General features: G+C 33.1%; 118 protein-coding genes, 3 rRNA genes and 1 pseudogene (2 of these 122 only partly in view). 25 read left to right on the top strand and 97 right to left on the bottom strand.

What is annotated here, in order from left to right:
• From A9CBEGH2_RS11185 to A9CBEGH2_RS11015, 35 genes are all read right to left on the bottom strand, one after another.
• Positions 1-1,110, bottom strand: the 5' portion of a protein-coding gene (locus tag A9CBEGH2_RS11185; RefSeq protein ID WP_163104833.1) for an LCP family protein. The gene continues 399 nt to the left of window position 1, outside the view; only the first 1,110 of its 1,509 coding nucleotides appear in the window; its start codon is at positions 1,108-1,110; the stop codon falls past the left edge of the window.
• A 101-nt stretch (positions 1,111-1,211) separates the two neighbouring features.
• The gene (locus A9CBEGH2_RS11180; RefSeq protein ID WP_163104831.1) at positions 1,212-2,591 is read right to left on the bottom strand and encodes a sugar transferase; all 1,380 of its coding nucleotides are present in this window, start codon (positions 2,589-2,591) and stop codon (positions 1,212-1,214) included.
• Between the two features lie 156 nt (positions 2,592-2,747).
• Positions 2,748-4,247 carry an LCP family protein gene (locus tag A9CBEGH2_RS11175; RefSeq protein WP_115715855.1) on the bottom strand — a complete coding sequence of 500 codons (1,500 nt, stop codon included), beginning with the start codon at positions 4,245-4,247 and terminating at the stop codon, positions 2,748-2,750.
• A gap of 118 nt (positions 4,248-4,365) precedes the next feature.
• The gene (gene tnpA / locus A9CBEGH2_RS11170) at positions 4,366-4,809 is read right to left on the bottom strand and encodes an IS200/IS605 family transposase (RefSeq protein WP_115715856.1); all 444 of its coding nucleotides are present in this window, start codon (positions 4,807-4,809) and stop codon (positions 4,366-4,368) included.
• Between the two features lie 172 nt (positions 4,810-4,981).
• Complete coding sequence (locus A9CBEGH2_RS11165; RefSeq protein WP_115715857.1) at positions 4,982-6,214, bottom strand: nucleotide sugar dehydrogenase; 1,233 nt, start codon at positions 6,212-6,214, stop codon at positions 4,982-4,984.
• Positions 6,215-6,227: 13 nt separating this feature from the next.
• Positions 6,228-7,316 (bottom strand): GDP-mannose 4,6-dehydratase, encoded by a 1,089-nt coding sequence (locus tag A9CBEGH2_RS11160; protein ID WP_115715858.1) that lies wholly within the window; start codon positions 7,314-7,316, stop codon positions 6,228-6,230.
• Positions 7,313-8,806: a lipopolysaccharide biosynthesis protein gene (locus tag A9CBEGH2_RS11155; protein WP_115715859.1), complete on the bottom strand. Its 1,494-nt coding sequence runs from the start codon at positions 8,804-8,806 to the stop codon at positions 7,313-7,315. The genes A9CBEGH2_RS11160 and A9CBEGH2_RS11155 overlap by 4 nt, the downstream gene beginning before the upstream one ends.
• Positions 8,807-8,812: 6 nt before the next feature.
• Complete coding sequence (locus tag A9CBEGH2_RS11150) at positions 8,813-9,766, bottom strand: N(5)-(carboxyethyl)ornithine synthase (protein ID WP_115715860.1); 954 nt, start codon at positions 9,764-9,766, stop codon at positions 8,813-8,815.
• A 12-nt stretch (positions 9,767-9,778) separates the two neighbouring features.
• Positions 9,779-10,639 carry an ATP-grasp fold amidoligase family protein gene (locus A9CBEGH2_RS11145; protein ID WP_115715861.1) on the bottom strand — a complete coding sequence of 287 codons (861 nt, stop codon included), beginning with the start codon at positions 10,637-10,639 and terminating at the stop codon, positions 9,779-9,781.
• A gap of 135 nt (positions 10,640-10,774) precedes the next feature.
• Entirely contained in the window at positions 10,775-11,836 is a 1,062-nt protein-coding gene (locus A9CBEGH2_RS11140; RefSeq protein WP_115715862.1) for a glycosyltransferase, read from the bottom strand.
• A 25-nt stretch (positions 11,837-11,861) separates the two neighbouring features.
• Positions 11,862-12,998: an EpsG family protein gene (locus A9CBEGH2_RS11135; protein ID WP_115715863.1), complete on the bottom strand. Its 1,137-nt coding sequence runs from the start codon at positions 12,996-12,998 to the stop codon at positions 11,862-11,864.
• Complete coding sequence (locus A9CBEGH2_RS11130; protein WP_115715864.1) at positions 12,998-14,035, bottom strand: glycosyltransferase; 1,038 nt, start codon at positions 14,033-14,035, stop codon at positions 12,998-13,000. The genes A9CBEGH2_RS11135 and A9CBEGH2_RS11130 overlap by 1 nt, the downstream gene beginning before the upstream one ends.
• A gap of 30 nt (positions 14,036-14,065) precedes the next feature.
• Complete coding sequence (locus A9CBEGH2_RS11125; protein WP_178085863.1) at positions 14,066-15,208, bottom strand: glycosyltransferase; 1,143 nt, start codon at positions 15,206-15,208, stop codon at positions 14,066-14,068.
• On the bottom strand, positions 15,198-15,983 hold the full coding sequence (locus A9CBEGH2_RS11120; RefSeq protein ID WP_115715865.1) for an NAD-dependent epimerase/dehydratase family protein: 786 nt from the start codon (positions 15,981-15,983) through the stop codon (positions 15,198-15,200). Before A9CBEGH2_RS11120 ends, A9CBEGH2_RS11125 begins: the two co-directional genes overlap by 11 nt.
• Positions 15,983-16,597 carry a sugar transferase gene (locus A9CBEGH2_RS11115; RefSeq protein WP_115715866.1) on the bottom strand — a complete coding sequence of 205 codons (615 nt, stop codon included), beginning with the start codon at positions 16,595-16,597 and terminating at the stop codon, positions 15,983-15,985. The genes A9CBEGH2_RS11120 and A9CBEGH2_RS11115 overlap by 1 nt, the downstream gene beginning before the upstream one ends.
• A 15-nt stretch (positions 16,598-16,612) precedes the next feature.
• A complete protein-coding gene (locus A9CBEGH2_RS11110; protein WP_115715867.1) occupies positions 16,613-17,125 on the bottom strand; it encodes a PglD-related sugar-binding protein in 513 nt (170 codons plus the stop codon).
• A gap of 32 nt (positions 17,126-17,157) precedes the next feature.
• Positions 17,158-17,673: an antiterminator LoaP gene (gene loaP, locus A9CBEGH2_RS11105; RefSeq protein ID WP_115715868.1), complete on the bottom strand. Its 516-nt coding sequence runs from the start codon at positions 17,671-17,673 to the stop codon at positions 17,158-17,160.
• Between the two features lie 430 nt (positions 17,674-18,103).
• Positions 18,104-19,996: a polysaccharide biosynthesis protein gene (locus A9CBEGH2_RS11100; protein WP_115715869.1), complete on the bottom strand. Its 1,893-nt coding sequence runs from the start codon at positions 19,994-19,996 to the stop codon at positions 18,104-18,106.
• 378 nt (positions 19,997-20,374) lie between these two features.
• Positions 20,375-21,304 (bottom strand): ATP-dependent DNA ligase, encoded by a 930-nt coding sequence (locus A9CBEGH2_RS11095; RefSeq protein ID WP_163104829.1) that lies wholly within the window; start codon positions 21,302-21,304, stop codon positions 20,375-20,377.
• Positions 21,304-22,098 carry a non-homologous end joining protein Ku gene (ku, locus tag A9CBEGH2_RS11090; protein WP_163104827.1) on the bottom strand — a complete coding sequence of 265 codons (795 nt, stop codon included), beginning with the start codon at positions 22,096-22,098 and terminating at the stop codon, positions 21,304-21,306. The genes A9CBEGH2_RS11095 and ku overlap by 1 nt, the downstream gene beginning before the upstream one ends.
• A gap of 293 nt (positions 22,099-22,391) precedes the next feature.
• Positions 22,392-23,687, bottom strand: coding sequence for an AAA family ATPase (locus A9CBEGH2_RS11085; protein ID WP_163104818.1), 1,296 nt, complete (start codon positions 23,685-23,687; stop codon positions 22,392-22,394).
• Positions 23,688-24,367: 680 nt separating this feature from the next.
• Positions 24,368-24,829, bottom strand: a complete 462-nt coding sequence (locus tag A9CBEGH2_RS11080; protein WP_163104816.1) for a hypothetical protein — start codon at positions 24,827-24,829, stop codon at positions 24,368-24,370.
• A 40-nt stretch (positions 24,830-24,869) separates the two neighbouring features.
• Complete coding sequence (locus A9CBEGH2_RS11075; protein ID WP_163104814.1) at positions 24,870-25,625, bottom strand: hypothetical protein; 756 nt, start codon at positions 25,623-25,625, stop codon at positions 24,870-24,872.
• A 359-nt stretch (positions 25,626-25,984) separates the two neighbouring features.
• Positions 25,985-26,467 (bottom strand): hypothetical protein, encoded by a 483-nt coding sequence (locus A9CBEGH2_RS11070; RefSeq protein WP_118278045.1) that lies wholly within the window; start codon positions 26,465-26,467, stop codon positions 25,985-25,987.
• A gap of 386 nt (positions 26,468-26,853) precedes the next feature.
• Positions 26,854-27,726, bottom strand: coding sequence for an RloB family protein (locus tag A9CBEGH2_RS11065; protein WP_118278046.1), 873 nt, complete (start codon positions 27,724-27,726; stop codon positions 26,854-26,856).
• The gene (locus tag A9CBEGH2_RS11060) at positions 27,719-29,098 is read right to left on the bottom strand and encodes an AAA family ATPase (protein WP_118278047.1); all 1,380 of its coding nucleotides are present in this window, start codon (positions 29,096-29,098) and stop codon (positions 27,719-27,721) included. Before A9CBEGH2_RS11060 ends, A9CBEGH2_RS11065 begins: the two co-directional genes overlap by 8 nt.
• A 312-nt stretch (positions 29,099-29,410) precedes the next feature.
• A complete protein-coding gene (gene rbr / locus A9CBEGH2_RS11055; RefSeq protein WP_115715875.1) occupies positions 29,411-29,950 on the bottom strand; it encodes a rubrerythrin in 540 nt (179 codons plus the stop codon).
• 21 nt (positions 29,951-29,971) lie between these two features.
• A complete protein-coding gene (locus A9CBEGH2_RS11050) occupies positions 29,972-30,364 on the bottom strand; it encodes a Fur family transcriptional regulator (protein WP_232057283.1) in 393 nt (130 codons plus the stop codon).
• Positions 30,365-31,633: 1,269 nt separating this feature from the next.
• Positions 31,634-32,110, bottom strand: a complete 477-nt coding sequence (gene ispF / locus A9CBEGH2_RS11045) for a 2-C-methyl-D-erythritol 2,4-cyclodiphosphate synthase (RefSeq protein ID WP_163104812.1) — start codon at positions 32,108-32,110, stop codon at positions 31,634-31,636.
• Positions 32,111-32,567: 457 nt separating this feature from the next.
• Positions 32,568-32,846 (bottom strand): putative DNA binding domain-containing protein, encoded by a 279-nt coding sequence (locus A9CBEGH2_RS11040; protein ID WP_163104810.1) that lies wholly within the window; start codon positions 32,844-32,846, stop codon positions 32,568-32,570.
• A 253-nt stretch (positions 32,847-33,099) separates the two neighbouring features.
• Positions 33,100-34,278 carry a site-specific integrase gene (locus A9CBEGH2_RS11035; RefSeq protein ID WP_163104808.1) on the bottom strand — a complete coding sequence of 393 codons (1,179 nt, stop codon included), beginning with the start codon at positions 34,276-34,278 and terminating at the stop codon, positions 33,100-33,102.
• 79 nt (positions 34,279-34,357) lie between these two features.
• Positions 34,358-34,558, bottom strand: coding sequence for an excisionase (locus A9CBEGH2_RS11030; RefSeq protein ID WP_163104806.1), 201 nt, complete (start codon positions 34,556-34,558; stop codon positions 34,358-34,360).
• 5 nt (positions 34,559-34,563) lie between these two features.
• Entirely contained in the window at positions 34,564-35,856 is a 1,293-nt protein-coding gene (locus A9CBEGH2_RS11025; protein ID WP_163104804.1) for an FtsK/SpoIIIE domain-containing protein, read from the bottom strand.
• Positions 35,843-36,805, bottom strand: a complete 963-nt coding sequence (locus A9CBEGH2_RS11020) for a viral replication protein (RefSeq protein WP_163104802.1) — start codon at positions 36,803-36,805, stop codon at positions 35,843-35,845. The genes A9CBEGH2_RS11025 and A9CBEGH2_RS11020 overlap by 14 nt, the downstream gene beginning before the upstream one ends.
• Before the next feature lie 132 nt (positions 36,806-36,937).
• A complete protein-coding gene (locus A9CBEGH2_RS11015; RefSeq protein WP_163104800.1) occupies positions 36,938-37,279 on the bottom strand; it encodes a hypothetical protein in 342 nt (113 codons plus the stop codon).
• 158 nt (positions 37,280-37,437) lie between these two features.
• On the opposite strand from A9CBEGH2_RS11015, the gene A9CBEGH2_RS11010 reads away from it, so the two are divergent.
• Positions 37,438-38,019, top strand: a complete 582-nt coding sequence (locus tag A9CBEGH2_RS11010; RefSeq protein WP_163104798.1) for a helix-turn-helix domain-containing protein — start codon at positions 37,438-37,440, stop codon at positions 38,017-38,019.
• A gap of 36 nt (positions 38,020-38,055) precedes the next feature.
• On the opposite strand, the gene A9CBEGH2_RS11005 is transcribed toward A9CBEGH2_RS11010, so the two are convergent.
• A complete protein-coding gene (locus A9CBEGH2_RS11005; protein WP_163104796.1) occupies positions 38,056-38,253 on the bottom strand; it encodes a YlcI/YnfO family protein in 198 nt (65 codons plus the stop codon).
• A gap of 134 nt (positions 38,254-38,387) precedes the next feature.
• Between A9CBEGH2_RS11005 and A9CBEGH2_RS11000 the strand changes: the two genes are divergently transcribed.
• The 6 genes from A9CBEGH2_RS11000 to A9CBEGH2_RS10975 all read left to right on the top strand — a co-directional run bounded on the left by A9CBEGH2_RS11000 (position 38,388) and on the right by A9CBEGH2_RS10975 (position 43,531).
• A complete protein-coding gene (locus tag A9CBEGH2_RS11000) occupies positions 38,388-39,209 on the top strand; it encodes a hypothetical protein (RefSeq protein ID WP_163104795.1) in 822 nt (273 codons plus the stop codon).
• A 546-nt stretch (positions 39,210-39,755) separates the two neighbouring features.
• The gene (locus A9CBEGH2_RS10995) at positions 39,756-40,316 is read left to right on the top strand and encodes a manganese efflux pump MntP (protein ID WP_118276976.1); all 561 of its coding nucleotides are present in this window, start codon (positions 39,756-39,758) and stop codon (positions 40,314-40,316) included.
• An 83-nt stretch (positions 40,317-40,399) separates the two neighbouring features.
• Entirely contained in the window at positions 40,400-40,798 is a 399-nt protein-coding gene (locus A9CBEGH2_RS10990; protein WP_115715879.1) for an HIT family protein, read from the top strand.
• Positions 40,799-40,844: 46 nt separating this feature from the next.
• Positions 40,845-42,113, top strand: coding sequence for a replication-associated recombination protein A (locus A9CBEGH2_RS10985; RefSeq protein WP_163104793.1), 1,269 nt, complete (start codon positions 40,845-40,847; stop codon positions 42,111-42,113).
• Between the two features lie 188 nt (positions 42,114-42,301).
• Positions 42,302-42,550 carry a hypothetical protein gene (locus tag A9CBEGH2_RS10980; RefSeq protein ID WP_163104791.1) on the top strand — a complete coding sequence of 83 codons (249 nt, stop codon included), beginning with the start codon at positions 42,302-42,304 and terminating at the stop codon, positions 42,548-42,550.
• 45 nt (positions 42,551-42,595) lie between these two features.
• Positions 42,596-43,531, top strand: coding sequence for a M28 family metallopeptidase (locus A9CBEGH2_RS10975; protein WP_163104789.1), 936 nt, complete (start codon positions 42,596-42,598; stop codon positions 43,529-43,531).
• 231 nt (positions 43,532-43,762) lie between these two features.
• On the opposite strand, the gene A9CBEGH2_RS10970 is transcribed toward A9CBEGH2_RS10975, so the two are convergent.
• The 11 genes and pseudogenes from A9CBEGH2_RS10970 to A9CBEGH2_RS10920 all read right to left on the bottom strand — a co-directional run bounded on the left by A9CBEGH2_RS10970 (position 43,763) and on the right by A9CBEGH2_RS10920 (position 53,331).
• On the bottom strand, positions 43,763-44,299 hold the full coding sequence (locus tag A9CBEGH2_RS10970) for an HdeD family acid-resistance protein (RefSeq protein WP_118361522.1): 537 nt from the start codon (positions 44,297-44,299) through the stop codon (positions 43,763-43,765).
• A 91-nt stretch (positions 44,300-44,390) separates the two neighbouring features.
• A complete protein-coding gene (locus A9CBEGH2_RS10965; RefSeq protein WP_118276982.1) occupies positions 44,391-44,831 on the bottom strand; it encodes a GNAT family N-acetyltransferase in 441 nt (146 codons plus the stop codon).
• Between the two features lie 84 nt (positions 44,832-44,915).
• The gene (gene gpmI, locus A9CBEGH2_RS10960; protein WP_118276983.1) at positions 44,916-46,493 is read right to left on the bottom strand and encodes a 2,3-bisphosphoglycerate-independent phosphoglycerate mutase; all 1,578 of its coding nucleotides are present in this window, start codon (positions 46,491-46,493) and stop codon (positions 44,916-44,918) included.
• Positions 46,494-46,706: 213 nt separating this feature from the next.
• Positions 46,707-47,324 (bottom strand): MntP/YtaF family protein, encoded by a 618-nt coding sequence (locus A9CBEGH2_RS10955; protein ID WP_115715885.1) that lies wholly within the window; start codon positions 47,322-47,324, stop codon positions 46,707-46,709.
• Between the two features lie 82 nt (positions 47,325-47,406).
• Positions 47,407-49,041 carry a SulP family inorganic anion transporter gene (locus tag A9CBEGH2_RS10950; RefSeq protein WP_232057282.1) on the bottom strand — a complete coding sequence of 545 codons (1,635 nt, stop codon included), beginning with the start codon at positions 49,039-49,041 and terminating at the stop codon, positions 47,407-47,409.
• 108 nt (positions 49,042-49,149) lie between these two features.
• Positions 49,150-49,389 (bottom strand): hypothetical protein, encoded by a 240-nt coding sequence (locus tag A9CBEGH2_RS10945; RefSeq protein ID WP_232057281.1) that lies wholly within the window; start codon positions 49,387-49,389, stop codon positions 49,150-49,152.
• 131 nt (positions 49,390-49,520) lie between these two features.
• A pseudogene (locus A9CBEGH2_RS10940) lies at positions 49,521-49,664 on the bottom strand (DUF933 domain-containing protein); the annotation flags it as partial.
• Positions 49,665-49,698: 34 nt separating this feature from the next.
• On the bottom strand, positions 49,699-50,238 hold the full coding sequence (locus tag A9CBEGH2_RS10935; protein ID WP_115715886.1) for a hypothetical protein: 540 nt from the start codon (positions 50,236-50,238) through the stop codon (positions 49,699-49,701).
• 3 nt (positions 50,239-50,241) lie between these two features.
• The gene (locus A9CBEGH2_RS10930) at positions 50,242-51,405 is read right to left on the bottom strand and encodes an AAA family ATPase (RefSeq protein ID WP_115715887.1); all 1,164 of its coding nucleotides are present in this window, start codon (positions 51,403-51,405) and stop codon (positions 50,242-50,244) included.
• 222 nt (positions 51,406-51,627) lie between these two features.
• Positions 51,628-52,731 carry a redox-regulated ATPase YchF gene (ychF, locus tag A9CBEGH2_RS10925; protein WP_163104787.1) on the bottom strand — a complete coding sequence of 368 codons (1,104 nt, stop codon included), beginning with the start codon at positions 52,729-52,731 and terminating at the stop codon, positions 51,628-51,630.
• Between the two features lie 159 nt (positions 52,732-52,890).
• Positions 52,891-53,331 (bottom strand): globin domain-containing protein, encoded by a 441-nt coding sequence (locus A9CBEGH2_RS10920; protein ID WP_163104785.1) that lies wholly within the window; start codon positions 53,329-53,331, stop codon positions 52,891-52,893.
• 143 nt (positions 53,332-53,474) lie between these two features.
• Between A9CBEGH2_RS10920 and A9CBEGH2_RS10915 the strand changes: the two genes are divergently transcribed.
• Entirely contained in the window at positions 53,475-53,870 is a 396-nt protein-coding gene (locus tag A9CBEGH2_RS10915) for an RrF2 family transcriptional regulator (protein ID WP_115715890.1), read from the top strand.
• A gap of 51 nt (positions 53,871-53,921) precedes the next feature.
• Here A9CBEGH2_RS10915 and A9CBEGH2_RS10910 read toward each other — a convergent pair whose 3' ends face one another.
• The 10 genes from A9CBEGH2_RS10910 to A9CBEGH2_RS10865 all read right to left on the bottom strand — a co-directional run bounded on the left by A9CBEGH2_RS10910 (position 53,922) and on the right by A9CBEGH2_RS10865 (position 61,555).
• Complete coding sequence (locus A9CBEGH2_RS10910) at positions 53,922-54,131, bottom strand: DUF951 domain-containing protein (RefSeq protein ID WP_115715891.1); 210 nt, start codon at positions 54,129-54,131, stop codon at positions 53,922-53,924.
• A gap of 2 nt (positions 54,132-54,133) precedes the next feature.
• Positions 54,134-55,003 (bottom strand): bifunctional methylenetetrahydrofolate dehydrogenase/methenyltetrahydrofolate cyclohydrolase FolD, encoded by an 870-nt coding sequence (gene folD, locus A9CBEGH2_RS10905; RefSeq protein ID WP_118276986.1) that lies wholly within the window; start codon positions 55,001-55,003, stop codon positions 54,134-54,136.
• Positions 55,004-55,012: 9 nt separating this feature from the next.
• Positions 55,013-55,459, bottom strand: coding sequence for a D-aminoacyl-tRNA deacylase (gene dtd, locus A9CBEGH2_RS10900; RefSeq protein WP_118276987.1), 447 nt, complete (start codon positions 55,457-55,459; stop codon positions 55,013-55,015).
• 14 nt (positions 55,460-55,473) lie between these two features.
• On the bottom strand, positions 55,474-56,343 hold the full coding sequence (locus tag A9CBEGH2_RS10895; RefSeq protein WP_118276988.1) for a methionyl aminopeptidase: 870 nt from the start codon (positions 56,341-56,343) through the stop codon (positions 55,474-55,476).
• 48 nt (positions 56,344-56,391) lie between these two features.
• Positions 56,392-57,210, bottom strand: coding sequence for an HAD-IIB family hydrolase (locus tag A9CBEGH2_RS10890; protein ID WP_163104783.1), 819 nt, complete (start codon positions 57,208-57,210; stop codon positions 56,392-56,394).
• Between the two features lie 241 nt (positions 57,211-57,451).
• The gene (locus A9CBEGH2_RS10885) at positions 57,452-58,006 is read right to left on the bottom strand and encodes a PadR family transcriptional regulator (protein WP_118276990.1); all 555 of its coding nucleotides are present in this window, start codon (positions 58,004-58,006) and stop codon (positions 57,452-57,454) included.
• Between the two features lie 176 nt (positions 58,007-58,182).
• Complete coding sequence (gene fba / locus A9CBEGH2_RS10880; protein ID WP_115715922.1) at positions 58,183-59,049, bottom strand: class II fructose-1,6-bisphosphate aldolase; 867 nt, start codon at positions 59,047-59,049, stop codon at positions 58,183-58,185.
• Positions 59,050-59,171: 122 nt separating this feature from the next.
• Complete coding sequence (gene rpoE / locus A9CBEGH2_RS10875; protein WP_115715923.1) at positions 59,172-59,501, bottom strand: DNA-directed RNA polymerase subunit delta; 330 nt, start codon at positions 59,499-59,501, stop codon at positions 59,172-59,174.
• Positions 59,502-59,516: 15 nt separating this feature from the next.
• Complete coding sequence (gene argS / locus A9CBEGH2_RS10870) at positions 59,517-61,160, bottom strand: arginine--tRNA ligase (protein ID WP_163104781.1); 1,644 nt, start codon at positions 61,158-61,160, stop codon at positions 59,517-59,519.
• A complete protein-coding gene (locus A9CBEGH2_RS10865) occupies positions 61,157-61,555 on the bottom strand; it encodes a DUF1934 family protein (RefSeq protein ID WP_232057280.1) in 399 nt (132 codons plus the stop codon). The genes argS and A9CBEGH2_RS10865 overlap by 4 nt, the downstream gene beginning before the upstream one ends.
• Positions 61,556-62,093: 538 nt before the next feature.
• Here A9CBEGH2_RS10865 and A9CBEGH2_RS10860 point away from each other — a divergent pair.
• A complete protein-coding gene (locus A9CBEGH2_RS10860) occupies positions 62,094-63,965 on the top strand; it encodes a transglycosylase domain-containing protein (protein WP_232057340.1) in 1,872 nt (623 codons plus the stop codon).
• 228 nt (positions 63,966-64,193) lie between these two features.
• A complete protein-coding gene (locus A9CBEGH2_RS10855) occupies positions 64,194-65,426 on the top strand; it encodes a C40 family peptidase (RefSeq protein ID WP_163104777.1) in 1,233 nt (410 codons plus the stop codon).
• 264 nt (positions 65,427-65,690) lie between these two features.
• Here A9CBEGH2_RS10855 and A9CBEGH2_RS10850 read toward each other — a convergent pair whose 3' ends face one another.
• Positions 65,691-66,377, bottom strand: coding sequence for an AT hook domain-containing protein (locus A9CBEGH2_RS10850; protein ID WP_115715928.1), 687 nt, complete (start codon positions 66,375-66,377; stop codon positions 65,691-65,693).
• A 122-nt stretch (positions 66,378-66,499) separates the two neighbouring features.
• Here A9CBEGH2_RS10850 and A9CBEGH2_RS10845 point away from each other — a divergent pair, with 122 nt between their 5' ends.
• Complete coding sequence (locus A9CBEGH2_RS10845) at positions 66,500-67,570, top strand: HNH endonuclease (protein WP_163104775.1); 1,071 nt, start codon at positions 66,500-66,502, stop codon at positions 67,568-67,570.
• Positions 67,571-67,648: 78 nt separating this feature from the next.
• On the opposite strand, the gene A9CBEGH2_RS10840 is transcribed toward A9CBEGH2_RS10845, so the two are convergent.
• Genes A9CBEGH2_RS10840 through A9CBEGH2_RS10830 form a run of 4 tightly spaced genes read right to left on the bottom strand, consistent with a single transcriptional unit; the run spans position 67,649 to position 69,645 of the window.
• A complete protein-coding gene (locus A9CBEGH2_RS10840) occupies positions 67,649-67,984 on the bottom strand; it encodes a septum formation initiator family protein (RefSeq protein WP_115715930.1) in 336 nt (111 codons plus the stop codon).
• Positions 67,914-68,375, bottom strand: coding sequence for a spore cortex biosynthesis protein YabQ (gene yabQ, locus A9CBEGH2_RS12735; RefSeq protein WP_353511645.1), 462 nt, complete (start codon positions 68,373-68,375; stop codon positions 67,914-67,916). The genes A9CBEGH2_RS10840 and yabQ overlap by 71 nt, the downstream gene beginning before the upstream one ends.
• On the bottom strand, positions 68,375-68,677 hold the full coding sequence (yabP, locus tag A9CBEGH2_RS10835; RefSeq protein WP_115715931.1) for a sporulation protein YabP: 303 nt from the start codon (positions 68,675-68,677) through the stop codon (positions 68,375-68,377). Before yabP ends, yabQ begins: the two co-directional genes overlap by 1 nt.
• A 50-nt stretch (positions 68,678-68,727) precedes the next feature.
• Positions 68,728-69,645 carry a DUF1848 domain-containing protein gene (locus A9CBEGH2_RS10830; RefSeq protein WP_118276995.1) on the bottom strand — a complete coding sequence of 306 codons (918 nt, stop codon included), beginning with the start codon at positions 69,643-69,645 and terminating at the stop codon, positions 68,728-68,730.
• 172 nt (positions 69,646-69,817) lie between these two features.
• On the opposite strand from A9CBEGH2_RS10830, the gene A9CBEGH2_RS10825 reads away from it, so the two are divergent.
• Positions 69,818-70,237, top strand: coding sequence for an Hsp20/alpha crystallin family protein (locus A9CBEGH2_RS10825; protein WP_115715933.1), 420 nt, complete (start codon positions 69,818-69,820; stop codon positions 70,235-70,237).
• Between the two features lie 185 nt (positions 70,238-70,422).
• Here A9CBEGH2_RS10825 and A9CBEGH2_RS10820 read toward each other — a convergent pair whose 3' ends face one another.
• Positions 70,423-70,944: a TetR/AcrR family transcriptional regulator gene (locus A9CBEGH2_RS10820; protein ID WP_118276996.1), complete on the bottom strand. Its 522-nt coding sequence runs from the start codon at positions 70,942-70,944 to the stop codon at positions 70,423-70,425.
• Positions 70,945-71,070: 126 nt separating this feature from the next.
• Here A9CBEGH2_RS10820 and A9CBEGH2_RS10815 point away from each other — a divergent pair, with 126 nt between their 5' ends.
• From A9CBEGH2_RS10815 to A9CBEGH2_RS10805, 3 genes are read left to right on the top strand one after another with little or no spacing between them, the layout of a single operon-like run.
• Positions 71,071-71,439 (top strand): hypothetical protein, encoded by a 369-nt coding sequence (locus A9CBEGH2_RS10815; protein ID WP_118276997.1) that lies wholly within the window; start codon positions 71,071-71,073, stop codon positions 71,437-71,439.
• On the top strand, positions 71,439-72,146 hold the full coding sequence (locus A9CBEGH2_RS10810; RefSeq protein WP_118276998.1) for a hypothetical protein: 708 nt from the start codon (positions 71,439-71,441) through the stop codon (positions 72,144-72,146). Before A9CBEGH2_RS10815 ends, A9CBEGH2_RS10810 begins: the two co-directional genes overlap by 1 nt.
• Positions 72,115-72,336 carry a hypothetical protein gene (locus tag A9CBEGH2_RS10805; protein ID WP_115715937.1) on the top strand — a complete coding sequence of 74 codons (222 nt, stop codon included), beginning with the start codon at positions 72,115-72,117 and terminating at the stop codon, positions 72,334-72,336. Before A9CBEGH2_RS10810 ends, A9CBEGH2_RS10805 begins: the two co-directional genes overlap by 32 nt.
• A gap of 383 nt (positions 72,337-72,719) precedes the next feature.
• On the opposite strand, the gene A9CBEGH2_RS10800 is transcribed toward A9CBEGH2_RS10805, so the two are convergent.
• From A9CBEGH2_RS10800 to A9CBEGH2_RS10765, 8 genes are all read right to left on the bottom strand, one after another.
• Positions 72,720-73,358: an ABC transporter ATP-binding protein gene (locus tag A9CBEGH2_RS10800; protein ID WP_115715938.1), complete on the bottom strand. Its 639-nt coding sequence runs from the start codon at positions 73,356-73,358 to the stop codon at positions 72,720-72,722.
• A 10-nt stretch (positions 73,359-73,368) separates the two neighbouring features.
• Positions 73,369-74,928, bottom strand: a complete 1,560-nt coding sequence (locus A9CBEGH2_RS10795) for an ABC transporter permease (RefSeq protein WP_118277004.1) — start codon at positions 74,926-74,928, stop codon at positions 73,369-73,371.
• A gap of 33 nt (positions 74,929-74,961) precedes the next feature.
• Positions 74,962-76,584 carry an aryl-sulfate sulfotransferase gene (locus tag A9CBEGH2_RS10790; protein ID WP_163104773.1) on the bottom strand — a complete coding sequence of 541 codons (1,623 nt, stop codon included), beginning with the start codon at positions 76,582-76,584 and terminating at the stop codon, positions 74,962-74,964.
• Positions 76,585-76,626: 42 nt separating this feature from the next.
• Positions 76,627-77,613 carry a S1C family serine protease gene (locus A9CBEGH2_RS10785; RefSeq protein WP_115715941.1) on the bottom strand — a complete coding sequence of 329 codons (987 nt, stop codon included), beginning with the start codon at positions 77,611-77,613 and terminating at the stop codon, positions 76,627-76,629.
• Between the two features lie 134 nt (positions 77,614-77,747).
• The gene (locus A9CBEGH2_RS10780; protein WP_118277006.1) at positions 77,748-78,971 is read right to left on the bottom strand and encodes a sensor histidine kinase; all 1,224 of its coding nucleotides are present in this window, start codon (positions 78,969-78,971) and stop codon (positions 77,748-77,750) included.
• Entirely contained in the window at positions 78,968-79,642 is a 675-nt protein-coding gene (locus A9CBEGH2_RS10775; protein ID WP_115715943.1) for a response regulator transcription factor, read from the bottom strand. The genes A9CBEGH2_RS10780 and A9CBEGH2_RS10775 overlap by 4 nt, the downstream gene beginning before the upstream one ends.
• Before the next feature lie 151 nt (positions 79,643-79,793).
• The gene (locus A9CBEGH2_RS10770) at positions 79,794-80,414 is read right to left on the bottom strand and encodes an undecaprenyl diphosphate synthase family protein (RefSeq protein WP_115715944.1); all 621 of its coding nucleotides are present in this window, start codon (positions 80,412-80,414) and stop codon (positions 79,794-79,796) included.
• A 156-nt stretch (positions 80,415-80,570) separates the two neighbouring features.
• On the bottom strand, positions 80,571-81,743 hold the full coding sequence (locus A9CBEGH2_RS10765; RefSeq protein WP_163104771.1) for a hypothetical protein: 1,173 nt from the start codon (positions 81,741-81,743) through the stop codon (positions 80,571-80,573).
• A 230-nt stretch (positions 81,744-81,973) separates the two neighbouring features.
• On the opposite strand from A9CBEGH2_RS10765, the gene A9CBEGH2_RS10760 reads away from it, so the two are divergent.
• The gene (locus A9CBEGH2_RS10760) at positions 81,974-82,324 is read left to right on the top strand and encodes a CidA/LrgA family protein (RefSeq protein WP_163104769.1); all 351 of its coding nucleotides are present in this window, start codon (positions 81,974-81,976) and stop codon (positions 82,322-82,324) included.
• 3 nt (positions 82,325-82,327) lie between these two features.
• Entirely contained in the window at positions 82,328-83,020 is a 693-nt protein-coding gene (locus A9CBEGH2_RS10755; RefSeq protein ID WP_115715947.1) for an LrgB family protein, read from the top strand.
• A 191-nt stretch (positions 83,021-83,211) separates the two neighbouring features.
• Here A9CBEGH2_RS10755 and A9CBEGH2_RS10750 read toward each other — a convergent pair whose 3' ends face one another.
• From A9CBEGH2_RS10750 to A9CBEGH2_RS10725, 6 genes are all read right to left on the bottom strand, one after another.
• Positions 83,212-83,694: a GNAT family N-acetyltransferase gene (locus A9CBEGH2_RS10750; protein ID WP_197739431.1), complete on the bottom strand. Its 483-nt coding sequence runs from the start codon at positions 83,692-83,694 to the stop codon at positions 83,212-83,214.
• A gap of 98 nt (positions 83,695-83,792) precedes the next feature.
• Entirely contained in the window at positions 83,793-84,587 is a 795-nt protein-coding gene (zupT, locus tag A9CBEGH2_RS10745; RefSeq protein ID WP_163104767.1) for a zinc transporter ZupT, read from the bottom strand.
• A 119-nt stretch (positions 84,588-84,706) separates the two neighbouring features.
• Positions 84,707-85,300 carry a signal peptidase I gene (lepB, locus tag A9CBEGH2_RS10740; RefSeq protein ID WP_115715950.1) on the bottom strand — a complete coding sequence of 198 codons (594 nt, stop codon included), beginning with the start codon at positions 85,298-85,300 and terminating at the stop codon, positions 84,707-84,709.
• Positions 85,301-85,392: 92 nt separating this feature from the next.
• Positions 85,393-86,628: a pyridoxal phosphate-dependent aminotransferase gene (locus tag A9CBEGH2_RS10735; RefSeq protein WP_118277747.1), complete on the bottom strand. Its 1,236-nt coding sequence runs from the start codon at positions 86,626-86,628 to the stop codon at positions 85,393-85,395.
• 1 nt (position 86,629) lies between these two features.
• A complete protein-coding gene (locus A9CBEGH2_RS10730) occupies positions 86,630-87,709 on the bottom strand; it encodes a chorismate mutase (protein WP_118277748.1) in 1,080 nt (359 codons plus the stop codon).
• A gap of 270 nt (positions 87,710-87,979) precedes the next feature.
• Positions 87,980-88,228 (bottom strand): hypothetical protein, encoded by a 249-nt coding sequence (locus A9CBEGH2_RS10725; RefSeq protein ID WP_118277749.1) that lies wholly within the window; start codon positions 88,226-88,228, stop codon positions 87,980-87,982.
• A gap of 383 nt (positions 88,229-88,611) precedes the next feature.
• Here A9CBEGH2_RS10725 and aroB point away from each other — a divergent pair, with 383 nt between their 5' ends.
• The 6 genes from aroB (at position 88,612) to A9CBEGH2_RS10695 (ending at position 94,823) form a co-directional block, all read left to right on the top strand.
• Positions 88,612-89,610, top strand: coding sequence for a 3-dehydroquinate synthase (gene aroB, locus A9CBEGH2_RS10720; protein WP_163052312.1), 999 nt, complete (start codon positions 88,612-88,614; stop codon positions 89,608-89,610).
• Positions 89,611-89,625: 15 nt separating this feature from the next.
• On the top strand, positions 89,626-90,741 hold the full coding sequence (gene aroC, locus A9CBEGH2_RS10715; protein ID WP_163052311.1) for a chorismate synthase: 1,116 nt from the start codon (positions 89,626-89,628) through the stop codon (positions 90,739-90,741).
• A gap of 8 nt (positions 90,742-90,749) precedes the next feature.
• Positions 90,750-91,769 (top strand): 3-deoxy-7-phosphoheptulonate synthase, encoded by a 1,020-nt coding sequence (gene aroF / locus A9CBEGH2_RS10710; RefSeq protein ID WP_163052697.1) that lies wholly within the window; start codon positions 90,750-90,752, stop codon positions 91,767-91,769.
• On the top strand, positions 91,766-93,031 hold the full coding sequence (gene aroA / locus A9CBEGH2_RS10705) for a 3-phosphoshikimate 1-carboxyvinyltransferase (protein ID WP_163104765.1): 1,266 nt from the start codon (positions 91,766-91,768) through the stop codon (positions 93,029-93,031). Before aroF ends, aroA begins: the two co-directional genes overlap by 4 nt.
• Positions 93,028-93,876, top strand: coding sequence for a prephenate dehydrogenase (locus A9CBEGH2_RS10700; RefSeq protein ID WP_115715957.1), 849 nt, complete (start codon positions 93,028-93,030; stop codon positions 93,874-93,876). Before aroA ends, A9CBEGH2_RS10700 begins: the two co-directional genes overlap by 4 nt.
• A gap of 74 nt (positions 93,877-93,950) precedes the next feature.
• Positions 93,951-94,823 (top strand): CPBP family intramembrane glutamic endopeptidase, encoded by an 873-nt coding sequence (locus A9CBEGH2_RS10695; RefSeq protein WP_163104763.1) that lies wholly within the window; start codon positions 93,951-93,953, stop codon positions 94,821-94,823.
• A gap of 97 nt (positions 94,824-94,920) precedes the next feature.
• Here the strand turns inward: A9CBEGH2_RS10695 and A9CBEGH2_RS10690 are convergent, their stop codons facing one another.
• Entirely contained in the window at positions 94,921-95,208 is a 288-nt protein-coding gene (locus A9CBEGH2_RS10690) for a DUF1905 domain-containing protein (protein ID WP_118362194.1), read from the bottom strand.
• Positions 95,209-95,223: 15 nt separating this feature from the next.
• Positions 95,224-95,571 carry a DUF2200 domain-containing protein gene (locus A9CBEGH2_RS10685; RefSeq protein ID WP_115715960.1) on the bottom strand — a complete coding sequence of 116 codons (348 nt, stop codon included), beginning with the start codon at positions 95,569-95,571 and terminating at the stop codon, positions 95,224-95,226.
• 210 nt (positions 95,572-95,781) lie between these two features.
• On the opposite strand from A9CBEGH2_RS10685, the gene A9CBEGH2_RS10680 reads away from it, so the two are divergent.
• On the top strand, positions 95,782-97,521 hold the full coding sequence (locus tag A9CBEGH2_RS10680) for an ABC transporter ATP-binding protein (RefSeq protein ID WP_118362193.1): 1,740 nt from the start codon (positions 95,782-95,784) through the stop codon (positions 97,519-97,521).
• On the top strand, positions 97,514-97,822 hold the full coding sequence (locus A9CBEGH2_RS10675; protein WP_118362192.1) for a hypothetical protein: 309 nt from the start codon (positions 97,514-97,516) through the stop codon (positions 97,820-97,822). The genes A9CBEGH2_RS10680 and A9CBEGH2_RS10675 overlap by 8 nt, the downstream gene beginning before the upstream one ends.
• Before the next feature lie 286 nt (positions 97,823-98,108).
• Here the strand turns inward: A9CBEGH2_RS10675 and rrf are convergent.
• The 18 genes from rrf to A9CBEGH2_RS10585 all read right to left on the bottom strand — a co-directional run.
• Positions 98,109-98,222 (bottom strand): 5S ribosomal RNA (rrf, locus tag A9CBEGH2_RS10670).
• Between the two features lie 43 nt (positions 98,223-98,265).
• Positions 98,266-101,161, bottom strand: a 23S ribosomal RNA gene (locus tag A9CBEGH2_RS10665).
• A 182-nt stretch (positions 101,162-101,343) separates the two neighbouring features.
• Positions 101,344-102,884, bottom strand: a 16S ribosomal RNA gene (locus A9CBEGH2_RS10660).
• Together the 16S, 23S and 5S rRNA genes form the textbook arrangement of a ribosomal RNA operon.
• A gap of 289 nt (positions 102,885-103,173) precedes the next feature.
• On the bottom strand, positions 103,174-103,569 hold the full coding sequence (atpC, locus tag A9CBEGH2_RS10655) for an ATP synthase F1 subunit epsilon (protein ID WP_163104761.1): 396 nt from the start codon (positions 103,567-103,569) through the stop codon (positions 103,174-103,176).
• Between the two features lie 3 nt (positions 103,570-103,572).
• On the bottom strand, positions 103,573-104,973 hold the full coding sequence (gene atpD, locus A9CBEGH2_RS10650) for a F0F1 ATP synthase subunit beta (RefSeq protein ID WP_115715964.1): 1,401 nt from the start codon (positions 104,971-104,973) through the stop codon (positions 103,573-103,575).
• The gene (gene atpG, locus A9CBEGH2_RS10645; protein WP_163104759.1) at positions 104,973-105,824 is read right to left on the bottom strand and encodes an ATP synthase F1 subunit gamma; all 852 of its coding nucleotides are present in this window, start codon (positions 105,822-105,824) and stop codon (positions 104,973-104,975) included. The genes atpD and atpG overlap by 1 nt, the downstream gene beginning before the upstream one ends.
• A 4-nt stretch (positions 105,825-105,828) precedes the next feature.
• Entirely contained in the window at positions 105,829-107,352 is a 1,524-nt protein-coding gene (gene atpA, locus A9CBEGH2_RS10640; protein ID WP_115715966.1) for a F0F1 ATP synthase subunit alpha, read from the bottom strand.
• 22 nt (positions 107,353-107,374) lie between these two features.
• A complete protein-coding gene (gene atpH / locus A9CBEGH2_RS10635) occupies positions 107,375-107,914 on the bottom strand; it encodes an ATP synthase F1 subunit delta (protein WP_118277501.1) in 540 nt (179 codons plus the stop codon).
• Positions 107,902-108,420, bottom strand: coding sequence for a F0F1 ATP synthase subunit B (atpF, locus tag A9CBEGH2_RS10630; RefSeq protein ID WP_115715968.1), 519 nt, complete (start codon positions 108,418-108,420; stop codon positions 107,902-107,904). The genes atpH and atpF overlap by 13 nt, the downstream gene beginning before the upstream one ends.
• A 31-nt stretch (positions 108,421-108,451) precedes the next feature.
• Positions 108,452-108,700: an ATP synthase F0 subunit C gene (gene atpE, locus A9CBEGH2_RS10625; RefSeq protein WP_115715969.1), complete on the bottom strand. Its 249-nt coding sequence runs from the start codon at positions 108,698-108,700 to the stop codon at positions 108,452-108,454.
• A 28-nt stretch (positions 108,701-108,728) separates the two neighbouring features.
• On the bottom strand, positions 108,729-109,424 hold the full coding sequence (gene atpB, locus A9CBEGH2_RS10620; RefSeq protein ID WP_118277502.1) for a F0F1 ATP synthase subunit A: 696 nt from the start codon (positions 109,422-109,424) through the stop codon (positions 108,729-108,731).
• Positions 109,424-109,795: an ATP synthase subunit I gene (locus tag A9CBEGH2_RS10615; RefSeq protein ID WP_118277503.1), complete on the bottom strand. Its 372-nt coding sequence runs from the start codon at positions 109,793-109,795 to the stop codon at positions 109,424-109,426. Before A9CBEGH2_RS10615 ends, atpB begins: the two co-directional genes overlap by 1 nt.
• Positions 109,788-109,976 carry an AtpZ/AtpI family protein gene (locus A9CBEGH2_RS10610; protein ID WP_163104757.1) on the bottom strand — a complete coding sequence of 63 codons (189 nt, stop codon included), beginning with the start codon at positions 109,974-109,976 and terminating at the stop codon, positions 109,788-109,790. The genes A9CBEGH2_RS10615 and A9CBEGH2_RS10610 overlap by 8 nt, the downstream gene beginning before the upstream one ends.
• Entirely contained in the window at positions 109,973-110,596 is a 624-nt protein-coding gene (gene upp, locus A9CBEGH2_RS10605) for a uracil phosphoribosyltransferase (protein WP_118277505.1), read from the bottom strand. Before upp ends, A9CBEGH2_RS10610 begins: the two co-directional genes overlap by 4 nt.
• A gap of 277 nt (positions 110,597-110,873) precedes the next feature.
• Positions 110,874-112,268: a leucyl aminopeptidase gene (locus A9CBEGH2_RS10600; protein ID WP_163104755.1), complete on the bottom strand. Its 1,395-nt coding sequence runs from the start codon at positions 112,266-112,268 to the stop codon at positions 110,874-110,876.
• Between the two features lie 128 nt (positions 112,269-112,396).
• On the bottom strand, positions 112,397-112,810 hold the full coding sequence (locus A9CBEGH2_RS10595; RefSeq protein WP_163104753.1) for a hypothetical protein: 414 nt from the start codon (positions 112,808-112,810) through the stop codon (positions 112,397-112,399).
• 134 nt (positions 112,811-112,944) lie between these two features.
• Complete coding sequence (locus A9CBEGH2_RS10590) at positions 112,945-114,465, bottom strand: phosphohexomutase domain-containing protein (RefSeq protein ID WP_163104751.1); 1,521 nt, start codon at positions 114,463-114,465, stop codon at positions 112,945-112,947.
• A 9-nt stretch (positions 114,466-114,474) separates the two neighbouring features.
• Positions 114,475-115,343, bottom strand: the 3' portion of a protein-coding gene (locus A9CBEGH2_RS10585; RefSeq protein WP_118277509.1) for an ATP-binding protein. It continues 427 nt past the right edge of the window; 869 of the gene's 1,296 nt are visible here — the last part of the coding sequence; its start codon lies beyond the right edge, outside the window; it ends in the stop codon at positions 114,475-114,477.

Below are 115,343 nucleotides of genomic sequence, written 5' to 3'. Positions count from 1 at the left end.
ATATCGCTCTCTAACAAATCCCAATGTTTGCTCACCATTTAAATGGTTTTCTCCTTGTTTAATTTGATATTTCCCATGCAGCGTTGTAAATGCAAAAGGAGAATTTACCGTTATTCCACCTAACGCATCAACAATGTCTACAACACTTGAGAAATTAACTCTTGCATAATAATTTAGATCAATATCCATAAAGTTTTCCATTGTATTAATAGTACAGTCAACACCAAAAATCCCTGTATGTGTTAGTTTATCCAACTGATTGTTTTGACATGTCTGTGGAACGTAGAAATCACGAGGAATTCCAGTCATTAAGATTTGGTGTGTTTTTGGATTAACAGAAACAATCATGTTAACATCAGAACGTGATTTTGTTGAAATACTTCCATATGTATCAATTCCAGTTATGTAAATATTAAATGGCTTTGTCGTTACATTAACATTTTTACTAATATCTTTTGACTCAATTTTATAAGTATATTGTTTAACCACTCTAGTTCTTAAATTAAAATCTGCATGATTATCCTCAAACATTCCTCTGGAACCTTCATCTAACAGTATTGCATCTACTTTTTCATCATACAGGTCATCTCCAAAATCTTTATATGAGTTATACTTTACTGTTGTTGGTTCTGAGCCTAAATCTGAAGTAATATCATTCAAAGCTTTTTCTTGTGTGCTTGTATCCCCTAAATTAATAATACCTAACCTTTGTCCCTTTAAATCAGACATATCTTTAATAGGACTATTTTTCATTACAACTACCGAAACTACAGATACATCATCTTTGTTTGTAATTTTACTAAATGCTGTATCCGTTGAAAATAAATACCAGTTCCCTACTCCTAAAAGAATAGATAAGACAACAATAGCTACTTTTCCTAATACTTTATTTATTTTATTTACTTTTCCATTCATTTGGAAATACCACATTCCCGCAAACAATAGCACTAATACAACTACTATTGGTATTAAAAACTTCATTGGCACAATATTTACCATAAATGCCTGAGTGATGAATGCAACAGTCAAACACGCATAGATAACTAAAAAATAAAATCCAGCATTTTTATAAAACTTTTTCTTTTCTTGATTTTCTACGTTATTTTTCATACAATCTCCTACTTCATATAATATTCATACTATCCATTATAATAACAATCTCGTATTTCTGTATAATATTTTTCTTACGTTTTTTTAATATACTCTGTAACTTATAAGGCTCCTTTTCCATAAAAAACACTTTTAACTGTTTTATATAGAATTATCATATCTAAGCTCAGATTCCAGTTTCGATAGTAGTAATCATCTAACTTGCATCGATCTTCAAACCCAACATCACTTCTACCATTTGCCTGCCACATACCGGTAATTCCCGGTTTACACTGAATAACTGAATTATAGTATACTCCCATATCGTCTTTTTCTCTGAAAAGGTATGGTCTAGGGCCAACCAAACTCATTTCCCCTTTTAAAACATTAATAAACTGTGGAAATTCATCTAACGAAGATTTTCTTAAGAAATGACCTGCTTCTGTAATTCTTGGATCATTCTGCAGTTTTTTATTCTTTAAATATTCCTCTTTAATAGAGACATCTTTTTCCATCAATTCCTCCAAAACCTGTTCTGCATTTGGAATCATCGTCCTAAATTTATAAATTTTAATAGGTTTCCCATCTAGTCCAATGCGCTCCTGTGAGAAAAAGATACTGTTATAATCACCATTTTTATGATTTTTACATCTTACATATATTGCAATTGGCACCAATAGAAGTATTCCAAATATAGCGGCAATAATATCAATTAATCTTTTAATCACCTTATCTACAAATCCAATACTTCCCTGCGCAGTTGAAATTAATATGGTTCCATCGAAGTCTTGTATTTTTGAATTAAATGTTAAAAGTCCATTAACCTCTGGTATATATTTAATTACTTTAACTTTATCATACAAGCGAAGCATTAACTTATTTATCTCTTTTTTGGGTACACCCGGTAATGCAACTATCACTTGATCAATTTTTTCTTTTTTTATGATTTCCTCTAATCGCATATCTTCATAAATATTTATCTCCTGCTTTGTATTTACGTTTTTCTCATATCTTTCTACCAATTCTTCATCAATAGGCTCATTTTTATAACGCAAATATCCTATTACTTTCGTTAACGCAAAGCGATTGTTTTGCGCAATGTTACCAAGTCTTGCTGCTTCATAACCAACCCCGATAATCAAAGTTCTTCTAGCTAAGTTTTCTCGTAACAAAATCCTTAAGGTTCTATCTAAAAATAGAATGATAAAGTACATTGCAGCCGTCAAAATCACTATACTAAGAAACCAGTCATCCCCATTAAATGCCGATAAGATTACAACCTCAACAATAAAAAAACAAATCATTGCTTTTCCAACTGATTTAATTTCATCCCAAATAAGTTTAGATGATATCTTATAATGTTCAAATACAAATAAAAATAGAACGAATACAATCATAAAATGACATATAACATTTCTTGGTAAATCAAGAAAATTAGCTAGCAAGTAAAAACTTGATATCTCTAATATAAACAACGTCCATGGTAAAACATACTTTCTCATCAATAAATCCTCCCCATGATATATTAATGTTTCACATTATCCCTTTATTTAAAAATATATCGCTTATATAGTATCACAATTAATTAACTCTAACAACGTTACCTCCAGAAAATAAAAAAAAGATGACCTATCCTCATAAATAGGTCACCTAGAGTATTATCCAGCTTTAGATACCAATTGATTTTGATAAGCTACATCTTCATCAGTAATTAATTCACCAGAATCAATTTTATCAATTAATTTCTTAGCATTTTCTACAGTTGCTTCATTGGGAACCATAACATAAGAATTAAATCCATTAGCTGGAGAGTACAGAGTTGCCCCACTACCACTAACCTGAATTTGCTTAATGTCCCAACCCTTCATATCATTTAATTGCTGCTTAATAAAGTCTGTCATTTCTTTTTGACTCATATTTGTTTGAAAACTTCCACTTACCGCATTCATGATACTAGAATAGTTTGTAATAATAGAAGGAGAAATAGCTTTATTAATTATCGCTTCAAATGCCCTCATTTGGTTTCTACTACGCTCCCTGTCTCCATCTGGTAAATTTTTTCTTTCGCGAACAAACATCAGTGTCTCATATCCATTTAAATTATTATCACCTTTTTGTATTTGAAGTCCTGCTGATGTTGTAAATGCAAATGGTGCATTAATTGTAATTCCACCCAGTGCATCTACTATATCTACTACACTTGAGAAATTAACACGTGCATAATAATTCAAATCAATACCCATAAAATTTTCTACAGAACTGATTGTACATTCAACACCATAAATACCTGTATGTGTCAATTTATCGGATTGATTTCCTTGACAAGTTTGTGGCACATAAAAATCACGAGGAATTCCTGTCATTAGTATTTGATGAGTTTTCGGATTTATAGTAACAATCATATTCACATCAGAACGGGAAATTGTTGTAATAGTACCATATGTATCCATACCTGTAATATACACATTAAATGGATCTTTTGTTACATCGACATTTTTACTTATATCTTTTGCCTCACTTTTATATGTATATTGTTTAACAACCCTTGTTTTTTGGTCAAAGTCAGAATGATTATCCTCAAACATTCCACGTGATCCTTCATTTAACAAGATTGCATCTACTTTCCCTTCATATAAATCATCACCAAAATCTTTATATGAATTATATTTAGCTGTAGTTGGCTCATTGCCTAAATCTTTCTTCAAGTCTGACATTGCCTTATCTTGTGTTTCTATATCACCTACACTCATTATCCCCAATTTTTTTTCATTTAAATCATTAACTTTTTCTATAGAACTATCTTTCATGACGACAATAGAAACAACTGAAATATCTTTCCTTGTCGTCATCCTACTAAAAGCAGAACCTGTTGAATACAAATACCAATTTCCAAAACCTAAAAGAACAGATAATATAATAATTAATATCTTACCTAAGACTTTATTAATCTTATTTATATGCCTTCCCATTTGTAAATAGTACATACCTAACGATAATAATATTATTATTACAATAATAGGAATTAGAAATTTCATTGGTAGCAAATTAACTGTTAGTATTTGAACAATAAAAGCTATTGTTAATAGTAAATACAGCAACACAAAATAAAATCCTGAACTTTTAAATATACTTTTATTTCCTGATTTCTTTTTTGTCATAAAGAATTTTCTCCTTTCTACTCTACATATAATCAACCAAATAAAACAAACTACCCCGGGGCAGAGCCCCGTAAATGCGTTCCGTCGCATTTGCTGCGGGGTATTCTGGATTAGGCGCTTACACATGCAAATACAGTTGTTTATATTCATCTTGTTTGCCTTGATTTTGAACATACCTCTGTACTGCTTTTTCACTTGTGTGCTTTCCTACACTGGATACATAGTATCCCTCTCTCCAAAATGAGCCTCCCCACAACTGTTTCTTCACTTCTGGACATTCCGCAAATATGCGTTTCGCTGTTATACTTTTTATCGTTGTGATTACCTTTGCTGGACTATAATTCGGTGTGGATTGAACCAAAAAATGTACATGATCCTTATCTGTCCCTATTTCAAGGAATTTTATCCAATCATATCTTTCTTCAATCCCCACGCATATTTGCTTCAAATGCTCATCTACATTTTCGTTTATTACCACGCGACGATACTTTGTTGGGCAAACAAAATGAAAGACAATATCTGAAACATTATGAGAATTACGAATTATTGTACTTTCGCCCATGTGTAATCACCCCTAGCGTTATTATATAACGCTAGGCACTACGCCGCAAGCAGCGGGGCAATGCCCAGAAGTTCTATCGTGACATCTAGTCACCTTAGAACTTATTATAAATCAAAAATATTCTTAGTCATTCATTTTTTTCTTACAATCCATTAATGTTTTTAAAATAAAATTAATCTCTTCTAAATAAATCTCTTGTATATACTTTTTCTTCTACATCATCTAAGCAGGAATCATAACGATTTGCAATTATTGCATTTGATATTTTCTTAAATTCATCTAAATCATTCACTACTTTACTTCCAAAGAATGTACTTCCATCTTCCAAAGTAGGCTCATAAATAATAACTGTTGCACCTTTTGCTTTCACACGTTTCATCACTCCTTGGATAGAAGACTGTCTGAAATTATCGCTGTTTGATTTCATTGTTAATCGATATACTCCAATGACTACTTCTTTCTCTTTTCTAGAGTCGTAATTATCATTTGCTTCATATGCTCCGGCAATCTCTAAAACTCTATCCGCAATATAATCTTTACGTGTACGATTTGATTCAACAATTGCACTCATCATATTTTGGGGTACATCTTCATAGTTTGCCAATAACTGTTTTGTATCTTTTGGTAAACAGTATCCACCATAACCAAAAGAAGGGTTATTATAATGAGAACCAATTCTTGGATCTAAACATACACCATCAATGATTTCCTGTGTATTTAATCCTTTCATTTCTGCATAGGTGTCTAATTCATTAAAATAAGATACTCGTAATGCTAAATATGTATTTGCAAACAGTTTAACAGCTTCTGCCTCCGTAAATCCCATGAATAATGTAGGAATATCTTTTTTGATTGCTCCTTCCTGTAATAAAGAAGCAAATGTATGAGAAGCCTTTACTAATCTTTCATCATTTTCATCTGTACTTACGATAATACGTGATGGATACAAGTTATCATATAAAGCCTTTGACTCACGCAAGAATTCAGGACTGAAAATAATATTCTTACTTCCTGTTTTTTCACGAATGGAATTTGTATATCCAACTGGAATCGTAGATTTAATAACCATGATTGCATTTGGATTATATTCCATTACCAGTGAGATAACACTTTCTACTGCACTTGTATCAAAGAAATTTTTCTTTGAATCATAATTCGTTGGAGCAGCAATTATAACAAAATCTGCATCACTATAGGCTTCTTTCGCATCTAATGTTGCTTTTAAGTTTAATTCTTTCGTTGCCAAGTATTCTTCAATTTCTTTATCCTGAATAGGTGATTTACGATTATTTATCATTTCTACCTTTTCAGGAATAATATCAACAGCAACTACTTCATTATGCTGTGATAATAATGTTGCTATACTTAACCCTACATAACCTGTTCCTGCTACTGCTATTTTCATATCATTCATCCCCTTATTTTTTTAAATAAAATTCTTTATACCACTCTGCAAATCTACGTAAACCATCACGTAAACTTGTGTTTGGTTTAAATCCAAAATCTCTTTCCAATGGTGTTGTATCTGCATACGTTACAGGTACATCCCCCGGCTGCATTGGCACCAATTTCTTATGAGATTCAAAATCATAATCTTTTGGTAACACTCCTGCACGAATCAATTCTTCCTGTAAGATTGTAACAAAATCTAATAAATTCTCTGGATTACTATTTCCGATATTGTATACTGCATATGGTGGTAGAGGCAATCCATCTTCTCCGTTCTTTCTTTCTGGAGCTTTCTGCATTACAAGTTTAACACCTTCAACAATATCATCAATATATGTAAAATCACGTTTACAGTTTCCATAGTTAAATATTTCAATTGTTTCATTATTTAACAATTTATTCGTAAATCCAAAGTATGCCATATCAGGACGTCCTGCTGGACCATATACCGTAAAAAAACGAAGTCCTGTAGAAGGAATGTTATATAATTTACTATAAGCGTGAGCTAACAGTTCATTACTTTTCTTTGTTGCTGCATATAAAGATACCGGATTATCTACTTTATCATCTGTAGAATATGGTACTTTCTTATTAGAACCATATACAGAAGATGAAGAAGCATAAACTAAATGTTCAACACCACTTGCCCCATTATCATAAGAATGACGACATGCTTCAAGTATGTTATAGAAACCAATTAAATTAGATTCTACATAAGCATCTGGATTTGTAATAGAGTAACGAACACCTGCCTGTGCTGCCAAGTTAACAACAATAGATGGTTTATACTCATAAAAGATTTTATCAATAAGTCCTTTATCTGCAATAGAACCTTTAATAAAAGTCCAGTTGCTTTCAGGATGTTCTTTTTCTAATGCCTCTATCTTCTTTAAACGATATTCTTTTATAGAAACATCATAATAATCATTCATATTATCTATCCCAATTATAGATACTGGTAAAATTGTTTTTAATAAGTCTGTTACCAGATTGGAACCAATAAAACCAGCTGCACCCGTTACTAATATTACTTTATTTCTTAAATCATTCTTTTTCATTTCTTCCCTCTTTTCAAAACCATATTTTTAATATGATTCTTATAAAAAATCATATTAAAAAACATAAATACAATGAATACTACCAAAACTACCTTTATTGCTAAAAAAATCCATGATACATACGATAATGACTCAAGTACGAATGTCTTACAAAGATAAAAAGATATAATGAAAATCATGCCATCCAACATCATATGCTTAATATAGTACTTTACAGAACGATTTAAAATATTTCTAGATATATATTTAACGTAATAAATCGTTCTATAACACATTGCAACAATCGTTCCGATAGCAACCCCAATCAAAGAAAAATTTTTAACCAGCACAATTGAAATCAATATATTTAATAACATTTCTACAATTGCACTTGTCTGCGTTTCTTTAAAATGTCCTGCAGCTAAAACAATCATGCTGTATGGTAATCTTAAACAATAAAACATATGGCTTATTGTTAGTAAAATACCGAACCATGGTAAATTATAGTTTGCATCATTTATTCCTTCCGTATACACAAGAACAAAAGGAACAATTAATATAGCAGTTGAGGTAAAAAGTATTGTAATAACACTATGTAAAATCCATTCAACTTTTTCATAAAAATCATTTAATAATTGAAAGTCTTCTTTAACAATTAATGCTCCAAATTTTGATTGAATCCCAGCTGTTAATGATACTACTATATTTCTTACACCTAATACAACCAAGGAATATACATTATATATTGATACACTACTTAAACTTGAGAAAAATGTTAAGACCAAAACATCTGTATTTTGTAAAACTACTGATGCTAAATGTTGCGCTATACCATTCCATTTTTGCTTAATTGGCTCTTCAGAATACTTACAATTAAATTTTACATTGTATATTTTCCTTACATAAATAGACATGACTACAGGTCTTATTAAAAAAATAATTGAAGTAGTTAATTTTACAATCTGAATACTTGCATCAAATTTCATCATTAATACAACACCACATAGTGTATTTAATATTAATGTACCTATTTGTAGTATAATTGGAATATAATTCTTCTGATCTGCTTCTAATAAAGTTTGATTTACAATTCCAAAATAATATTGTGAGATTAAACTTATTGACATTGCTAAAATTAAAGAAGCTGTATATAACCAATCAAATTTTCCACTAAAATACATCGGATAAAAACAGCACAATCCAATTAAATACAATAAAAAAATCAATATTATTTTATTGAAAAATTTTTTTGCGGAAGTCATTATTGTATCTATCTTATATTTATCTTTTTCTGCTAACGGTTTATAAAGCGCTGCTTTAACAACAGCACTTATTCCCAAATCCATTAATGAAATAAATCCTAAAAACTGAGTAATAGAAGTTACTAATCCATTTACCTCCGAGCCATAGGTAACTAAAAAACATCTAGGTAAGATAAAAGCACAAATAATACTAATGATTTGATATGAAAAAGAACTTAAAGTATTTAAAAACAGTTTCTTATCTTTCATATTTCATTATCTTTTTTGAAAAATATTTATCCTATTATCTATGATTTTGCCCTTTTCAATTATTAATGCGTTCTTTAATGTTATATTTTCATTTCCTTCTATCATATCATCAATATATTTTACAACCGCTTCCGAAATCCCTCTACTCGCATATTTATAAACAAGTGATGGGGTATGATCAACAACATAATGTAGTACTCCATTTACTTCATATATAGGATTTTCTATTGTTGTTGGTTTACTTGATTCTACTGCACCATTTGCATCACAACTAATATCTATTATCAGAGAATTTTTTTTCATTCTTTTTAAATCAGAAGTATAAATTATATGATCTTCTCTTGTAGTATCCCAAAGTAATGCGTTTACAATAACATCGTACTCCTCAATCTTATCACGTAGTAAACTTTCCATATGCTTATTATAAATAGTAACATCTGCACCCAAAGAAATTAATATTTTTAAAGCCCCAGTTGCAACATTTCCTCTACCGATTAGTGCTACTTTTTTATTATTTGGAACATCACCCACACATTGAAATGCATGTGAAACTGCAGCTTCTCCAGCAATTTCATTATTCTTCCAAAATACATGCCGTCCCTTTTCAAACATGTCTTCCCACGCATATGCTGTCAAATTAGAATTCAATATTTTATCTGTAATATCTCTATTTTGTACAGCATGAATCCATCCAAAAATCTTTTGATTACTCAAGCAATTTAAGTATTCTGAATCTCCAATTTTAGGATCACAAACAATATTCTGTTTCAAAGCTTCTTCCCTAGTAACAATATTAGCCCCTGCTTTAATGTATTCTTCATCACTATACCCTAAGCACTTACCATATCCAACTTCAAAATATAAATACTTTTTATTTTTTATTTTACAAATATCTTCTGGTATTAAAGCTCTTCTATTTTCATGTTCTTTTTGACTTATTACAAATCCTATAGTATCCATTTATTTTCCTCCTTAAATTTTTATTAGATTTCCCAATGCAATATCGGCTTCAGGTAGAATATTTGCATCATATCCTCCCTGAGGATAAAATGTATACTCTCCAAAATAAATCTTATTATTCACGCAATATAAATCAATTCTTACAAATGGAAATCCCTTTGATAACCTAGATGCTATCTCAAACATTTCATCCATTAATGCAGGTTTCTCTATTTTAAAGTCATCAGGAAGAGATAATGAAGATTTATTATATTTTTTTAACTGCCAATCTTTATTAAAAAAATAAAACTTTGTATTTCCCGTATGACGATCTACGCATACCATTACATTATCAACATATCCATCAAAACACATAAATTTATAATCTGTCAATTCTCCATGTTCATCTGCCATGTATTTTTCTGCCAATATTTTTGGTTCTACATATTTATACGGTCTCTCTCTCCAATAATAAAAATACTCTCTTTTCAATCTTTCATCAAAGTAACGCTTAACATATTCTTTATCTAACTTTTCTTTATCTCTGCAAACAATTACACTTCCTGAATCATGATTACATTTTAATACAAATTGATTTGGTAACTCATCATAGTTAATCTCATTTGGATTTTTCCACACGCCTAACAAAGGAAATAATAAATTTTCATCAAAATTTTTAGATATATAGTCTCTAACGGCGACTTTATCAACCAAGATACTATAAATTGAATTTTTATCATATAATTTCAACCACTGCAATTTTTCATTAAAAGTGATAGGCTTTTTTAATGGCAATTTCTGTTTCATCATATATCGATAAACTAGCTGTAAATATAGCTTATCAGGTATTTTCTTACTTATACTAAAAACTCTTTTTTTTAAAAAATCATTCATACTTATACATAATTACATGACGGATGTAATTATTTCCTCCTTTTTTGCTTAAACGTTAAATTGAAAAAATTAAATAGTATTATAATATCTAATATATTTTTTAATACATCGCTTTAAATTATTTAGCAAAATCAATTAATTCTTCATAATCTGATCAATATAATTTTTCCATTCTTTAGTGATTATATCATTTTTAAACTTAATTGATTTATTTTTATTGTACAGTGATAATTCCTTTAATTTTTGCTTATCATTAGCATATTTAAGAATCAAATCTTTTAGCATTTCTTTATCATTTACTCTACAAAGAGTTTCTTTTTTCATTAACTCCCTTGGTCCACCACATGGACAATCTGTACTAATGCAAGGAACCCCCAAAGCCATTGCTTCCATTAACGAATTAGGCATACCTTCGTAATCAGACGTCATGATATACATCTTATACTTACTTAATTCATTTTCTATATTTTGTACATTTCCCATTAGAAAAACTCTATTATTTAAATTTAATTTTTCGACTAATTTTTTTAATTCAAATTCCAATTCTCCTGCGCCATAGATAAATAAATTATCTGTTATTTTATCAGATATTTCTGCAAAAGCTTCAATTAATAATTTATGGTTTTTTTGTTTAGAAAGCCTTCCTACAGCAACAATATTTTCTGGATTATCATTAGTCTTTGTATCATAAAAAACCTGCTTTACAGGATTATAAATAACCCTTGATCTACTTTGGATCATCTTTGGAAACCATTTTTTTGCTTCTTTTGTTTGAAAAACTATTCCATTTGATGTAACAAATAAAGATTTTGCTAATATTTTAAATAACAAATTGCCATATTCTTTATTCGGATCATTTCTTATTGAAATAATAGTTTTCGTTCCCATAAATGCCTTCGCTAATAATAGCCTAAAATTTGGTTCTGCCATAAATGAAATTGCGATATCCGGCTTTTCTTTTTTTAAATATTTTCTTAATAATTTAATTCTCGCAAAATTTTTTTCAAAAAAACCTTTATAAGAATTATCATCCAAATAAATATGCTTAATAGATGAATTCAGCTCATATTCATTATTGGTTCTAAAAGAATTGACTAAAACTACATCATTTTCTAATGATAACTCATTAGCTAAATTCGCCATCACTCTTTCTGCACCACCATTACTTAATACATTAATATAAAACAATATTTTCACATTTTCACCTCCATTATCTATAGATTTAACCCTTTATAGATTCATTAATTAATACAATATTATATTTAAATAACATTTCATAATTTTTTACTTGACCTGAATCATTAAAAATTAGTAAATAACTAAAATATAGTAAAAAAACAAATAAGACAATGAAATTAGTCAAAAATTTATATTTTTTTATAAAAGAAAGAGAGTTAGGTATATAAATAATCATAAAAAATTGAAAATAAAGTGCTAGTCTATTTAATAAACTAAAATGAACAGTAAATAATTGAATTACCACTCCTACTACTACCAACACAAAAAATGCATCAAATTTTTTTAAATCATATCCATTCTTTTTACCAATATAGAGCGAGAATAGCAATATAATCAACATAAAAATCAACAAATTAAGCCCTTCTCCAAATACTATCTTATCGCTATAGAACGGATAGAAGTTCATTATAAAAAAATTTAATATCGGATTAGCTAAAACAAAAAGAATAGATAATGCTATACAAATAAATTTAATATATTTAATAATTATATCCCAATAAGATTTTAATAATTTAACAATTAAAAATACTATTGCTGTTTTGTGAAATAAAAATGCAATAAATACAAATGTATAGAATTTAGCATCCTCACTTTCAATCAAAAAGTGTAGTGCTATTATTATCATACTTAGTGCCATATATTGTCTAATAATTACAAAAGATTGGGTGTAATAGCCAAGCAAAATAAAAAGCAACATACTCATTAATTCATCTTTAGAATATTTATATATCATAAAACAAACTGGTATATTAACAAACAAACTACAACTTAATTTGAATGCAAAATCTGAATCACTAATAATACTTACCATTTTATTAAATAAAATATATCCAGTTTCATAAAAGCCATTATACATCTCGCTTGATAAGAAATGATCAAGTGATAGACCACTACTAATTATATCAATCATGGATTTATTTTTACTAGATTCAAAGATTTGTAAATAAACATCCATGTCTGCTCCAATACTATTACTTCTAAATGATGAGATTATTATTAACAAAATACATGAAATTAAAACGAATACCATTTTTTTATTAAAATCAAGCTTATACTGTATCTTATTAATTATCATATAAATAATTAATAACGTCACAATCAATAAATAATAAATTTGCATTAGTATTCTCCATATATTTCAGAGTATATTAATTTTAATTTTCTTCCATATTCACCATATTCATCTTTTTCATTATTTTTAATATACACACTCATCTCAGCTCTTTTTTTTTCGTCATTAAGAATAGTATTCATTTTTTCTATAAAATCTTGATCCGTCTTACATATGAATCCGTTATGGTTCTCTTTTATTATATCCATTAATCCATCTGTTGGAGTAGAAATAATCGGCTTTCCACACGCCAATGATTCTAATGCTACCATTGGAATTCCTTCTGATATCGATGTCATAACTAACGCTTTAGAATTTAACAAATAATACAGAGGCTCTTTCTTAAACCCAACAAGATCAATATTTATTTTCTTCGACTCTATTAAAGTCTTACATTCTAATTCCAACGTACCACTACCCACCATACAAGCTTTAATTTTAGGATGTTTTTTTTGCATCATATAAATTAAGTTTATAAAACGAATAGGGTTCTTTACTTCTTCAAGTCTTCCAATAAACGAAAAGTCATAATAAGGGGCGCTATCAATATTTTTAATTCTATTTAAAATCTGTTTCGTATCTATTTGATTTTCTAATAATATTCCTTTTTTATCTAATATTTTTTTAAACAAGAATTCGTTATATATACTTTTTGAAACATAAATAATTCTATTAAATCGTAAGCTTGCAAAATAATAAATAATGGATCTAACGGATAAATATCCCATATCTTTAAACTTTCCATGTATATGTGAAACTATAGGAATTTTCCCTGTGCAAATAGCTGCATAAAATGATGCTCTAATATCATGAGCATGTATTATATCTGGTTCACAACGATTGATTGCTTTCTTAACTTCCTGTAAACTAAATTTATCCAGACCGATATAGTTAATATTCTCTTCCTCTAACTTATTTTTGATGCTACCAACTGGTGAACAATAATAACATTCATATTCATTTTTACTTATGTTAATTAAGTTAATACAGACATTTTCTGCACCTGATAAACTTCCCGTAGTTAAAATATGTAAAATTTTTTTCATAATTTCTTATTTTATAGCTGGTCCTTTCTTCTAATAATCTATATATATTTTTTTCATTATTTCCATAATATTTTTTTTATCAAAATACAAAGATTTATTCTTATTAAACCCCTTCTTTATTTTAATATCTACCTTATCTATTAGTGACTCTGTAAACAAATTTACTGGTAATACAAAACCGCCCTTTCCATTTTCTATTAAATCATTATTACCCCTAATATCGCTAACCAAACAAGGTAAGTCACATGCCATCGCCTCCATTAAAGCAACTGATAATCCTTCTCTTTTCGATGGAAAAACAAAGATATCACATGACTTCATTACACTTATTACATCACTTCTATACCCTAATAAATGCAATCTATCCTCAACACCAAGATTTCTAGCAGTATCTATTATTTCCTGTTGCAATTTTCCAACACCGCATATTAAATAATGATATTTTTTATCTAAATATGGCAAAGCTTTTATAACAGAAATATGATTTTTATTATCATTTAGTTCACCAACAGAAAGTAATAATTTTGATTCTTTTGGAATATGGAGTTTTCGGATTAATTCATCTCTTTTTCCAGTTATCAAGCCAATCCTTTCAGTATCAATTCCAACTCCTGGTACGTATACTACTTTTCCTCCTTGCTTAAGTTTAAATTTTTTTGCTGCTGTATAATCTTCTTTATTTATTGTAATAAGTACATCTGTAAATCGTGCTCCATATTTTTCAATACTTTTAAAAATAAAATTTTTTATAAAACTATTCCCTTCAAAGAAATGGAATCCATGGGCAGTATATATCATTTTTGAATCTTTATAAATTTCACTATTTTTATAAGATATTCTAGTAATTAATCCTGCAATCGGTGTATGTGTATGAATCAATGTATATTTTTTTTTATTGAGCAATTTCTTCATTTCTTTATAAGATTTTATAATTGATTTTAAATCAATTATCCTTCGAGTAAAATTTATTTGATTAATTGTAATACTCTCATTATCAAGTAATTTCTTAAATTTATTTAATTCATCTTCTGAAATTACATCAAATGTTTTAAAATTTGTTGCTACCTCTACTTTATATCCTAATTCTTTTAAAATCCTAATATCATTCATCAAAAAAGATTTAATCATATATGGTGTCGTTGTAGTAATTAATACTGTCTTCTTATTTCCCATATTTCAGATCTCCAAAACACTTTGTAACTAACGTCACTTTCCCAATCATTAATTTAATAATCGGATTGAATAACGGAAGATAAATAACTTTTATTCCTTCCTGATCCATTTTTTCTCTAACAATATCATAAGTGCACATATATTTATCATTTTGTGGTAAATATAAACCACTTTTTTCTTCATCAATGTATTCTTTAATAAATGCTACTAACCTTTCAACAGTGATGGAACTTCTCTCATTTTTTATTGTCGGAAAAATATGAAATTTTCTAACCGCATTAAATAATTTTGTTAAATTTCCTGGTGAGTTATCACCATATACCATTGGTGGTCTTACTATACATACTTTAAAAGTATCATTTTCTAATTTTTTTATACCTTTCTCAGCTTGATACTTACTTATACCATAATAAGTATTAGGATTACATTTTGTACTAACTGTGATTAATTCATTACTATAATTTAGTCCATACACACTCATGGAACTCATAAAGATGAATTGTTGTACACCAGATTCTTTTGCTTTTTTAGCTACTTCTATTACTAAATCTCTATTTACTTTATAATAAAGTTCTTCATTTTCTTTAACTTCTTTTATATGTGCAATTCCAGCCACATGATATACAACATCAAAATCAGAAAAATCAAAATCTTTCCAAGAACCATCTACCATATCTAATTCTTCTACATAATAATTTTGTGGTTCTTTTTCCAAATACTCTTTAAAATGAGTACCTATATAACTTCCTTTTCCAGTTATAAGGATTCGTTTCATTAAGCTTCCTCCTCCTTATGCATTTCACCCGTTCCTCCTTCTACTACTCCATCGTGTTTTAAAACAGATGTAATAGTTCCAAGGAAACATTTACAATCAAATAGAAAACTCATTTTCTTTACATATTCTCCATCCAGTGCAGCTTTAACATCAATTTCTAGTTCATCTCTTCCGCTAATCTGTGCCAGCCCTGTAAGTCCTGGTTTAATAGAAGAAGCACCATTCTTATCTCTTAACTCATTTAAATCATACTGATTTGGCAAACTTGGTCTAGGCCCAATAACAGCCATATCTCCTTTTAAGATATTAAACAACTGAGGAAGTTCATCTAAACTTGTTTTTCTCATAAATTTACCAACACTTGTAATATACTGATCAGGATTTGATAACATATGCGTTGGTACATCTTTAGGAGTATCAATTCTCATACTTCTAAATTTAAAAATTTTAAACCTTACATTATCTTTTCCCATTCTTTCCTGCTTAAATAATACAGGACCAGGTGATGTTACTTTAATAATGATTGCTAAAACAAGCAAAACTGGTGATAACACCACTATTCCTATTAAGCTTAATAAAAAATCAATTACCCTCTTTAAACAATTTTTATACATCTATTTACCTCTCCACTAACTTTCTACTATACTTCCACTTTTTAATACAGTTAATTCTTTAATTGTAACCACTGGTCGCACAACACAATTCGCATATATCAGAACAAAATCCTCAACTACTGCGTTATGATGAACTACTGAATTGGAAGAAATAATAACTCCACTACCAATATCAGCTTCAATTTCAACAGTTGCATTTGGGAATACAACAATTCCTTCACCAAGTTTACAATACTGTGAAACGACTGCACTTGGATCAATTAAATTTACAAGCTGAAAACCAAGTTGTTTAAGTTCTTCTGTAATTTGTTTTCTAATCAAATTATTTCCAATAGCTACAAATGCACTATCGTAGTTTTCTCTTAAGTTACTTAAATCTGATTGTTTACCTGCAACCTTTTTATTTAACACTTGTATCTCATCTGTTCCATCATCTACAAAATCAATCTTATCAAAGCAGTTCATTCTACTTGCTATTTCATAACAGCATTTCCCATGTCCTCCTGCTCCAATTATCAAAAGATTCATGAAATCCCTCCAAAATAAAAGCAAGTCTCTTTTTACTGACACTTGCTGATAATTTCTAATCCAACTTTTGCTATTGTTTCTTTATTGAACATACTGAGCTGAAGATAGGCTATTCTTTTATGACGATCGATCTTTATGATGAGCCCTTCTTTCCCCTGCAATGGTCCTTCTGTAACAAAGATTTTATCTCCCTGTATAAAACCAGTCGACATATCTACTGTATAATTTTTATCTGCGAATGATTTAATAAAGACTATTTCATCTTCATCTAAGCAGCATATTTCTGCTTTTTTCCTACCTATAATTTTTGTAAAATCTGGAATCTTCTTTAATTCTACATTAAGTTCTTCAATATGATCAGAAATCATAAAAATATATCCCTTAAACAAAATGTCTTTCACATCATGCCATTTCCCCAGATATTTTTTTTGACAAACATATTCCGGCGTAAAACAGTCTATCAAAAGTTCCTTTGATATTCTTTTTTTACATTTCTCAATAATTGCCTTTTCATGTCCACTTCGCACTTGAATAACATACCAGTTCACAAAATCCCTCCAAAAAGGTAGGCTCCGCCTATCAAATCAATGGATTTGACTATTTTCTTAATGACCATGCAATCGTGACAAACGTGACAAAGCAACGATTCATCTCTCAGCATTACTTTCAATTTCTATAGCTAAATGCAAAAAAGAAAGAATAATTAGTCTCTTTTTACCGAATCTATAATACTACAAAAGCATATACATTGCAATAACGCATACAAAGTGAATAATGCCTAACCTTTGGTTTTTATTAAAAAATATCATATTTCTTTCATCGAATGAAAGAAATTGTTTATTAACAAAGATATTATATACACTATATTTTAAACATCATTTTATCCAATACTCCCAAGTTCATGATCATTTTGCTTTCTGCCACTCCATTATTTGAGAAGATAACAACAATAGAAAAAGGAGCTTATCGCTCCTAGGATTACTTATTAAATTCCTGATCTTTATCTGAAATAATCAAATTCAACAATCTTTCTTTAATTACTTCATTTTCTACATCTTCGTGTAATACTTCTTCTAATTTTGAAAGTCTTTCTGTAATATCTTCTTTTGTAATTTCCATAACGTTATTTTTGAAGATAAGATTGTTTTTCGTTCTAGTTGTTGTTTCTCCATCCAGTTTTAATTCTTCAAACATCTTTTCTCCTGGACGAAGACCAATTTCTTTAATTTCAATGTCTTTATAAGGTTTAAATCCAGACATACGAATCATTTTTTCAGCTAAATCTAAAATTTTAACTGGCTGCCCCATATCTAAGACAAAAATTTCTCCCTTATCTGCATAGAAACCTGCTTGTAATACAAGCTGTGCAGCTTCTGGAATTGTCATAAAGTAACGAATAATATTTTTATCTGTTATTGTTACTGGTCCGCCTTCTGCAATCTGCTTTTTAAAGATTGGAATAACAGAACCGTTTGACCCAAGTACATTTCCAAAACGTACAGCCGCCATTTTTGTAACACCATTTTTACCATTTGCCTGCAAGATCATTTCTGTCATACGTTTTGTAGCACCCATAACATTTGTAGGATTTACAGCTTTATCTGTACTAATCATGATAAATCTAGAAACTTTATTTTTAATACATGCCTGAATTACATTATTAGTTCCAAATACGTTGTTTTTGATAGCTTCCATTGGTCTAGTTTCCATTAATGGAACATGTTTGTGAGCAGCAGCATGGAATACTACATCAGGGTGTCTTTCTCCAAATATTTCATCCATTGCTTTAAATTCACGAATAGAAGCAATCAAAGAAATAATTTCTATGCTAGAATCCAAGGTTCCATGTGTTCGGTTTCTATTAAACTCCTGTTCTAACATATATAAATAATTTTCATTAATGTCAATCATCAATAACTGTTTTGGTTTAAATTTAACAATTTGTCTACATAACTCTGAACCTATAGAACCACCTGCACCAGTAACTGCTACAACTTTATCTGTTAAATAACTTTTAATTTCAGATTGATCCAAATGAATTTCTCCTCTGCCTAAAAGATCTTCAATGCTGATATCTTCAACAGGATATTTCTTATTTTCATTTAAATCATCTGCCAGTAAGTTATCTTGTTCTTTCATGATTTTTGTTTCTAATTTGGCGGATTGACACAAATCATAAATTCTTTGAATGTTTTCTTTGCTGGCACTTGGCATTGCGATAAAGGCCACTTTTACTCCATATTCATGTACAATGTCTGGAATATCATATGTATCCCCTAATACTTTATATCCAGCTACTACATTGCCTGTTCTTTTATCATCAATAAACCCTACGATATGAACATTAAAGCTATTATTCTGCAACAATTCTTTTGACAAGATGTAACCTGCATCTCCTGCCCCGATAATGATTGCCTTGTCTGTATTTATTACTGGGTTCATAACTGTACGTCTATACAAGCGATAACTTACTCTAAGTGCAAACATCAACATAGCACTCAATAAACCACCAGTCACAATGACACTTAAAAGAAATCTATCTGTCTGTAACAATAAAAAACCTGCACCCAAAACAATTGTTGAACATATGACCGCAAAACCAATTCTCATCGTTTCTACAGGGCCAATATATTTCCATAGGCTCTTATGTATTTTGAATACGATAAAGAAAAGCCAGTAAACAATCAAAACAATTAAAAGTACAGCTATCACATTTTTTATATTAAGTCCCTCAAAAATAGGAACTCTAAATTCATTATTAATCCAATAAGATAAAAAGAACGATATCAATACAATACATAAATCAATCGTACAAAGTAATTTTTCCCTGTGATTTATATAAATTCCGTTCTTAAAAAATTTTTTAAGCATACAATTCCCTCCATCACACCTTTTTTATTCTATCACATTTTAATAATATAAAATTAACAAAATGTGTTTTTTATTCATTTTCATTCATCTATTCATATAATAAATAAACCAATTCTTTCATTAGATGAAAAGATTTGTTGATTTAAAATACAAAAAACAAGGAAGCGGGCTCATTTCCGCTTCCTCTTTAGGGGTACCTCTCTTAGTAAGTCATTAAAAATTTCATTTGGATTAAACTTTTTCTTTCTTCCTAAGTTAAGTATCGCAACAGTTCAAACAGGGTGTTTATTAATATTAGGTGTTTAATTTCGTTATCCCTGCTGCTCCTATATCATACAATATAATGTAAATAAATTCTACAAAAATAGTTACTTAATTTTATTTTTTATCCACTCTGCATTCTTCAGGCGTCTTATCTTCTCGAAACCCTTTAAATACAGGCTGTCTCATACCGCCATTTTTCGTATGCTGCATAAATTTTACACACCCTACTAAATAAGGAAAAATCCAAACTGCATCTTCATTCCCGTTTGGAACACTGGGAAAAGGACAGGTATTTGTTTTATTGCTGTGTTTTTGCAAATAAGATAAAGAAACACCCAGTGTCACATACCCTTTATACAGCAATTCTTTATCATCATACTGTGCAAGTACCAAAGAAACCATATTCTTATCTTTTCGTATATATCCAACGATTACAAAATCTTCATCCATCATGTTCTTGCATTTTATCCAGTCTTTTGTCCTTTTCCCGCAAGAATACAAACTGTCTTTTCTTTTCGCAACGATACCCTCTAAGTGTTTTTGTGTTGTCAATTGAAACAACGCTTTCCCTTGTTCTTCCACATAACGAGATATACTTATTTGATGATTTTCCACAACATTTTTACTTAATATCCTTTTCCTCTTTAATAGAGGTGTTTTCAGCAGGGATTTCTCTTTTACATATAAAATATCAAAGGCAGTAAAGGAAGCTGGATGTTGTTTCGATGCCATCATAATCTTAAATTTATCAGTTAACAAACTTCTTTTTTGTATTTCGAAAAAATCTATTTGCCCATTTCCAAAACAATACAATTCTCCATCCAGAATACAATTTTGTTTAACCTGCTTATACATATCCTCTAGTTCCGGAAACTTATACAGCAATTTATCTCCTCTTTTATTTCGAATATCTACATGTCCATTCTCAATATAAGCAAGAACACGTATACCATCCAGCTTTAATTCATATATAAAATTACGATCATCAAAAGCCTCTTTTTCAATTCCTATAAGCATTGGTGATACATGTACATCCTCATACATTAATGACGTACCGCCTTTCTTTTTGCTGGTTTATTCATGGTTGCTAATGATTTTGTTAAAGCTTCCATCAAATCCATTGGACTAGATATCGTTTCCTTCTTAGAATTTGCCTCTACTACCTCTTTTCCTTCTACTTTAGATAAAATTGCCTCTCTTAGCTTTTCTTGATATTCATCGTGATATAAAGAAGGATCAAAAGGTTTTGTCATAGACTGTATCAACTGCTTTGCCATATCTAATTCAGCCTTTACCGTTTTAGGATGGGGGATATCTTTTGGCATTTCTACTATTTCTTCTTCATAAAACAAGGTTTTAACTAAAATCCCCTGTTTATCAGGACATAAAGCAAGCAAAGTCTCCTTTGTACCTATTACCGTTTTCGAGATTGCTACAACACCCTTATCAAACATTGCTTTTCTAAGCAACTCATAAGCCTTCTCTGCATGCTTATCCGGAAATGCATAATAATTTTTCTCATAATAAATCGCATCAACTTCTTCAAGTTTAACAAACTGCAAGATATGAATCGTTTTATCCTTTTCTGTTTTTATTTCCTCTAACTCCTCTTTACTCATAACTACATATTTATCTTTCTCATATTCATACCCTTTTACGATATCCTCACTGTCTACTTCTTTTCCACAATGAGCACAATATTTTTTATATTTAATACGCTCATGTGTATCCTTACATAACTGATGAAACGCTATCGATGTATCCTGTGTTGTTCGATATAAAGATACTGGAATATGAACAAGTCCAAAAGATATAGCCCCTTTATGTGCAACAGCCATACAACCACCTCACTTAAAGTTAGTATGGCTGTTCATCATCTATACATGCAAAAAAGGATATCAGCATAAAGCGATATCCATGCCGGGAATCCCCCACCGGCTTCCCGACGACATAATGATATAAGATTTTATAAAGCTTCTCAATGAATCAATTACGAAATGATATTTTTCTTAAATATTACCAGTAAATGGTAATTTTTGGAAAAGTTGTCATTTTCAGCTTCTAACAAACGGCGCTCTTTCCTAACACATTATCTTTCCTTTGCTTTCATCCAAAATAAATTGTATCCCCATTATTCATCCACCTCACCAGTTCCAAATACACCAATGAAATCGATGGAATCCACATTAAATGGTGATCCTTCAATCATTCCATTTCTATAAAGTTTAGAAGGTGAATAATTTCCATTTGTCGTCCAAGGATATATCCTATGATTTTCAGATAGAAAATCAATAGATTTTTTATGCTGCTTCAAAACATCCATAGGACCTACATTATGCGTTGTGAAACAAAGTTGCCCTTCTCCATACTCCATTAAATATTCAAGTAATGCGCACAAATAAACATCATGCAGATTAGAATCAAATTCATCAATAAATACAATTCCGCCTTGCACCATTTCTTTTAAATATGCAAATAATTTAATAAGTTTTTTTATCCCGGTACTTTCAAATTCTGCATGAATCTTATAAGATTCATAACACATAACTAAATCGCAAACCCAAAGTTCATGATCTTCTTTTCTATCAATCTCAATACCCTGTAAATCCGTTTTAAAAATATGCAAAAATTCAAATAGTTTATTAACTGTCTTTTCAAAATGCTTGTACATTTCTTGAGGTACAATATTGCCAGTAATATTTATAACATTAATACAATCATCGTATATTTCTAAAAAATTTTTTCTATGATTATCTGAGTCATCTAAATTTACATGTATTTTTTCTCCAAGAACATATAAAAAAGTTATATAAGCCCAAAGGATATTTTTCTCCTTCTGCATATTATTTGATTTTATAAATTTTTCATAAAATAAGGCACTCATTGAAGCTGTGGTCAATAGATTCATCGTCTTATTAAGTATAGATTCAACAAATTTATCTTTTTCTTTTCCTTCATAAACAGATACAATTTCTCCATCAGATACCTCAAAAACAGTCTCATCAAATTCACTCTTTGAAATTGCTTTTTTTGTAGATAAACATTCATGAGAAATAACGTACTTTCCTAGATTATTCTTGGATAATGTCACACTATATCGAAAAAGTTTTATTTCTTCTCCTGCTTTTACCATATAGTCAGCCTCAATAAATAATTCCTTTGTGCGTTTATTAATCATTGCATCTAAATTTTTCTGGACAACAGGATTATTCAAATATCCTGGATCAACAATAATGTTTCTTAATATTTCAACAGAAGTTATAATACCTGATTTTCCAGAACCATTCATGCCGTAAATTCCCTTTATATTATATTCCTGCGTATCTGGGTTCTTTGATATAGTTTTCTTATAAAATTGCAGCGAAATTAACTTGTCTAATGTCTTTATCCCCTTAACAGAATAAGAAACTAAATATATATCTTTCACTTCAACATACCTCCTGTTCTTTTTCTTAAAATACCACGCAAAAAAGAAAAAATAAATACAAAATGTATTTTTTATATCAAAAATCTCATCAAAACCATTTATGACATATAATGCGTTCACTGTGCTTTATATCCAAAACAAGAACAATATTTTCCCGTCCGTACAGCCAAAACTTACCAATATAAAAAAAAGGATATCAGCATAAAGCGATATCCATGCCGGGAATCCCCCACCGGCTTCCCGACAACATAATGATATAAGATTTTGTAAAGCTCCTCAATAGAGTTCTTGCGAAATGATGATTTTCTTGAAAATTGCCATTAAATGGTAATTTTTGGAAAAATTATCATTTGATATTTTGAGTGGATAAAAGAAAAAACTTCCTTTCACTGTGGGGTGATAAAGAAGTTGATTCTAAATTACCAAATAACAAATCCAAATCCTGAACTAACTGCTGGAGTATTCTCACCATTTAACACAACAGAACTAGCTGCAAATAAACTTAAAGCGCATAAAGCCGCAACAATAAATTTTTTCATCATCAATTACCTGTAATTTCTACAGATCATATGCATATCATCTCGACGTACATATAGTAAAGGATTATGAAAATTCTCTCAATAAATTATATTCCACTTAATATTTTTTCTCAAAAATCAAAATTAAGTAAAAAAATAGAATTAATTATCATTTCGATTATTCTTAATAATCTCATCAAACAAATAAATACCTTTATATGCATTCATCTCATTTGCGATTAAGTTCATCTCATCACGAAATATTGTAATCATTACGTTCTCAACTAAGTTTGGTGCAATCTCTTTTAAAATGAAATTACTTTTCGCAAACGGTTTAACACTTTTAGCCACAAAATATTTATATGCTAGCTGAATCAATTTACTATAACTACTTTGTTTTTCCTCTTCCACAAAAGGTATATGCACTTCTAATTCTAACATCCTTTGACAATGTGCCATACAAATTAAGGCAGGAATCCAAAGTTTATTATGTTCAGTAACTTCAACCATCCTTTCATAGTATGCTAATGCTTCTTTATACAATTTGATTTCATGTAAAGCCGCCGCAACATTTGAATAAAAATACATTATCTTGGCATTTGGAATTGGATTTTCACTAATCAAGTTATCTGCTTTCTTTAAATATTCTTCATTAGATTGATTCTCAATCTTGATATAAGCGAAAATTATGTAAGCATATAAGTCCAATAATCTCACATAATTTTTTTCTATATTCTAACTCATTCTCCAAAGCGTTTACTTTGTCTCTAAAAGTAATGTATTTCTTAAAAATGATACAATAGTTTAAGCCCAAAATATTTTCCATAACACTGGAAGAACTTAATAGTTGAAATTCCTCAACGATAGTTTCAAATAACTTAGGATCATTATGTGCTTCTGCCTGACCTCTATAAAACACCATGATTTTAAACAGAGAATGATATTTCTCATCAAATAGGGTATATTCATTTCTAAATCTTTCCATCTTTGATAACGAAATAATTTTGGCTTCTTCAAAATATTCCTTCGTTGCCAGCAATAAATCATACAGTTCAGAGTAATACACATAGTTCTTTACTTTTCCAAGTACTCTTAAGCCCATACCACAATACTTGCTGATATCTTCTACTCTATAATATTCAATGGCTTCATATAATGGATCCATCAATTCAAGAATTGCATCATCAACTGCTGGAAAATAGCCTAGTTTCAAATTCAATTTGTCTAACAATTCCACATAAACATCTTCGATTCTTGCGATTTCACCAGCTTCAATTCTTTTCAATGTATTTACTGTACAGATGCCTTCTACAAAAGATTTCATCGTATATTTGTTCTGTGATTTATTTCTCTTTTCTTCTCTTGTTACTTCAATTAATTTACCAATTGTAGAAAGTCTTTCTTCTGGTATATTTTTCATATTGCTTCCCCCTCTTGTAATACTTCCGATAAAGTATATACTAAAATCTTACATTTCGTATATATAAAGAAGCATTTATCATAATTTCACATAATATATTTGCTTGATATACCTAACATTGGTATATCAATCTCTTCAAAACCAACCTATTTACCAATATCGTATACTTAATCTTGCATAGTTAAAAAAGAATATAATTGTATTTTTTTCTAATTTTCCAATTTTTATATATTGATTTCAATAAGTAAATGGTTTATATTATGTTTGTTAGTATTATCATCCAATTTACTTTTTTCTTCCCCCACCCATTTAAGTGAGTTGGTTTTCTACCCCCTAAAACGATAATACTAACGTTTTTATTATGTTGCTGCTTCTAGTCTATCTAGGAGCATTTTTTCTATCTGCATATTATCTTTTTTTAAAACATAAGAAAAGATAGAAATAAACCTCTGCATCAATATATGATAGTACATTGCTTCTTTTTGGGAAAATTTGCGTTTCTCTCTTCTTGCCCTTTTTTTATCCGCAAATAAAGATAACAAAAGATGCATCCATTCTTCCATATCAAAGCTATTAATAACAGGACGACATATTTTATCTACGGCAGTTCTTGTAATTTGATATAGATGCATTTCTTTCAAACTGTTTAACAGATCTTCCAATTCATTCGTATTCGGTATCGTTCGCATATGAATCGAAACATTTTCATAAGGAACTTTAAATTCACAGCCATCTCCTTCTAAAGAACGTATCTTGCAGAAGGAATTTTTCTTTTCTTTCTCGATACCATAAAATTCACTTACAACCAATCGATATAAAACAATATCTCCTACTTCAGGCATAACTTTTCTCCTTTCTTTCTTGTATAAAAAAGCACAGTAGTATAAAAACGATAGTTTGATGTACTACTGTGTTCCTACTTTTATAATAACAAATTTTTTCTTTCTTTCCTATAAGTAGTTACATTGTAAATCACTTTCTATAAATGAAAGAAATAATTTACTTAATAAACAAATTCTTTCATTTTATAATTAATAGTATATATATTCTAACAGTAATTGTACTTTATATTTTTAGACTTTCTCAATTTCAGGAAATATATGATAGTTTTTTTGTGCTTTAAAATTACTAACTCACTTCCTAAATGTATAGCATAATTCAAAAAAAGCATCATTTCTCATTATGAGATTTGATGCTTTTTTGCCTTCATTTTTTCTGATAATTATAATTAACTAAAATCTCTCATACTTTCTAATAATTTCCATATATTGGTACCTATATTATCTAATAAACGTTCTTCATCGCTTTCAAACTTTTTAGCTCGTGCAATTGCCTCATCTACATGTGGTAAATACTTTTGTTTAAACGCGATACCACTTTTCTTATGATGATTTCTGTTCGAAAGCTCTCTACTTACAAACGTATGAGTCCTGGAAACTTTCTCATTTTTCCTTATTTCTTCTAGTTTATCTTTATACTCTTCTTTCACATCACATGCATGTAGCAATAACCAAAATTCAAAACAAGGATTAGAAATATAACAAGAGTAATTATTCTTTCTACAATGAGAAATACATTCCTTCAACCCTTTCTCCGTATGACTCTTCCTATCACGATCAATTATAATAGCAAACACATCGCTTTCGCGTCCACCGCATTCATGTAAGTATCTTCTGTATGCATAGTCATAACCTAATATACGTAAACTCTCTTCAATTTTATCTTTATCTTCTTTCGATAATAAATTAGGATCTTCAATATATTTTTTTACAGATTCTTCCCCATATTCATCAACAACTTCCATTGGAATATCTTTATAAAAGTCATATTCCCCCATTTCTCTTAATCTTAAATAATCCTCTAGTAATTCAATCACCTGTTTTGGTGCACTGTTAGTATCTTCATTACTTCTGCTTAATACCTCCACACGAACTTGTCCATTTATATGCAATTCTTCTCTGTAAGCAGCTATTCCTTCAAAATATTCTTTTTCTGTCACATTCCCTTCAACAGATAAAAAATAGATTTTTAATGGTTCGATCTTTTCATCTTCTTTTTCTCTATCAAATGCTGATGAAGATAATCTATAAGAATTATTCATCAAAATTTTCCCCTATACCTAAAAAACTTTCATTAAAGAAAGGAATTGCACCATATCTTCCAATTAAATATTCTTTATCTATTTTTTTATCAAAACGCTCTTTAAACTTATTTAAAGAATAAATCTTAGAACTATGATCTTGCTGCCTTTCTACAAACCATATTTCATCTTGTCGAACCAAATCTAAATCCAGTAAATTAGAGTCATGTGTTGTTACTATCAATTGACTGGAAGTGTTTTTTGTTAAATTATAAAATAACTGCATAAATTTTTTCGTTAAATTTGTGTGTAAACTGCGATCAATTTCATCAATGAATATAACACTTCTTTTTTTATTCGTATACAATAATGGAATTAAATCAAATAATCTTCTAGTTCCATCAGATTCATCCATATATTCAAACAAATCATCATTATTTCCATGGTTTAACTGCAATTTATTATATTTTATATCTCCATTCTTGTCTTTTTTCAATAAAACTATCTGCTCTCCAACTTTCATCATAATAGGATGTTTTTCTACTTTATTAGATATATCAACTTTCACTTTTTCTGCTACCTCTTCTGGTACGCTATTTAGTATTTTATCAAAATCAAATATTTTTTCCCTACCCTCAACACCTTGAATTCCAGTATCGAAATAACTTAATAGAGTAGTAAAAAAGTTTTTCTTTTTATCATTAGAAATGATATCATTTATCCCATTATATTTTGAACTTGGAAAAATAATAGTCATATTTTTAAACCATTCATATACCTTTCTAATTTCAATAAAAAAGTTTTGTTGATCATTTACTCTTTCTGCGATATCACTTAAGATTGTTTTTTTTCTAAAAGCATCAGATATATTTTCACTAAAATCTTCTAAATATACTTCAATTCGTTTATTTTCTTCTTGAGTATCATAAACTTTATCGGATGACACATTACTTCTATCGTTTTTATCTACTTCTCTATTAAAAATCACTTCTTCGCTGCCATCTGACTTAATTTTTACTAACCATTCTGCAAGTACTTCTTTTTTACAATAAGATACTACAACTCCATAAGAATATTCTGTATCATCTATCATTAATCTATATTCGAATACTGCAGGATTCTTATAGGAATCTGTAGAAATACGAAAATTTTTTTTGGTTAAATCCACTTTATCAATTCCTAATAATATTAGTTTTCTAGAAAAAGCAATTGCTTTAATCAGATTGCTTTTCCCGCTTGCATTAGCACCAAATATCAAACCACTCTTCAAGATTTTCTTATCTTCAATTTGAAAAATATGTTCTTTATGTCTAGCTATTTTTGTGGATAAAAAAGAAATCGTTTGATTATCATTAAATGATTTAAAATTGCTTACTGAAAATCCTATCAACATAAAACCCCTCCAAATCTTCTCTACACCATTATAGTATTGTGATTTTATCACAATGTCAATTAATTTATATGATAATTCATGCTATATAATGCAAAATTTTCTTTTTTAATGTGATTTTTTCTCTTTTAATAGAATAAGTAAATTTTTCCAATTTATAAAAAATATTTTAATGTTTTTCATACATAACCCTTATTTATAATCCTGGGTATGATCAATAAATATTAATTTTTCTAGTTTCCAATAAAAACATCATCTCTTCTACAAAAAAAGAAGATATGCTTTTTGCACATATCCTCTACATCGTTTATATGATTAGTAATTGTTGTTTTCCTGAGCAAAGTGAGAACCAGGGTATCCACATACTGGACAAGCTTTAGGAGCAGCTGTTCCTTCATAACGGTATCCACAGATATCACATACCCAAACAGTAGATTCTTCTTTTTCGAATACTTTCCCATTTTTTACGTTTTCTAATAATTTTAAATAACGTTCTTCATGATGTTTTTCGATGATACCAACCTGTTCCATCTGGAAAGCAATTTTTGTAAACCCTTCTTCTCTAGCTGTTTCTGCCATCTGTTTGTACATGTCTGTCCATTCATAGTTTTCACCAGCTGCAGCATCCGCTAAGTTTTCTTCTGTTGAAGGAATGCTATCTCCATGTAGAGCCTGGAACCATAATCTAGCATGTTCCTGTTCATTACGAGCTGTTTCTTCAAAGAAAGCCGCAATCTGTTCCATACCTTCTTCACGAGCTTTTTTCGCATAATAAGTATATTTATTACGAGCCTGACTTTCTCCTGCAAAAGCTGCCATCAAATTCTGTTCTGTTTTAGATCCTTTTAATTCCATGTGTATATCCTCCTTTTTCTTTTACACCATTTTCTTTCTGCATTCTTCGCATATACCTTCTGCCATTATGGAATGAGAAGTAATTTTCACATGTCCTTCTTCTTCCAGTTTCTTATTTAGCTCTTCCATATAGGACATATCCAAATCAAATAGACGATTACATTTCGTACAATGCAGATGATAGTGCGGTTTGCTGGTTTTATCATATTGATACCCATCTACAGGATGCGCAATTCTTTTAATTTCATTCATCTCTGTCAAAATATTTAAATTTCGATAGATGGTCGCAAGACTCACATCCATTCCTGCTTCCTTCATATTTTTGTAAACCTCTTCTGCACTTACATGTCCTTCTATGGTTTTCATATACGCAAGAATCATATCTCTTTGCTTAGATGATTTACGTTTAATCATAACGTGAAACCTCCAATCTTAAGAACTATTCTCATTATAATTCTTAATTTAATGAAAGTCAACAACAAATTAAGAATTATTCTTAATTTTATTATCAAATCTTCTATAACTGTTGTTTTCGTTTATTTTTTGTAAGATTTAGGCAATCTTTGCACTCATTGACTTTTTAAGTGAAGATGTTATAATTCTAATAGTAAGAAAAAGCCATTAGGAAATACAGATGGCTGCTTCTGAAATGTTGGTTTTTTGTTAAGTAAACAAAAACAGCGACATTCCTTGGGCAAAGTAGGTAGTCGCTGTTTTTGTTTTATCGTTTTTTATCCATAAAGTATTTGTACACTTCGAAGATAAAACGCAGTATATCTAATAGTATTTTAACTATGTTCATAATTAAATCTATCATACATACCACCTCCGACTTTTACGAAGGCTTCAAACAAACTTCTCTTCGCAAGAAGAACAACTGTACTCCTTCAAAGAAGCAACCACCTGCCATCATCCTAATGACCTTTGCCATTATAACAAAGATTCTCTTAAAAAAATACGATTTTTATAGCTTATCACGCTAGTTATATAAATCGTACCTTTTTATATATCATCAAACACTATACGGATCAAATCATGAAAAAACTTTTACGAAAAATGAATAACAGATTACTTATTTTGGAAAACAAATAAGTTGATACAGAATATAGAAAGAAATGGTAATTCAAGATTAGAAAATCCTGAAAAATTATAAGGATATCTGTCATGCTTATGGAGTAGAAGAAGGAATCAGACTAATAATACTTCATGTCTTTTACGCTATCTGAAGATAAATCCTCAAATTGTCACTTATTGACTTTTTAAGTGAAGATGTTATAATTCTAATAGTAAGAAAAAGCCATTAGGTAATACAGATGGCTGCTTCTGAAATGTTGGTTTTTGTATATGTTAACAAAAACAGCGACATTCCTCGGCAAATTAGGTAGTCGCTGTTTTTGTTTTATCGTTTTTTATCCATAAAGTATTTGTACACTTCGAAGATAAAACGCAGTATATCCAATAGTATTTTAACTATGTTCATAATTAAATCTATCATACATACCACCTCCGACTTTTACGAAGGCTTCAAACAAACTTCTCTTTGCTAGAAGAACAACTGTACTCCTTCAAAGAAGCAACCACCTGCCATCATCCTAATGACCTTTGCCATTATAACAAAGATCCTCTTAAAGTACGATTTTCATAACTTATCACGCTAGTTATATAAATCGTACCTTTTTATCTTTATTTCTTCATTAAAAGCACTACACACTGTGCCTGTGCTCCTTCTTCTTTTCCTACAAATCCCATCTTTTCTCCACGAGTTGCTTTTATGCTGACTGCATCCATATCACAATGCAAAGCCATAGCTACATTTTCTCTCATTTTTTGAATATGTGGTGCCATCTTTGGTCTTTCAATCATGATCAATGCATCTAAATTTCCAATGCGATATCCTTTTTCACCCATCAAGTGATATACTTGTTTTAACATCCATAAAGAATCCATTCCTTTATATGCATCATCCGTATCTGGAAAATGTTTTCCTAGATCACCTAATGCCAATGCACCTAATATACTTTCCGCAATTGCATGCAGCAGCACATCAGCATCGGAATGTCCCAGCAAACCTTTTTCATGTGGTATCTCTACTCCTCCAAGTATCAATTTTCTTCCTTCCACCAATTGATGAATATCTACGGATTGTCCTATACGAAACATACTATTTCCTCCTGTATCTATGTTTGATGTATCACATTCACAACAAACTTACATCGCTCTTTTTATTCTTATTATGATTATAAATAAAATTCTCTAAATACTATTACAACTCAGAACTTCTACCTTTCATTACAAAAAATCAATTATACTTAGCTATTAATCCTTCTATACATTAAATAGCAGCTCTCAACATCTCTGTATGGAATATAATCTTGTATATCTTTACCAGGATAAATAAACCCCATTTTTCATAAGCATCTTAGAGAATTCTATAACAACTATCATATTATATATTTATACTTTAACCTCGCAACACCTCACATTTACCTCGCAAAAAATTTATATTACTTCAATCATTAAAATAAGATATTTCTCCTATTATCATATATCAAAAAATCACAAAACATCACTTAACCTCGCAACACCTCACATTTACCTCGCAATTTGCACTCTTGAACTATTGCATTTCATATGTCTGCTTAGGATCATATTTACTTCCATTGCGCTTAATGATGTTTAATGAGATTAGATGATTTAGTCTAGCAGATATCGTATTAGGTGCTTTACTAGTGTAAGTGCATAGTTCTGATCTTGTTACTTTCTTTTTGCTTCCTAAATAAGTTAAAATTGATTTTTCTAATTCGTCAAGCTGTTGCCATATTTCTAGTGTTATAGACTTTCTTTGCATATATTCCAGTGTTAAAAAAGGATTATAAGAAGAAAACACTTGATTCACAACAATCCCCCCTAAGAATCTAATTCAATTTAATTTCTAGATAAATACTTACTTCATTATTTAATTATAGTCATATTATACCTTTATAAAAAAGATAAAATAATAAATCACAAATTTTCTTAAACATTCTCAAAAGTTCTTAAACCCTTATTATATGGGGAATAAGGACTTTTTTATACGATAGATAATGTCTTAATTGTTCTTAAAGTTGCTTAATCTTTCCTTGTCTAAAGTAGTAAATTTAGTAGTACAGTTATGCAGTAAGTCTTTGCATTTCTGCTTGTGCCGATAAATAACTACCATGTGCATAATAACCAAGTGTCATTGTAATATTTTTATGTCCCATAACATATTGTAAGTTGTTTGGTGTCATTCCTTTGTTTGCCATGTTCGTACAAAATGTATGCCTTAAAATATGTGGTGTAATATTTGGAATTTCCTTTTTTGTAATCTTTCTATATTTCTTTGTGAGATTAGTGAATATGCTTGTATAGTAAGCATTATACATTGGATAACCACTCTTATTAAGAAAAATAAAATCTTTATAACTGTCAACTTCTATAGGGTATGCATTCTTTCTGTTTTTAATTACATTTTTAAGTGTTTCATAGACTAAATCGGTCATTGGAACTTTACGATAACCACTATCACTTTTTGGTGGTTCTGTATAATAACCCTCTTTATCCCTTTTTAGTTGGTGGTTAATATCAATCATACGATTATCAAAGTCAATGTCAGAAAGTGTTAATCCACACATTTCAGAAACACGCAATCCTGTGTTTACCAAAACAACAATTTCAGAATAATAGGCTTTATAAGTATTGTCTATTTTTGCAAAATCAAGAAGTGCGTTAGTTTGTTCCTCTGTCAATGCCTCTTTCTTTTTAGTATCATTTTCAATAACATCAGTTAAGGTAAAGTCAAAAGGATTTTTCCTTAATAAATCATCTTGAATAGCAAGATGAAAAGTTGCATTAAGACTTCGTTTCATATTCTTGATTGTACTGAAAGAGTATTTTTCTTTCATTCTGTACGCCCATGCTTTTGCTACTGATAGTTTTACTTTATCAATGCTCATATTTCCCAAACTATCATTTTTTAAGGCTTCCATAAGGTTATTTCTACCTTGTACTGTTGATTTTTTGACATTTGCTCTACTATTGATATATCGAGTATATAACATGCATACAGTCATATTTTTATTACTTGTATCAATACCGTCATCTAAATCTTTTTGTATTGCTTTAATCATATCACGAAGTGCAACACAATCTCTTTTCCCCTTTGGGACTTTGTCAGTTGCGACTAATTTCCAAGAATAAGCAAACTTTACTTGTCCATTTTTTTCTATGTATTTATAACAATATCTACCGTCTTTTCGTTGGCTCTCTCCGGTCTTTAACAATCTTCCTTTGTTATCTGTCCTTTTCATGCTATGAACTCCTTTCGCTTATGAAAAGAGCCTTGAATATGACTATTGAATAGTATAGCATAAACAAGGCTTGATTTCATTAGATCGTGTCTAGTTCATCTAAAACATTTTCAAATAATTTTCGTTTGATTAACAAACGCTGTCCGTTATAAAAGAGCCAATTTGCATTTTTATGTTCTTCTGCAATTTTTCGCAACTTATTTTCGCCAATATGAAAATATTGACTTGCTTCTTCGATAGACAATAAATATTTTTGATGTATAGGTACAACTTGTTTCATCTATATCACACTCCTTTTTTAGATAAGATTAAATTATTTTCATCAAGCAAGAACGATTTAAAAAGTACATCATTTTGATTGATAAATACACCCTTTGAATTTGGTGGTATTTTTTCAAGGGCAGAATTATTTTCCAATACCATTTGAGATAAAATTTTATCTGCACTTCCACAAATTCTATTTCCTAAATTTATTTTTATCTGTCCGTTAATAATATCTGCTGACGGTTTTTGTGTTGATAGAATAAGGTGTACTCCAAAAGCACGCCCTAATCTAGCGACAGATGTAATGTGTTCCTCTATTTTTTCCATAAGTTCTAATTTTTCTTTATTAGTACTTTTTTTCAAACCTGTTTTATCAAGTAATTCGGCTACTTCATCACATGCTATTATGATACGATTTAATTTTTCATCATTTTTATTGTTATATTCTTCAATATTTCTACAAGAATGAGAAACAAAAATATCTCTTCTTTTATTCATTTCTGTTTTAATTGAAACCAATGTATCAAGAAAATCTAGTTCTAAAGTGATAATTTTACATTTATCATGCCATATTCCATTGAAATCAAGTCCGCCCTTAAAATCAGCAATATAGACTTCCATATTTTTTAATAGACATTGCCATAAACAAAGTTTAAAAAGCGTTGTCTTTCCAGAACCTGTGCCACCAGCAACCAAGGAATGAGGTACATTATTTAAGTTTATTTTTACTTTTTCAAAAGCAGAAACTCCTAAAAGTAAAGTACATTCATCATCAACTAGCATTTCATCTTTCCAAAGTATAGTTTTTGAAAAGAATTTATCTAAATCAACGATATAAACATTAATAATCTTTTTATTGTGTTTGCTAAACTTTATTTGTAAAATGTCATATCCTAATAATGTTTCAATTCTGTCTTGTGAATTTTCCCAATCCATTAAGGAAAGATAAGGACTATAAAATGTATAAATCTCTATATCTGTTTCTTTTGATAAATGTTTTCTATTTAATAGTCGAGGAATTTCATATTCTTTATTATGAAAACCTATTTTATAAAAACCTTTTGATAGTTTATGCGTTCCTCTAGGTGTTCCAAATACTATCACAGTTAAAAATAGTACTATTGGTTTTATCACTGCAATAACAAACTCACTTATGATATTTTTGGGCAAGATAGAGTAATACACCCACTCCAAACCATTTAATACATAGAACATCAAGATAATACAAATAAACAAAACTAGTTTTTTTCTATTATAAATAATTTCTCTTATACCATTAAGTAATCGGAATACTAAATTTTCAATCTTTTTCATTATGTATAATGTACCTCTCTTTCTCATGCTCTATTACTTCTCCCGTTTCTTTGATTTCTATGATTTTATTAATTTTATTTATCAAAGCGTTCCACTTTAAAGGATAATGTTTTTGAATATCTTCGTATTGCTTTTCTAGGGGTAAAACAGAAAGCAAATATACATACTCATATACACTGTATCTATCATAGAACCTAGCAGGAAGATACATTGGAAATATGTCTAACAATGCTATCAAATCATCAATATAAAGAGAATTTTGAAAGTTATCCAACAATAAAACTTTTTCCCCATGATAAGTGTCATAACTCATCTCTTTATGTTTTCTATAATTAGTTATTCTACAAATATCAATAGGTTCGTGGCATTCATACACCATTTTTGTTTTTCCGACATTATGTTGTCCAAAACAATATATTACCGAAAGCGAGCGAAACTTATTTGCATTTTTAATAAGCAAAGCCTCTTTCAATGCTTCGATTTGTTTAACCTTAAAAATAAGTTCAGGTCTATCTGAGACAATTTCTCCAATTACTTTTCCATCTTCTAAATCCTTGATGACTTCATAATTTAGCGGATTTTTTTCTTCGCGCTCATTTATTAATTTTCCCCACTCATAGAAAGAGCCTTCAACTTTTGTTTCTTCCTTTTCTGTACCTTTCCACTTACCTTCCTTTGCTACATAATCTCTATTTTCTTGAATAGTGCTATAAGCTTTTTCCGCATGGGCACTTGGAAACTTGTTTTTTAAAGTGTGGAAACGTATTGGACTTTTCCTATAAATAAAAATATGTATATGAGGAGTACCACTTAAAGAGATTTCTTCGGATAAGCAATAATAATTTGGAAAAAGACTATTCAATCTATCAATAATGATTTCTCTTGTCAGTTCGTATTCTTGTGGATTGTTTATTACTAAATTCCATTTTCTTGATTGTGGGTTTCCCATAAATATCACTCCTTGTCTTTTATCTTTAATGCTACATGCTACTTATGTATTGCTAAGGGTAATACTTGACCTTAGCAAAGTGTGGAAATTCGTGCCCTTTAAGGGCACTCATTCCACCTATTCATGATGAGATTACTTCCCAATTACGATAATATCTTCTGCATAAACAGAAAGTTGATTACGATAATCTCCATAAACATTACATAAAACATTCTTTAATTGAACTTTAACATTCATTGGAACATCAATTTGTTTAGGAATTTTTACTGTTATTTTTTCAAAAAGATTTGAACCCTGCTCTCCTTCTTTTTGATCGTAAGAAGTTCCGTCCTTTATAATCGCAATACCTAGTTTTGTACCTTGTACCTCTTTTGTATTGAAATCTAATAATGGAGCAAGGCTAATTGTCATAAATTCCTTTTCTTTTGCAAATGCGTTCCAATCAAAATATTCAAATTGTCTTAAATATTTCATCTTTATTTTCCTCCTTTTATCCGAATTTTTGTAATCATGACTACATGCGTTATATTATCTTGATTTGTGTGTAAAAAATAGAACCGATATCCAATAAATCTCCAACTTTTCTTGCTACTATGAAAATATTTTGTTATAGTAGGCTTGAGGTGTTGATAATGAATGATGAAAAAAATCTTCAAGAAATGCGAAATAGATTAAAAGAAGTTTTGCAAAAAATGAAAATAAGTGGAATTAAACAAAAACAAATAAGTGCAAAAACAGGTATTGAATATACGGCAATATCGCATTATATGTCTGGAAAGATAAAATATATACCAAATGAATTTTTAGAAAAATTACATGAGTATTATTGGATAAACCCAGATTACATTCATCTAAAATCTGATAGAATGTTTGATGATACAGGAGAGAAATATTCTTTCTTTGAAAAAATTATTGAAGAATGGGAAACAGTAAAAGGTGATGGTGATGAGTACCTTTATTTGAAAATGGATAAAAATTTTTATGATTTTCTGATTGAATATGACAAATTTCGAAAGGCTAATGATGAAGGTATTCCAACAGGTAAAATAGAAGAATTAAAAGCAATGTATGAGGGAACACCTGATATAGAAGAATTTGTTGTACTTCCTCGTAATGTCTTTTTTGAGATTGTAAGAGATACCAATAAAGCAACAAAAAATCTTGCAGAGATTATAGATTTTTCAGAACATATTGCAATTCTTGATGAAGAATAAGAAAAGGATACCTAGTAAAAAGGTATCCTTAAATCTTTATTCATCATTTTCTATTGTATCTTCTTTTTTATCTTCCATATTCTCTAAAGCGTACTGACAGGCTTGAATAACAAATTTTGAGAATGTTACATTTTGATTTTGTATTGCGTTTTCAATTTCTTCAATTAAAGGTATTGGAAATCTTATTGTTTTGTTTTCTGTTTGTTTCTTATTAGGTTTGAGTTGAAAAGCCATTTACATACCTCCTTGTTATGAATATGGTATTGCATATAAGCACAAAAATATGCACTGCGTATTGCAATGCAAATATTGTTTCTTATTTTGAGATATGATAAAATGATAAAGTATATGATAGAAAGGATAAGAAAATGAAAAAACACTTAAGAGATAAAAAAAATATTATTTTAATCATTATTAGCATTATGTTATTATCTGTCATTTCTATAGTTGGTTATCGCTATTATCAACAACAAGAAGTGCAGAAAAAAATAGATGTACTTACTTTACAACTTGAAAATAAGGAAAATGATTTCAATGAGGAAGATACAAGAGAAGATAAAATTTTATTATTGAAATCTATTTTAGAAGAACATACAAATTATGAAAAATCAAAAGACATGATTGAAGAAATAGATGAAAAATATCATTTGGTTATTTCTAATATGCAAAATAATTTAAAAGAAGAATATGATAAAATTTTGGTTGAAAATACTTTAAAAGATATTGATAAAATAGATGATAAAAACAAACTTGAAAATGCAAAAAAAACTTTGAATGATTTGCTATCGTTAATTAAAGCTGAAGAAAATATAGTTTCTACCAAATCAGAAGTTGAAAAATATGGTAATGATATTAATTCTTTGATTAAATCTTATGATGAAAGATTAAATGAAATTGACGAAGCTGAAAGAAAAGCTACCGAGGAAGAAACTAAAAAGCAACAGCAAAATAATTATGTAGGTGGAAACGGAAATAGCGGTTCTAATTCTAATTCAGGTGGTGGAAATTATAATACTAGTGGTAATGGTAATTCATCATCAAATGGTGGAAATAAATATGATGGATGGTATCATGGATGGAATACTGATTTAGAAACTGGTGAAAAGATTCCAGGAAGTGATTATTGGCAAGACCCTCAAACAGGAAATCAATATGACAAAGATGGAAATCAAGTTGGAGGAATTTGGTAAATAATATTTTAAAATATAAGGATATTCCGAGTAAATTTTACTTTAGAATATCCTTTTTCAGTCTAATTTAACAATCATAATCAAGGCTCATTTGAAATGTAGTAAATAAGTAGTAAATCTCTTTAATTTTATCTCTGTTTTTCTTCAGAATACCTTTATTTAAAGACTTATTTATAAAAATGTTTTATTTTTTATTACAAAAGAAAAAAAGAAATACTAACGTCAAAGAAGAAAAAGAAAGCAGAAAAGAATTTATCATATTCCTACATTTCTAATATTTTATTACTCGCTTTTTATTTTTAGGCAAAAAATAAGCGCATAAGATTTGCAAACAATTACCTCTTTTCTTTTCAAAAGAACAAGGCACAAAATCTTTCTTTTATCCTATCTCTTTCTGACATCAAAAAAATGTAGGAATTGCTTTCCCTAATGATTTAGATTCTTATTTATTAACTGAAATTCCTTTATAAAACAAAATTGAAAATATGCTTATTTTCTGCTATGATTACCCACGTAATGTGGGTTTTATAGTATAGGAGGAAATTCATGAGTATCTTTTCCATATGTATGATTGGCATTGGTTTAAGCATGGATGCTTTTGCGGTAAGTATTGCGAAAGGCATGACCATAAAAAAACATCTTTTGCTTCGTTATGCTTTTATCCTTGCTTTCTTCTTTGGCTTTTTTCAGGCTTTGATGCCTTTGTTAGGATGGTGGGCAGGCAGTTATTTTCAGGAGTTAATTTCTGCATTTGATCACTGGATTGCTTTTTTGCTTCTTGGATTTATCGGTGTCCACATGTTGAAAGAGTCTTTATCCAATAAGGAAGAAGAAGTCGATGATTCTCTATCATTCAAAACAATTTTACTGCTGGCGATTGCGACAAGCATTGATGCTTTGGCTGTCGGTATCAGTTTTGCTTTTTTGAAGGTAGATATCCTGCAGGCAATCACAATGATTGGTATCATTACCTTTGTTCTTTCATTCCTTGCTGTTATCATCGGTAATCGTTTAGGTAATATGCTGGAAAAATATGCAGGTATCCTTGGCGGATGTATTTTGATTCTTATCGGATGTAAAATTTTGATTGAACATTTGTTTTTTTAAAGCGCATAGACGCTTTTTTTATTTTTCATTTATATTTAATCTGTAAACTGATATAATACCCTATAGAAAGAGGAGGCATGTATATGTGTATTTTCTGTGATATCATTGAAGGAAAGATTCCTTCCGCAACGATTTATGAGGATGATAAAGTAAAAGCTTTTCTGGATATCTCTCAAGTAACAAAAGGACATACGCTAGTTGTTCCTAAAAAGCATTTTGATAATTTTTTGGAGTGTGATGATGAAACCACTTCCCATGTAATGAAAGTCGCAAAGATGCTAGGAAATCACATTCTTAAAGAAACAGGGGCAAAGGGAATGAACATTCTTACCAACGTTCATGAAGTTGCTGGACAAAGTGTAATGCATTGCCATATTCATCTGATTCCACGTTACAGTGAACAAGATGCATTAAAACTTGAGTTTCAAGAATCTGAAAAACAAGATTTAGATGCATTATGTGCACAGCTGCAGTACAAATAAACGATTCCCATGAATCGTTTTTCTTTACAATAAAGGAAGTGAATGTATGAAAAAACCTTTGGCATTTCGCTTACGACCAAAAACATTAGATGAAGTCATTGGTCAAAGGCATCTGATTGGAGAAGGTTGTGTCTTAAGAAAATGCGTAGAAGCTAACCAATTGTTTTCCATGATTTTTTTTGGACCTCCAGGAACAGGAAAAACGACACTAGCTAGCGTCTTAGCAAATGAAATACAAATGCATTATCGTATGTTTAATGCAGTAACAGGCAATAAAAAAGAGCTGGAACAAATCTTTGCGGAGGCAAAGTTTTATCCAGGCATGGTTGTTATCGTAGATGAGGTGCATCGTTTAAATAAAGATAAACAGGATCTGCTTTTGCCTCATGTAGAAGATGGAAGTATTACCTTAATTGGCGCAACAACATCCAATCCTTTGCATGCCATTAATCCTGCAATACGCTCTCGCTGTCATTTATTTGAAGTCAAGGCACTTACACAAGAAGATATTGAACAAGCTTTGCAAAATGCGATTCATCATCCAGATGGTTTAAACGACCGTGTTACGATTGAAGAAGAAGCATTACATATTATCGCAAGACACAGCAATGGCGATATTCGCTATGCTTTAAATATCTTAGAAATCTGTGCGGTAGCTAGTGAGGGCTGTATCACAAAAGAAATCGTTGGACAATTCTCCTCCATTCCCAATACAGGCATGGATAGTGATGAAGATGGACATTATAATACCTTAAGTGCTTTTCAAAAATCAATACGCGGGAGTGATGTTGATGCAGCCCTATATTATCTTGGTTTATTAATAGAAGCAAATGATATGGACAGTATTGAAAGAAGATTGTTAGTCATTGCCTATGAAGATATTGGACTAGGAAATCCTGGCGCATGTGCTCGCTGTGTACAGGCAATTGATGCTGCCAAGCGTGTAGGCTTTCCAGAAGGAAGAATACCTTTGGCATTGGCTGTCATTGATTTGTGTTTATCCCCAAAATCAAAAAGCGCAGAATATGCGATTGATGCCGCCATGCAATCGATTCGCTATGCCTCCTACAGCATCCCAGAGTATCTTCGCTATACTCCAGTAAATATGAAAGAAGAAGATAAATATGACTATGGAAGAAATGATTTATGGAATAAAATACAATATCTGCCTGATAAATTAAAAGATGAACACTTTTATGAGCCTATGTTAACCTCTTCTTATGAAAAAACATTGGCACAAAACTTAGAAAAACTAAGAAAAATCCCAAGAACCAAAAATCTTGCACAGCTGAAAAGAAACTATCCGATAAAATAAAGAGTCAAATCCCACTTGACTCTTTATTTTCTTATCAAAACCTGTAAATAAAGTCTTATATATTGTTGCATGAAAATCAGTTTGAATCTTTTTAAAAGAATTCATACTGAGGTAGACAGTATTTATAAAAAAGGATATTCTATAGTTAGAAAGGTTACATTCTTTGATTCAGAAAGGAGAGGAAGAATATGCAGCTTTTATTTTTGTTAGCTTTTATTTCTTTATCATGGGCAATTTCTTTTCTTATAGACAAATATTTTTCTAAGAAGAATGTGAAAAATGAAAAAATCATTCGATATGGAATTGCTGTTCTTTTATTGATCATTTATACAGTTATTCTCATTTTCTTAAACAGTGATAATATAAATCATATACCGAGTATTCTATTTACTATAGTCATAATTAGCTTCTTTTCTTTAAAACCCAAGCACAAATAGATTCATTATTTTTGATAAAATTCAATATCATAAAGGAGCTAGCCTATGAATGAAGTCAGTCAACAAATTTTAAAACATTATCAAATTAGAAAAACGAAAAAACAAAAACTTGATTTTCGACATTTTATAATTTCTGAATTATCAAAAAAAGGATATGATCCAAAAGAAGAAAAAATTAAATCAAGTACAAACATAATGATTGGTGACATGGATAAAGCAGACATTATTTATACTGCTCACTACGACACCTGTGCAATGCTGCCATTCCCAAATATGATCATACCAAACAGCTTCATTGGTTTTATCTTATCTCAATTTTTCATTGTCTTTGCATTATTTTTTACTACTTCTCTTTTATATGGATTGCTATATTTCTTATTATTGCTAGTTAATATCGATGTTAAAGATTTGTCTTATTCTTTATTTTATATTTCCTTGCTGCTAGTTACCTGCTGGGCATATTTTGGAAAAGCAAATACGCATACAGCAAATGATAATACCAGCGGAGTCATTACGATCATAGAAGCAGCATGCAATATGCCGGAAGAGTTTAGAGATCGTGTATGTTTTATCTTGTTTGACAATGAAGAGAAAGGACTTCTAGGGTCAAAGGCATTAGCAAAAAAATATAAAAATATAAAACAGAATAAACTTGTTATTAATTTCGATTGTGTATCCGATGGTGATTATCTATATTTCTTCCCTACCAAAACAATGAAAAAGGACGAGAACATGAAAAAGCTACTACAAGATTCTTTCTTAACACAAAAGAATAAGCATGTAGTAGTGAATAAAAACTTTGGATTTTATCCATCGGATAACTTAAGTTTTAAGAAAGCATACGGTGTATGTTCTCTAAAAAAAGGGTTCTTCTATTATATGAATCGAATACATACTCCAAGAGATACGATGTTTGATAAAGAAAATATTGAGATTTTATCAAATGGAATATGTAGACTTACCGAATATTATAAAAAATAGTTCTATATTTACAAGCTTTAGAACAAATCAAAACATAAAATTTATATTATTCTAATTAAATTTCGTATATTTTTCTCTTTATTTTCATATATCAATCTCCTATGCGCAAAGTAATCATGCCACAAATGACTAGTAATACGCAAAGTAATTTTATATTAAAAACATAATATTACGCAAAGTAGTTACGAAACATGTTCCATTAACCCTCTATCCTACCTCTTAACTATATAATTAGAAATTATTCTTTCTAACCATATTGCTTCGTACAATATCACTAATACCATCAACAAGAAGAAAAATACCAAATACACGAATCACTAAGGTAGCTGCAGAGAAAGGATAAGAAGCTAAAATAATACCTAGTACCAAAGGCAAGCCAGCAGATAACAAAGCTGACCATCTTACCTCACTTCCCCAATCCCACATTTCTTTTATCAAAGGAATCTTTACAAAACCATCCACAATCAACAAAGATCCTGTCACAAAAGGCAGAAATGATAAGATAACTTCCGGTTTAAAAAAGCCAATTGCGCTTAAAATAAACAATAATATTGCTGCGATTAAATTACCAGTTCCACCCATTTCAAATTTTCTGGCTCTTGTATATTTCCACAAATGTAAAAGTCCAAACAAAAGGACAACTGTCGCAAATCCTCTTGTAAAGATGATTCCACTGACTTCTGGATATATCGTTAACAAGATTCCAAAAACAACCATACAAACTGCAATTCCTATTGATGATAATCTGATTTCATAATATTTTTCCATATGCTTTCTCCTAACTACATATATGTTTTTTATCTTTATAAGTATATATCCTTATTATAAACATCATTCCCCTTAGAAAACCATTTAACAATTATTTATTTAAATACTTTATATAGTGCTTTAAATCACGTTTGTTTTCATAACCATTTTCTACCATTAAGCGATATAAAGATTCTCTTTGTACATCGGCAGCCATACGAATTCCCCTATATCCATTTTTCATAGCTAAATTTTCAAATGCTGTTAATAATGCATTAGAAATCTCTTTGCGATGATCGATTTCTTCTTGAATTACAAAGACGATAATAGACATCAAGCTATCTGCATAAAGTGTGTTATAGGGACAGCCATGTACATACCCAATTACTTTGTTTTCCTGCTCTGCAACAAGTAAAATATCACTTCCTGCATCTAATACATTTTGAATTCTTTCTTTTACTTTTTCTTCTTCAGACACATATCCCAATCGTTTATTTAAAACATAAATATCCTTTGCATCCTGTGGACAAATTCTTCGAATCTTGTAATTCATAACTTTCCCCTCTTTCTACCTATAGTATACCACTTTCAAAAAAACGGTACAGACTTTATGCTGCACCGTTTCCTTCTTTATGTTTTATTTTTTAATAATGGATTCGTTCCAGTGTTCGTTTGGTTCGATTTCCAGTAAATCAGCTACTGTAGCTGCCACATTTGATAATCCTAAGTTATCATCCTGTTTCAACTCAACATCAGCACCATATACGATAAATGGAACTTTGTTTAATGTATGAGAAGTTTTTGCTTTTAATGGAGCATCTTCTTTTTTCTTCTTTTCATACATTTCATCTGCATTTCCATGATCTGCAGTTACTAATAAAATACCATTTACTTCATCAACTGCTTTTTTCACACGAGCCAGCTGCAAGTCTACAGATTCTACACCAATGACTGTAGCTTCAAAGTTTCCAGTGTGTCCAACCATATCTCCATTTGGATAGTTTGTACGCAAGAAATCATAGTTTCCAGATTTGATTGCTTCTACAAGTTTATCTGTGATTTCTGCAGCTTTCATCCATGGACGCTGTTCAAATGGAACTACATCCGATTTAATTTCTTCGTAAGTTTCTAAGTTTTCATCAACTTTTTCACTGCGGTTACCATTCCAGAAATAGGTAACGTGTCCATATTTCTGTGTTTCAGAAATTGCATATTCACGAATACCGTGTTTGCATAATTCTTCAGTTAATGTGTATTGAATTTTTGGAGGATATGTCAAGAAGTTATGAGGGATGTTTAAGTCTGCATCATACTGCAGCATTCCTGCATACATTACATTTGGAACTCTTACACGATCAAATTTATCGAAAGATGCATCTGTATCAAATGCTAAAGAGATTTCCTGTGCACGATCCCCTCTGAAGTTAAACAATACAACACTGTCTCCATCTTCAATGGTTCCTACTGGTTTTTCATTTGCAGTAATAACAAATCCTGGAAGATCCTGGTCTACAACACCTGTTTCTGCACGATATGTTTCGATTGCTTCTCTTGCACTTGTGAAGGTTCTACCTTCTCCTAATACATGTGTATGCCATCCTTTTTCTACCATACCCCAGTTTGCTTCATAGCGGTCCATTGTAATTGTCATACGACCACCACCACTGGCAATACATGCATGGAAGTTGTCATCATTTAATCCAGCCATGAATGCTTCAATATCATCAACATAAGTCAATGCGCTTGTTTCTGGAACATCACGTCCATCTAACAATGCATGTACACGAACTTCTTTTACACCATCTTCTTTTGCCTGTGCAATCAATGCTTTTAAGTGATTGATGTGAGAGTGTACATTTCCATCAGACAACAATCCAATAAAGTGCATTTTCCCATTTTCACAGTTTTTAACAAGCTGTGCCCATGTTTCTGTTTTAAAAATTTCTTTTGAATCAATATTTTCATTTACAAGTTTTGCACCCTGAGAATAAATCTGACCACATCCAAGTGCGTTATGTCCAACTTCACTGTTTCCCATATCGCCATCACTTGGAAGACCTACTGCCAATCCATGTGCTTTGATCTCTGTGTGAGGGTAATTTTCCCATAATTCATCTAATGTTGGTTTATATGCTTTTTTTACAGCGTTACCGAATTCAGAAGCGTTGATTCCGATACCATCCATAACAACCAATACAACTGGTCTTTTGCTCATATCAAATTCCTCCTGTTTTTCTCTATTTTACCTATATAATATAACACTTTGTGAGAAAATAGGCAATTAAAAAGAAGCCAGGGAAATCGTGTTCTTCCAGCAAATGATCGTCTCAATATAAACATGCTTCAAAGTATTTCTATCTCTTTTCTCTTTATTTAAAAAATACGTCAACGATTCTACTCATTGACGTATCTTCTCAAAACTCACATCTTATACGATTCTTGTAAATGCCAGTATAAGAAAAACGATGCCGCTAATCCATGAAAGATTCCATCTTTCTATCTTTCCCCATACATTGCCTATTTTTATACCTGCCAAAAGTACACTTCCTCCAATCATAAAACTGCATAACAATAAAGAACATGGATGATCTATCCCACCTGCACAAGCAATTCCACTTACTAAAGAATCCAGCGATAAAGCAATCGCCAAATACAATCCTTCTTTTACAGATAAACGCTTGTTAAAGTCCATATCTGCTTTCGTTTCATCCATGTAAATATCAAGTACAAAAGAAAAACCGCTGCACGCAAAGGTAAGCTGCCGTTTACTTCTGTTTTTAAAAGCTGTTTTCAACATGCCTTTGCAGAAAGAACTGATACCAAGAAAGAAGAACAATCCAAAACTTATCCAGGAACAAATCCACACAGGAATAAAAGAAGTTATCCACTGTGCAAAAAAGAAAGAAATACCAAGACAGGTAGTTCCTACTGCACTAACAAGAAATGCTATCCAAACCGATATGCGAATATTTCTTGCTCCATAGGCAATCGAGGCAAGGAATCCATCCATGCTTAACGCAATTACCAGTAATAAGGAATGAAACATATATATCCCCTCACAATAAAATATGTACATTCTTCTTTTATGACACAAAACTGCAGGCTTTTTATCACCTGCAGTCTTATAATTATTTCTCTTTTCGATACAATTCATCCAGAAAAGTTAATGCATTTATCGCATCCCAAACAATATTATCAAAAGCATCCAGCAATTCATATCGTTCCATACGCGTTAATACATTTCGACTAACTCCGCACAAGATAACATACACATGATGTTCATGACAATATTGTGCAATTTCCTTTAATTCCTGCAACCCGCTGTCATCAATGGTAGGAACCCCTCGCATAGAAAATATCAACGCATTCACACCTTCATCGACCTGCTCCTGCAATGCTTTTTTTACTCTTCCCTGCGTTGCGAAAAACATTGGTCCAGAAAGATAAACCATTTTTGTTTTCGTATGTGAACAGCTTAATTCTCGATCCAATCGCTTTAAGTCAATATCCTCAATGGAGATTTCCAAATCTGCATTATTGACAACAAACAATAAGCAGGAGAATAAAAGCCCGATTAAAATCGCAATCGTTAAATCAAATACGATGGTCGCAATCATCGTAACAGAAAACTGAATCATATTTGTTTTCAGTTTCTTCTTCCACATTTCATGAATTTCTGCCCACTCATTCATTCTCCATGCAGTCATCATAAGCACACCTGCTAAGGCCGCCATAGGGATTTTTGACATATAAGGTCCTAAAAGAAACATCGATGCCAGTAATACAAGAGAATGTACGATGGATACTACACGTGTCTGTCCTCCAGCTTTAATCGCAACACTTGTACGTGCAATTGCTGCAGTCGCTGGTACACCACCAAAAAACGGTAAAATCGTATTTCCGATCCCCTGTGCAAAAAGTTCTCTGTCTGCACGAAGCGGCTCATGTTTCATCTTTCCTGCACTCGCTCCGCAAAGCAAAGACTCGATCATCCCCAAAGCCGCAATACTGATAGCCGGAAACACTAAGTTTCGCATCTGATCCCATGGTATCTGTGATGGTATTAAACGTACTTCTGGAAATAAAGTAGAAGGAATTTCTCCCACTTCTGCTACTTCAAACGGCAAACATACATGAATGATCAATGCCAGCAAAATTGCCGCCAAAGATGAAGGAAAGACACTTTGCCATTTCTTTGGCCAAATGATCATAACCCCAATCACCAGCAAACCAAAAAATACAGTTTGCCAATGTATCGGAAATCCCAATGTTCCATAAGAAGCTATTTTTTCTATTAAATTGCTTCCTTTTGAAACAGTTCCAAAAAAGTTGTCAATCTGTCCACCCGCAATAATCACAGCAATCCCGCTTGTAAAACCAGTCACAACACTTGCCGGAATAAAAGAAACGATTTTTCCTACTTTAAATGCTGATGCAAGAAGCAGTAAAATACCCGATAGAAAAGAAGCAAAGAAAACCCCTTGCAATCCATACTGTACAGACAATCCTATTAAAATCGCACTCATTGCCCCAGTAGGTCCAGAAATTTGATAGGACCCCCCAGATAATCCACCTATTACTATACCTGCAACAATAGCAGTAATCATACCTGCTGCCGCATCCGCACCAGAACTAACACCAAACGCCAGCGCCAAAGGCAAAGCAACTGCCGCAACAGTTAGTCCTGCCAATACATCTTTCATTAGTTTTTGAGCATTATACCCATAAAACTCTCTTTTTAAATCTTCAATATACCCCTTCAAAACCTTATCCTCCTAAAACGCCTTTTTATTATAAACAGTTTTTTGGTATTGGAAAAGGTTAAATAAAAAAATAATGCCAGCTTTTTTAACCAGCACTATTTCTTCTAATTAACAATACGTTGGTAGCCCATGACCATTTCCCCAATGTGCATCTGCTTCTTCTTCCGTTAAAAAGACAGATAATCCTATTTCTGAACTATCAATAACATATTGTCCCTCACACCCTCCAAAAGAATCAATACGAAATGTAAATCCAGTTCCATTCGCTTTTTGTTCTATATCTATGACATGTCCCTGATCAACACGACTTCCTACAAGATAATATACCAATTGTCCTTCTTTCAACATGATCATACTTCCTTTCTTTATCTACGTAAAGAATATGCAAAATCCAGGTATTCGTCAATTTATATGCAACGTAGCTGTCTCTTTTCTCTCTCAACAAAAAAAGCAAGAAACATCCTGCTTTTCATGAAATATTAAACATTAAAACGGAAATGAAGTACATCTCCATCCTGTACTTCATAATCTTTTCCTTCCAAGCGAAGTTTTCCAGCTTCTTTTACTGCCTGTTCACTTCCTAATTCATCAATATCTGTATATTTAAAACATTCTGCGTGAATACAATCTTATCTAATTTCACATAATAAAAATCCACTAATCGATACGTTTATTTTCCTCTTTTAATAAATCCCGCAAAGAATATTCACTCTTTTGTATATGTGAGATACGAGAATAAGCATTAATTGCAGATATTAACATTTTTGGATCTTTAAAATAGGAATATACAAAATCATAACTTTTTAAATCTTTCATTTTTAGATTTTCTTTACAAAACTTGCTAGGTTTTTTATTCGATTTCTTAAATTCGCTATACTTCCCTTCATTCAAAATAATCAACATCTCAATTTCTGGTGCTGTAATTATATTAATCACATTGATTTTATGTTTATATGCTTTACTGATTTTGAAATTTTCATTTCTCGAATCCAATATCCGTATAATCGAAATTTTATCTTTGAAATTTTTTCGTAGATAAGATGCCTCAAAATGTGAAACACTTCGTATTCTGAGTGGTTTTTCTTCTATCAATTCTTCTTTTTTAAAAATCAAGCAGTCATAATCCAGTAATACATTCATAATTGCCTGTTCTGCAGCTCCCTCACAAAGAACTGCTTTATAACTTTCTAGCACCATAAATTACATTTCCTTTGAAGAAATATAGTTGAACATATATTTCTTCATATGCATATAGGCTTCATACTCCGGTGTTGTTTGGGCGATCATACCAGACTGATATACATCACTTTTTTTAATGTCATTTCTATCTAAAAGTTTTGATAAATTTGTAACACAGAGTCCCTCTTTGTTTTCAGTAATATAAATACTGTCATTTCGATTATACTCATCTAAAAGTTCTGGATAATGCGTCGTATAAACTAGCACTGCTCCTTTTTTATTAAAGTTTTTGTCCATGAATAAACGAACGATGGTAGAAACAATTTCTTTATTAAAGTGGTTCTCCAATTCATCAATTAGAAGATATCCCCCTTTTGTAAGGATATTTCTAGCATGTACAAATGTCATAACCCCTTTTATCGTTCCACTTGATAAATAAAATTCCAGTTCTGTGACAGAATTCAATAGAATTTCTTCTTTATGTTTAAACTTCAAATGAATAAGAGTCTTATTCCCAGACTGTTCAAAATATAAACGTTCAACGGTTGGATCTAAAAATGTAATGATTTCAGATGGGATATCTTTGACAGAAGATAATGTATGAATATTGGTATAGGATAAAAAATTAGAGATTGTAATATTCTCTTTATTCTTTTTATTATGTGCAATCATCATACTAACATCTTCCATCAGATATATTTCATTTCCACTACGAATTTGAATTGGTTCTATATTTTGGAAATCTGTCAGCATTTTTTTTGAAGATACACTTTTTTGGGGCTTCTTCCAAAGCTTCTCATCAACTATTTTACAAAGAACATCATTATTGTCTGAAATTTCTGTTTTTATTACAGATTTTAAACAATAAATATCACCTTGATTTGAATAAAAATATATATTCATCGTAACTTTTTCTGATTCTCGCAAAACATATTTTTCTTTTAAATGATTGATAGGTTCATTATTTAAAAGATGCAGTGCTAAAGAAAGCACTTGTAAAATCGTTGTTTTCCCTGAAGCATTTTTTCCAATAAATACAGTTGCGCAATTTAGATATATATTAGAAAAAAGAGGGTACATAGTTTCTTTATCTTCTATAGATATATTTTGAGTTCCATAAAACATAATGTCCAAATCGTCTTTAAACAAGGAAAGTCCGCTAACTTGCAGGCGAAGAAGTTTCATATAAACACTCCCTCCATAAAAAAACGTAAAATTCGTTTTTTTCTTTTATATATTATATTATAGTCAACAAAATAAAAGAAATCCACACAAAATCCGTTTTTTTTTACTTTATCAAATGGTTTTTCTTTTTAAATCGCATTAGTAAAGTATTACAAGCAACTTTACTTTTTAAATGTTATCTCTAACAAAAAAAGCAAGAAACATCCTGCTTTTCATAAAATATTAAACATTAAAACGGAAGTGCAGTACATCTCCATCCTGTACTTCATAATCTTTTCCTTCCAAGCGAAGTTTTCCAGCTTCTTTTACTGCCTGTTCACTTCCTAATTCATCAATGTCTGTATATTTAAAACATTCTGCGCGAATAAAACCTTTTTCAAAGTCTGTATGAATAATTCCTGCACATTGTGGTGCCAACATCCCTTTACGGAATGTCCATGCACGACACTCCTGCACACCAGCTGTAAAATATGTACATAAATCTAAGATTTTATAAGCCGCTTTGATCACTTTATCAAGCCCGCTTTCCGGAATACCCAGCTCCTGTAAAAATTCCAGTTTTTCTTCTTTATCTAAACCTGATAATTCTTCTTCTATTTTTGCACATACAGGAACAACCTGATTGTTTTCTGTTTCCGCAAATTCTTTTACTTTTAGATAATAGGGATTGCTATTAGGATCTGCAATCTCCATATCTGACATATTCGCAATGTAAATCATTGGTTTTAAAGTTAATAAAGAAAATGCCTTCATCAAAAATAATTCATCTTTATCTAAATCAACACTTCTGGCAGGTTTTCCTGCTTCCAAAGCTTCCTGCACTTTTTTAAGTACCGCAACCTCTGCCATTGCTTCTTTATCTTTATTCGTCATTGCTTTACGTTCGATTTTTGATAAGCGATTTTCTACTGTCTGTAAATCTGCCATGATAAGTTCCAGATTAATAATTTCAATATCACGAATAGGATCTACATTTCCTTCTACATGCGTAATATCCGCATCATCAAAACAGCGAACAACATGACAAATCGCATCTGTTAGACGAATGTTGCTTAAAAACTGGTTTCCTAAACCTTCTCCTTTGCTGGCACCTTTCACAAGTCCAGCGATATCCGTAAATTCAAATGTTGTATAAATTGTTTTCTTTGTCTGGCAAATTTCACTCAATCGATCCAAACGTGCATCTGGCACTTCTACAACCCCAACGTTTGGCTGTATCGTTGCGAATGGATAATTGGCAGCTTCTACCTGACTCTTTGTAATTGCGTTAAATAACGTGGATTTTCCTACATTTGGCAATCCAACAATTCCTGCAGTTAATGGCATACTATCCTTCCTCTCAGCTCTATCATTCTATCTTTTTTTACGTTTATATGCAAGTAAATATAAAGAAATATGCAATATCCTTCTTTATATCCCCTATAAAAAAGAAGGCTCTTTTTCAAGAACCTAATCTTCATATAACATTAACAACAAATTCTTTCTCTATTTTACACGAGATGTATAAATTTCTTTTTCTTTCTCAATGAATACTTGCGCAATAACCTCATACGCTTTTGCCCAGGCATCTAGCACTTCATCACTTGCCCCATCTTTTAAAACTTCTTTAATTGCCCCTAAAAGATGTTTTCCTACAATTGGATAATGTTCTTCTTTTACACCGCAATCACAATGCTTAACTGCAATTTTTTCAACAGCAGGAAGAAGGTTTGTTAAAGAATCAATATTTTGTGCTGCTGCCAATACAGTCATAGCCAATGCTTTGGGCTGTGCTCCATTTTCCTGACGTCCCATATCAAACATAGGAACGACTTCTGGATTTTGTTCAAACATATTTTTATAAAATGTTTTTGTTATTTCTAAACCGTGCTCTTTTAAAGCTGGTACTGTACTTTTAATAATCTCAATTGTTTTGTTATCTAACATAAATTTTACCTCTCTTTTTTGATTACGTGGCTATTATAATAGAACTAATTAAATTGTGCAATTGAAATGCACCTTTTTGTTTTTCCTTGCCTTTTAAAAATTGATAAGCTATACTATCTGCAAAGAATGAATGAGGTATTTTTATGCAGCTATCAAAATTTAGTGATTATAGTTTTAGAGCTCTTATCCAATTGGCATCCTATCCAGAAGATCGCTGGACCGTAGATTCCCTGGCAAAAGAATTACATACATCAATACATCATATGAAAAAAGTAATCTATCTTTTATCAAAAGAAAACTATGTCCTTGCCCGTCAGGGTAGAAATGGCGGATTGCGATTAGGAATGAAACCAGAAGACATTAATCTAGGTACTTTATTAGAACTTACGGAGGATACTTTATCTATAGTGGAATGTTTTCATAAAGATACTACATGTCCACTTGCCTCTAAAAACTGTAAAATGAAAAAAATCGCATATGAAGCATCGAAGGAATTTAAAAATGTATTTCATCAGTACACACTAAAGGATTTACTATAAAAAAGTGCGCCCAGACATATATTGCGTTTGCTGTCTAGCTGCACTTTTTCTTTATTCTTCCTCTTTTCCTGCTTTTTCTACGACTTTTTTTAGTTTTCTTTCAAATTCTGTCCTTGGAAATAATACGCTGGTTCCACACCCTAAACATTTAATACGTATATCTGCCCCCATACGAATGATTTTCCAGTATTTCGATTTATGACAAGGGTGTTCTTTTTTCATTTCTACAATATCATTTAAATCATAGTCATGCTGTATCATATTTACATCTCCTGTTTTTTTCCTTCTCTTTTATAATAAGATTCCCATGTATTTTCCAAAAGCATCGCAATCGTCATCGGACCAACCCCTTTTGGAACTGGTGTAATATAAGACGTTTTAGGTTCTACTTCCTGAAAATCCACATCTCCGCATAGTTTGTTATGTTCATCACGATTAATTCCCACATCAATGACAATCGCACCTTCTTTTATCCAGTTTGCCTTTACAAGACGAGGACTTCCTACTGATACGATCAAAATATCTGCCTGTGAGGTTATTTCTTCAATATGTTCTGTACGTGAATGACAAATTGTCACGGTCGCATGCTTATTTAACAACAGCTGAGCAACCGGTTTTCCAACAATATTGCTTCTTCCAATCACAACTGCTTTTTTCCCGCTTAAATCACTTAGCCCAATGGATTCTAATAAACGAAGGATTCCTTTTGGTGTACAAGAAAGAAAACCATCTTCCTGAAGCAGTAATTTTCCAACATTCACAGGATGAAAACCATCAACATCTTTTTCTGGATCAATTGCCTGTAAAACTTTGCTTTCATCAATATGCTTAGGCAAAGGAAGCTGTACCAAAATACCATCCACACTATCATCTTTGTTTAAGTTTTCCACAACTTCCAATAGTTTTTCTTCACGAATATTTTCCTCAAAGCGAAGAAGTTCATTTTCCATGCCAATTTCTTTACATGCTTTCTCTTTTCCTGTCACATAAGAAACACTGGCAACATTATTTCCAACCAGCACAACAACCAGCTTTGGCAAACGCTTCCCTTCTTTTTTTAATCGATCCAAGTCTTTTTTTAAATCATCTTTGACTGTTTTCGCAACTTCATTTCCATAAATGATTTTTCCCATGCTTTCCTCCTATAACTCATCACTATCTAAAAGAATAGTAACCGGTCCATCATTTAACAGTTCTACTTTCATATCTGCACCAAATTCTCCTGTTTCCACATGGATTCCATAGTTTCTTAATTCTTCATTAAACGCTTCATAAAGTGCATTTGCCTGTTCTCCTTTAGCCGCCTTTACAAAGCTAGGTCTTCTGCCTTTTTTACAATCTGCATAAAGGGTAAACTGACTAATAGAAAGAATATCTCCCTGTACATCTTCTAAAGAAAGGTTCATTTTTCCTTCTTCATCTTCAAATATACGAAGTCCTGCACATTTTTTTGCGACTTTTTGAATCGTTTCCAATGTATCATCCTGTGTAATTCCCACAAGAAGCATAAACCCTTTTTCTATTTTTCCAATACATGCATCATTTACTTTTACCTGTGCATATTTGACTCTTTGTAAAACAACTCGCATACATTTGTCCTCTATTAATAACTTAAAATTTCAACACCATGCTCTGTCACAAGCAGCTGATGTTCCCATTGTGCAGATAATTTTCCATCCTGTGTATAAGAAGTCCATCCATTATCTTCATCAATATATAAATGATAATCTCCTTCATTGATCATTGGTTCAATCGTAAATACCATACCAGGTGCTAAAATCATGCCTTTTCCTTTTAAACCAACATGTGGCACAATAGGATCTTCGTGGAATTCTTTCCCAATCCCATGTCCTGCAAAATCAATGACAACACTGTATCCGTTTTTATGTGCATGTTCTTGAATTGCAGCACCAATATCTCCTAAATGCCCCCATGGTTTTACAGCTTTAATACCAATTTCCAAACATTCTTTTGTGACTTCTACTAATCGTTTTGCCTCTTCACTTACGTTTCCTATCATAAACATACGAGATGCATCAGAGAAATATCCATGATAAATCGTAGAAACATCTACATTTACGATATCTCCTTCTTTTAAAATAATATTTTCATCTGGTATTCCATGACACACTTCATCATTTACAGAAGTACAGCAGCTTTTCGGGAACCCCTGATAATTCAAAGGTGCAGGAATTGCCCCATGAGATACCGTATAATCATATACCAGCTGATCAATATCTGCCGTACTCATCCCTGCATGAATATGCTTTGCGACATGATCCAATACTCCTGTATTGATTTTTGCGCTTTTCTTAATTCCGATAATATCTTTTTCATTTTTTATCAGCTCTCGACTTGGCATAATATTTTTTTCTCTTGCCAGCTTTGCATATTTTTCATCAAATTTTTCATGACATTGTTTATATTTTTTTCCACTGCCACACCAGCACTGTGTATTTCTTCCCATTTCCATCGTTTATTACCTCTTTTCTAACATTATAAGTATACCATACTACATTTCTTATAAATCCATGATTTTCTCAAAAAAAGCAAGACATCCATCTTCTTTATAGGATGGTGTTATCATATCTGCATATTGTTTACATAATGCACTTCCATTTTCTAATGTAGCACCAAAAACACTTTCCTGAATCATTAACGCATCACTGTTTCCATCCCCAATTGCGGCAGCTTCATCAAAAGATAAGTGAACAGAAGTCATCAGCTTCTGCAGACCTTCTTTTTTCCCACATCCCTTTTTTACGATATCCAATACTGTATCTGTGCTTCTAACAACCACATAAGGATACTTTGACTCAATATTTTCTTTTAAAACAGGATAAGCTATATCTATTTTTTCCTTATTAGAAGAAACCATGCATTTTGATATTTCTTTATCCACATGTTCCTGTGGTCTTGTGGTAATCATAAAATCAATATCACAATTGAAGTGATCCTGATAAAATCCTGTACTAAATCCAGAAGCCACCATACAGGAAGGCTGTGCAATCCCAAAATCCACTCCTTCTTTTCTACACAAATTCCACATTTCAAACGCATCTTCCTTTTGAATTCCTTCACAAAACAGCATTTTCTTATGTTTCATATCATAAGCATAAGTGCCATTACTGGAAAGAATATATCCGCCATATTTGTCCATTTCAATCTGATAGGCTAAAGGAAGAACCCCTTGAAAAATACGTGCAGATGCAAGAATGATGAGAATTCCCTTTTCCTGTAAATCAATCATTTTCTGTTTTACTTGCTCACTAACATATAAGCCCCCTCCAGGTGCCATTAAAGTTCCATCTATATCACAAATTACCGTTTTTATGTGCATTTGTATCATCTCCATGCTTAACATCATAACATAAAACAAAGATGAAAAAAAGAGATGAAACAAACCCTGCAAATCTGTTTTCCTACAAAGAATCCATGCTTTTTTCTTTAAAATTTATAAAGCATACGTACTTCTTTTTATTCGTTATAATTTCCAATTCAAAAAGAGATACATCATCTTTATGCATCTCCTTTTTGTTTATTTAAAATGATCAATATATTTGCTTTGTATACATACGATATTATCCAATTTTTTCTTTTAACTTATCAATGCACCAGTTTGCCCACTTGATTTCATTTTGATAATACATAAAGCCATAGGTCATCGTCATCCCCCAATAAAAAGATTCATTCTCTTTTTGGATGGCTTTTTCAAACTCTGGAATTTTGTTGATATCATCATTCATGGCATCTATAACATCCGAGCATTCTCGTATATATTTTTCCAGCAAGCGCATAGTTTGATCTACATCAATCTCACTGGAGAAAAAGATTTTCATCAACAAAGGATTTTTATATTTCATGATTTCACTAAGATCGGCATCTGCCAGCCAATGGTGAAGTTCAACCTTTCCCTCTTCCGTAATATGGAAGACTTTCTTATTTGGTTTATCACTTTGATATACGATTTCTGAATCAACCCAATGATGTTTCATTAAAGTATTTAGTTCTTTATAAATTTGAGATGTTTGCGCATACCAGAAAAACGCAATCGAAGATTTAAAATATCGGTCGATATCATATCCAGTCATATCAGCATAATTCAAAAGACCTAAAATTGCATGTTTTAAAGGCATAAGTTACCTCCTTTGGTAATATTCTACTATTAGAATAACAAATTATCAGTCAAAATGCAAGTTTTCAATGTAAACGCATACAGATAGATTGCTTATAACTGTATATCTATAGATTGATGCAAAAAAGGTCAGTAACCATACGGTAAACTGACCTTTTTCCTATAAAATATTTTTAATTATTCAGCTTTTCCAAAAGAACCGAATTCTTTCATCATAGAAATTACTTTTGCTGTGATTGCTTCTGCACCTGGTTTTAACAGTTTACGTGGATCGTATCCTTTACCTTCGTTGTCTTTACCAGCTTCGATGTATTTACGAGTAGCTGCAGCAAATTCTAACTGTAATTCAGTGTTTACGTTGATTTTAGAAACACCTAAAGAGATAGCTTTTGCGATCTGATCAGCAGGGATTCCTGAACCACCATGTAATACTAATGGTTTACCATTTGTTACTGCCTGAATTTCTTCTAGACGATCAAAGCTTAATCCTTTCCAGTCAGCAGGGTATTTACCATGGATATTTCCGATACCAGCTGCTAGGAAGTCTACACCTAATTCAGCGATTGTTTTACATTCCTGAGGATCAGCTAATTCACCAGCAGATACGACACCGTCTTCTTCTCCACCGATTCCACCAACTTCACACTCAATTGACAATCCTTTAGAGTGAGCTAGTTCGATCATTTCTTTTGATTTTTCTAAGTTTTCTTCGAATGCATAGTGAGAACCATCAAACATTACAGAAGTAAATCCTGCTTCGATAGCTGCTTTTGCACCATCATAAGAACCATGATCAAGGTGTAATGCTACAGGTACAGTAATTCCCATTGCATCGTGAACTTCTTTAACCATAGCTGCTACAGTTTTGAATCCACACATATATTTAGCTGCACCTTCAGATACTCCTAACATAACTGGAGATTTTGCTTCTTCAGCTGCTGCTAAAATAGCTTTTGTCCATTCCAAGTTGTTGATGTTGAAAGCACCGATTGCATAATGCCCTTCGTGAGCTTTGTTAATCATTTCAGTTGCTGATACTAACATTTTCAATTCCTCCTTGTTGTATACTAAATACATTATTATTCTACTTCATTTTCGCCTTTTTGAAAAGTAAAAACGTTCACAATTTCACAAAAGGCATAAGAAAAAGATGGACAATGTCCATCTTAAAACTCTTCTGATGTTTCTTTTTCAGATTCTTCCTCTTCATCAAAATCAGAAGCATCTTCATTATCTTCATCAATTAGAATATCGCTTGTATCAACAACTACTTCATGATACGTATGACGTTCTCTTAAATCCCATTTATTATCTTTTACACATACAAAACGATCATCAAGAGATAAATCACTGTACAACTGCGCGATATTATCTTCTTCCTGTTGTTTTGTGAAACCCGCAATTTGGCATACTTCATTCCAAAGTTCGATAAAGGTCAATGCTTTATCCTTACTTGATAAAATATCATAAGCTACGTCAATCATTGCTTTTTTCATGTATATTAATTCCTCCTACATTTTTTCAATGGCTTCAACACCAACTAAATTTAAAGCATTTTTCAAAGTAATTTTTGTTGCTTTCAACAGTGCTAAACGCTGTGCTGACAATTCTTCCTGCTGTGGATCAATAACTTTACAAGCATTATAGAAACTGTGGAAATACTGTGCTAGTTTCTGAATGTAGTTGCACACCTTATGCGGTGCTCTTGTTTTTGCCGCATCGCTTACTACATTTGTAAATTCATTGATATATTTCATTAAAGAAATTTCTTTTTCATGTGTTAACAGTTCATAAGACTGCGCTTCCTTAAATTCTGGAGCCTGACGAAGAATTGAACAAATACGTGCATGTGCATATTGCGCATAGTATACAGGATTGTCATTGCTTTGTTTTCTGGCAAGGCCCAAATCAAAATCAAAGTGTGTATCTACTGCACGCTGAACAAAGAAGTAACGAACAGCATCAACGCCTACTTCCTCGCATAATTCACGAATCGTAACTGCGTTTCCTAAACGCTTGCTCATTTTTACTTCTTCCCCATTTTCTACAAGACGAACCATCTGGATAATATCTACCTGCAATTTATCAGGATCATTTCCTAATGCTTCAATACTAGCTTTTAAACGAGGGATATATCCATGGTGATCTGCTCCAAGCAAATCTACAAGCAAATCAAATCCACGGTCTAACTTATCCTTATGATATGCAATATCCGGCACTAAGTATGTATAAGAACCATCTGTTTTTCTTAATACACGATCTTTATCATCACCAAATTTTGTTGTCGCAAACCATAAAGCTCCATCCTGCTCATAACTTAATCCTTTTTCTGCAAGAACATCTAAAGCTTTTTCTACTTTACCATCATCACGAATTTTCTGCTCACTGCTCCATACATCAAAATGCACACGGAAGTTATCCAGGTCTTTGCGGATTTTCGCAAGTTCAAATTCAATTCCTTTTTCCTTGAAGAATTTTAAGTTTTCTTCTGTTTCCTCTACATAGCGGTCTTTATATTCTTCTGCAAGTTCAATGGCAATCTTTTTAACATCTTCTCCATGGTATCCATCTTCAGGCAACACAAAAGAAAGACCTAAATGTTCACGATAACGTGCCTGTAAAGATTTTCCCAGATTCACGATTTGATTTCCTGCATCATTTACATAATATTCACGCGTAACATCATAGCCGCTTGCTTTCATCAAACGTGTAATAGAATCTCCCCATGCAGCCCCACGTGCATGTCCAAGATGCAAATCACCTGTTGGATTCGCAGAAACATATTCTACATTCACTTTCAATCCATTTCCTGAATTGTTTGTTCCATAAGCATCCCCTTCTTCAAGAACACGTGAAATAACTTGTGCCAAAGACGTACTTTTAATTTTAAAGTTAATAAACCCTGGTCCTGCGATTTCACAGGATTCAATAGAAGCACTATCCTTGTCTAATGCTTCCAAAATAGCTTCTGCAATTTTTCGAGGGTTATTCTTTAAAGTTCTAGTCAGCTGCATTGCGACATTTGTAGAATAATCCCCATGACTTTTATCCTTTGGAATTTCAATAACAATCTCCTCTGGAGCCAATTCAACATCAAAAGATACTTTTACTGCATTAGCCAACGCCTGTTTCAAGGCTGTTTCAATCTGATTCATGAATACATATCCTCCTTCACATTCCATATAATACGATAGCCATCGCTTACTTCTCCCTCAATAAGAATGTCGTATTCAATGGCAATAATACTATCTTTTCTAATATACTTATGCGTATAGACCTGTAAATCAATCGTACCAAACTCTGAGCGAACAAATCCTTTTGTCGTCTTATTCGGAAGAAAAGAAAGACTTGTACACATTTCTTTGCTTGTTCTTTCAATCTTTAGACTTGAATCTGCTGCACATACCGATACTTTTGTATGCCCATCTTCTTCTTTATATTCCAAGCGCATCTCTTCATGTTCCTTATAATATATAGCATATCCGTCAAACATGACATTTCGCTCATTTGTATAAAGATGTTTCTGTTTTACATTTACATATTTTTTCATGTCTTCACCACATTCGTTTAGCATTATAGCAGAATTTATATTCTCTGCAACCTTTTTTTCATTAAAAAAATAAATTTTTTATGTTCCTATTTTTCATTTTTCCTAAATACATACCACGAAAGTATTTTATTCAAAAAATATATTCCACTTTTATAATATAAATATCATAAAGAAATATTCTAATTTTAGAATATAAATTTCATCAAAATCGATGTTTATAATCTAATTTTTCTATCAAAAGAATCTCTTTTTTTACATAAATTTTAAATACTCTTCCTTATATTATATATATAGCAATTATTCCTAACTTTTTAATGATCTAATTTTTATAAAATCTTTCCTTATATTATATATGTCGAAAAAACCAATACTCTATTCTACTATTATCAAGTGATTTCACTATAATCCATTAATATTATATTCTAATTTTATAATATAATATTTCTTTCCATTTTCTTCTGTTGCAAGTCTTCTCTTCTTCTTTTTCCTTTTTCTTCAGTTTAAAATTCTTATTCATGTTCACACTATGAATAATGAGGTGTTATTCTTGAAAAAAGTTAGAAAGATTATTTTATGGTGTTTTTTCTTTTTGTTGACATTATTTTTGGCAGTATATGCCTATGCTTTTTTCGATCGGCTTTCTTTGGAGGAAGAACGAAAAAACATAACAATTTATGACAATGATTCCTCTGTTATTTATGAATCTAATTTTAAAAAAAATTTATCATGGACTCCAATTGAAGAAATACCCGACTTTCTACAGGATGCCTTTGTCGCTGTAGAGGACAAGCGTTTTTATTATCATCCCGGCTTTGATCCCATTCGTATCAGCAAAGCTCTTATCACAAATTTAGCACATGGAGAAATTGTTCAAGGCGGTTCTACCATCACGCAGCAATATGCTAAAAATTTATTTTTGACAAATGAGCAGACCTTTTCCAGAAAAATTGAAGAACTTCTATATGCTGCAAGACTGGAAATGCAATACAGCAAAAAAGATATTTTAGAAGGCTATCTGAATACCATTTACTTTGGGCATGGAATATATGGAGTTGCCAGTGCTTCAGAATTCTTTTTTGGCAAAGACATGAAAGATTTAAGCATCGCTCAAACAGCCATGCTTGTTGGTATTCCAAATGGTCCTTCACTTTACTCCCCTTATGTCAATGAAGAACATGCGAAAAAACGACAAGACCTAATTTTATCCGTATTAGAACATAATCACCTTATAACCACGAAACAAATGCAGGAAGCACAAGCAGAAGAGCTTGCTTATGTCGATCACAGCAATGATGAAGACCCTTCTATCAACCAATACTACATAAATGCAGTTTTGGAAGAATTAAACAAAATGGATATCTCACTTGATCAGGAAATTCAGATACATACGTATTATCAGGAAGATGTTCAGCGCTCTTTAAACAATGCCATTCGTAAAAATATGCCAAAAGACAGTGAATTAGAAACTGCAGCTATTATTACACAGCCATTTAGCGGTGGTGTCATGGCCTTATCTGGAGGAAAAGACTACACACTGTCGCAGTATAATCGTGCTATACATTCTTCCCGTCAAGTCGCTAGTACCATAAAGCCTCTTTTGTATTATGATGCACTTCAACAGGGATTTACTCCCTCTACACAATTTTTATCACAAAAAACAACTTTTCAGCTTCCTAATCAAGAACCATACTCACCAAGTAATTATGGCAATTTATATGCAAATGCAAATATTTCTATGATCAATGCATTATCCTTAAGCGATAATATCTATGCGGTAAAAACACATTTATTTCTTGGAGAAGAAACACTGCACAATTCCCTTTTGAAGTTTGGCATTACCCAATCACAGCCTACACCAAGTGAAGCACTTGGAACTGTTAGTATGAATCTTATGGAACTTTCTAGAATTTACATGGCACTTGCTTCGGAAGGGTTGTATGTACAGCCATCCTTAATTCGCTCCATCAATACAAATGAAGAAGTACTATATGAACATGAAAAAGATATAAAACCACTTCTTGATCGTGATGATTGTTTAATTATTTCGCAAATGTTAACAAGCACCTACGACATCAAAAATAAAGGCTATACATTTCCAAGCATGTATGGCTATGAACCGAATATAAAAATGGCAATAAAATCTGGTACGAGTGATTGGGATTCGCTGGTTATGGCATATAACCCAGAATATATATTCAGCATTTGGTGTGGCTTTGATGACAATCGAATTCTTGAAAAGAAATATTATAGTTCCAGCAAGGAAATCTTTAAAGATACCATGAACGCATTGTATGAAAAAAAGGAAGGTCCCTGGTATCAGCCAAGCAACAATATCATCGAAAAAAAAGTAGATCCAGTTAGTGGTTTTCCTTCCTCTAACGGTTCTGTCTATTGGTACAGGAATAAGTAGAAGATTTGTTCATATTTTCTGTACAAAACCATGAAATTTCTAAAAAAAAGCAAAAAAAAATAAATTTTTTCTAAATTTTTTAAAATGAGCTAAAAGCCTATGAATATCAACTCTCAGACAATTATTTACTTCCAGCTTTGCCTTCAAATGAGCGTAACTGAGCCATTTTTAGGTTGCACGATTAAAAAGTCTTTGTTACAATGGTCGTGTTGATGTCGAGGTGATTACATGAATTTTATCGAAAAGAACACGAAAAAAGTTGCACTTATTCTGTCTTTGGCGACATGTGCTTGCGCTGTGACAACAGTATATGCGGCATCTAATTCTGATGGATGGCATAATGGCGTATACAAAGAAAACGGAAAAATTAAAACGGAATGGTTGATTCTGGATGAAGGTACTTACTACTTAGACGAAAATGGAAAAGCAGTTACCGGATGGAAAGAAATCAACAACGATACATATTTCTTCAATGCTGAAGGGTTAAAGGTTACTGGAAAAACTGTTATCGATGGACATGAATATACATTCCAGAAATCAGGAAAACTTTTAACAGGATGGCAAGACGATCACACAAGATATTATTCTACTTATGGTACACCATTAACTGGTTTACAGAATATTGATGGTGCTACTTATAATTTCTCAGAAGATGGTTTCATCCAGAAGGGATGGTCAACTTTAAAAGGGAAAAAAGTTTACTTTAAAGAAGATGGTTCTCTAGCAACTGGTGCAACAAAAATCAATGGGAAAAAATATAATTTTGCGAAAGACGGTTCATTCAAAACTGGATGGCAGAAAGTCGGAAAGAAAAAACAGTATTATTCTTCTACTGGATATTTAACAAAAGGGTGGAAGAAAATCGATGGAGAAAAATATTACTTTGATTCTAAAGGTTACATGGTAACTGGATGGAAAACAATCAGTGGCGATAAATACTATTTCGAAAGCAATGGTACTGCTGTTACTGATACAAAAGATTACAAAGGATATGACTTCGATAAAGATGGTGTTGCGACTAAACACGTAACAAGATCTTATTCAAATTCAAGTTCAAATTCTTCTTCAAGTTATGTTGGTGGAAACTATAACCCTTCTGGTTCTGCTGGAAATTCTGGTGCTGCTTCTATTGCAATGGGATATGTTGGTGGAAATTATGTATGGGGAGGAGCTACTCCTTCTGGATTTGACTGCTCTGGTCTAATCTATTATGCATACGGACAGGCTGGTGTAAGTGTTCCTCGTTCTGGATATGGACAGGCTGGTGTTGGTTCTGCTGTATCTTACAACAACATGAAGTCAGGTGATATCATTGTATGGGATGGTGGAAGCCACGTATCTATCTACATTGGTGGAGGACAGATGGTTCATGCTGCTAATCCTAGTCAGGGTGTTATCGTAAGTAATGTAAACACTTGGGCTTCTTACGGACAATCAATTACAGGAATTCGTAGACCATAAGACGAGAAATTCTCGTCTTTTTTTATTTATTATTTTTGCCCTATCCTAAATCCATGATTTTATCCATTTTAAGAGCATTTAACAGCTTTATTAGTTATTTACAATAAAAAGTCATAATCACTCTGATATAAGCTTAAAACATACATTAACAGTCACTTATAAAATCTTTCGTAAACTCATTTATCTTTTCATACACCCTATCTGTATTATCAAATCAATACTTCCTCAACACAAAAAAAGGTACGATATTCGTACCTTAAACAGTTATATTTCTATAATATTTCCTTTTTTATCTGCCAAAATAACACTCATATTCAAACTATTTTTTACTGCACTTGGTATTTCACTCCACTGTCTTCGATAAGATAGTGAATCATTAAATGCGATACTATAATGAATCTTTGTATCATCAATATATTTTAATGCTTCACTTAATTTTACCGGCAGCGTCTGTTTTCTTCCTCTTTTTATACCTTGTACATTAATGATCCATTTATTTTCGTCATGATGTGCTTCAATGACATCTTTTCGATCTTCAAATTCCCATCCATTCTCTTTTAACCATGTCTTGATCAGATTTCCTAAGTCTTCTGTATTTCGTTTCATTTTTGCTTTTCTTGCGGCTAGTTTTTCCTCTTCACTTTTCGCAGGTCTGCCTCGTTTCTTTTCTGGAAACATTCTTCCCCTTGTTTCTAAATCATTCAAATGAAAACATATAGTAAGATGAGAACCAAAACCCGTCATCCCTTTTGGTTTTTGTAAGATTTCATCTCCTTCTAACATCATTTTATACAATGCCTGACAACAAGTTGGCATTGTCGCATGGTTTGGAGAAACCAATGCATGTAACTTTTTAGAATTGATTTCCAATGTTTCCTTCCCCTGTTTCAATGCACTTTCTTTCATTTCCTTAATTACTTCCAAGTAATCTTTAATTCCTGGTCCCTTCATAATAACTCACTCCTTCTATGCCTACATTGTAAATGTTTCTATTTGTCGAAATCACACGCTTTATGACAGATGTGTAAAAAAACAGAAAAAAGAAGGTATAATAAGAGTAGGAAGTGATACATATGAGAAAAACTATATTCAAAAAAATACTAACCGTTTTAGATCAAATTGAACTGCAGGGCGTTACCCTGCATGATACCCCTTTGCGTGTATATGAAGAATTAGTGAATGACTATGCGGGTTATAAACTTTCACAAGTAAAAGAAGGAGTTGATTTCTTATATGAGAAACAAGTGTTAAAAGAAGGAAAAAATGGAATTGATTTAAATCCTGCACCAACCATCTATGCGAAAAGCAATCAAAATTCCTCTCTAGAGGCCCTTTCTTTAATGGAAACCTTTATTCTGGATCCTGCAGTATATAGTTTTTATAAGGAACAAGCCGTACAGAATTTGCCAGTCACGATAGAAGAACTGCAAAATCGTATTTCTTCAGAAATCGTTCATCTATTCTTGCAGACAGAACTTTTCGAACACACACAAAACGGAGTTTGCTTTCAACCCAAATTATTAAGCTATATAAGAGACATTTTAAACGAATATGATACAAGTACTCCTCCACTTATTTCCACAACTGTAACAGCTTTATTTGCCGCAAGCATCGTAGCACATGAAGATTTACGTATTGATTATAAAAACACAAAGTTAAAAATGATTGATTATCAATGGAAAGATACCATCTTAAACATCATACCTAGAAAAGGGATTCCTCATGACAGGGATGAAACAAAGGCACTGCAGGCTTTTTATAAAGATACTCTATTTCATGAATTTGACCACGCCTGCCCATTATGTGCTATCAATATCCCTCATATGTTAATTGCATCCCATATCAAGCCTTTTAGAGATTGTGCACATATTTATGAAGCAATTGACCACAATAATGGACTTTTGTTATGTAGAAATCATGACTACTTATTTGACCAGGGATATTTTACTTTCGATGAAAACGGATATATCCTTCTTTCTAAACAATTATTAGAAAAAGAAGATTTAAACACCTCCTATGCCATCCAAAAAAACTATCGTCTTCCTGAACAATATCTAACAAAAGAAAGAAAGCTTTTTTTACAATATCACAAAGAACATATTTTTCTTGATTCCTTGTTATTTTTAAAAAAGAAAGTTAAATAAGTGAAATGGTTCATGCATTGTGTGCATGAACCATTTTTATCTTGCAAATAAAAATCTCATAGACTATTCTCCATGAGACTAATCGTTATCATTTTCATTTTTAGATGGCAACTTAAAAATCTGTTCCCCAGGCTTACTAAGCATATATTTTCCGCGAGAATAACGAACAACATAGTTAGGATCTTCTAATTTCTTTTTCTTCTCTTTCAAATCATTTTGCTGATTCTCTAAATCATTGATCATACTTTCTGAATTTGAAATTTCTTTTTTCAATTTTAATGTTGTCACAAAATCTTCTCCTGCCATATAAATCAAAAAGCAAGATACAAAAATAACAAGAAGACTAAAGAAAGAGCGAATAGGATGTTTTTTCTTCTTTTTTCTTTTTACGACATTTCCGTTGTTTTCTGGCATCTTTTCTCCTCCTTCTTGCTTTTTTACGCAACTCTATTATAGCAACTATTCTAGATTTTACAAGGTTTACTTTCTTAAGAATTGTTACCATTTTATACCTGCAATCATACGCCACTTTAAAAAAGAATGGCATATATAACATGTAATATATAAGTAAACCAGCAACAAAAAAGAGTGGAAAATACAGACTGAACCTTCCCCCATTCACAAGAAACAGTCCCCAAAACAGAAAAGATGTAAAAAGAAGATGATAGAAAACAACAATACACCCCTTTAAAAAAGAAAGTCTATTCCCTTTCACAAAAACCGTTATAAAACTATAGATAAACCCATATCCCCATCCTGCCAAAAGAAAATATAAAATCCCCTGTATCTGTTGAGGTAAAAGCATTATTTAAATATTTTAGACATAAAAGATTCTTTTGGAGAACCTTTTTTATTTGATACATAAGAAAGATTTTCGATAAGTCCTTTAATTACTACATCGCCACGTTCTGTATCTAGTTTTCCAAGTGTTAGATCCTTTCCCTGCACCAGCATCCATCCCTGTGCTGTTTCCATTAAAAATTCACTGGAATCAAAACTATCAATCTGTTTTACTCCTGTAAGCTCCATAATTTTACGATCCTTTATCACAACATTATGATAAGGATTTGTTTCAAATCGCAGTGGATTACTTATAGAATCTTCCATATATTTCCTCCTTCCTTCTAACTGTATGTAAAAGAAAAAAAGAATAGAACTTAAAGAAGCTTCAACTGATGAATTTTTTTATCTTTACGAATCGTTATGCGATCCGTATCCTCAATATGACCTATCAATACAGAACTATATGGATCATGTAGTTTTATTCGCTGTGTAATTGTCTTGTCATTATAATTTGCATAACAATATAAACACTCATGTCCACAGCAATTATAATCTCCTATATCTACCGTTTCCATACAGCCACACTCTTTGCGTACACCCTTTCCATCACGTAAACGATATCCTACTAATTTCTCCATCTTTTCTTTATCTATACATAACCCTTTTTCTATTCCATATGCAGATAAATCAACTTCTTCTGCACATGTTTTTACAGGTATGTGATACCGTTTACCAATCTTACCTAAATGCTTGCCTAATGTATGCATATCATCTAGTTTTATTTCTTTTAGCTTCATAACATCTGCATGTTTCTTTGTATTTTTATACATATCTACAAAAGAAATAATCACATGATCGATATACCCCTGTAATTCGCTGCACAATTTTTCAAATGCCTTGATATGATAAGCAATTGTATAATGTTCACTTAATAAAATAGGATCATAGCGAACAATCACTTTATCTTTCCCAATCTTCTCTGAGAGTTTTTTTATTCCCTCTATGATTTTGGTTTTATCCGGCACATGTCTTTCAATATCTTTGTGGTATGCTGTTAACGTAATATGAAAAAGAAATGGAAATGGAATTTCATCTAAACGTGAAAGCATAGGAAGTGGATTTTTGGTACAAAATAAGATTGCATCAATATTTTTCTCATCTAAAAAGATACGGCTGATCTGATGAGGGTCATAAGGGTTTCTAACATCGACATACCCTTCCTTTAATCGTTGAAAAAACCATGGTGTATAAAAGGCTGGAATATCACAGCGGCCGCTTACAAACAAGATCATAGAAGTCCTCCTAAAAAAAATTTTATTTTTAGCACTCTACTATTGACAGTGCTAAAAATAAGATTATAATAGTAAATGTAATCAGGGGATACCTGATGGAAATGGATTTCATAAAGTTAACGGCTGCTTGAAACAACAACCGCGAGGAAAGTAGAAAGTAGAGGCGATAAGTATGAAATTCTATCCTAGAAGCAACAGTTTTTTTGAAGATGCATTTGATGATATGTTCCGTTCACCATTCTTTACAAGCAGTAATGATATGTGTATGAAAACAGATATCACAGAAAAAGATGGAAATTATTTATTAGACATGGAGCTTCCTGGATGTCGTAAGGAAGATATTCACCTAGAATTAAATGATGGATATTTAAATATCAGTGCTGCTCGAAATAGCACACAGGAAGAAAAAGACAACAAAGGAAATATCATTCGTCAGGAACGTTACAGTGGCAGTTTCTCACGTAGTTTCTATGTTGGAGAAAACATTAAAGAAGAAGATATCCGCGCAAGCTATGACAATGGAGAATTAAAGATTACATTCCCTAAAGAAGTTGAAAAAGTTCCTGAAAGAAAAACTATTATGATTGAATAAGATTCATAAACCAGAGGTAGTAAGCTTCTGGTTTTTTTTATATTTTAATAACGATTACAGTATACTGCTTTTCTAATGAATTACAATATTCTATCTTTATATCTGATTTTCTAGAGTAATCTCTGTGACAATAACAATTTAATATGCATTCCTTGTTATTGAATAGCATCTTCTTAATATAGCTATTATCTTCCTCGGTATTCACTTTTAATGATTTCAAACATATCTTCTGGGCTTTCTTGACAACCATTGTTTAGCCACATTTTAATAATCTGATTTATACCACTTTTAAAAAATTCCATATGATATTCAATGAATTTCCCTTGAAAATGTTCTTCGGCCTGCTGTCTATCATATGTGATTATTTTATATTGATTGTCATACCCTAGTTTAAAATAAGTTCGATAAAAAATTTGATTTTCTTTAATATGCTGAAATAGCTTTAAATAATTATTACTGTTAAAACCAACCGTTCTTTCTTCTTTATACAGTTCCATCATATTTTGTTCTAACTTATCTCGTATAGAATCTGCCAGTGCGTATATATCCATATAATTTGCGTAAAAAGTAGTACGATTCAGACCTGCCTTTTTACAAATATCTGATACACTGATTTTATCCAATTCTTTTATTTGAAGCAGGTCAAGAAATACTTTTTCAATTTTCTCGATAGACTCTTTTCTTCGTTTGTTATTTGGTGTGTTCATAAATAACTCCTTTATCTCAACATTTCCACAAGAATTGATGATTGTTCTCACATTCCTAAGTACATTATAATATAAGCGCATTAAGACAACAACTGTTGATTTAATCTAAGATTGGAGGTAATCTCAATGAAAAAAAGTAGTTTTGCAGCAATGGTACTAGGAACTGTAAGCTTAATGCTGTTTGCATTAGGAATGTGTATGGCACTTATTCCTGAATGGGATGCATTTAAGCCAGGAATTGTTTTTGGTTGTCTTGGACTGGTTCTTCTGTTAATGACACTAATTATATGGAGAAGAATGGAACACAAACAGCCTATCCACATATCAATGAAACTGGTGGTTACAGTTATTATTGGCGTAATCGGCACATTGACTCTAGGCGTTGGAATGTGTTTCAGCATGGTTTGGGGAAATATGGTACAAGGAATCATAATCGGTTTTATAGGCATTATTATCTTAATACTACTCATTCCAGTAACGAAAGGAATTAAATAATGAAAATAATCAGTCTGTCTTTTTTTGATATAAGTAAAAAAGCTAAAATCCGACATTATTTCATTAACAAATCTAGCCATAGAATTGTTATTTCAGCTATGTTTTCCTTGATTATAAATCTTTTCTATGCATTATATCATGGAATACTAGGCATTCGTACATTATCTCTGTGGTTTCTTGTTATGTTTGTCTATTATACAATTTTGGCAGTTACTAGATTTTCTGCGGTATTATGCAGTTATCAGAATAGGACGGTATATTTTCTAGACACAGAATATTTTGTTATGAAAATATCGGGGATACTTTTAATGATGTTAAGCTTGATTTTAATTGCTATCATTTATATCAGTATGTCGCAGAATATAGTAACAAAATATAATGAGATTACAATGATTACAATAGCTACCTATACTTTTACAAAAATCACAACAGCTATTGTGAAAGCAGTAAAGCAAAAAGAAAGTCATTCGCCATTTTTAACAGTTATTCTTAATATCAGTTATGCAGAAGTTGCTGTATCTGTTTTGAATTTACAGCGTTCCATGATTGCAACTTTTGGAGAAATGTCAAGTGCAGATATTATAAATAGGTTAACAGGTGCATTTGTCTGTTTCTTTGTCTTGTTTTTGGGTGTTTCAATGTTAAAAAAATGTAAGTATAGAAAGGAAAATCAATATGGCAAAATCAAAAATTATAAAAGCAAATGAAAAAATCGCAGAAAAAGTTACTTCTGGATTTCAAAAAGTAAGTGACACCGTTGTAAGCGGATATTTAAAAATAGAAGATAAGTTTGTAGACCAGTATTTAACAAAAGAAGGCGAGTCTGTCGAGGAGGCAAAAAAACGTATCCACAAAGAACAGGAAGAAAAAAAGGGCTCTGCGTCCAACAAAAGATAGGATGATAAAAGATAAAAATAAAGTTCGTACAAAATATATCATTTGTACGGGCTTTTTTCTAATCCTTTTTCTAAAACGCAAATTAAAATACCATGAAGGGTATGAACAATGCTGTTGTAAACTTGCATAATTCATCCCCTGGCTGCAAAGGATAAAGGATTCCTCATTACTAAAATCAGAGTGAAACAATCATATTCCTTGAATGAAAAAAGGGAGATGCACAGATGTTTTGTGCTATCTCCCATATTCCATTTAGTGCCATATCAAAGCTCATTCAATTGTGGTACGTTCATGATAAAATAATTTTTTATATTTCAACACGCCTGAAAACATACTATTTATACGGACAATTGCAAATATGATATAAAATTTTATAACCAAGACTATAATTTATAAACAACATCTGCGCTTTCAGCAACTTCATTGGAATGTGTTACGATAATCACACAGCAGTTTTCTTTATGTGCCAATTCTAAAAATATTTGCATTATATCTTTTTGTGTTTCAGAGTCTAAATTTCCTGTTGGTTCATCTGCCAAAAGAATAGCTGGATTACAGGAAAGAGCTCTTGCAATAGCGACACGCTGCTGTTGCCCACCGGATAATTTTAAAATACGACGATTAGATTCTTCTTCTCCAATAGATACTTTTTCAAGTAGTTCCATTGCTGTTTTCTTTTTATTATTGTACTTTTTTCCCGAAATATCCATAGAAAGGATTACATTTTCAATTGCAGTTAATTTTGGCAGCAGATTAAAGCTTTGAAAAATAACACCAATATCATGACTTCTATATCTATAGTGATCAAGACCAGAAATATCTTTACCATCAAGTAAAATCTTCCCTTTTGTTGGGCTAGCTAGTCCAGATAACAATGATAACAACGTTGTTTTTCCTCTGCCTGATTTTCCTGTAATCGCATATACTTTTCCTTTTTCAAATTGAAAGGAAATATCTTTTAAAACCTCTTTACTCTTTTTCTCATACGAATATGAAACATTATTTAATTCCAATACACACATATGGATCCTCCTAATCTCTGCTATTTAATATTTTCAATGGATCATACCTCATAATAAAAATCAAAGCAGTTCCCCCTGATATAATGGTTAAAAGAATTCCTATACCCATCATTTCAAGAATCACTTTTACATTCGTCGCAGAGGAAACACTGTCAATATAATCGTATGTTCCCTGTAGAAATGGATTTTTATGTTCTTGTTTATCCATCTGCCCTATATCTTTTGAACCTGGCTGCATATCTCCTTGCTCTCCAGCCATCTCTCTGCCAAAACTCTGGTCACTTTGCTGTTGCGATGTTTCTTCTATCTGATTTTTCAGCAGCGCATTGGTAATTGAAACAGAGGAAACAGCACCTCCTGAAGCTCCAATAAATAAAGCTAAAAAAGTTACTATCAATGCTTCTATTAAAAACTGAATAGATACTTTCCATTTTTTCATGCCTATAGCTGTTAATACACCAATTTCATATTTTCTTTCTCGAATGGAAAAGATATGCAGCACAACAAGAATGGAAGCTCCAATGACTAAAATTATCAATAAGAAATATCCTGCATATTGGCTTAAACTTTGTAATGGCTTAAGACTTTCTTCATAAGATAATACATCTGCTGAGGAAATCGTATACGCATCTGACAGTCCCATATTTTTTGCTTCTTCTTGAAATTTTTCATATGCATCTACTGTGGAAAATACATAGGTTCCATTTAACATGGAACGAATTTCCGTCGTTGTAACTAGTCCATTACTATCCGTTTCTGTATCTGCATTCTCTTTTGAATTTTCAATAATTCCCTTTAATGTTTCATAACTTGTATAAATTTGATTGGAACTATCTGCCCCAGGCATAAACCCACCCATGATTCCAATGGAAGAATCTTCTGATGTTTCTTTTTCATAAATTCCACTGATTGTTAATTTATAGGTTTCATCTTCGTTATTTGGATTAGATAATGTTATCTTATCTCCTACTGAAAGATCATTATAAGATGCTAATTCCGCACTAATTACACAAGTACTATCATTTGTTGCTGACGCAAACATTTTTCCTTCTGTTATTGTACTTGTTCCATCAATAAAATCTGTCATAGCAGAATCTGAACTATACCCTGTAATTGTAAAATCTCCCTGCACTCCGAAATTTCCACCTTTGAAAGAACCAGGCTGTGAGGACCCTGCATTCTGCTTATCATCTTGCATATTTTCTGACATATTTATGGCATCTATAGATTCTCCATTTAATGATGCAGACATAGAGTAATAAAAATCAGATACACTTTTTGCTTTCGCATAAACTTCTAATTCTTCCAAAGATAACTCCTTTGTTGCTTCCAGGGCACTTTGGCGATCTTCTTTATTTTGCATTCCTTCCATCATTGCTTGTCTGTCAACACCAATCTGTGCAGTTACACTTAATCCTTCTTTTGCACTATCCGCTGCTTTCTTAGAAGCAGACTGAATAGATAAAGAAATACATGCTGCAAAGGAAATAATAAACACAATACTTCCAATTAAAATATTTCTTCCTTTTGAGCGTGTAATACTTTTCCATGCGTTTTTTATAATATACATAAAACCCTCCTAAAAAATAAGTATGAAACTGTTTTACTCTGAAAAATAAAAATCTGTAAAAGTATACTTATATACGCGATATATATACTGATCGCTTAATTTCATTTTAAATTGCTGGATTAAATTCCCATCTGCATCATATTCTCCAAAAACACCCTTCATACCAGAGTCTATAATAAGATTGCCATCATACTCTTGAACACTGCTTACATACGGAGAAAATGGAACTTCAAATGATTGTACCAAGGTGTACGTATTATTATTTTCATCTACCTTGTATTTATAAAAATAAGAAGCTTTGCTATCATCATCTACGGTTGCTGATGTTTCTATTCCATCAATATGATTCCAGTCATATGATGGGTTTGTAGAACTCTTTCCAAAATTATTATTAAACATATACAAATAATATTCTCCTGCATCTAGCGTATCATCTTTCACATAGGTTATAGAATGCTGACCTCCCGTGTTTGAAAATGATTGACTGCTTTCATCCTTTTCTAATAATAAATCCTTGTATTCTGTATTTTCCCAGAAACTTTCTTCACCAATCATATACTTCACTTGAGGATTCTCATAAAGATCATCAATAAAGATAATCGTAGATATCTCTCTTGAACTTAATAATACTTGTCCATTTCCTAGCCACTGTATCGTGTTGATATGCATCCAGTCCATTTCCTCATCATCTTCACTAACACATTGCTCCTTATAACTTTTAAAACAATCTTCTAAATCTAACACATGGCTAACTTCACCTGTTTTTGTGTCAATTTTAATAATTTGATCCTCTACTGTGTTTTTTTCTGTATCTGTTGCTAAAACCAAAAGATTTCCATCATCATCAAATACATAATCATGATGCAGATTATATTGTCCTGTATCATACACTTTTTCTACTTTCCCTAATGTATTTACTGCCGCCATCTTATTTGTTGAGATACTATAATACATGAGTCCATCTTGAAATAATAGCCTGTGACTTCGATACCCAATTAAAGGAACTTCACCTCTTATGACTCCAGCATTATCGTAATAATACATAAAATCTTTTTCTTCACTATCATTTCCTAAAATGACATAAAGCCCATCGGTTACATAATCCTTCGTTTGTGATGCTTTTGTATTCTCTAACTGGACTTCTTCCTTTCCTAAAAGACTTCCCATTTTATGAGTATAGGAATATGTTTTCTTTGTTCCGTTTTCTTTTTCTAATGTAAAAGTTATCGTATTCTTCTGCTCTGGCAGCAAACCTATGACCTGAAATTCATGTTTTGTACTATAATCTGATTCACTAGCTGGTTTCCCTTCAAAATTAGGAATTGATGTATCTTGTACAGAAATCTCATAAGAAACAGACACAGCTTCTTTACTTGTAAAGTATACATATAGTGATAACGTATTTGTACCATAAGGATTTTCTATAATAAGCATATTATCTTCTGTATAGTTTCCTTTATTTTTTTTGTTTTCCAATTCCTCTTCCACTTCGTCTTGATAAGAGGATGTATAAATCGTACTGGCACTCGTTATATTTGATTCAGATGCTTCTAAAATATGACTATTTAAAAGCACCAGACCAGACAATAGCACGCAGCATCCTCCTGTCAAAAATAAAATTAGCAGCTTAATTTTTTCTCTTTTCGTATTTTGCATATCACACCTCATTTATCTTTTCGTATTTTTTTATTTCATCATTTACTGCATCAATGATTTAATCAAATCTAAAACTTGAGAAATAGGGATTGCATATCCGATTCCCTCTACATCTGTAGAAGAAATCTTTGCAGTATTAATTCCAATCAATTTTCCATCCATATCAATTAATGCACCTCCACTATTCCCTGGATTGATGGCAGCATCTGTTTGAATATATCCTATAGATGTTGATGAAGTATCATTTAATTCTGAGTTTCTAAAAAGACTTTCACTACTATCCTTAGTTTCATTATGCATTGTTCGATTAACGGCACTTACAATACCTGTAGTAACCGATTGTCCATATCCTAATGCATTACCAATTGCCACAACCTGTTCCCCTACCTGTAAAGCATTAGAATCACCTATTTCCATGACATTTAACTGTGATTTTGTAGAATCTGATAACGTAGAACTATCAACCTTTATAACTGCCAAATCAATATTCTCATCATATCCGCATAAAAATGCTTCGTATGTTTCATCATCAATAAAAGTGACAGAAAGATTCGTTGCACCCTCTACCACATGATAATTCGTTACCATATAAATTTGAGAATCATCTTCATAAAGAATAATTCCTGATCCACAGCTTACGGATTGTTGTATTTGAGAATTTGGAAATCCCTGAGATCTACCCATCCAATTTCCAAAATAATTTTTTACTTCCTGAACGGAAACATTTGTAACAGATACAACACTAGATAAACTGGAAGATGCAATATCCGTAACATTTAAACTATTTGTACTTGAAGATTTATTTGTAGATACATTTAACATATGCAAAGAATTTGTATTTTCAAATGATTGTTTCATTAAAATACTTGTTCCATAATTGCTTACAGCAGAAACTATTCCAAAAAGAATCGCCATTAAAAACAGAAAACTTATTCTTTTTCCTCTATTTCGTTTTCGTATACTTGATAAATCTTGATGTACATCTTCATGTGATTTTTGAATCAAAATATTTTTCGTCTCTTTACACATATGCAATACCTCCTAACTTTTATACAGGTATACTATACTGGCACAACCTTAAACCAACTTAAAATACACAAAAAAAACATCCTAATAAACGATATACATCTTTGTTTTGATAGGATGTTTTCATATGTACTATTTTATAAAGGAAACATAACTGTAATTTGTAAAGAGTGTTCGTCCTTTGTATCTGCTGTTATCTTTCCTTTATGTGCAGATACTGTTGCGGCCGCAATAGAAAGTCCTAAACCATATCCTCCTGTTTGAGAATTTCTAGAACTATCTGTTCGATAAAAACGCTCAAACAAATGGGAAATCTGTTCTTTAGAAATGTATTCTGTCGTATTAAATACAGATAAATATATACGATTTTTCTGTTTTTCTAATGTTACTGTAATTCTACCTTTTTCATTGGCATACTTTACTGCATTATCTAAAAGAATGGTTACCAAACTTCTTATTGCCTTTTCATCTCCTTTCATAGAAATCTTTGCCGCAATACTGCTGCTTAGAGTTTTTCCACACACTTTTGCTAAGGCTTGGAAAACATGGCATTCTTCCTCAACTATATCAGATAATGGAAACTCTATTTTCATTTCCTTTTCCTGTCTTTCCTCCATTTTAGAAAGCAGTATCAAAGCATTGGTTAAATCAGCTAGTCTTTTCGTTTGACTTTGAATATCTTTTAACCATTCATTTTCTCCATAGTCCATTTCTAAGATCTCTGTATCTGCATTTATAATTGTTAATGGTGTTTTTAATTCATGACCTGCATCTGTAATAAATCGTTTTTGTTTTTCATAGTTATCTGAAAACGGCTTTACAATTTTTGAAGAGAAATAAATCATTAATATAAGAACAGATAAAAGTCCTAGCACAGAAACTCCAAAAGCTGTGAGCAGAAAACTTTTAAAAGTATCCAGTTGGCGATCGCAATTTAGAAATATAATTTGTTCTCCACCTTTATAAGGATATCTCAAATACCTATAATTTTTATAAAATCCTCGATTTCTCTGTTTTTCCCAAACATTCTCAGCATATTCAATGGCTTCCATTGTATCAATAGATACTGTTTTTTCTGTATTTATAAAAACAACTTCTCCTTCATCATTAAATAATACAGAAAAATATCTTGATTCATAGGGTACTTCAGGAGACATGAAAGGGCGGTTTTTATTTTGATCAAATGGTATCTTTTTAGGAAACGTACCAGAATTTTCTTCTAAAACTTCAAGAACTCGATCTGCATCACGAACAATTTTCTTATAATTCAATACCCCTACGATTCCTTCTATTACACATAATACAAGCAACAAAGAAACCATAGAAGAAACGATCAACTTAATTCGCAGTTTTTTTATCATTTTTTTTGCTCCAATACATATCCCGCATTTCTTACAGCTTTAATTTGTATATTTGCATGAAGTGCGGTTAATTTTTTTCTTAAATATGAAATATATACCCAAACTACATTGATTTCTGCTTCACTATCATATCCCCATATCTTTTCTAGAAATCTTTCGGATGAAATAAGTTGATTTGGATTGCTCATCAATAACTCTAGTATTTGAAATTCTTTATTAGATAATCGATAATTTCCTGCAGTGCTAGAAAGTTCAAAACTTGTTTGATCCAATACTATGTTTCCCATACTTAACTTCGAATTCGATTGTCCCGTTTGTGTTCTAATTATAGCCCTAATTCGTGCCAGCAATTCTTTAGAGTGAAAAGGCTTTGCCAAATAATCATTAGCTCCTGCATCTAATCCTTCTACTTTATCATCTACTTCTGATTTAGCAGTTAATAAAAGTATGGGTATTAAGTTATTCCTCTTTCGTACATTTTTCAACACAGTTAATCCATCAATCTTTGGCATCATAATATCTAAAATAGCTATATCATAATTATCATTTTCAAGATATTCTAATGCACTTTCTCCATCATAAACTGCATCTACAGAATAATTATTTCTCTCTAATATCGTTACAAGTGCTTTCGATAATGCCTTTTCATCTTCTGCCAGTAATACTCTCATTTTCTTCTAACCTCCTTACTTCTTCTGTCTTATTTATAAATAGCATATTAACCTTAACTCTAGTTTAATTCCTTTCCTTTAGGTTTTATCCTATTATACATTTTGAAAGATAAAAAAACAAACCACGTTTAACATGGTCTGCCTTGATTTTCTATCCTCCTAATGTGACATCCTGCTGATCATACCAGACAATCGCATCATCAAAATCTTTATCCTGATAATCTGGCCATAGACGTTCCACAACATAAAAATCTGCATATACCGATTGTATCGGAAGCATGCCAGATAATCTTCTCATATTGCCCCAGCGAATAATTAAATCTATTCTTGAAATCTCTTTAGAATTTGGACCTTTTCCTTTCTCTATACCTGACAAATCCCAATCCCATCCATAATTCACTAAAAAATTTACTTTTATTTCCGGTTTTCCAATCTCTTTTCTTGTTGTATATTCTCGTAATTCTTCTGGAAAGTTTCCTGATTCTGTATTTCCAACAACAAGAAGAGAAACATTTCCTTCCTCTTTGATCAATCGCCATGCATCCACACATGCTTTTTGAAACGCTTCTTTCTGTTCTTTTGGTCTTTTGCAGTTATCGGTTGTAAAACCATAATATGTGATTTCAGATATTCCATATTCTTTCGCTTTTCTTAAAACCTGTACACCAGGAAACAATCCTTTTTGATAGCCATCTTTTTTCTTCATTTGATGTCCTTGTGCCCATCTTCGATTCCCATCTGGTATAATTGCGATATGTTTTGGTATTCTCAATTTCTATTTCCTTCCTTTCCTTCTTTTTAGTATAAGAATAGAAAGAAAAAAATATTCGTGAAATATTGTTTTTATCATCTAATACTATTAAAGTTTCATCCACAAAAAAAGGTCCTAAAGTTCTACTATCTTTGTGAACTTCAAGACCATTTCTTTTTATTCTAATTCCTTTAACTGTTTATCTATATCTGCAATTTTAGATGTTAAATCATCTGCCTGCTTTTGATACCTGTCTATATCTTCCTGTGCTTTTTTATCAGCTAAATCTGCTTCCTGTTTTTTCGAACTAGCTTCATTCATTTGCGTTTGCATGTTTAGAAATTCTGGCGCATTTTTAGCAGCATCAAGGTCTGCTTGTGCCTGTTCAACTTCTTTTTTAGCTGTCGCAATCAATGCTTCATCTCCAATATCAGTAGCATTTTTTAACGCATCTTGTTTTTCAGAAAGTGCTTTTTCTTTTGGTAAAATTTGATTCATTGAATATGTGTCAATTTGATTTTGTATATTTGTTAAGTTAGTGGCAGCTACATTTACATTCAATTCTGTTTTGGTTTTAGCTGTTTTTGCTTTTTCCAAATTTGATTTTGCTGTTTTTAACTGTCCTTCATATGTTTCTTTCTGCTGTTTTAAAGAAGCAATCTTCGAACTATTATCTTGAATATCTGTTACATCGCTGTCTTTATCACCATCTTCTGCAGGCAATGTTGGTTTTTCTTCTTTTACTGAAGTTGGCTCTTCTGTTTTTGGTTCATCTGATCCAAGGAAAGAATTTAAAGCATAACGCACACCAAAAAATGCACCAACAAGTAAAAGAACAACGAAGACACCTAAAATTCCATACGTGATGGCTTTGTTCATCTTCTTGGTTTTTTCAGTATTTTCCTCTTCGTCTTCTTCATCCTCTTCCTGTGGAATATCTTCAAAATTCATAACTCCATCATCTACAACAATCGTTGCATCTTCATCATCAAATGCATCTGTTTCAAAAGTTTCTTCTTCCACATTTCTAGTCATAACAATTGTTTTTTCTTCCTGTGCAGAAAGAGACTTTTTCCCATTCATTATGACCAGTGTCTTATCATCAGAAGATTGTGGTTTTTCTTCCTGTTTTGTTTCTTCTTTCTTTTGTGTAAAAATTGAAGAATGATAACTTTCTCCAGTTAAAGGATTTACATTTTCCTTTTCTTTTTCTTTGTTTTTTTCCTGTTCTTTCTGCTTTTTCATTTCTTCTATTTTTCTATGCAGTTCATCATCTTGACGATATGCATGGATCATTTTGGTAAGATCAACATCTTCATCATGCATTCTTTCATTTTCATCTTTATACATGTCTAATTCCTCCCAGTTCTATATCATTATATCATGACCTTGTTTTTCAAACTATATATACAAAAGATTTATAATCGCAAATGTATTATACGACAATTCTTAAGAAAATATATTTCTTTTTTCTTAAATACGTAAAAAATGTTTCAATCTATAATTATAATTTTATTTACATACCTTAAAAATATGTTATAATCGCATTGTTTTGTCATATTATACGAGGGAGTTTCTACATGAAATATTTAAAACAAATCTGTATTCTTATGGGAATTACCTTTCTTGCAGAGCTTATTCATATCTTGTTGCCTTTTCCGATACCTGCAAGTATCTATGGTCTTTTCCTTCTCTTTATCTTATTATCAACAAAGCTTCTAAAAATAGATGATATACGTGAAACCGCAAAATTTCTAATTGATTTTATGCCAATTATGTTTATCCCAGCTGCTGTCGCAATTATGGATTCATGGATAGAATTAAGTCCTGTTTTACATGCTGTAATATGGATTACGATATTAACTACTACCATTGTCATGGTTTTATCAGGACATGTGACACAGTTTGTAATTAAGAAAAAAGGAGAATAAATTATGGAACATTTTTTTATACAATCTGCCTTTTTCTCTCTTTTTATTAGTCTGATTGCATATCAGATTGGTTTATATTTAAAAAAGCGAACTGGATTTGCCTTATGCAATCCATTACTGATTGCAGTTATTCTTGTTATTCTGCTGTTATCCTTACTGGATATTGAATATGAAAGCTATAAAAAAGGAACTAACATTTTAAGCATGCTTTTAACTCCGGCAACTATATGTCTTGCTGTTCCTTTATATGAACAAGTTCATTTATTAAAAAAACATTCGACTGCTGTATTGGCAGGTGTCATTAGTGGAGCTGTTGGAAGTATGGCATCTGTTGCTATTTTATCTTTCCTTTTTCATTTATCTCATACGCATTATGTAACTTTATTGCCAAAATCTATTACAACAGCTATCGGTATGGATATTTCACAGGAATTTGGCGGTATCGTGACTATCACAGTAACTGTCATCATTATTACTGGAATCATTGGAAATGTCATTGCACAGCCTTTATGCAAGCTATTTCGTATTCATCATCCTATTGCCAAAGGTATTGCCATTGGAAGCAGTTCTCATGCGATTGGAACTGTTAAAGCTATGGAAATGGGAGAAATTGAAGGTGCTATGTCCAGTTTAGCTATTGTCGTTTCTGGTATCATAACCGTATTCTTGTTTCCTATTTTTAATTCTTTCTTATAATTAAATTACATATTCAACATTAAACTAAGAAAACCGTCAATATCCTCTGTTTAAGAGAACTTGACGGTTTTCTTTTTTTGACAGACATATTATTACCCTCTATAAATCATGTAAGTAAAACGACGTATGAACATACGTCTTGATAATTCATAGATATTTTTTCAGCAAATTTATCAGTTATATACTGAAAATCATAATACTAATTCCATAAGAATATACTTATCTTCATCAATCACACAAAATTTATTTTTTAACCAAAAAGCATAACTTTGAGGATTTCCTTTGTCAACTCCAAGATGTACTTTTTTATAGCCCAATGATTTTAAGTAACTACAGACATCCCTTATGATTTTTGAACCAGTTCCTTTCTTTTGATATTTTACACTCATCATAAACAATCCAATAAATGCAATATCTTCTGCAGGATAAGCTAAAATCAAGTCCATATAAGCAACCAAAATATTCTCTTCAAAAAAACCGATATAGTATTTATCCTCATAGCTCTTTTGAGGTGGTAGAGCCTCCATATCCTCTATTATGCTTTCTTTTGTTACAAATGGTGAATGATGTTTATAAAAAATATCATTTTCACAACTCAGTTCATAAATTATATCTACATCATGTATATCTAATCTGCGTACTATATAATCTTTGGATAATAAATGAAAATCCATCTCTATCCCTCCATCAGTCTTTAACTTTTCTATAGTATACCATCTATTTTTTAATCATTGTAATATAGTATTCAAAAATATTTCTTCATACTGTTACATTACAAAAACAGCAACAAACTAACTGCCATAACGATCATTCCTGAAATTAGACCATAAAGAGACAGATGATGATTTCCATATTCTTTTGCGGCTGGAAGCAATTCATCAAAAGATATAAATACCATGATACCAGCTACAAAACCAAAAAGTATTCCAGAAACCATATCGTTCATAATAGGCATTAAAAGCATATAGCCGATAAAAGCTCCCAGTGGTTCTGCCAGACCTGACAAGAAAGAATAGCGAAATGCTTTGCTTTTTGATCCAGTCGCATGGTAAATAGGAACAGATACAGCAATGCCTTCTGGAATATTATGAAGTGCTATGGCTATTACAATTGGTATGGCAATGCTGGCATCCTGCAATGCGGATACAAATGTCGCCAATCCTTCAGGAAAATTATGTATTCCAATCGCAATCGCGCTAACAATTCCCATACGCATAAGCTTCTTTGACTTTTTATCAATATCCTCAACCGATTTTACTTCATGTGGATTTTCCTCTTCAGGAATGATTTTATCAATTAACGCAATAAATAACATTCCTCCAAAAAAAGAAACTACTGTTATGAAACTTCCCATTTTCTGACCAAGCTGAAGCGTTAATAAATCTTTTGATTTTACAAATATTTCTATCATTGAAACATAGATCATAACACCTGCAGAAAACCCTAAACTAATGGATAAAAATCTTTTATTCGTATGTTTTGTTAAAAATGCAATACAACTTCCAATCCCTGTACTTAATCCTGCAAGCAATGTAACAAAAAATGCTAAGATAATAGAATTGTCCATGTAATCCCCTCCTATTTGTTAACTTAATCTAACTTTAAATTATCATCTTCCTGCTGGTATTGTCAAGAAATATGGTTCTCCTTAATATAAAAAAGCTTCTCTAGATACCTAAAGAAACTTTAGTTCATTGGATTATTTACAATTTTCATTTCATTAAAGGGATATAAAATATAAGCATTTTTCCCTATGATGTCTTCTTTATGAAAAGGTCCTACTGCCCTTGAATCATGAGATACAACACGATTGTCTCCCATCACAAAATATTCATCATCCTTTAAGGTAATTGGTCCAAAATCTTCTGTAAACTTTCTTCCCTGTGCACGAATGCTTTTTACATAGGAAGTATTTAAATAGGGCTCTTCCTGTGGCTCTCCATTGATATATAGAACATCATCTTTTGCATAAATCGTATCATGCGGAAGACCAATGACACGTTTTACCCAATTATCATCTGTTTCTTCATGATGAACAACCACAACATCAAAGCGATGGATTCCAAGATGTTTTGCGCTAAAAATATTAACAAATCCAACTTCCTCATCTTTTAGTGTTGGATACATGCTGTCTCCATCTACATGTACAGGTTTTAGAAGAAACTGTGTAAACAGAAAGACAATAACAAAACAAATTAAAAAGGTTTTTAAAAGATCAAGGAGTTCATATACAAAACGTGATTTTTTCTTTGAATGAATTTCGATATTGTTTTCTTCCATACATTACCTCCTCATTGTTATCTATTATATCACTTCAAAGACTATACATCTACTAAAATTATCCGACAAAAAAGACTGCCGAAGCAGTCAAATTATGACAAGTTATTTAAAATATCTGCCATGCGTTTTGCCAGTCCTTTGCATTTTTCAACACTTAAACTGCAAACCGCAACACGTATTCCTTTATTTACTTTTACAGTATAAATATGATTCTGCATCAAGGCTTCATGGAATTCATCTCTTATATTATTATCTTCCATTTTCACAGTTACAAAGAATCCTTCTTTATACGGATAGCAGGAAAGTCCGCATGCCTTAGCTTCTTCTACAAAGATTTCACTTCTTTCTTTTAATAGTTTGATATAGAATTCTTTTTCTTTCATATAAGCATTATGATTATCAGTTGTTACAAATGTAAAATTATCCATGGCGGCATTAGGAATATTAGACCAGGTAGCACGTGCTGCTTTTTCAAAAACGATTTCTACACTGCGTACTGCCTCTTTCGTTTTTGCCATTAAGATTGCTGCTCCACAGCGAAGCCCATAAGAGGTTAAAGACTTGCTGCAGCTAAATGCGATAACAACAAATACATTTTCATTAAACGCATCAAATGTTTTTATATAATCTCTAGAATGATCTACATCATAAGAATAATCTATATAGGCAATATCATTTAACAAAATAACAGGTGCTTTCTTTGCACATGCATTTAAAATTCTAACAACTTCTTCCCATTCCTCTTTTGTTAAAGAGTATCCGGTAGGATTATGACATGGGTCGTTAAGAACAACGAGAAGTTTTTTTTGTGTTTCTAGTATTTCTTCACATTTCTTTTGAAAATCAGAAATATTAAAATGATTTTCTTCAAATAAAGAATATGTTTTTACTTTTAAATTATCCATCGCAGCCATAAGCTTATAGCTTCCCCATGCGATTTCAGGCAATAACACACTCTCTCCTTCATCTAATATTTCCTGCAGTGTCAATGCGACAGCACCAGTTCCTCCAGGAGTCGCAATTACACTATGTTCCAATGTAGAACCACTTGGCTTTACGATCCAGTCATATACCTGTTTACGATAAGACTCATTTCCTACAAAGCTTCCTGCATACGCTGCCTTTGTTTCTTTCGCAATTTGATCATATGGTGTAAATACACTTTCAAAAGCAACGATACTTCCTTCCTCGTTATACAAAGAACCAATCGTTGCATCAACGACATTTTCTGCTCCTATTTTTGCTTTTGCTTCTTTTGCTTTTTTTACAATCGCAAAGACTGTGTCTTCAATCGGTGTCATATCCACCTTTGTTTTCACAAAACTCATGTTACTTACCCTCTTTCTTATATGTTCCTGCTACACGTACACTTTCACATACATCCTGCAGTTCTTTCAACATTTTCTGTGCTTTTTTTTCTTTTAACTCTCCATCTATTGCCGCATAAAAGTAATATTCCCATGGTTTATCTTTCATTGCTCTGGATAAAATACTTTCCATATTAAATCCCTGTCTGGCAATGATATTCATAGCCGAAACCAACGTCCCAGCCTTATGAGGTACAGAGAAAATAACACTAAACTCATTACCCTCCATTGTTAATTCTCTTCCTACGACAATAAAACGTGTAGTATTCTGCATGCTTGTGTTGATATTTTCCACAAGTACTTCCAAGCCATAAAGTTCTGCATTTTCTTTTGCGCCTATGGCTGCCTTGGTTTTATCCTGCATTCTAGCTACATATTCTGCAGCCATTGCGGTATTTGGATAAGAAATCAATTCATAGCCTCTTCCTTCTAAAAACTGCTTCGATTGTGAAATTGCCTGATCTTTTGAATATACCTGCTGGATATCCTCTAGTTTTGCCCCTTTGATTCCTAACAAATTTTGAGAGATTTTTAAATCATATATTTGTTGAATATACACCTGCTCATATTTCATTAAAAGATCAATAACTTCTCCCACTTCTCCACTATACGAATTTTCTACAGGAAGAACACCATATTCGATTTCCCCGGAAATAACTGCCTTTATAACGTCTTCAAAACTAGTATAACTTCTTTTTTTATAATGTGGAAACAGATGTTTTGCCGCAATACTGGAAAAAGCCCCCTCTACTCCCTGATAACCAACTACTTCTTTATGAAGAAGACTTTGCTGGTAATTGCGGGAAATACGCATCATATCCTTCATCATGGAAAGATAACTATCTTTATATTTTTCATTTTCAATATAGTTGACATTTCTATCCAGAACTTCTTGTTCACGACCTTGATCAAGAACAGGCAAAGCATGTTCCTGTTTATAATGTGCTACATCCTCCACCGCCTGCATACGTTTTTCAAATAATCTTGCGATTTCCTTATCTACTTCATTGATTTGTTTTCGTGCATCTTCCAGCAAACTCATACACTCACCTACTTTTCTTTCTTATTATAATATAAATTCATAAAGAAGCCTATCTTTTTATGAAAGATATTTCATATTATTACAATTTCTTTCATTATTATGTATTAAAAAACTGTGATATTCCTTACCACAGCATTTTAAGAATATATCACATAGTACTTTCAAAACCAACGAAAAGCAACAAAAGAAAAACGATTTGAAAGATGCCTAAATAAATCATATACATAGTAATACTTCTCTTTTCAAGAAATTTTTTCAAAAAGCTTAAGATTACCACAGGAAGTAAAAAAACATGGCGGCGAATAGAATAGAAATCATAATGGAATTGCTTTGTATTACATCCATATAACTTAATATCACAATTCCCTGCATGAGTAATAATATAGCTTTATATCCTGTGCAAGAATTGTGTTCTTTTATTTTATTAACTGCGATAAGATAAAGAGGAATTTCCCCAAATAACAATAAAATAGAAAATAACCTAAACATAGCCTGTACCTCTCCTTGCGCAAACCCCATACGTATGCCTCCTTTTTTCTAACATTATCCCAGTTTAAAACCTTTTGTCAATGAGAAACAAAGACTTTGCAGGATTCCTGTACTTACATACTTTTTTCTGTATGAGGAAAAGATAACATCTTTTACAAATTTTACCTTTGTCATCATTCTTTCATTTTTTTCATTTATTTTCATTTATTTCTTTATTCATCTTGTATTTAGAAGAAAAGTATATTATGATATAGAAAAGTGAGAGTGATACCATGTCTGTTAAACGATTTTATTATAATTTGAATTTTTCGTTATAAAGCCATTGATTTCATGGTTCTTTTTCACTTCTTTATAACGAATACAATTACATCGCTCACTTATAGCGATGTTTTTTCTTTATAGGAGGGATGTTTATGAAACTTCATGTAGATTTAAAAGAAAACGGTTATGATATTATTTTGGAAAGAGGATGTCTGTATCGAGTTAGTGATTATATAGATTTAAAACGTAAAGTAATGATCATTACAGATGATGGTGTTCCTTTATCTTATGCCAAGACGGTACAGGAACAATGTCAGAAAGGCTATATCCATATCATAAAACAAGGAGAAGAATCCAAAAGCCTGTCTGTTTTTCAAGAGTTGTGTGAGGATTTATTATCGCATGGATTTTCTAGAAAAGACTGTATTGTTGCCTTAGGCGGAGGTGTAGTAGGTGATGTCAGCGGTTATGTAGCCGCAAGTTATATGCGTGGTATTGATGTTATTCAGATTCCTACAACGACCCTGTCACAAATTGACAGCAGCATTGGTGGAAAAGTCGCAATCAATCTACAGGAAGTAAAAAATATCATTGGGGCATTTTATCAGCCTAAAGCCGTCTTTATTGATCCAGATACCTTAAAAACCCTTCCTATCCGTCATTTTCGAAATGGTCTTGTAGAAGCCTTGAAAGCAGGTCTTATACAGGATAAAGAGCTATTTGCCCTATTTGAAAGTGAATCTATCGAAGAACATTTGGAAGATATTCTTTATCGTTCCCTGCTTGTAAAGAAAAAAGTTGTAGAACAAGATGAAAAAGAATTAGGGTTACGTAAAATTTTAAACTTTGGACATACGATTGGACATGCGATTGAAAGTTATTATCATTTAGATAGCTACCTGCATGGAGAATGTGTATCCATGGGAATGTTATATTTTATAGAAGATGAAAAATTAAAAGAAAGAGTATTCAATGTTTATAAAAAACTGCATATGCCTGCTTTACCCTCTTTTGACAAAGAAAAAGTATATCAGCTTTTATGCAAAGATAAAAAAGCAAATGGAGATACAATTACGATAGTTAAAGTCAAAGAATGTGGAAAAGCAGTCTTAGAGGATATGCATCTTGAAGATATTAAGAAATATTTATAATAAGTGAGGTCGTTTATGAAAAATACATTTGGAAATCAATTAAGTGTGACAATATTTGGGGAAAGTCATGGCGATTGTATTGGTGCTGTCATGGATGGCTTAGCCCCAGGAATTGCCTTAGATTTGGATTTTATAAAACAGCAGATGGAAAAAAGAAAAGCAAAAGGAAACATCAGCACACAGCGAAAAGAAGCAGATGAAATTCATATCGTCAGTGGTTATTTTGAAGGATATACAACAGGTACACCCCTAACGATTCTTATTGAAAATACAAACACAAGAAGTCATGACTACGAAAAGACAAAAAACCGTCTTCGTCCTTCTCATGCAGATTATACAGCAGATATCAAATATCTGGGATACCAGGATTATCGAGGCGGCGGTCATTTTAGTGGAAGATTAACAGCTGTTCTTGTGGCTGCAGGTGCGATTGCCATGCAGGTTTTAAAAGAAAAAGGAATTCTAATTGGAAGTCATATCTTACAGTGTCATCATATCAAAGATGATAAATTTTCCACAAAAGAAGATATATTAGAAGAGCAGATATCACAAATGAACCAGTGTGATTTTGCGCTATTAAATCAAAAGAAAGCAGAAGAAATGCGCAAAGTCATAGAAGAAGCTGCCATGCAGGGGGATAGTGTTGGAGGAATCATTGAAACATGTGTCTTGCATATGCCAGAAGGAATCGGAGAGCCTTTCTTTGATTCTATAGAAAGTCACATATCTCATCTACTGTTTAGTGTGCCGGCAGTAAAAGGAGTAGAATTTGGAGAAGGTTTTGATTTTGCGAAGCTTTATGGAAGTGAGGCAAATGATGCGATATTGTTTGATGGAAAGGTAAAAACCGCTACCAACCATAATGGAGGAATCAATGGAGGAATTTCCAATGGAATGCCGATTTGTATCCGCAGTGTTATCAAACCTACTCCATCTATTTATAAACAGCAGGATACAATTGATAAAGAAACACATGAACCTGTAAAACTGCAGATTCAGGGAAGACATGATCCAGCTATCATACATCGTGCGCGTGTTGTAATTGACAGTATGGTTGCCATAGGGTTATTAGATCTTATCATGGAAAGAGAATCAACCCTTTCCATGTTGCACAACAGAAAAAGAAAGTAGGAATTATGATGATTATCTCTATGAAAAAACATGCTTCAAAAAAAGATATAGAGCATGTAATGCAGAAATTTAAAGATGCAGGATTACAAATACATGAAAGTATAGGAGAAAACTATAATGTATTTGGCATTGTTGGAGATACTTCCTGTATTGATATAGATCAAATAGAAGCCAATCCTTATGTAGAACATGTACAGCGAATTGCGGCACCTTATAAGCTTGCGAACCGTATGTTTCATCCACAGGATACTATCGTGGATGTAAATGGTATTCACATTGGCGGAAAAAAACCAATCGTTGTCATTGGAGGACCTTGCAGTGTAGAAAGTGAAGAAATGATTGAACGTATCGCCTATAAAGTAAAAGAAGCAGGTGCGTGTATGCTTCGTGGTGGTGCCTACAAACCTCGTACTTCTCCTTATGCTTTTCAAGGTATGGGAACACAAGGGATTCTCGCCATGGAAAAAGCAGGTAAAAAAACTGGACTTCCTATCGTTAGTGAGCTTATGAGTGCAGATAAGCTGGATGAATTCATCGAACATGTCGATGTCATTCAAATTGGTGCTCGCAATATGCAAAACTTTGACTTGTTAAAAGCTGTAGGAAAAACAAAAAAACCAATCCTTTTAAAAAGAGGACTTGCCAACACAATTGAAGAATGGATCATGGCAGCAGAATACATCCTGTCAGAAGGAAATCCAAATGTTATCTTCTGTGAGCGAGGCATACGAACCTTTGAACCATACACAAGAAATACATTAGATCTTAGTGTCATTCCTATCATCAAAGAAAAAACACACCTGCCGATCATCATAGATCCAAGCCATGCCACAGGAGACTGGAAACTGGTAGAATCTGCCTCTTTGGCAGCCATCGCAGCAGGTGCAGATGGACTTATCATTGAGGTTCATGATGATCCAGAAAATGCGATGAGTGATGGTGTACAAAGTTTACTTCCAGAAAAATTTGATGCATTAGTAGAAAAAGGAAGAAAGATTGCACATGTTTTAGGGAGGGATCTTTTATGAAAGTAAAAATTAAACCTTCTACATGCAGTGGAAGCATCACGATACCACCAAGCAAAAGCATGGCCCATCGTGCCATCATATGTGCTTCTTTAACAAACGGCCATAGCGTAATATCCAATGTAGACTACTCCCAAGACATTCTTGCGACAATCCAAGGTATGCGAAAGTTAGGAGCGCTCATCAAACAAGACGGACATACGCTTCATATTGATGGAATTTGTGATTTTCAACATATAAAGGACACGCATATTCATTGTAAGGAATCTGGTTCCACCCTGCGTTTTTTTATTCCGATTTTTTCCCTATGTAATCAACCCATCACCTTTAGCGGAGAAGGAAGACTTATGCAGCGCCCACAAAAAGTATACGAAGAAATCTTTCAAAAACAAGGTTTGCCTTTCCTTCAAAACAATGATGAAATATGTATATCCTCTTCGCTTAAACCAGACAACTTTGTATTAAAAGGAGATATTAGTTCTCAGTTTATCAGTGGACTATTATTTACACTTCCTTTATTAAAAGAAGATTCTACGATTCAAATTCTTCCCCCTTTTGAATCTCGATCTTATGTACAATTAACATTGCAGATGTTAGAAGCCTTTGGAATTCATGCTTACTTTAAAGAAGAAAATCTTATCTATATACCAGGCAATCAAACATATAAACCATGTAACTATACCGTAGAAGGAGATTTCTCTCAATTTGCCTTTTTTGCTGTACTTGCCTCTATACAAAATGATTTATATATCAAAGGAGTCAATCCATCATCTAGGCAGGGGGATAAACAAATACTGACAATTTTAAAAGACTTTGGTATACAAGTAGAAGAAAAAAAAGAAGGTTATCTTGTACGTAAAGGAATCCCTAAAGGTTCCTATATTGATTTAGGAAACTGTCCAGATTTAGGACCAATTTTATGTGTACTTGGTATGTATGCACAAAAGGAAACACATATTGCACATGCGAAAAGACTGCGTATGAAAGAAAGTGATCGTATTTTGGCAATGGAAGAAGAACTCCATAAGTTTCATGTCGATATACGATCTGGTGAAGATGATATTTATATAAAAGGAAATCAAACATATGTTTGTGAAAAAGAACTGTATGGACATAATGATCATCGCATCGTTATGGCATTATGTATCGCAGGATTATGTGCAAATAAAGAAATAATCATAGATGGTGCACAAGCTATCAATAAAAGTTATCCTTCCTTTTTTGAAGATATTATTTCCATACAAGGAAAGGTGGAATATATATGATAGATCAGAACACACGTTTTCTCATAGTAGGTCTAGGGCTCATAGGTGGAAGCTATGCAATGGGTTTAAAGAAAAAAGGATACCATGTAGATGCCATTGATATACAAGAAGAAAGTATTTCCTATGCTTTACAAAACAATCTTATTGATCATGGTTCTACATATGATACAGCACTTATTCAACAAGCAGATATCATCATTAGTGCCTTATATCCAAAAGCTATGGTTACATGGATCAAAAACAATCAAAAGCATATGAAACCTCATGCATTCATTAGTGATGTCAGTGGTGTAAAAAGTGGTATCGTTGAAGAAATACAAAACTTTTTGCGCGATGATTTACATTTCTGTGCAAGTCATCCGATGGCAGGAAAAGAAGTAAGTGGTGTTCAAAATGCAGATGATACAATATTTCACAGTGCAAATTTTATCATAACTCCAACAGCCAAAAACACGCAGCAAGATATTTCCTGTTTAAAAGACCTTGCGCACATCTTAGAATTTTCTCACATTAGTATCTTAACTTTAGAAGAACATGACACCATGATTGGCTTTTTATCTCAACTAACTCATGTGATTGCCGTATCGCTAATGAATACAAACGACAACACCCATCTTGTAGATTATACAGGAGACAGTTTTCGAGATCTTACCAGAATTGCGAAAATTAACGAAAATATGTGGAGTGAACTTTTTTTCTTAAATAAAGATATCTTAATTCAGGAAATTGATTCTTTTATGAAAGAAGTAGAAAACTTAAAAACAAAATTAGTAGAACATGATGAAGAAGGGTTAAAAACTCTATTTCGTCAATCTACCAAAAGAAGAAAGCTATTTGATCGTTAACAAACATCCTATATTTAAAAACAATTTTATAAAATGCATCCACAGTAACTAAAATGTGGAAAATGGAGGAAATTATGAAAGAATGTAAAACTGTATCAACATCTCTATGTATGTATTTTTTATTAACTCTGCTTTTTTCAATACCATTTTCCGCTGTTCTTGCAGGGCTTGGTATTAAAGCAGATTTAAGTATACAGCTATTATCTATTTTGACAACCATCTGTGTTATACCTATTCTTATAAAAAGATATACAAGAAAATTAGAAATAACCATTCCTTTTGATAAACACCTTAACTTATCATTTTCTAAAGTTCTCTACTATACGCTCATTAGTATTGGATCTTCAATGATTTTAGGAATCCTGACAAATCTTATAAACCTTCTATTACTTCAGTTTGATCTGCAAATGACAATGCCAGATTTATCCTTTAAAAATGATGCTTTTTACAATATGATCATAATCCTTTCTGTCTGTGTTATTGCGCCTGTTTTTGAAGAATTATTCTTTCGTGGCTTTATCCTTCAAGCATTAAAGCGACATGGCAATGTATTTGCGATTATCACAACAAGTATTCTATTCGCCCTGCTTCATGGAAATCTAGTACAAGCTATTCCTGTATTCGCCTTAAGTATTGTTATTTCTTATTCTGTCATACGAACGAATAATGTACTCATTGGAATATTAATACACTTTCTAAATAACAGTTTATCTATTTTTGAACTTTTCTTTGTGAAAAATGTTGTTATTTCAGCTATATTTTTATTAGTATCTATTGGATTTATTATATTTACCATTTCCACAATCATCAAAAAAAGAACAATGATTTTAAATTACTATCACTTGTACAAAGGAAAAAATATCACTTATTTCTTTAAGAATTGGGTTTCCATCGTATTTCTAGTTCTTACTCTGCTTATGACAGCCACTAGCTTTATAAAAATATAAAACAACGAATTATTTCTCGATTAACCAAAGAATAAGTTGAGTTCTTACCCAAAAAACTGTAACAATCTTTTTGTTACAGTTTTTATCATATCGCTATCTACTCTCTTTCCTGAATCGTAATATGTACAAAATCTTTATCATTTTTTTGAATCTTTTGACGAATTTCTTTTGTAATACCAATGATGTAACAAATGCTTCCATCCGGATTCTTTAATCCCATGTTCACAACACTTCCATCATATGGTTCTCCATCAAATGTTGTATGTACCTTAACACGGCCTTTCCCAAACTCTTCTTTCACATTCCATGGGAAGATAACATATGCCCCTCCCTTTTCAGGGATACAATGAATACACGCATCATATTCATATATTTTTTTATTCATTTTTACCTCACTTGTTTATTTTCGTAAAATCTTATCCATTGATTTTCCTTTCGCAAGTTCATCTATTAGTTTATCCAGATAACGTATTTTCTGCATTAGCGGATCTTCAATTTCCTCTACACGTACCCCACACACGACACCTTTAATTAAAGAAACATTTGGATGTATGCATGGTGCTTCGTTAAAAAATGTTTCAAAATCAACCTGTTTATCTAATTGATTCTGTAAAGTTTCTTTATCATATCCGCAAAGCCAGCAAATAATCGTATCAACTTCTTCTTTTGTACGATGTTTTCTTTCTGCCTTTTGAACATACAAAGGATATACACTTGCGAAACTGGCAGTAAATATTTTATGGTTCATGATACAACACTCCTGTTCTATCTATTTTCAACCCTATTCTACCATAACGTTTTTTATTTTACTATGTACAGGTTATCCTTCTCAAATATTCTGCCCTGTATCTTTTCATATTATGCTTCAACAAACGAAAAATTATGCTTTACGGCTTGTTTTATAGTGGCTGTTTTCTTTATTTTGTTTTATAATTTACTGGATGTGAGGAGGAACTATATGAATACAATGAAAAAATTCATTCGTTATTATAAACCATATAAAACGATATTCTTTTTAGATATGTTTTGTGCTTTAGTTATAAGTTTAATCGATTTAGCATTTCCACAAATCTTAAACTATTTAAACGCTACATTTTATCTACAAAGCAAAGACGCTATTATGAAAGGATTATTATACTTAGCTATTGGTCTTTTCGTGATGTATGTAATTCGCAGTATTTGCCGTTATTATGTAAGTGCTCAGGGGCATATCATGGGTTCTAGAATGGAAAGTGATATGCGTCAGGAACTGTTTGATCAATTTGAACGTTTATCTTTCTCTTACTATGATGAAAATAACACTGGTGAAATGATGAGTAAACTCGTTAGTGACTTATTTGACATTTCAGAATTTGCTCACCATGGTCCTGAAAATATTTTTATCTCTTTGTTGAAGATATTTGGATCATTTCTATTACTTCTTTATATACATGTGCCTTTAACAATTATTCTTATGATTGTAACCATTTGCATGTTATTGTTCTCTTTAGCACAAAACAAAAAAATGCAGGCAACCTTTATGGATAATCGTAAAAAGATTGCTGGTGTAAATGCTAGATTACAAGATTCTCTGGCAGGAATACGTGTAGTAAAATCTTTTGCGAATGAAGATATTGAAAGAAATAAATTCTCTGAAAGCAATCTGCAGTTCTTACATTCAAAAATCAACAACTATCACTGTATGGGTAGATTTCATGCAGGTAACAACTTTTTTCAGGGAATGTTATATCTTACTATTCTAGTTGCTGGTGGATACTTTATTGCACAGGGAACACTAAGTCCTGTTTCTTTGGCAACCTATGCTTTATATATTAATATCTTTGTAGCTCCAATCGAAGTATTAGTAGAATTTACAGAAATGTTTCAAAAAGGGTTCTCAGGTTTTCGTCGTTTCCTAGATGTCATGGAAACAAAACCAGAAATTCGTGATTGCGTGGATGCACAAGATCTAACAGATGTAGAAGGAGTCATTGATTATCATAATGTTTCTTTCTCTTATAATGCAGATGAACCTGTCTTAGAGAATGAAAACATCCATATTGATGCAGGTAAATCGATTGCCCTTGTTGGTCCAAGTGGAGGAGGTAAAACAACAATTTGTTCTTTACTGCCACGTTTTTATGATGTATGTGAAGGTTCTATTACTATTGATGGAAAAGATATTCGTAGTCTAACATTAAATAGCTTAAGAAAAGCAATTGGTATCGTTCAACAGGATGTTTACTTATTTACCGGCAGCATTTTAGAAAATATTGCCTATGGAAGACCCGATGCCAGCAAAGAAGAAATTATTGATGCGGCTAAAAAAGCTAATATCCATGACTTTATTATGAGTTTACCTGATGGTTATGATACCTATGTTGGAGAGCGTGGAACACGTTTATCTGGAGGTCAAAAACAACGTATTTCAATTGCTCGCGTATTCTTAAAAGATCCTAAAATCCTAATTTTAGATGAAGCTACTTCCGCTTTGGATAATGAAAGCGAAAGACATATTCAAAAGAGTCTAGAAGAATTAGCAAAAAATCGTACTTGTATTACGATTGCCCATCGATTATCTACGATTCGACATGCAGATGAAATTATCGTTATTGGTGAAAATGGTATGGAAGAAAGAGGTACTCACGAACAATTATTAAAAGAAAATGGTGTATACGCTAATTATTACCGATTGCAATTTGAAGGATTAGATGATTAATATGAAGATTCAAGATATTTTAAAAGGATATGACATTATGATAGATTGCGTACCACTTTCTATTACAGAACCTGGCTATGCATACCTAAATGCCTGTGATACAGGCATTTGGGTAATTACATTTAATTATAAACACTTAGATGTAGAAAGAGATTTTGTTACTATACAACAAATAATTGATGTATTCGAAAACAATAGTTCTTATTATAAAACCTCTAAAGAAAAGTACGAAAAAGAACTTCCTGAAATATTATCAATATTGAAAAAGCAAGATCCTACAACAAAAATATATTTTATTTAATAAGCAGGTTCAAATAACCTGTTTATTTTTTTATGAATACTACTATGTTAATAGTATCCGCCATTTTAAGGCACTTTAAGAGGTGATTTTAATAAAATAAACTAAAATCATATCCCTTAACAAAAACACGTTCTAAGACCTCTAAAATGCCCCTTTTTATGCATTCTAGTTTTATTTGTTATAAAATATCAACTTATACACTCATTTCTTCACTAAACGCCATCAAATAAAAAAAGCCATGGTGTAGAACCATGATATAAAAAAAGAGCCGCAAGGCTCAAAAAGGAACTGGCGACGTGCTATCTTCACCAGAGCACGTCTGGATATTGTCGCCGCTGAAGTGCTTAACTTCTGTGTTCGGGATGAGAACAGGTGTGTCCACTTCGCCATCATCACCAGATCCCTGAAGGTTCGAACCTTCAAAACTGAACAACAGTCAACATTTGATTAAGTCCTCGACCTATTAGTATCAGTCAACTCCACGCATCGCTGCGCTTCCATCCCTGACCTATCTACCTCGTCGTCTTCAAGGGGTCTTACTACTTGCGTATGGGAGATCTCATCTTGGAGTAGGCTTCGCGCTTAGATGCTTTCAGCGCTTATCCCTTCCCTACTTAGCTACCCGGCTATGCTGTTGGCACAACAACCGGTGCACCAGCGGTAGGTCCATCCCGGTCCTCTCGTACTAAGGACAGCTCTCCTCAAATCTCCTACGCCCACAACAGATAGGGACCGAACTGTCTCACGACGTTCTGAACCCAGCTCGCGTACCGCTTTAATGGGCGGACAGCCCAACCCTTGGAACCGAATTCAGCTCCAGGATGCGATGAGCCGACATCGAGGTGCCAAACCTCGCCGTCGATGTGAACTCTTGGGCGAGATCAGCCTGTTATCCCCAGGGTAGCTTTTATCCGTTGAGCGACGGCCCTTCCATTCGGCACCGCCGGATCACTAATCCCGACTTTCGTCCCTGTTCGACCTGTTTGTCTCACAGTCAAGCACGCTTCTGCATTTGCACTCGCCGATTGATTTCCGTCCAATCTGAGCGTACCTTTGGGCGCCTCCGTTACTCTTTGGGAGGCGACCGCCCCAGTCAAACTGCCTGCCTGACACGGTCCCCCGTCCAGCTTCATGGACGCAGGTTAGAACTCCAATCAGACAAGAGTGGTATCCCAACGTCGACTCCAGATACACTGGCGTGCATCCTTCTTCGTCTCCCACCTATCCTGTACATCTCTGATCAAAATCCAATATCAGGCTGCAGTAAAGCTCCATGGGGTCTTTCCGTCTAGTTGCGGGTAACCTGCATTTTCACAGGTACTAAGATTTCACCGAGTCTGCTGCCGAGACAGCGCCCAAATCGTTACGCCTTTCGTGCGGGTCAGAACTTACCTGACAAGGAATTTCGCTACCTTAGGACCGTTATAGTTACGGCCGCCGTTCACTGGGGCTTCAATTCATTGCTTCGTCGAAACTGACAAATCCTCTTAACCTTCCAGCACCGGGCAGGCGTCACCCCCTATACTTCGTCTTGCGACTTCGCAGAGAGCTGTGTTTTAGTTAAACAGTCGCTTGGGCCTCTTCACTGCGGCTTACTTTCATAAGCACTCCTTCTCGCTAACTTACGGAGTCATTTTGCCGAGTTCCTTGGCAACAGTTCTCTCGCTCACCTCAGGATACTCTCCTTGCCCACCTGTGTCGGTTTTGGTACGGGCCGCTATGGAATTAGCACTAGAAACTTTTCCTGGAAGCTGGCCTCGCATGCTTCGCTACTCCCCTAGGGTTTCGCTTACCTGTCACGTTTTACATTCCGTGCACGCATTTTACTGTGCACCTGCTATTCGCTTCGACCACAATCCAATAAGTGGCTCATGCTAGCCTTCTCCGTCATTCCTTCATTTCCATCGCGGGTACAGGAATATCTGCCTGTTTTCCATCGACTACGCCTTTCGGCCTCGCCTTAGGTCCCGACTTACCCAGGGCGGACGAACCTTCCCCTGGAATCCTTGGGCTATCGGTGTGCAGGATTCTCACCTGCATCTCGCTACTCACACCGGCATTCTCACTTCCATGCTCTCCACCACTCCTTACGGTATGGCTTCCACGTGCATGGAACGCTCCCCTACCACTTGTATTACTACAAATCCGCAGCTTCGGTAGTATGCTTAGCCCCGGTACATTTTCGGCGCAGGGTCACTCGACTAGTGAGCTGTTACGCACTCTTTGAAGGATGGCTGCTTCTGAGCCAACCTCCTAGTTGTCTGTGCATCCCCACATCCTTTTCCACTTAGCATACATTTTGGGACCTTAACTGGCGGTCTGGGCTGTTTCCCTTTTGACCATGGACCTTATCACCCACGGTCTGACTGCCGGGAATATCTCATGGCATTCGGAGTTTGATTATACTCAGTACCCCGGGATGGGGCCATCGTACATTCAGTGCTCTACCTCCACAAGACTCATCCTCGACGCTAGCCCTAAAGCTATTTCGGGGAGAACCAGCTATATCCGTGTTCGATTGGAATTTCTCCCCTAGCCACAACTCATCCGCCAACTTTTCAACGGGGGTCGGTTCGGTCCTCCATTCAGTTTCACCTGAACTTCAACCTGATCATGGCTAGATCACACGGTTTCGGGTCTATGTCATCGTACTGCCGCCCTATTAAGACTCGCTTTCGCTTCGGCTCCGCATCTCCTGCTTAACCTCGCACGATAACATAACTCGCCGGTTCATTCTACAAAAGGCACGCCATCACACCTTAACGTGCTCTGACTTCTTGTAAGCATACGGTTTCAGGTTCTATTTCACTCCGCTCCCGCGGTTCTTTTCACCTTTCCCTCACGGTACTGGTTCACTATCGGTCACTTGCTTATATTTAGCCTTGACGGATGGTCCCGCCTGCTTCCGACAAGATTTCTCGTGTCTCGCCGTACTCAGGATCCCGCTGGGCTTCCTCACGGTTTCGGATACGGGACTTGCACCCTCTCCGGTCGGCCTTTCAATGCCGTTCTCCTACCATGATTCTTGCCGTATCGCGGTCCTTCAACCCCAGACCTCGGTCTGGTTTGGGCTCCTCCCCTTTCGCTCGCCGCTACTCAGGGAATCACTGTTGTTTTCTTTTCCTCCGGGTACTTAGATGTTTCAGTTCCCCGGGTACCTCTCTCGCAGACTATTTGTTCATCTGCGGATGACATGCTATTACGCATGCCGGGTTCCCCCATTCGGATACCGGCGGATCTTTGCTTACGTACAGCTCCCCGCCGCGTTTCGCCGTTTGTTGCGTCCTTCTTCAGTTTCAAGTGCCTAGGCATCCACCGTACGCCCTTTCTTACTTAATCACCATTAGCTTAGCTTTGAGTTTTCTGTTTGTTTAACTTCAACTCGTGAATTTCTTACAACTTTTCGTTATAGACCTTCTGTTATGTCTTCTGTTATTCAGTTTTCAAAGATCGATTCGGAATGCTTCTCAGCCTTCCAAAACCAAACAGGAAATATCTTTCTCTACACTCTTTCTCCTTAGAAAGGAGGTGATCCATCCCCACGTTCCCGTAGGGATACCTTGTTACGACTTAACCCCAGTCATCGGTCCTACCTTCGACGGCTCACTCCTCACGGTTATGCCACCGGCTTCGGGTATTACCAACTCCCATGGTTTGACGGGCGGTGTGTACAAGGCCCGAGAACGTATTCACCGCAGCATGCTGATCTGCGATTACTAGCGATTCCGACTTCATGGAGTCGAGTTGCAGACTCCAATCCGAACTGAGACGACCTTTATGAGTTCCGCTCCCCCTCGCAGGTTCGCTTCTCTTTGTAGCCGCCATTGTAGTACGTGTGTAGCCCAGGCCATAAGGGGCATGATGATTTGACGTCATCCCCACCTTCCTCCGGTTTGTCACCGGCAGTCTCGCATGAGTCCCTAACTCAATACTGGTAACATGCGACAAGGGTTGCGCTCGTTGCGGGACTTAACCCAACATCTCACGACACGAGCTGACGACAACCATGCACCACCTGTGTGATGTATAGCTATCTCCCTATCTCTAGGGCATTTACATCCATGTCAAGGCCTGGTAAGGTTCTTCGCGTTGCTTCGAATTAAACCACATACTCCACCGCTTGTGCGGGCCCCCGTCAATTCCTTTGAGTTTCACACTTGCGTGCATACTCCCCAGGCGGAGAACTTATTGCGTTAACTGTAGCACTGAGTCTCCCCAACACTTAGTTCTCATCGTTTACGGCGTGGACTACTAGGGTATCTAATCCTATTTGCTCCCCACGCTTTCGTGCCTCAGTGTCAGTTGCAGGCCAGGCGACCGCCTTCGCCACTGGTGTTCCTCCATATATCTACGCATTTTACCGCTACACATGGAATTCCATCGCCCTCTCCTGCACTCCAGTTCACCAGTTTCCAAAGCCAACAGCAGTTGAGCTGCTGCCTTTTACTTCGGACTTAATGTACCACCTGCGCACCCTTTACGCCCAATGATTCCGGATAACGCTCGCCACCTACGTATTACCGCGGCTGCTGGCACGTAGTTAGCCGTGGCTTTCTGGTAAGCTACCGTCACTTCAGTATCATTTCCTCTACTGACCGTTCTTCACTTACAACAGAGCTTTACGATCCGAAGACCTTCTTCACTCACGCGGCATTGCTCGTTCAGGGTTCCCCCCATTGACGAAAATTCCCTACTGCTGCCTCCCGTAGGAGTTTGGGCCGTGTCTCAGTCCCAATGTGGCCGTTCGCCCTCTCAGGTCGGCTACGCATCGTCGCCTTGGTGTGCCGTTACCACTCCAACCAGCTAATGCGCCGCAGGTCCATCCATGTTCGCACCTTTGCAGGTCCTTTAATGAATACGAGATGCCTCCTATTCACCTATCCGGTTTTAGCTACCGTTTCCAGCAGTTATCCCGGGCACATGGGCAGGTTACCTACGTGTTACTCACCCGTTCGCCACTGAGCTCTTACAGAAGCAAGCTTCCATATTCGCTCCGTTCGACTTGCATGTATTAGGCATGCCGCCAGCGTTCATCCTGAGCCAGGATCAAACTCTCCATTTGATTTTAGCTCAAAACGTTTTCTGCTAACGTTTCTTCTTTTACTTTGTTATCTTTTTCATTGTTTGAAATTGACGTTTCCTGTTTAGTTTTCAAAGACCGAGCCAAGCTCTCTCGCTTGGTGCTCGTATATATTACCACCCACTTTAACCTATGTCAACATTTTTTTACTCTTTTTTTTACTTTTTTTCTTTTCTCTTTTCCTGCAGCACTTTAAACTGCCTCCTTATGAATTTGTTTTTCATACAAAAACTCCGCTTTTGGACATTCATCCAATAGCGGAGTTTTTCTTTTAGTGATGTTCATACACTTTGATTCGGTTTACTGCTTTTGTAAGAGCCACTTCTGCACGATTGATGTTTGTTTTTTCATCCTTCTTTGCCAGCCTTTTTTCTGCTCTTTCTTTTGCTCTTCTTGCGCGTTCAATATCAATTTCATGTTGACCTTCTATCGCATCACTTAAAATACGCATTTCGTTGTCATGAAATTGTAAAATACCTCCTGCAAGAGCATAGTGTTTCTTTTCTTTATTTTCTTCCAAAATACATTCACACGTCTTCAACATAGCCACAATTGGCATATGGTTAGGGAGTATGGTAGTTTCTCCATCTACTGTTGCAACATGCACAGAAGCAACTTCGCACTCTTTATATAATCCTAAAGGTGTTATGATTTTTAATTTTATCATATACTACCCTTTCATCGCTTCTGCTTTTGCCTGTGCTTCTTCAATGGTAGATACAAACATAAATGCCTGTTCTGGAAGATCATCATATTTTCCTGCTAACAGTTCTTTAAAACTGCGTACTGTATCTTCTCTTGATACATAGCATCCTTTAATTCCAGAGAATACTTCAGCTACATTAAATGGCTGAGATAGGAAGTTACGTACACGTCTTGCACGGTTAACGATAATTTTATCTTCTTCACTTAACTCATCCATACCCAAGATAGCGATAATATCCTGCAGTTCTTTATATCTTTGTAAGATCTGCTGTACACCACGAGCGACTTCATAGTGTTCTTCCCCTACAACTAATGGATCGAGGATACGAGAACTTGATTCTAGTGGATCAACGGCTGGATAAATACCTAATGCCGCAATATCACGATCAAGTACTGTTTTTGCATCCAAGTGTGTAAAGGCAGTTGCTGGAGCTGGGTCTGTCAAGTCATCTGCTGGTACATAAATTGCCTGTACAGATGTGATAGAACCATTTTTTGTAGATGTAATTCTTTCCTGCAGCTGTCCCATTTCCGTTGCTAGTGTTGGCTGATATCCAACCGCACTAGGCATACGTCCTAAAAGGGCACTAACTTCTGAACCTGCCTGCGTAAAACGGAAAATGTTATCGATAAATAACAATACGTCCTGATGATCCTGATCACGGAAATACTCTGCCATTGTAAGTCCTGTTAAACCTACACGCATTCTGGCACCCGGTGATTCGTTCATCTGTCCATATACAAGAACTGTTTTATCCAATACACCGCTATCTTTCATTTCATGATACATGTCATTCCCTTCACGTGTTCTTTCTCCAACACCGGTAACAACAGACATACCACCATGTTCTTTCGCAATATTGTGGATCAATTCCTGAATCAATACAGTTTTTCCTACACCAGCTCCACCAAACAGACCGATTTTACCACCTTTAGAATATGGACACAGCAAATCAATTACCTTAATTCCTGTTTCCAGCATTTCTGCAGATGTCTGCTGTTCATCAAAGCTTGGTGCTTTACGATGGATTGGAAGTCTTGTCTGTGTATTTACAGGTCCTAATCCATCAATTTCACGCCCTAAAACGTTAAACATACGTCCTAGAACTTCTTTTCCTACAGGAACACTAATTGGAGCTCCTGTATCTATGGCTTCCATGCCTCTAACAAGTCCATCCGTACTTCCCATGGCAATACAGCGAACACGGTCATCTCCAATATGCTGTGCTGCTTCTACAACCAAAGAATCCTGATCTTTTAAAGGAATTTCGATTGCAGATAGCAGTTCAGGAAGTTCACCATTTTCAAACGCTACATCGACAACCGGTCCAATGACCTGTACGATTTTTCCTGTATTTTTGCTCATTAGCTGCTCACTCCTTCCATCGCATTGACACCACCGACAATTTCTGTAATTTCCTGTGTAATTGCGGCCTGTCTAGCCTGGTTATATTGTAATTCCAATGTCTCTTTCAATTCTTCTGCATTATCTGTCGCATTTTCCATTGCCATACGACGACTAGCCTGTTCACTTGTTTTTGTTTCCAGGTAATAGCTATATAGCATAGAGCGCACATACATAGGAACCAGCGTATCTAATATCTGTTCCCCAGCCGGCTCAAAAATCGTCTGTGCATTTTCTTTTTTCTCTCTTTGTTCTTTTTCAACTGGAAGCAAAGTAACCAGTTTTGGTTCAAAAGTAACAGAGTTTACAAAATGCGTATACAAAATGCGAATTTGAGATATTTCTTTATTTCGGTATAATTCCAGCGCATAATCCGCTATTTCTGCCAGTTCGCTGTAACATTCATCTTCCAGATCCACTTCTTCTCTAACAACTTCAAAGTCTTTGTTTTTAGACCAGTTCACCCCACGGCTACCAATCATAACAAATTGTCCGTCATTACCAATTTCACTAGAAAGCATACGATAAATATTCGCATTATATCCCCCGCAAAGCCCCATGTCACTTGTAAAGACAATGGTAAAAGGTTTCCCTTCATTTTTTTGCAGGTATGGATGTCTGGAATTTATAATAGAAGATAAAATATCCTGTACTGTTTCTTTTAAATAGAAAGCATACTCTCTATTTTCTTCCATATATTGTTTCTGTTTTTTCAGCTTACTGGTCGCAACAAGCTGCATCGCCTTTGTAATCTTCTTTGTAGATTCTACAGAGCGAATACGAGCTTTTATTTCCAGTTTTCCTGCTGCCATACGCTTACGCTTCCATCATATTTTTAAATTCTTTTTCAAAAGCGGTCAATGCATCAGTAATACGCGCACTTAAAGCATCATCCAATGCTTCTTTTTCTTCAATTTCACGAAGAATATCACTGTGTTCACGTTCCATATATTTCAACATTTCTTTTTCATATAGACTAACCTGTTCTACTTTGACCGGTTTCAAGAATTTATTTTTTGCCGCAAATAAAGAAACTACCTGATGAGATACCGGCATTGGATCATACTGATTTTGAATTAGCAGCTTTGTCAAACGTTCTCCATGTGCCAATGTTTCTGCAGTCGCACTATCTAAGTCACTACCAAATTTTGCGAATGCCTGCATTTCTCTAAATTGAGCAAGTTCAAGTTTTAAAGAACCGCTTACCTGTTTCATTGCTTTTACCTGCGCTGCACTACCAACACGAGATACACTTAATCCACTGTCTACTGCTGGACGAACACCACTGTTAAACAATTCTGTCTGTAAGAAAATTTGTCCATCCGTAATAGAAATAACATTTGTTGGGATATAAGCAGAAATATCTCCTGCCTGTGTTTCAATGATTGGTAGAGCTGTTAAACTTCCTCCCCCCAATTCATCATTAAGTTTTGCTGCACGTTCCAAAAGACGAGAATGCAGATAGAAAACATCTCCAGGATAAGCTTCACGTCCTGGTGGACGTTTTAAAAGTAAAGACATTGTACGATAAGCTACCGCATGTTTACTCAAATCATCATAGATAATTAAAACGTCTTCTCCTTTTTCCATCCATTCTTCCCCAATAGCACATCCTGCATATGGTGCAATGTATTGTAAAGGAGCTGCTTCACTTGCTGTTGCGGAAACAATCGTTGTATATTCCATTGCTCCATGACTTCTTAATTTTTCTACGATTTGGGCAACCGTACTTGCTTTTTGTCCAATCGCAACATAAATACATTTTACATTTTTTCCTTTTTGATTCAGGATCGTATCAATCGCAATTGCTGTTTTACCAGTCTGTCTATCTCCGATAATCAGCTCACGCTGTCCTTTCCCAATTGGAATCATAGAGTCAATGATCTTCAACCCTGTCTGAATAGGCTGATGTACACTTTTACGTGTCATAACCCCTGGAGCCACACGTTCTACCGGACGATAAACATCTGATGTAATTGGTGCTCCTCCATCAATTGCCTGTCCAAGTGCATTTACAACACGTCCAAGCATCATATCTCCAACAGGAACTTCAACAATTTTTCCTGTACGTTTTACTTCGTCTCCCTCTTTGATTCCACTATCATCACCCATCAATACGGCTCCGACATGTTCCTCTTCAAGGTTTAATACCATTCCATACACATCATGTGGGAATAGCAGAAGTTCTCCAGACATCGCATTCTGCAAACCATGTACAAGAGCAATACCATCACCAATGGTAATAACACTACCTGTTTCTCCAACTTCTAGTTCTTCATCATAGCGACGAATCTGCTCTTTGATTAGCTTGCTGATTTCTTCTGGTCTTAAACTCACCATATTCACCTCGCTTATTTATGGTTTATGAAAGATTTTGTACAGTTCCTTTCAAACGTTCCAGTTTTCCTCTGGCACTGTTATCAATAATCTGGTCATTGATTTTCATACGGATACCCGCAATCAAATCACTATCTACAGATAACACAAAATCTACTTTTTTATTTAATTTCTTTTCCAGTGTCGCTTTTAAACGAGCTACTTCTTCCTCACTTAAAGAAGCCGCACTCTTCACATAAACAACCTGGATGTTATTTACTTTGTTATATTCTTTCGTATATTCTTTTACAATTTCTTCAATAAAACGAAAACGTCCTTTATCTACCAGTAATTTTAAAAAGTTTAAAAGCATAGGATCGATTGCATCTCCATATACTTTCACAAGCAGTTCTTTCTTTTCTTCTTTACTGATTTTTGGATGTGCCATAACAGCACGATAGTTCGCATCCTGTTTTACATTTTCTGCCACAAGATCAAGCTGTTCTTTATACAAATCAAGCTTTCCTTCTTCCTGTGCCAATGAAAAAATCGCATCGCAATAGCTTTTGCTAACTACGCCTGCCATGAGTCATCACCTGCACGTTCAATAAACTCATCCACATATTTTTTCTGCTGTTCTTCGCTAAGCTCTTTCCCAACGATTTTTCCTGCAGCCTCAAATGCAACATCTGTAATTGTCTGTTTCATTTCTTTCTGTGAACGAACTTTTTCGCGTTCGATATCCTGCATTGCTTTTTCTTTCATGCTATCCGCTTCTTTACGTGCCTGTGCAAGAATATCTTTTTTCTCTGCTGAAGCACTGCGTTTTGCACTTTCTAAAATCTCATGAGCATCGCTTCTGGCATTTGCCATCTGTGTCTCATACTGCTCTTTGAAAGATTCTCCTTCTTTACGAGCAAGATTTCCTGCATCAATATCCGCCTGAATCGCATCGCTTCTTTTTTGGAAATAATCTAAAATCACATCCCAGAAAAAATGTTTCGCAACCAAACAGATAATAAATGTTGAAATACAAACAAGAGCCATATCTACAGGGTTTATACGCAGGTAATTCGTAATATCAATGTTCATCTGCTAAACCTCCTTATGGTTTTTGTATGTACTATCCTTTCAAGAAAATCAATAACAATGCGACAATTAACGCATAGATACCAGTTGTTTCTGCCATCGCAATACCAAGAACCATAACAGAACGAATTTTACCAGCAGCTTCTGGGTTTCTACCTGTAGCTTCTGCACCTTTACTAGCCGCAATACCCTGTCCAATACCAGGACCTAAACCAGCGATCATAGCGATACCAGCACCTAACAATGCCATACCTTGTACGAAAAACTCATTAAATTCAGCCATTTTAATTTCCTCCTAAATATTTGATAGCTTATTCTTCTTCACTTGCATACGATTCACTCAAGAAGAAACTTGCCAGTGTAAAGAAGATATAGGTCTGAATAAGACCTGAAAAAATGTCGAAGTATGAATGCAGAAATGGTGTAAAGGCTAATCCCAATACCCCAAACGGCATCAAAGACTTCATCAGCGTGTACACAAGCCCTGTGATAATGGTACCAGCTAAAAGGTTACCAAATAAACGCAAGGACAAAGACACAGGCAATGCTAAATCACCTAGAACATTTAATGGAAGGAATAAAAAGAAAGGATCCATTAGTTCTTTTAGTCTTCCACCAACGCCTTTTTCTTTCAGTCCAACAAACTGAATCAACAAAAACATCATGACCGCAAGTGTTACATTGACACTTAGGTTTGATGTTGGCGGCTGTAACCCTATCAACCCTAACAGGTTAGAGGGAGCCATCATGAAGATTAGTGTTCCAAAGAAAGGAATATACGCTCGCGTACGTTTTCCCAGGTTTCCAGAAATAATTCCTGTTCCCAGTTTTGCGACGCATTCACATAAAAGTACAAACCCTTTTGGAGCCACCCTTGGATCTGCTTTTTTGATTTTCTTACCTGCAACGATAAAGAAAATCGACATCAGCACACATAGAATCAACCAGTTTACAATGGATTCATGTATCACAATTTTTGTTGTGCCGATTACCAATTCGATAGCCACTAATCATCCTCCTTTCTGTGTAGAAACACATACAATAGAATGGAAGCTTTATGACAGAGCATACCAGCTAATAACGCAATAACATTCACACCACGCCAGGCAGACAGACCAAAAATCAACGCATAGATAACATAACGTCTAAGATAGCCTGCATACCCCGCTTTAGAAGCATCTTCATAAAGCTCAATAGATTCACTCATACGCACGATCATGTTGAATCCAATCAAACCGCTTAAAGTTCCAATCAGAATTCCTACACCTATGCTGGAAAAACTGTCTTTGAAAATAACAGAAGATACAAGTGCAGCAGCTACACTTAAAGAAAGACTGATTCTTCGGATTTCTTTTTTTAAGTTCGCTGTTTCATTCATCTTCTTTCATTCCTTTCAGCAGCAGATAAAAATTCGCAAGCAACGCATAAGCTAAAAATACCAGCAGAAATACTGGTATACAATGCAGTTTTTTATCCAGCCAAATACCTATAAGTACTGCTAGAAGACAGCTTATAAACAAGCTCGATAAAAACTTCATTGCTTTATAATACTCTTTCATTCCTGTGTACCAAATATACGATCTCCAGCATCTCCTAGACCAGGTACGATATATCCATGCTCATTCAGTTTTTCATCTAAAGCAGCCAAATAAATATCAACATCTGGATGTTTTTCCTCTACTGCATGTACACCTTCTGGAGCACCTACAAGACATACCAGGCGGATATTTTTTGCCCCCTGTTTCTTTACCATGTCAATTGCCGCAATCGCACTTCCTCCTGTTGCCAGCATAGGATCAACGATCATCACAATTGCATCGCTTACCTTTTTTGGATATTTCTCAAAATAGGTATGCGGTTCTAGGGTTTCCTCATCACGATATAACCCAATATGTGCAATCTTCACGGTCGGTATCAGATTAGAGATCCCATTTACCATCCCAAGACCTGCACGAAGAATAGGAACAAGTACGATATCTTTTTCCATTTCCTGTGTAGTGAAGGATGTGATCGGTGTTTCAATTTCCACATCTTTCATAGGTAAATCTCTAGTGATTTCATAGGCCATCAAACCTGCTATTTCATCTAGATTTTGGCGAAAATCTTTTGTTTTTGTTTCTTTTTTTCGCATTTGTGTCAACTTATGCGTAATCAAAGGATGCTGTAAAACTTTCAACATATTTAACACCTCTTTTTTTGGATCTATAAGCCTTATCCAAACTGTTTCACATCAGAATCATTATAACATGTTTTATCCTTCTTTTACCTTTTTTCACTCTCTATTTCATAAAAAATGTGAAAGAAATCGCTTTCCCCTGATAGTATTCAACAATCCATGATTAGCATACATCAAATTGTTGTTTAAACACCTGTTTTTCATGTGATTTTCATGTGATTTAAGATAGGATAAAAGAAAAAAGATCATGTTACTACACAATCTTTTTCATCATTTATATTTATTTTTCAAACAAGGCAGCCATTGTTTCTACCATAGCTCCTGTGGCGCCTTTTGTGCGATATCCTTCCCCATTATCTGTATCGGCACTTCCAGCTATATCTAAGTGAATCCACTCAATGCCATCTTCTATAAATTCTTCAAGGAAGGCCGCCGCAAGGCTTGCCCCTCCTTTTCCACCAGAAACAGAATTAACCATATCCGCCACATCACTTAATCGTATTTGTGAATGGAAATCTTCATCTACAGGAAGCTGCCATATTTTTTCTTCTGTTTTTTCAGCTGCATGTTTCAACTCTTGATAAAAAGCATCACTATTGGTAAACACACCGGTATACGTTGTACCTAATGCTCCAATGACTGCTCCAGTCAATGTTGCAACATCAATAATACGTTTTGCCCCTTTTTGCTGTGCATAAGTAATCGCATCACATAAAATCAAACGTCCTTCTGCATCTGTGTTTGTAATCTCAATTGTTTTTCCACTTAGTGATGTCAACACGCTGTCACAAGTGTAGGCATCTGGACCAATCATATTTTCTGTTGCGGCTACTACTGCCATCACATTGGCTTTTACTTTTTTCGTCGCAAGCCACTGCATAGCACCTAGTACATTTGCTCCTCCACACATATCTAATTTCATCCAATGCATTCCTGCAGCACTTTTTAAATTATATCCACCAGAGTCAAATGTAATCCCTTTTCCTACCAGTGCGGTATAAGGAGCATCTCCATCTCCCTGATACCATAAAGTAATCAAACGAGCTTCATGCGCGGAACCCTGATTTACACCAAGAAGTGCACCTGCACCCATTTCCTTTAATTCTTTATTCGTTAAGATTTCATAACGAAGTCCAAGATTTTCTGCCATTCTTTTCGCATCGTTTGCTACATCTTCTGGATGCATATGGTTTGGTGGAGTATTTCCTAAATGACGAGCATGATTGATTGCGGCTGCACAAGACATTGCTTTGCGAATATCACCTTCCACATCTTTATCAGATGCATAAGAAAGTATGCCATCTTCTTTTGGAAGATAACTATACATGCTGTAATACATTCCATACACAATATCAAATATCTTATCTTCGTCTAAACTATCTAGCCATACACATATCTTCCCTTTTTCTTTACGAGCAAGTTTCCCCATAAACTTACGAAGTTTGCTGCGCGTCAGCTTTTCTTTCTCACCAAGTCCAGCAAAAATAATTTTTTTCACTTCTGCTTTCCCCATTGTTAAAGTTTCATTAACTGTTTCATAATCTAAACTTATATCATTTGTAACATCGTATCCAAGCAATTCTGTTATTTCATCTGGAATACGATCTCCTTTATATAATGGAACAAGCAAAGCTGCTTCCTGTTTAAAACTTTCCATTCTTTTATAAATTTTCATTCTGTAACCTCCTTTGAAATTCTTCTATTTTCTTCTATTTTATCATATATACTATAGAAATCACGTATACAATTTCTATAAAGAAAAAACAACCAGATATCCAATTGTCTTTCTTTTCTTACCTTTCTCTAACAAGTTTTTACTGTTATATACTGATGTCCAAACAACACTCCAGCTAACGTCAAAGATGCCCCTAGCCCTGTATAAAACACCGCAATAAATACTTCTGGTGCAATTCCTGAATATCTTAAGAAAATTCCTCCACTCATCATAACTGCCATAATGATAAAAGCCGGAATATCAAAAAATTTCAAAAAGAACTGCTGTTCTTCTTCATATCCAACAATTCTTGTCGTATGTTTCTTTACCAGTTTTCCAAAAATAAAGACTTGAAATACTGTAAATACGACCAAAGACAATAGAATATTTATTACATTTATATAATTCGGATATACCTGCATTCCTATTTTTAAAATATTAAACCCTGCTGCCAGCCATACAAAACAGGCAATTAATAATAATGTTCTTTTCTTTACCTTCATAATTTCATCTTCTTTCTTAATTTGACATGAAAAGTTTAACTCTTTGCAAATTCCAGTGTCAAGAAAGGTGCTTTATTGTCAGCTGTTCTCATATAAAAAGTGACATCTGTTACGACATCACTTTCCCATTATATTTATTCTTTTATGAACTCTTCCATTGCCTGTAAATCCAGTTCTTTATAATTCTTTAAGAATGCATATAGATGCTTCGCAATTTCTTTGCATCCATTTTCTGTATTTGATTCAATATTACATGGCAAAATAGGATCATGCAAAGATTTTCTTAACAGACACCATCCATTTCCATGTTCCTTATCAAAAGAGAAACGAAGTCCTTCGTGGTTTACAGGTGCAAGCATAAATTCTCCATGCTTTTCTGCATACACTTTTAAATCCTCCAACACCTTATCTCCATAGCTTCCAAAATCTTCACATGTGATTTTAAAGCGAAGTTCTTTTTCTTCTAATGGGTGCTTTAACTCTTTGATAAGTTCATCAAGACTGTGTCCTTCTAAATGCATTTTCGCAGCTTTTATCACAATTTTTGTTGCTAAATATGCACCATCATCTAAGAAATAATTCTCTTTTAATGCCGCATGTCCACTTGTTTCAATCGCAAGCTGAGAATCGATTCCTTCCTTATTTAAACGAACAGCTTCATTAATAACATTTTTATATCCTCTTTTAAAACGCAGATGTTTTACATGTAATACATTTTCTAAGAAATCATGCAATTCATCACTTGTAACAGAATCTGTTACAATCGTTGTACCTGGATGTTGTTCACATACAAGTGCTGCAGCTAATGCCACGATTGCATTACGACTAATTTCATGCCCATATTTATCTACCGCACTGCTTCTATCTACATCGGTATCAAAGATAATTCCTAAATCAGAATGATTTGTTTTTACCGCATCACAAATACTTTGCATCGCTTTTGCATCTTCTGGGTTTGGAATATGGTTTGGAAACATACCATCCGGTTCTAAAAACTGAGAACCGCTTGTATCTGCCCCTAATGGCTGTAATACTTTATCTACATAAAAACCACCAGCACCATTTCCTGCATCTACTAAAATCTTCATACCACTTAATGGTTTATCATATGTATTTGGATGATTAACTTCCTTTTTGATTAATTCCCTTAAAAATGCACTATATACAGATAACAAATCTTTTATTTCTACACTTCCATTTTCTTTGTTTATAAAACTTTCCTGTTCTCCAAAGGTAATCAATGATTTAATATCTTCTTTATTTAAGCCACCATCTTTATCAAAAAATTTCATACCATTACGATTATAAGGAAGATGACTTGCGGTAATCATGATTGCGCCATCTTCTTTAAATTCCTCAAATACCGTAGACATAAACATCGATGGTGTAGAAGCAAGTCCACAATCACATACCTGCACTCCTTCATCTACCAATCCCTGCATAATTGATTCCTTTAATTCCTTTGCGCTGATTCTGGAATCATGTCCTATCGCAATACGAAGTTCTTCTTTCCCATATTTTTTTCTAAGATAAGCTACAAATCCTCTTGCCAAAGCATAAACAGCTTCTTTTGTAAGAGTAACACTTTCTCCTTCTACTCCATCAACCGCGACACCGCGAATATCTGAACCATTTTGTAATTTTTTTAATTCCATATTTACCTCCTAAACAAACATCATCATATATAATGGATAATTTTTAATAATTGGATCTTCTGCATTTACATTCCTTGTGGAAAAACGATAGGCTTTTACCGGGTTATATTTTTCTACATACGCATGCAAACTTTTTGCTCGTGTATTATTTCCACTTTTCACTTCCATCGGTATTATATTTCCTTTTTCCTGCAAAATAAAGTCTATTTCAGAACGTGTTGTAGGCTCATAGTAATATAAATCATGATGATTTTTTATGAGCATTTGAGCTGTAATATTTTCATAGATAGCTCCTTTATATACACCTAATTCATTTTTTAATAGTTCTTTCATAATGCTTTCATCAAATTGCGATACAAGAAGCCCTGTATCTGCCATATAAATTTTAAAAACCGATTGTTCTTTATACGCCTGCAATGGAGTATCGATGCATTTTAAACGATGACAGAAATGAATCGTTCCACTATCTTTCAACCATTGAAGACTTGTTTCAAAATGTCTTGCATTCCCACCATCTCGTACTAACTTATATTGAAATTTCTTGTTATCTTTTGACAACTGCAAAGGAATAGAAGAAAAACATTCATGTGCTTTTATCTTATCTTTCGCCTCTGCATATTTTGCCATATCACGATAGTAGTCTTCTACGATCTGCCGCTGAATTTTGCGTACAGCCATGAAATCTTTTGTTTTCACATAACATTTTACAGCTTCTGGCATGCCCCCAACGATGATATATGTTCTGAAATAGTCCATAAATTTCTCATGAAGCATCTCATTTACAGGTTCTCCTTTTTCAAAATAATCTTTTAACTGTAAAATCACTTGATCCTTTAAATTCATTGCCTTTAAAAACTCGTCAAACCCCATGGGCTTCA

The sequence above is a fragment of the Amedibacterium intestinale genome (genome assembly GCF_010537335.1).
Classification (GTDB): Bacteria; Bacillota_I; Bacilli_A; order Erysipelotrichales; family Erysipelotrichaceae; genus Amedibacterium; species Amedibacterium intestinale.
The sequence above is the reverse complement of the archived record's forward strand: the minus strand, read 5'-3'. Positions and strand labels throughout refer to the sequence as shown.

What these genes read in the sequence shown, in the direction of transcription:
- A9CBEGH2_RS11180 (WP_163104831.1), bottom strand. Translation starts at nt 2,591, where the DNA reads ATGAGAAAGTATGTTTTACCATGGACGTTGTTTATATTAGAGATATCA.
- A9CBEGH2_RS11175 (WP_115715855.1), bottom strand. Translation starts at nt 4,247, where the DNA reads ATGACAAAAAAGAAATCAGGAAATAAAAGTATATTTAAAAGTTCAGGA.
- tnpA (WP_115715856.1), bottom strand. Translation starts at nt 4,809, where the DNA reads ATGGGCGAAAGTACAATAATTCGTAATTCTCATAATGTTTCAGATATT.
- A9CBEGH2_RS11165 (WP_115715857.1), bottom strand. Translation starts at nt 6,214, where the DNA reads ATGAAAATAGCAGTAGCAGGAACAGGTTATGTAGGGTTAAGTATAGCA.
- A9CBEGH2_RS11160 (WP_115715858.1), bottom strand. Translation starts at nt 7,316, where the DNA reads ATGAAAAAGAATGATTTAAGAAATAAAGTAATATTAGTAACGGGTGCA.
- A9CBEGH2_RS11155 (WP_115715859.1), bottom strand. Translation starts at nt 8,806, where the DNA reads ATGAAAGATAAGAAACTGTTTTTAAATACTTTAAGTTCTTTTTCATAT.
- A9CBEGH2_RS11150 (WP_115715860.1), bottom strand. Translation starts at nt 9,766, where the DNA reads ATGGATACTATAGGATTTGTAATAAGTCAAAAAGAACATGAAAATAGA.
- A9CBEGH2_RS11145 (WP_115715861.1), bottom strand. Translation starts at nt 10,639, where the DNA reads ATGAATGATTTTTTAAAAAAAAGAGTTTTTAGTATAAGTAAGAAAATA.
- A9CBEGH2_RS11135 (WP_115715863.1), bottom strand. Translation starts at nt 12,998, where the DNA reads ATGCAAATTTATTATTTATTGATTGTGACGTTATTAATTATTTATATG.
- A9CBEGH2_RS11130 (WP_115715864.1), bottom strand. Translation starts at nt 14,035, where the DNA reads ATGAAAAAAATTTTACATATTTTAACTACGGGAAGTTTATCAGGTGCA.
- A9CBEGH2_RS11125 (WP_178085863.1), bottom strand. Translation starts at nt 15,208, where the DNA reads ATGGGAAATAAGAAGACAGTATTAATTACTACAACGACACCATATATG.
- A9CBEGH2_RS11120 (WP_115715865.1), bottom strand. Translation starts at nt 15,983, where the DNA reads ATGAAACGAATCCTTATAACTGGAAAAGGAAGTTATATAGGTACTCAT.
- A9CBEGH2_RS11115 (WP_115715866.1), bottom strand. Translation starts at nt 16,597, where the DNA reads ATGTATAAAAATTGTTTAAAGAGGGTAATTGATTTTTTATTAAGCTTA.
- A9CBEGH2_RS11110 (WP_115715867.1), bottom strand. Translation starts at nt 17,125, where the DNA reads ATGAATCTTTTGATAATTGGAGCAGGAGGACATGGGAAATGCTGTTAT.
- A9CBEGH2_RS11100 (WP_115715869.1), bottom strand. Translation starts at nt 19,996, where the DNA reads ATGCTTAAAAAATTTTTTAAGAACGGAATTTATATAAATCACAGGGAA.
- A9CBEGH2_RS11095 (WP_163104829.1), bottom strand. Translation starts at nt 21,304, where the DNA reads ATGTATGAGGATGTACATGTATCACCAATGCTTATAGGAATTGAAAAA.
- ku (WP_163104827.1), bottom strand. Translation starts at nt 22,098, where the DNA reads ATGGCTGTTGCACATAAAGGGGCTATATCTTTTGGACTTGTTCATATT.
- A9CBEGH2_RS11075 (WP_163104814.1), bottom strand. Translation starts at nt 25,625, where the DNA reads ATGAAAAATATACCAGAAGAAAGACTTTCTACAATTGGTAAATTAATT.
- A9CBEGH2_RS11070 (WP_118278045.1), bottom strand. Translation starts at nt 26,467, where the DNA reads ATGCCTGAAGTAGGAGATATTGTTTTATATCGATTGGTTGTAAGTGAA.
- A9CBEGH2_RS11065 (WP_118278046.1), bottom strand. Translation starts at nt 27,726, where the DNA reads ATGAATAATTCTTATAGATTATCTTCATCAGCATTTGATAGAGAAAAA.
- A9CBEGH2_RS11060 (WP_118278047.1), bottom strand. Translation starts at nt 29,098, where the DNA reads ATGTTGATAGGATTTTCAGTAAGCAATTTTAAATCATTTAATGATAAT.
- rbr (WP_115715875.1), bottom strand. Translation starts at nt 29,950, where the DNA reads ATGGAATTAAAAGGATCTAAAACAGAACAGAATTTGATGGCAGCTTTT.
- A9CBEGH2_RS11050 (WP_232057283.1), bottom strand. Translation starts at nt 30,364, where the DNA reads ATGATTAAACGTAAATCATCTAAGCAAAGAGATATGATTCTTGCGTAT.
- ispF (WP_163104812.1), bottom strand. Translation starts at nt 32,110, where the DNA reads ATGTTTCGTATAGGACAATCCGTAGATATTCATCAATTGGTGGAAGGA.
- A9CBEGH2_RS11035 (WP_163104808.1), bottom strand. Translation starts at nt 34,278, where the DNA reads ATGAAAAGGACAGATAACAAAGGAAGATTGTTAAAGACCGGAGAGAGC.
- A9CBEGH2_RS11030 (WP_163104806.1), bottom strand. Translation starts at nt 34,558, where the DNA reads ATGAAACAAGTTGTACCTATACATCAAAAATATTTATTGTCTATCGAA.
- A9CBEGH2_RS11025 (WP_163104804.1), bottom strand. Translation starts at nt 35,856, where the DNA reads ATGAAAAAGATTGAAAATTTAGTATTCCGATTACTTAATGGTATAAGA.
- A9CBEGH2_RS11020 (WP_163104802.1), bottom strand. Translation starts at nt 36,805, where the DNA reads ATGGGAAACCCACAATCAAGAAAATGGAATTTAGTAATAAACAATCCA.
- A9CBEGH2_RS11015 (WP_163104800.1), bottom strand. Translation starts at nt 37,279, where the DNA reads ATGAAATATTTAAGACAATTTGAATATTTTGATTGGAACGCATTTGCA.
- A9CBEGH2_RS11010 (WP_163104798.1), top strand. Translation starts at nt 37,438, where the DNA reads ATGAATGATGAAAAAAATCTTCAAGAAATGCGAAATAGATTAAAAGAA.
- A9CBEGH2_RS11005 (WP_163104796.1), bottom strand. Translation starts at nt 38,253, where the DNA reads ATGGCTTTTCAACTCAAACCTAATAAGAAACAAACAGAAAACAAAACA.
- A9CBEGH2_RS11000 (WP_163104795.1), top strand. Translation starts at nt 38,388, where the DNA reads ATGAAAAAACACTTAAGAGATAAAAAAAATATTATTTTAATCATTATT.
- A9CBEGH2_RS10995 (WP_118276976.1), top strand. Translation starts at nt 39,756, where the DNA reads ATGAGTATCTTTTCCATATGTATGATTGGCATTGGTTTAAGCATGGAT.
- A9CBEGH2_RS10990 (WP_115715879.1), top strand. Translation starts at nt 40,400, where the DNA reads ATGTGTATTTTCTGTGATATCATTGAAGGAAAGATTCCTTCCGCAACG.
- A9CBEGH2_RS10985 (WP_163104793.1), top strand. Translation starts at nt 40,845, where the DNA reads ATGAAAAAACCTTTGGCATTTCGCTTACGACCAAAAACATTAGATGAA.
- A9CBEGH2_RS10980 (WP_163104791.1), top strand. Translation starts at nt 42,302, where the DNA reads ATGCAGCTTTTATTTTTGTTAGCTTTTATTTCTTTATCATGGGCAATT.
- A9CBEGH2_RS10975 (WP_163104789.1), top strand. Translation starts at nt 42,596, where the DNA reads ATGAATGAAGTCAGTCAACAAATTTTAAAACATTATCAAATTAGAAAA.
- A9CBEGH2_RS10970 (WP_118361522.1), bottom strand. Translation starts at nt 44,299, where the DNA reads ATGGAAAAATATTATGAAATCAGATTATCATCAATAGGAATTGCAGTT.
- A9CBEGH2_RS10965 (WP_118276982.1), bottom strand. Translation starts at nt 44,831, where the DNA reads ATGAATTACAAGATTCGAAGAATTTGTCCACAGGATGCAAAGGATATT.
- gpmI (WP_118276983.1), bottom strand. Translation starts at nt 46,493, where the DNA reads ATGAGCAAAAGACCAGTTGTATTGGTTGTTATGGATGGTATCGGAATC.
- A9CBEGH2_RS10955 (WP_115715885.1), bottom strand. Translation starts at nt 47,324, where the DNA reads ATGTTTCATTCCTTATTACTGGTAATTGCGTTAAGCATGGATGGATTC.
- A9CBEGH2_RS10945 (WP_232057281.1), bottom strand. Translation starts at nt 49,389, where the DNA reads ATGTTGAAAGAAGGACAATTGGTATATTATCTTGTAGGAAGTCGTGTT.
- A9CBEGH2_RS10935 (WP_115715886.1), bottom strand. Translation starts at nt 50,238, where the DNA reads ATGGTGCTAGAAAGTTATAAAGCAGTTCTTTGTGAGGGAGCTGCAGAA.
- A9CBEGH2_RS10930 (WP_115715887.1), bottom strand. Translation starts at nt 51,405, where the DNA reads ATGAAACTTCTTCGCCTGCAAGTTAGCGGACTTTCCTTGTTTAAAGAC.
- ychF (WP_163104787.1), bottom strand. Translation starts at nt 52,731, where the DNA reads ATGCCATTAACTGCAGGAATTGTTGGATTGCCAAATGTAGGAAAATCC.
- A9CBEGH2_RS10920 (WP_163104785.1), bottom strand. Translation starts at nt 53,331, where the DNA reads ATGTTAGATAACAAAACAATTGAGATTATTAAAAGTACAGTACCAGCT.
- A9CBEGH2_RS10915 (WP_115715890.1), top strand. Translation starts at nt 53,475, where the DNA reads ATGCAGCTATCAAAATTTAGTGATTATAGTTTTAGAGCTCTTATCCAA.
- A9CBEGH2_RS10910 (WP_115715891.1), bottom strand. Translation starts at nt 54,131, where the DNA reads ATGATACAGCATGACTATGATTTAAATGATATTGTAGAAATGAAAAAA.
- folD (WP_118276986.1), bottom strand. Translation starts at nt 55,003, where the DNA reads ATGGGAAAAATCATTTATGGAAATGAAGTTGCGAAAACAGTCAAAGAT.
- dtd (WP_118276987.1), bottom strand. Translation starts at nt 55,459, where the DNA reads ATGCGAGTTGTTTTACAAAGAGTCAAATATGCACAGGTAAAAGTAAAT.
- A9CBEGH2_RS10895 (WP_118276988.1), bottom strand. Translation starts at nt 56,343, where the DNA reads ATGGAAATGGGAAGAAATACACAGTGCTGGTGTGGCAGTGGAAAAAAA.
- A9CBEGH2_RS10890 (WP_163104783.1), bottom strand. Translation starts at nt 57,210, where the DNA reads ATGCACATAAAAACGGTAATTTGTGATATAGATGGAACTTTAATGGCA.
- A9CBEGH2_RS10885 (WP_118276990.1), bottom strand. Translation starts at nt 58,006, where the DNA reads ATGCCTTTAAAACATGCAATTTTAGGTCTTTTGAATTATGCTGATATG.
- fba (WP_115715922.1), bottom strand. Translation starts at nt 59,049, where the DNA reads ATGTTAGTATCAGCAACTGAAATGATTAACAAAGCTCACGAAGGGCAT.
- rpoE (WP_115715923.1), bottom strand. Translation starts at nt 59,501, where the DNA reads ATGAAAAAAGCAATGATTGACGTAGCTTATGATATTTTATCAAGTAAG.
- argS (WP_163104781.1), bottom strand. Translation starts at nt 61,160, where the DNA reads ATGAATCAGATTGAAACAGCCTTGAAACAGGCGTTGGCTAATGCAGTA.
- A9CBEGH2_RS10865 (WP_232057280.1), bottom strand. Translation starts at nt 61,555, where the DNA reads ATGAAAAAATATGTAAATGTAAAACAGAAACATCTTTATACAAATGAG.
- A9CBEGH2_RS10855 (WP_163104777.1), top strand. Translation starts at nt 64,194, where the DNA reads ATGAATTTTATCGAAAAGAACACGAAAAAAGTTGCACTTATTCTGTCT.
- A9CBEGH2_RS10850 (WP_115715928.1), bottom strand. Translation starts at nt 66,377, where the DNA reads ATGAAGGGACCAGGAATTAAAGATTACTTGGAAGTAATTAAGGAAATG.
- A9CBEGH2_RS10845 (WP_163104775.1), top strand. Translation starts at nt 66,500, where the DNA reads ATGAGAAAAACTATATTCAAAAAAATACTAACCGTTTTAGATCAAATT.
- A9CBEGH2_RS10840 (WP_115715930.1), bottom strand. Translation starts at nt 67,984, where the DNA reads ATGCCAGAAAACAACGGAAATGTCGTAAAAAGAAAAAAGAAGAAAAAA.
- yabQ (WP_353511645.1), bottom strand. Translation starts at nt 68,375, where the DNA reads ATGCTTTTACCTCAACAGATACAGGGGATTTTATATTTTCTTTTGGCA.
- yabP (WP_115715931.1), bottom strand. Translation starts at nt 68,677, where the DNA reads ATGGAAGATTCTATAAGTAATCCACTGCGATTTGAAACAAATCCTTAT.
- A9CBEGH2_RS10830 (WP_118276995.1), bottom strand. Translation starts at nt 69,645, where the DNA reads ATGATCTTGTTTGTAAGCGGCCGCTGTGATATTCCAGCCTTTTATACA.
- A9CBEGH2_RS10825 (WP_115715933.1), top strand. Translation starts at nt 69,818, where the DNA reads ATGAAATTCTATCCTAGAAGCAACAGTTTTTTTGAAGATGCATTTGAT.
- A9CBEGH2_RS10820 (WP_118276996.1), bottom strand. Translation starts at nt 70,944, where the DNA reads ATGAACACACCAAATAACAAACGAAGAAAAGAGTCTATCGAGAAAATT.
- A9CBEGH2_RS10815 (WP_118276997.1), top strand. Translation starts at nt 71,071, where the DNA reads ATGAAAAAAAGTAGTTTTGCAGCAATGGTACTAGGAACTGTAAGCTTA.
- A9CBEGH2_RS10810 (WP_118276998.1), top strand. Translation starts at nt 71,439, where the DNA reads ATGAAAATAATCAGTCTGTCTTTTTTTGATATAAGTAAAAAAGCTAAA.
- A9CBEGH2_RS10805 (WP_115715937.1), top strand. Translation starts at nt 72,115, where the DNA reads ATGGCAAAATCAAAAATTATAAAAGCAAATGAAAAAATCGCAGAAAAA.
- A9CBEGH2_RS10800 (WP_115715938.1), bottom strand. Translation starts at nt 73,358, where the DNA reads ATGTGTGTATTGGAATTAAATAATGTTTCATATTCGTATGAGAAAAAG.
- A9CBEGH2_RS10795 (WP_118277004.1), bottom strand. Translation starts at nt 74,928, where the DNA reads ATGTATATTATAAAAAACGCATGGAAAAGTATTACACGCTCAAAAGGA.
- A9CBEGH2_RS10790 (WP_163104773.1), bottom strand. Translation starts at nt 76,584, where the DNA reads ATGCAAAATACGAAAAGAGAAAAAATTAAGCTGCTAATTTTATTTTTG.
- A9CBEGH2_RS10785 (WP_115715941.1), bottom strand. Translation starts at nt 77,613, where the DNA reads ATGTGTAAAGAGACGAAAAATATTTTGATTCAAAAATCACATGAAGAT.
- A9CBEGH2_RS10780 (WP_118277006.1), bottom strand. Translation starts at nt 78,971, where the DNA reads ATGATAAAAAAACTGCGAATTAAGTTGATCGTTTCTTCTATGGTTTCT.
- A9CBEGH2_RS10775 (WP_115715943.1), bottom strand. Translation starts at nt 79,642, where the DNA reads ATGAGAGTATTACTGGCAGAAGATGAAAAGGCATTATCGAAAGCACTT.
- A9CBEGH2_RS10765 (WP_163104771.1), bottom strand. Translation starts at nt 81,743, where the DNA reads ATGTATAAAGATGAAAATGAAAGAATGCATGATGAAGATGTTGATCTT.
- A9CBEGH2_RS10760 (WP_163104769.1), top strand. Translation starts at nt 81,974, where the DNA reads ATGAAATATTTAAAACAAATCTGTATTCTTATGGGAATTACCTTTCTT.
- A9CBEGH2_RS10755 (WP_115715947.1), top strand. Translation starts at nt 82,328, where the DNA reads ATGGAACATTTTTTTATACAATCTGCCTTTTTCTCTCTTTTTATTAGT.
- A9CBEGH2_RS10750 (WP_197739431.1), bottom strand. Translation starts at nt 83,694, where the DNA reads ATGGATTTTCATTTATTATCCAAAGATTATATAGTACGCAGATTAGAT.
- zupT (WP_163104767.1), bottom strand. Translation starts at nt 84,587, where the DNA reads ATGGACAATTCTATTATCTTAGCATTTTTTGTTACATTGCTTGCAGGA.
- lepB (WP_115715950.1), bottom strand. Translation starts at nt 85,300, where the DNA reads ATGGAAGAAAACAATATCGAAATTCATTCAAAGAAAAAATCACGTTTT.
- A9CBEGH2_RS10735 (WP_118277747.1), bottom strand. Translation starts at nt 86,628, where the DNA reads ATGAGTTTTGTGAAAACAAAGGTGGATATGACACCGATTGAAGACACA.
- A9CBEGH2_RS10730 (WP_118277748.1), bottom strand. Translation starts at nt 87,709, where the DNA reads ATGAGTTTGCTGGAAGATGCACGAAAACAAATCAATGAAGTAGATAAG.
- A9CBEGH2_RS10725 (WP_118277749.1), bottom strand. Translation starts at nt 88,228, where the DNA reads ATGGGGTTTGCGCAAGGAGAGGTACAGGCTATGTTTAGGTTATTTTCT.
- aroB (WP_163052312.1), top strand. Translation starts at nt 88,612, where the DNA reads ATGAAACTTCATGTAGATTTAAAAGAAAACGGTTATGATATTATTTTG.
- aroC (WP_163052311.1), top strand. Translation starts at nt 89,626, where the DNA reads ATGAAAAATACATTTGGAAATCAATTAAGTGTGACAATATTTGGGGAA.
- aroF (WP_163052697.1), top strand. Translation starts at nt 90,750, where the DNA reads ATGATTATCTCTATGAAAAAACATGCTTCAAAAAAAGATATAGAGCAT.
- aroA (WP_163104765.1), top strand. Translation starts at nt 91,766, where the DNA reads ATGAAAGTAAAAATTAAACCTTCTACATGCAGTGGAAGCATCACGATA.
- A9CBEGH2_RS10700 (WP_115715957.1), top strand. Translation starts at nt 93,028, where the DNA reads ATGATAGATCAGAACACACGTTTTCTCATAGTAGGTCTAGGGCTCATA.
- A9CBEGH2_RS10695 (WP_163104763.1), top strand. Translation starts at nt 93,951, where the DNA reads ATGAAAGAATGTAAAACTGTATCAACATCTCTATGTATGTATTTTTTA.
- A9CBEGH2_RS10690 (WP_118362194.1), bottom strand. Translation starts at nt 95,208, where the DNA reads ATGAATAAAAAAATATATGAATATGATGCGTGTATTCATTGTATCCCT.
- A9CBEGH2_RS10685 (WP_115715960.1), bottom strand. Translation starts at nt 95,571, where the DNA reads ATGAACCATAAAATATTTACTGCCAGTTTCGCAAGTGTATATCCTTTG.
- A9CBEGH2_RS10680 (WP_118362193.1), top strand. Translation starts at nt 95,782, where the DNA reads ATGAATACAATGAAAAAATTCATTCGTTATTATAAACCATATAAAACG.
- A9CBEGH2_RS10675 (WP_118362192.1), top strand. Translation starts at nt 97,514, where the DNA reads ATGATTAATATGAAGATTCAAGATATTTTAAAAGGATATGACATTATG.
- atpC (WP_163104761.1), bottom strand. Translation starts at nt 103,569, where the DNA reads ATGATAAAATTAAAAATCATAACACCTTTAGGATTATATAAAGAGTGC.
- atpD (WP_115715964.1), bottom strand. Translation starts at nt 104,973, where the DNA reads ATGAGCAAAAATACAGGAAAAATCGTACAGGTCATTGGACCGGTTGTC.
- atpG (WP_163104759.1), bottom strand. Translation starts at nt 105,824, where the DNA reads ATGGCAGCAGGAAAACTGGAAATAAAAGCTCGTATTCGCTCTGTAGAA.
- atpA (WP_115715966.1), bottom strand. Translation starts at nt 107,352, where the DNA reads ATGGTGAGTTTAAGACCAGAAGAAATCAGCAAGCTAATCAAAGAGCAG.
- atpH (WP_118277501.1), bottom strand. Translation starts at nt 107,914, where the DNA reads ATGGCAGGCGTAGTTAGCAAAAGCTATTGCGATGCGATTTTTTCATTG.
- atpF (WP_115715968.1), bottom strand. Translation starts at nt 108,420, where the DNA reads ATGAACATTGATATTACGAATTACCTGCGTATAAACCCTGTAGATATG.
- atpE (WP_115715969.1), bottom strand. Translation starts at nt 108,700, where the DNA reads ATGGCTGAATTTAATGAGTTTTTCGTACAAGGTATGGCATTGTTAGGT.
- A9CBEGH2_RS10615 (WP_118277503.1), bottom strand. Translation starts at nt 109,795, where the DNA reads ATGAATGAAACAGCGAACTTAAAAAAAGAAATCCGAAGAATCAGTCTT.
- A9CBEGH2_RS10610 (WP_163104757.1), bottom strand. Translation starts at nt 109,976, where the DNA reads ATGAAAGAGTATTATAAAGCAATGAAGTTTTTATCGAGCTTGTTTATA.
- upp (WP_118277505.1), bottom strand. Translation starts at nt 110,596, where the DNA reads ATGTTGAAAGTTTTACAGCATCCTTTGATTACGCATAAGTTGACACAA.
- A9CBEGH2_RS10600 (WP_163104755.1), bottom strand. Translation starts at nt 112,268, where the DNA reads ATGAAAATTTATAAAAGAATGGAAAGTTTTAAACAGGAAGCAGCTTTG.
- A9CBEGH2_RS10595 (WP_163104753.1), bottom strand. Translation starts at nt 112,810, where the DNA reads ATGAAGGTAAAGAAAAGAACATTATTATTAATTGCCTGTTTTGTATGG.
- A9CBEGH2_RS10590 (WP_163104751.1), bottom strand. Translation starts at nt 114,465, where the DNA reads ATGGAATTAAAAAAATTACAAAATGGTTCAGATATTCGCGGTGTCGCG.